This is a genomic window from Lactiplantibacillus daowaiensis, from assembly GCF_005405085.1.
In the GTDB taxonomy this organism is placed as follows: Bacteria; Bacillota; Bacilli; order Lactobacillales; family Lactobacillaceae; genus Lactiplantibacillus; species Lactiplantibacillus daowaiensis.
In genome coordinates, this window is sequence record NZ_BJDJ01000014.1 from 1 (window position 1) to 91,240 (window position 91,240).

A 91,240-nucleotide genomic window follows, 5' to 3' on the forward strand; every position below is an offset into this window, starting at 1 on the left:
CGTCGAAACTTTGTTCAGTTTTCAAAGGTCTAAATCGTTGGTTGATTTCCTCAACGCAACTTAATTATCATAACATCTTAAGTAAATCATGTCAACATCTTTTTTCAGAAGCAACAACTCAATTTGTTATGGTTGCCGTTGCGACAACAGAAACTATCTTATCAATTATCGAAGATGTTGTCAACAACTAAACCCATAAAATTATCATTTAGTTTTAAAAGCTTCAATCATCCCCTGTACTTATCGCTAATCTGTACCAGCCACTGCACCAAACTAGTGTCACCGCCATACCGCTTTCTTCTATATAATGTAGCATCAATTTTGCCATTGCCCAGTAATCCCCTCACGATGACTAACACATTACTTCCTATTAGTGTATACAAATCAAATGAAAAAAAGTCCCACTAAGCTGGGCGGCCAGTTTAGTGGGACTTTTTACCTAATTATTTTTGTGTCACTAAAGTTTCATCTGGTTGTTGATCATAAATAATATGGTCAACAATGTCACAATCATATGGATAAAGTGGCTTTAAGTGAACTGAGTCGGCAAAATAGAGATCTGCTTTACCATCACTACTGAACAATAGCATCTTTTCACGGACCACGTCTTTTTGTGCTTCATCCGCATCCGGGGTCATCATCCATGGTTCATAATCGTTTGGACGTTCGATAACCGTATCTTTAATCGTGTGATAAAACGGCATTTTAATATCAGTTGAGATATTCACTTTGGCGATCCCATGCGCAACGGCTTCACGAATTTTGTCGTCAGGATTATTCGAACCACCATGTAAGACTAATGGCATATGCAAAGCATCGTTTAACGCATCTAAGCGGTCAATCTTAATGTCGTTATCACCACTTGGGTAAGGACCATGCACTGTCCCAATTGCTACGGCTAAGTCATCGACGCCAGTTGCATCAACAAATTGTTTGGCACTTTCTGGATCGGTATAAACACGACCCATATTTTCTGCAGCACTGGCATTACGATTCCCGATGCTCCCTAATTCAGCTTCAACGGCAACCCCGATCCGATGGCAAAGGCTAACGGTCTGTTTTGTCACTGCTAAGTTATCTTCAAATGATAATCCAGACGTATCGATCATTACTGAATTCATTTGATCGCGCACAGCCCGCATCACATCATTTAAGTCGCGGCCATGATCTAAATGGATCGCCACTGGCACGTTAGCCGTCAAGGCCATTTCACGGGCATACTTCACAATGCCGCTGCCCATCAAATCATATTCATAAGGATGAATTTGCAAAATAACGGGTGCCCGTAACTCTTCAGCCACACTGATAATGTTTTTAACAAATTCACTGTTACCAACATTAAATGCCCCAATTGCGAAGTGATGTTGATATGCTTTATCGACTAAATACTTTGAAGATACTAGAACCATGATAGAAACTTCCTTTCTGTTTTAACCCGTCAAATTTAGAAAATCGAAACAACTTCTTTGGCATCATCTTTAGCTTTTTTAGCTGGCTCTTGTGAGACCGCCTTTTTAGTTAAGCCCACAATGAGGCATTCAACCGCCGCGCCGGCTAAAATGCAAACTAAGTAAAGTAACGGTTTATTGATGGCAATTGGGATAACAAAGATCCCACCGTGTGGCGCTTGTAACGTAATCCCCATCAACATGGAAAGGGCACCCCCAACGCCAGCACCAATAATATTGCCTGGAATCACCCGCAATGGATCAGAACCAGCAAATGGAATGACCCCTTCAGTAATGAAGCAAGCCCCTAGGATGTAGGCCACTTTACCCGTTTCACGTTCTTGCGCTGAGAATTTGTTTTTGAAGAAGGTGGTTGCTAAGCCTAACGCGATTGGTGGAATCATCCCACCACACATAATGGCAGCCATCGGTTCATAAACCCCAGCAGTTAACATCTGGATCCCAAATGCATAAGTAATCTTGTTTAATGGCCCACCCATGTCACTAACCAATAAGGCGGCAAGAATAAATCCAACCAGCACGGCATTCGCACCGGTCATATGTTGTAGCCAAGCCGTTAATGACTTATTGAAGGAGCTAACTGGCGTGTTAATTAAATAATTGATAATAAAGCTCGTAAAGAATGTCCCTAGAACCGGGTAGAATAAAACCGGATTGAGGCCTTGTAGTGAGCTTGGCATCTTACCGAAGATTTTCTTTAGCCCCACAACGACATAACCAGCCACGAAACCAGCGACAACCCCGCCTAAGAAGCCGGAACCACCAGTATAGGCAATCATCCCACCAATCGCACCGGGCGCTAACCCTGGTCGATCAGCGATACTATAAGCCACATAACCAGCAAAGATTGGGACCATTAGCCCAAAGGCCGCTTTTGAACCGACCATGTTAAGAAACGCTGCAAAGGCATTATATTGTGAACTAGCCGTATTGGCTGATTGAGTCCCAAACATAAAGGAAATCGCCATTAAGATCCCACCAGCAACCACGAATGGCAACATGAAGGAGACCCCATTCATCAAGTGCTTATAGATACCAAAGCCAATTGACTTAGCACTCGTTCCCTTTGCTGCACTCGCAGTAGCAGTCGGTTGACTGCCACCTTCACTGTGATAAATTGGCGCATCGACCGCTGATTTAACTAAGTTTTCAGCGTCATTGATCCCAGCTTTCGTTGAAGTTTGTAACACGTGCTTCCCATCAAAGCGAGATAAATCAATCGTTCGGTCAACAGCAATCACAACCGCGGTCGCATTTTTGATTTCTTCAGCGGTCAGTTCATTTTCAGTCCCCGATGACCCTTCCGTTTCAATCTTAACGGGAATATTTAATTTTTCACCCGCATCCGTCAAGGCCTGCGCTGACATATACGTATGCGCGATCCCAGCTGTACAGGCGGTAACCCCAACGATGGATTGACTCGCTGCACTTGGTGCCACGGCCGGCTTCGCTGCATCGGCTGCATCAGCTTGTTCTTTATCCGCAATCAGCTGTTCAACGTCATCCGGCGTCCGTGCTAAAATCAAGTTCGCGCGAAAGACATCATCCATTAGAAACCCTGATAATTTAGATAGCGCTTTCAAATGCTCGTTTGAGGCATTTTCACCAGCGGCAATCAAGAAGAACAGTTGACACTCATCGTCACCATATTCAATCCCTGGTAAGGCACGACCAAAGGCAATCGCCGCATTTTTAACATGCTTACTTTTAGCATGCGGAATCGCGATCCCGTTCCCCACCGCGGTGGAAATTTCATTTTCTCGGGCCCATACATCCGCAGTAAACGCTGCTAAGTCATCAACTTTACCAGCATCATACAGATGCTTAGCTAATGCGCTAATGACATCTTTCTTTTCGGTTCCGGTTAGGTTTAAGTCGATCGTATCCGTTGTTAATAATTCCGAAATCTTCATTTAAGTCACTCCTCTCGGTACTTCATCGTTCAATTAGTGTTCACCACTAAGTCGATAAAGTCATCGACACTGTTAATTTCTGATAATAAATCTGGAATCTGATCATTAGTAACCACCCGTTGTAGTTCATCAAAGACTAAGGCATAACGTGATAATTGCTCTTGCGTTGGAATAACGACGATTACTAACTTGACTAGATGTTCATCCCACTTCATCGGCTCATCTAAAACAACAATTCCTAGCTCAAACTCTGGTACATCCGGAATTTGCATCGGATGCGGAATCGCGGCAAAATTACCGGTTTCAGTCGATGATAATTGTTCGCGATGCATGATATTGTCATACAGCTCTGGTAGGCCCATATCCGTTAAGACGGTCTCAATCAGACTCGCTTTATCTTTGAACTTGCCGTGAATCAGCTGACTGCCTTGTAAGACTTGGCGTAAAATCACTTGACTGATCTGCTTTTGCAACTTGTGATTGTCTTGTGCATTCAACCAGTCACTCACATAAATCACCGGATAATCACTTTCGACGACGGCTTCATTTGCTGCTACGATAAAGGCAACCTGCTTGATTTCAGTGACCTGCTTGGCGGAAACAATCATGGTGACTTGGACATTATCGAAAACTTCTTCGATCCGGCTCGCTAACAATTGCCCTGAAACAGGACGCCGGGCATAAACCACGGCAATATTTAAAGCCCGTTGATGATTCCGTTCCAAGAAGGCGGCAAAGTGTAACGCGTAGTAGCCAATCTCGTTATCTGGAATTTTAAGATTCAGTGATTCAATCAAAGCACTGGCAAAGTCCACGGCATATTGATAAGCCAAGATATAGTCAGTCTTGATATGATGCAAATACGAGTTTTCAATATAGAACTGATATTCCAATGGAAACAAATCGCGTGACGTATGCAGGAGTAAGTCTGTAAATAACTTCCGGTCTTGCAAGAACGGTTGGTGATAAACCGTGGCTAGCTGTGTCAACGCTTGATTAATTGATTCAGCTAATTGCGGGTTAACGTTTTGGTCATCAGGATCAAAAATAATATCGTTGGTCAATAATTGCTGACTGACTAATAACCAAGCAAAACTCCAAACTTCATTTTCACAAGGCGCCACACTACCCAACATGCGCTTGCCTTGATCCAACACATGCCGCGCATAATGTAAGGTCTCAGCAGTTAACTGATGGCTTTGTTGTAAATCATGATTCAACCACTGGCCAACATTGTCACGATAAGCGGCGATAATAATGAAACTAGCAATTGGCTTAATCAATTCCGGTGTTGGCTTGATGTTCTTTTGCACAAATTGATTTTTTAAGAACTCGATCAACACATGAATCTCCGCATGATTCGTCCACTTTTCAAAGTAGTAATTGTACTCACGCTCTAATTGACTAAATGTGGCAATCTTCGGATTAAAGAAACTATCAAGTAAAAATCGCACCGCCAATTCATCACCAGAAAGACTGACGCCCTTAAAAATAACGGCCTGTAAATCGACGGTTCGCTTCTCTTCATGTATCAACTCCTGAATCCGATAAATATCGGCTCGAATCGTTGGTGAAGAGTAATGCAATTCACGTGCCAATTCCTCATATGAGACATAGTCTGTCCGGGTCATCAGATACTTCACGATAAAGAATGCCCGTTGTTCAAATTCTAATTGGCCAGTCTCCGTAATATCAGTAATCTTACCTTGAATAAAATAACCGTGGTCAGGACTAGCAACAATCTGTGCACCTTTTAAATAATTGCCATTCAAATCTTTAACATAATTGCGAACCGAACGGGTTGTCACCCCTAAATTATCGGCTAATTGTTTACCAGCAATTCCTTCACGGTGATTTTCCAAAAGAATTAATAACTTGGCATAGCGTTCTTTCATGGTTGAACCTCCTCTCTGTATCGAGTTGGCAAACTTGTTATCTTCTTTACAAGTACTAGATTACCTGATTTTGTAACCGCTAACAAATCCATCTTCTTTCCGCTTCACTGCGGAAATTAATTTGCCAAGGCAATTTCCCAAAACAAACAAAAAATAGCATAACCTGGCAAAATTTTACCAAGTTATACTATTCATAAGTCACTATTTAGAACTAGTTAAGGTTTCATCGGGTTGTTGGTCATAAATAATATGATCAACGATATCACAATCGTAAGGATAAAGCGGCTTTAGACAATCTGTATCCTCAAAATAAAGTGACGCTTTACCATCGCTACTAAATAATTGCATTTTTTCACGAACAACTGCCTTTTGAGCTTCATCAGCTTCAGGCGTCATCAACCACGGTTCGTAATCATTCGGTCGTGCTAGCACCGTATCTTTAATGACATGATAAAACGGCATTTTAATGTCTGTTGAGATATTAACTTTAGCGATCCCATGCGCTATCGCTTCACGAATCTTTGCGTCTGGATTATTAGAACCTCCGTGCAATACAAGTGGTAGTTGCAGCACATCATTTAGTGCATCTAAGCGATCAATTTTAATATCGTTTTCACCACTAGGATATGGCCCATGCACCGTTCCAATGGCTACTGCTAAGTCATCTACCCCAGTAGCTTCAACAAACTGTTTAGCACTAATTGGATCGGTATAAACGCGTCCCATATTTTCAGCTGCACTCGCGTTTCGATTGCCAATACTTCCCAACTCTGCTTCAACTGCTACCCCAATTCGGTGACATAAATCGACGGTTTGTTTTGTAGCAGCCATATTATCTCCAAAAGATAGACCAGAAGTATCAATCATGACCGAATTCATTTGATCACGAACCGCTCGCATGACGTCATTTAAGTCCCGGCCATGATCCAAGTGAATCGCGACTGGTACCGTCGCCGTTAAAGCAACTTCACGTACATATTTAACAATCTCGCTGCCCATCAGATCGTATTCATACGGATGAATTTGTAAAATAACCGGGGCTTGCAATGCTTCAGCCACACTAATAATATTTTTAACAAATTCACTGTTACCAACGTTAAATGCACCGATTGCAAAATGATGCTGATATGCTTTATCAACTAAATACTTCGATGATACTAGAACCATACTAAACACCTCAATATGAAAGAAATGGAAAAGCATGAATGGCCAATAGAATAATAAAGATGCCCATACCAACGCTCAATGCATCAGTCTTACCACGTTTCTTCTTACTCAGATAACCCGCAAAAATAAGTAAGATACCAATCATAATGGCAAATGTACTTTCACCCATGTTCATGCCCTCCTTAAAGATTATTATTTAAGCCAACCTAAGCCATAGCCAAGAATCCCAACGCCGAAAAGGGCAAAAATCAAAATAATTGGATTAACTTTTTTACGTAATAAATACATCATTAATAAGGTCAGGCCTAATGCTGGCAAGCCTGGACACAATTCATCAAGAATCGTTTGAACAGTTGTCACAACTTCCTTACCACCATTTTGTGTTTTTGAAACAACTAATGGGATATTGATTGTTGTCCACTTCGTAACCAATACACCCATAACAAAAAGGCCTAAGACTGTTGCCCCTTCTGTTAATTTAGGTAATAGGTTACCAGACACATCTTTCACTAAGGCCAAGCCGCGATTTAAGCCTAGTTTTAATCCATACCACTTCAATGCCAAGCGAATCGCATTGAATGCAAAGAAGAAAAGGAATGGTCCCATCCAAGATCCCTTGACAGCCAATGAGGCCCCTAAAGCTGCTAAAATCGGCCGTAATGTACCCCACATTACTGGATCGCCGACCCCCGCCAAGGGGCCCATTAACCCAACTTTAAAGCTTTGAATCGTCCCAGCATCAATATTTTCCCCTTGCGCTTTACCTTCTTCTAACGCCATCGTGACCCCGACAATTGGCCCGCAAACTCCAGGCGTTACGTTAAAGAATGTTAAATGTCGTTTTAGGGCTTCTGCTTGATCTTCTTTAGTTTTATAAACCCGTCGAATCGTTGGAATCATATCAACACAAAAAGCTAATCCATGGATTGTTTCATAGTTAAATGAGGCCTGTTGAAAGTTTTCAAATACAAAAGTTTGGAAAATATCTCGCTTAGTTAACGTACTGACAATTTCTTCAGCTGAACTCATACCATTCACCCCTCTAGTCTTCTAGTTCATCTTCGGCTAAATCTTCACTCACAGCTGCTGAATTGGCCGGCGCAGCGACTGGTTGCTTACTAAATTTAGGATTTAATTGCACATAAACTAACGCCATAATTAAGCCAACACCACCAAAAGCTAATAAACTCAGCTTCAAGTAACCGCCTAAAATAAACCCTAAGTAGAAGAATGGCATTAAGTATTTAACACTCATCATATTCATAACCATTGCATATCCAACAACCACGATGAAACCACCAGCGACTGTTAAGCCACCTGTAACAACATCTGGCAAAGCATTTAGCATTGATTGAACCATGGTTGGACTGACAAAGATAGCAACTAATGTTGTTGGAATCGATACCCGAAGTGCTTGCACAAATAGCGCCGAAAAGTGCAACCACTCAATTGCCCTGAAATTGGCTTTTTCCGCCTGTCGATTAGCTGCATGTTGAAAAGCAACTGTAATTGTCCGTGCAAAGACGGTTAAAACTTGGCCAGCAGCGGCAACTGGTAACGCAATTGCAATCCCTTTTTGAATACTTTGGCTACCCACAATCACCAGAATCGTCGAAATCGTACTTGCCAACGCTGAATCTGGAGACTGAGCAGCACCAATGTTCATCCAACCTAAAGCAATTAATTCCAGCGTACCACCCAAAATAATCCCTTTGACTGGATCGCCCAAAATCAAACCAGTAATGCTACAAGCAATTAAAGGACGGTGTGTTTGAAACTCATCCAACACACTACCAGCACCAGTAATTGAAGACCAAATAAAAATTAGGATTAGTTGAAAAATTGTAATTTTCATAATAGCTTACCTCTTTATTTATTGAAGGTTTCGTCAATTTTCTTCAAGATATCAGTATGTGGATCGGTTTTAACAACTTGTAAATCTAGTTTCACACCCAATTGTCCTAATTGACGAAAGGCGTCAACATCAGTTTGCGTTAATGATACTGATTTGGTAATTTGAGTCCGGCCCTCTGAGTATTGTATTCCACCAATATTCAAGGTTTCTAGTGGAACACCACCTTGAACGAGTGCTAAAACTTCACTCGGATTTGTAAATAAGTAAAAGACTTTATCATTTTGATACTTCGGGTTGTTAAAGACGGCAATCGCCTTAGGGACATCAACAATATTCACTTTCATACCGGGAGGACAAGCTTGTTTTAGCAAAGTCTTACGAATCGTATCCTTAAAAACATCGCTACTAACAATAATAATCCGATCAGCATGTGATTCCTTTGACCAAACAGTTGTTACTTGACCATGAATTAACCGATCATCAATTCTCGCTAACGTAATAATCATTAGAAATCCTCCTCTTCCGCTTGTTCCCGATTAATGATGCTTAGTGCCTTGGTATAGCCATCACTATTCTTCATAATATAAGTGACTAATTCTTCGACCTGCATATTAGCCATTTGACTAGCAACTTCCAAGCAGATTGGCAATGACATGCCAGCAATCACATCATGAACCTCATGCTGTAACGCTAAAGTTGCTGCAGCATTGTATGGCGTCCCGGCAAATAAATCCGCAATAACTAAAGTATCATCAGCGTCAAAAGCATCAGTAACCGCTTTCATTTTTGTGACAAGGTCCTGTAATCCTTCTTTAGGTAAAAAGGCAATTGGATAAAAGTCATCCACTTTGCCAAAAATCATTTCAACGGCACCTTTCATCGCTTCCGCGGTATGACCGTGACCAATTAATACAACTTTCATAATTTCACCTTCCTAATGGACTAACCTCTTGACTTGCCACCAGCAACGTTAATCGTGACACCAGTAATATAACTAGCACGATCAGATAGCAAATAATTAACTAAATCAGCCACTTCACTCAACTTACCAGAACGCCCCATCGGGGTTGTACCAGTACTCTTATAACCTGCCCGTAAAGTTTCCACACTAATATTTCGCGTATATGCCAAGGCTTCTTCGTAGCTAGGTGTCCGTAATCCGGTCGCTTCCATGATACCGGGCGCAACACCAACGACGCGCACATTACTAGTCCCTAATTCTTTAGCCCACGAACGCGTGAATCCGTTGATTGCACCTTTAGTTGCTGAGTAAGCGCTTTGCCCTTGAGAGCCCTCCAATCCAGCTTCTGAAGACATGTTCACAATCACGCCACCGCGATTCTTAACCAATTCATGGCCAACCGCTTGCGACATGAGGTACATACTCTTCACATTTACAGCAAACATCTTATTAAATTCAGTTTCGTCTAACTCATATTGACTTGCCGGTTGCTGACTATCAACCAATAAACGCGGCAAATTAATCCCGGCATTGTTTACTAAGCCGTCGATTTTACCAAATTTGGTTAGAATGGTTTGAATTAACGTTTGAATCTGTTCACGTGACGTGACATCGGTTTGAATAAATGTTAATTTTTCGGCTTTAAATTCGCCCGCCTTTAAATCAGCATTAATAACTTGTGCACCATTATTAATCAATTCCGTGACAATGGCTGCACCAATTCCCGAAGATCCACCTGTAACGATATATGTTTTACCAGTCAAATTTAGCCAATCCATTTTGAATTCCTCCAGTTCACATTTGTGTGATAACTAAATGTTATTTATTTCACTTGCTATATTATCACCATGTTGGAGTTTTTCAACATCAGGTAACGGTTTTGCACATTTGTGAAATAATCTGGAATTTTTTAATCAAAAGGATTACAATCAATTTATTAATACATTAGAGGTGACTAACCATGTCTAAATTTGACATTGAACGGGTAAATCAACTAATTGAAATATCCAAGCTTTATTACGAAGACGGCTTGAACCAGACTGACATTTCAAAGCAGGTTCACATTCATCGAACCGAAATCAGTCGGCTACTCAAAGAAGCTCGCGAGCTCGGTATCGTCAAAATTAATATCGATTCTTCTTTCGGTGCTAGCGAAAAGCTTTCAGCTGAATTTAAAGCCTTTTTCGGTTTAAAAAAAGCAATCGTTGTGCCGACTACTCCTGGCAGTAGCTATAGCGACGACCTGAAGTCAGTTGGTATGTATGCTGGCAACTATTTGCAGCAGCAGCTAACGTCTAATAGTGTTGTCGGGCTTTCTTGGGGTCGCACATTAGCAACCGTAATCAATTCCGTCGACACAATGAATGGCATCTCAAACGTTACTTCAGTGCCTTTGATTGGTGGGCCAATCGGTAAACTCGATGTTGACTATCAGGCAAATAACCTTGTACATATACTGGCAAATCGAATCAAAGAATCCACTTCTTATACCCTCGATTCACCGGTTATGATCAGTAGTCCTGCATTAAGAAAAGAATTGCTCGACAACCCAAATAACAAAGCGGTCACTGATTTTTGGAAAAAACTAAACGTCGCAATCTTCGGGATCGGTAGTTCTAAGATTACCAACAATCTAGCTTGGCGAGGGTTTTATAAAGACACTGGCTTCGAAGATATCCTTCAAGGTTCTGCAGTAGGTGATATTCTTTCGCAGCCCTTTACTATCGATGGTCAATTGATTAAAGAAGCTAATGGTGGTTTGGTTGGGATGGAGCTCGCTGCGCTTAAAAATGCACCCTTGAGAATCGGGGTCGCCACCGGAGAAAATAAAGCCGAAGCCATTTTAGGTGCCCTACGTTCTGAAACATTAAACGTGCTAGTTACCTCCGACAAAACAGCGGTAGCTATCAAGAAATTGCTCAATTAGAATTTAAGTAGTCAGTATGCGTCAGCCCGTTATCACAATTGTGAGTAATGGTTGTTACATATTGACTACTTTTTAAATGCTGGTTATTATTGACCTTGTAAACGAGATTGCACAAATTAAACACATTTGTGAGGAGGAAATAATAATGAACAGTATTGGTTTAAGAATCCATGGTAAAAAGGATATGCGTGTTGAACAATTTGAATTACCAGAAATTAACGATGACGAAATTTTAGCAACTGTTGTCAGTGATACAATGTGTATGTCTTCTTGGAAACTCGCACAAGAAGGTGAAGATCACAAAAAGACACCTGATAATTTGGATAAGAACCCCGCACTAGTTGGGCATGAATTCTCAGGTAAAATTTTAAAAGTCGGAAAAAAATGGGCTGATAAGTACCAAGTTGGCGATGATTACGCCATTCAGCCTAACTTAGCCCGCGATGATACACCATTTGTTCCTGGTTATTCGTATCCTTACATCGGTGGTGATGCTACGGCCGTTATTATTCCAAACGAAGTGATGGCTTTAGATTGCTTAGTGCCTTTCCATGGGCAAGCTTACTATGAAGGCTCACTTTGCGAACCACTTAGTTGTGTCATCGCTGCGTTTGAAGCTCAATTTCACCTCATCCCACATACCTACAATCACAAAATGGGTATCAAAGCTAATGGGAATGTCTTAATGCTGGGTGGTACTGGGCCAATGGGCTTACTAGCCATTGATTACGCTTTACACGCTGGCGTTAAACCTAAAAATTTAGTTGTGACCGATATCGATCAAAGTAAGCTAGATCGTGCTAAGCAACTCTATCCATCCGATGATGTTAATGTCTCATTCGTAAATGTAAACGGTTTATCGGTTGAAGAACAAAAAGCTAAACTTAAAGCAGTCGTTGGTGGCGACGGATTCGATGATATTTTCTGCATGATCAGTGTCCCCGCATTAGTCACCATGTCAGGTGAATTGCTCAATCCGGATGGATGCTTAAACCAATTCGCTGGTCCAATGCACAAAGATTTTACAGCTCAATTGAATTTCTATGATGTCCACTATAACTTTACTCATGTTGCCGGTACTTCTGGTGGTAACGCTCAAAATGAAGCAACTGCCGCTCAGTTGATTGCTGAACGTAAGGTCAATGTTGCCAAAGTGATCACACATGTATTAGGCTTAGATGCTGCGGCTGAAACAACTTTGACACAACCAGAAATTGGTGGCGGTAAAAAATTAGTTTATTCGCAAAAGAAATTCGATCGAATTGAATTAGCTAAGGTTGATCCTAAATCTGGTTTAGGCCAAGTATTAGCCAAGCATGACGGCTTATGGTCACCGGAAGCTGAACAATGGATCATGGCTAACATGCCCGACATCACAACGGCAGATACTGCCAACCACTAGTCCTCATTAGTACCTATAAATAATCAAAAGCGACCTTCAAATGATGAATCGATTTGAAGGCCGCTTTTATTATGAACTAACTTGCTTTGCCAGTAGCAGGGCTCCTTTGATGCCCGCATCATCCCCTAACTTAGCATGAACTAAATAATGATCTAGTGAGGGATATTGGACATAGTCACCCATTTGAAATTCAAATGACTTGCGCATTAACGGAAATAATCGGGCTTGATTAGCAACTCCGCCACCAAAAATAATGATTTCTGGCGAATAAAGTAACGTATAATTAACCGCTGCCTGCGCTAAATAATAAGCTTCAATACCCCAAGCACGATCAGTTGTTTCAAGTTTCTCAGCCGGTTTGCCGCTACGTTTTAAAATTGCCGGACCCGATGCCATCCCTTCTAAACAGCCTTTATGATATGGACAGACCCCCGAAACCGTGTTACCATGCGCTGATTTAACATAGATATGACCAATCTCTGGATGACCAACACCAGCATAAAAGTCATCGTTATTAATGATTGTGCCACCGATACCGGTGCCAACCGTTAAATAAACCATATGCTGCTTATCCTTTGCATGACCTAAGTGATATTCACCATATGCAGCTACATTAACATCAGTTGTCCAAAATACGGGACCATCAAAAAATTGTTTAATTCGAGCCAAGAAATTATAATTCTCCCACCCTGTTTTCGGAGTTTGCTTAATGAACCCATAATCTGCGTAATCAGGATTAATGCCAATTGGACCAAAAGAACCAATACCAATCGATGCTACCTTAAAGTCACTAAAAAATGTCTCAACTTGGCTCATCGTTTGTTCAGGATCAACCATCGTTGGAATCCTAATTTGACCGACGATTTCAAGATTATCGTCACTTACAGCACAAACGAATTTTGTGCCACCTGCTTCAATTGCACCATACATACTTATCCCTCCAAATAAAATTATGGTAACAACAAACGTTGTCACCATAACTTTTGCTTATCTAAGTTTAAAGAAATTCATTCCGCCATGGTGCCATACCATCATATAATGAGGCTTTACCAATCGCACCAAACAAGTCGTTTTTATGATGAACAACTTTTTTAGCTTCTTCAATACATACTGGGAATAAGTTATTAGGATCCCAGCCTTCGTCATTAGCTAAAACTTCACGTGCTTTGACAAAGAAGGCATATTTGTAATCTGAAGAAATATTTACCTTTGAAATCCCAGTCTTAACCGCTTCTGAAATCTGATCATCAGGGTTAGACGACCCACCATGCAAGACTAATGGCTTATCAACAACCGCCATGATGTCTTTTAAGATATCAATTCGAATCTTAGGCGTCACGTCTGATGGGTAAATGCCATGTGCCGTCCCAATCCCAATTGCTAATGTATCAACACCGGTTTCTTCAACAAACTTCTTCGCATCTTCAGGTTGCGTATAAATTCCATTTTGTAAATGTTCTTTGATATGATTACCAGTTTGACCAATCGTACCTAATTCACCTTCAACGGTCACACCCAGTAAGTGACACATATCAACAGTCTGCTTAGTGATGGCAACATTGTCTTCCCAAGAAGCCAAGGAGCCATCAATCATAACTGAACTGAACCCATTGTGAATTGCCCGAGCAACATTATCAATCGTGTCACCATGATCAAGATGTAAGACAAATGGTACTTTACTGTTTTTAATCCGTTGCAAGACATACGCAAAGAAATCATCCTTAGCGTAAGCCATTTCAGTTGGATGGACCGCAATAATACCAGGTGCATTATCAGCTTCACACTGTTCAACTGCTGATTTCAGCAATTCAGCGTTCGATACATTATAGGCTCCAACAGCAAAATGATTCTTCTTAGCAACTGCCAACATTTGATTCATATTTAATAACATAATTAATCGCTCCTTGTATTTTTAATGAGTTGTATTCGCTTGATTGACTGAACCAGAAATCTCAATATAGGACTGCACCATCTCCTTAGCTGCTTGCATTGTACCTGTCATTAAATCAACATATTCAAGATTCCTAGTAGCTTCTTGTTGTTCAAAGACCGAATCGGCTTGTGCTTTCATCACATCAGAACCCACATTGACTTTATTAATACCGCATTGAATCGCACGTTTGATATTGGCTTCACCGCAGCCTGAACCGCCGTGTAAGACTAACGGACTGTTAGTTGCTTTTTTAATATCTTCAATAATGCTAAAATCAAACTTCGGTACAAACCCCGGCGGCATAATGCCATGACTAGAACCAAACGAGATTGCTAAAGCGGTTACATTAGTGTCATTAATAAATTTGATTGCCTCTTCAGGATTAGTGTACATATCAGCTTGCGTCCACTGATCTCCAGCTACGGCACCCATATTACCCATTTCAGCTTCAACACTGACACCTTGTGCGCGCGCTAGTTTGACAACTTCTTCAGTGATCCGAATATTTTCATCATAGCCATGCGCTGACGCATCCATCATGACGCTAGAAAAGCCTGCTTTAATACTAGCTAACACATAATCTTTATCTTTCCCATGATCTAAGTTAATTGCCACATCCACTTGAGCCGCTTTGGCCATTTGAATAATCCCTGGCAACACATATTCTCTTGGCAGATGTTTCTGTAAGTGTTCCATAAGCAAATCTATAATAACCGGGGCCTGCAATGCTTCAGCAGCTGAGATTGTGGCATAGGCGCTTTCAAGATTGAAACAATTAATGGCCATTACCGCGTAATTATTGCGATTGGCTTTAGCCAACATTTTTTCCATTGAAACGTACATTTAGAACCTCTCCTCTCAGCTAGCTAATTTGAATATCATCTAAATTAATATCTTCTTCAGGTTCACCAGTCTCGAGTTTCTCATCGGTCTTACTTGGTACTTTCTTCCAGGCAAACAAGATCAGACCCGTCACAACTGAACCAATGACTAATGCGACTAAGAATAACAACGGCTTATTCATCGCTGGTACGATGAACAGCCCACCAGACGGTACTGGGCTTTCGACACCCCAAGTCATTGATAGACCACCACCAACCGCGGCACCAATTGAGCAAGCCACGACCATCCGAATCAAATCAACTGCAGCTAACGGAATAACGCCTTCGGTAATCATGACGATTCCCATTGGAAAGGCAACTTTGATATTGTCTTCTTCTTCTTGTGTGTAAATCTTATGTTTAAACAACTTGGATAATACCCAAGAGAGTGTGACACCAAATGGTGGTACCATTGATGCTAAAATCTTAACTGCTTCAGGTTGTTTAACCCCTTCTAGTAGCAACCCATCTGCAAATAACGAAGCAACTTTATTGACCGGTCCACCGAAGTCAAATGCTGCCATACCACCCAGAATTGCGCCAAAAGCAAAGCGCGCTGATCCCTGCATACTATTTAAGAAAGAAGTCAACGCATTAGTTGCCCAAACAATTGGCTGACCAACAACGAAGAACATGAGTATGCCCATAATTAATGATGACAATAATGGAATAATCATCATGGGAACGAGCCCTTCTGCCCATTTCGGTACTTTGATATATTTGACTAGAAACGCGACTAACCAACCGGTTAAGAAGCCACCCAGCATACCACCTAAGAAACCGGCACCGATGTTATAAGAAATAATCCCACTTAATAGCCCCGGTGCAATCCCTGGACGATCAGCAATCGAATAGGCAATCGCGGCTGAAATAACCGGTGCTAATAATCCCATGCCCCAAACACCAAGTGTCGTTAACGCTGACGGAATTGAATAGCCATTTTTGAAGTTTGTGATTTGAGAGCCACCTGTTAGGTTACCAATCGCGATTAGTAGCCCGGCAGCAACAACTAGCGGTAACATGTATGAAATTGCTGTCATTGCATGTTTTTTTAGCTGCATTTTCTTTAACATATCCATTCACCCCATATTAAGATGCTTGTAATTTATCGACCACCGCTTGTAATAACTTAGTAGGTGCTTTTATAGCTGTGTTAGTTGGGACTTCGACAACCTTTTTACCAGCAAATCGTTCCCGACCGCCAATCTTAATATCAACAACTAACAAAACGAAGTCAGCTGCTTCAATTTGGGCCGGTGTTAATTCATTTTCCGTACCAATAGTACCTTGTGTTTCCATATGAATTTCGTAACCTAATGATTGTGCAGCTTTCATAACCTTTTCTCGTGCAATGTAAGTATGGGCAATCCCAGAAGTACATGCTGCGACACCAACAATTTTCATCTTTACCCCTCCTCTGGTTCTTTAGCTAACAAATCCATTAACTCAGCTTTGGTTTCAATATGATGCAAACGTTCAATAAAACTATCATCGGCTAATAAAATCGCAACCTTTTGCAAAAGTTTGATATGCAACGTATTCGCATCTGTATCTTTTACTGCAAATAGAATAACCACGGTCACCGGTTCATCATCTAGCGCTTCCCAGCCAATCGCATGTTGACTAATGCCAATCGCTAAGGTCGTGTTTTTAACTGCTTTTGACTTGCCATGTGGAATGGCAACGCCTTGACCTAAACCAGTCATACCTTCAGTTTCACGATACATCACATCATCAATAAATCCTTGGCGATCTATGACATCACCATGCGCAACTAGTAAATCAGTCAATTCTTCAATTGCTGCCACCTTAGTCGTTGCTTGCAGGTCAATTGAAATTAGTTCGGGTGTAATAACCTTCGAAATTTCAAAGCTATTCATATCAATTGCCATTTATCCTCAACTCCTTCAACATCCTTTTAACACTAGTCTGATCATTTTTATTAAACATTGCGTTAACTAGCAACACTGGCTTAGTACTAATATTGTCAGCCGCAATGGTTGTTATAATAAAGTCAATATGACGATCATACTGCGCACGTCGATTTTGGTACTGGCGAAGCGATACAACATCTTCAATCCGTAATTCTGGAAAGAATTTATGCACCTTTACTTTCAGTAACTCTGATGTTCCAATCCCACTAGCGCACATAATTAAGACACTAGTTTCGGTAGGATTTTGTTCAATAAACTTTGCAAAGTACAATGTGATAAATCCAATTTCATCGTCTGATAAGTTGCGTTGGAACTGGGCCTCAAAAACTTGATTAACCGCTAACTTAACACTCGTAAAAGTATCCGGATATTCGGTTTGAATATCCGCTAGTAATTTATTGGTTATTTCAATATGATTTCTAATCCGGTTTAATAGTGGCTTAATGTGATTCATTAACTCAGGTTTCAATTGTTCAACGTTGAAGTTAATCCCCGTTACTTGACCAATTCGTTTAATAATTGCTAACGTAATAATCGCAACTTTTTCTGAATAAACCGGCTCACCATTGCCTTCTGAAAACAATCGCGACGAGCTTAAATATTGCAATAAATAATATTTTTCTTCTCTAGGTAGGGCTTGTCCTAAATACCCCGATAAATTGTTAATAACTCGATTAGCAATTTGGTAAAAATCTGGGTTCTCTTCAATTGCTTTTTGCTCTGCTAGTTTTATTTCCGCTGGTACCTTTTGATCTGGTACAATGCCTTTTCGATAACGATTTACTAAAATATATAAGTGCGAAAAAATATTGACATTATACGGATACGGAATGATTGAATCTAATTGATTTTCAATCGATCTAAATTGATCAATGATGAAGCGCATGTCAAAGGTATTAAGTGCTGGAAACTCTGAACTGATTTTTTCAGTTTCAATATCGTTCACTTTACTAATATTCTGCAGAATGGCCCGCCGAATGGCTAACTCATGACCTGCAACCCCCACACGATGATTCTTCCGAACCAACTCAACATCCAATCCCTTTAATTGATCTTTTATTACTAGCAAGTCTGCGTTAATTGCAGTATCACTAACAAAGTATTTTTCAAACAAATAGCTTACTAACAGCTTCTTTGGTGCGCTGAAAAGCAATCGCAATAAAACTTCGTTACGTCGTTCAACCGGTGAAAAGTCACTCGTATGCTTTTCATGTTTCTGACTCTTTAAATATTTCTTGTATTCAAGTTTGTAGCCTTTACCTTTTTCGGAACTAATTAGTTTACCAACATCACTGCCTTCGTTAATTCTTTCGATATACCGCATGACTGTTCGCGTTGAAATTCCTAATCTTTTAGCTATATCATTGGAGGTCAAATATCTATCTTGTTGACTAAGGATTTCAAGAAGAACTTGGGCTTTTTCCTCAAATGACATTCTTTCACCTCGCTTTTCCTTACACTTTGATTATATAAGGGATAAATGTAAGCGATTACAAACGTCTGTCAGGTGAAGCTGACAACTTTCTCAAAAGCTTAAAAAGGCGCAATTATTGGCATGTTCATCGCTAATAATTGCGTCTAAAAATCTGTTAGTACCACTCACTCTAAATCCCTATTCTCAAAGTGTTATTGTCTTTTATCATCTACAATTTACCATATAAAAAGCGTCTACATTTCTGCAGACGCCTCATCTAATACTTATATTTCGTTTTGAATGCTGACTTGGCTGCCAACCTTAATTTGCGGATATGCTTTATCTTCAACATACATTGTCCCCGCCAAACCAGCTTTAGTTTCACCGGTAAAGCTAACTGCAATATGCCCTAGGTTCTGCAAATTTCGTTGAACTTCATTACCAACCGCTGTAACTTGGTAAGACTCATCATCAATAATCAAAAACATCCCTGGTTTGATCTCACCATCAATTGGATTAACATCAACAATATAACAAGATGGTCGTAAGGCATCTGGCGCTTCATCACCAAAGAAGATTACCATTTTGATTTCAGCAAAATCTAGTGCTTCGTTACCAATCTCTTTAACAACTGTTTGATATGCGACATTCTTATTAGTTTCCATCATTCAATTCACCTACTCGATTATTTTCTATCTTATTTACCAGCATATAATCCAAAGCTGGCAATCCATGCAACGAATACCCGTGGGACCCCATTAAAGAACCGGGAATACAGGACGGATGGCACCCCAACTTCAACTGTCTTAGATTCAGCTTCTTCCAAGCCTAGTCCAACTGGAATAAAGTCACAGGCATTTTGCGTGTTAATCGCAAACAAAGCGGGTAAAGCATATTGTGGTGAAATATTGCCTTTACCAATTTCAACCCCAATTAATGTCCCAATAACTTGACCAATAACCGCTCCAGGTCCTAATAGTGGCGATAAGAATGGCAATGAACAAATAAATCCCATAATCATCAGGCCCCAAACGTTCCCGGCCAATGGTGTCATTAACTTCGCAAAGACCTTACCAATCCCAGATCCTTGAATAATCCCAATTAATAACGCCACAAACGCCATGAATGGAATAATGGTATTAATAACAGTCTGAACAGAATCTTTGGCGGCTTGATTAAAAGTCGCAACAACTTTACCTGCACCGACCCCAATTTTAGCGATAAAACTCTTGTGTTCCATCTGTTGCGTAATGGTTTTACTATTATCGTACTTAGCATCGCTATCCGTTGCCGTTGGTTCTGGTTCAGAAGCGGTGTCAGCTACAGCTTGCGGTGTTGTCGCCGTTTCATCCGTGGACTTAATCTGATTAACGCCCACATTCGAAACATATAATTCAGGCGTAATGTACTTAGCCAATGGACCACTCTTACCTGTTGGCAACACATTAATTGTTAGAATGCCTTTTTTAGGATAAATCCCACACCGTAATGTTCCCCCACAATCAATAATGGCAACTGCAATTTCATTATCTGGAATTGATGTTTTAAAACCATCAATGGCTTCCATACCTGTCATTTCAGCAATGCGATCTACAATTTCAGGCTTGTTACCACCCGTAACGTAGATAAACTTGTGTTTTTCTTCAGTCGGTGTAATTGTGAGTGGGCCACCCCAGCCACCAGTACCGTGTTCAACTCGAATACTTTTCCATGACATAATCTGACCCCTCCTTAGGCGTTCGCTGAAACATTAACTTCTTTAGATAATTTAACCCCACTCGTTCGACAAACATAAGCGGTCGTGTAGTCAGTCACCCAACCACCAATGAAGTTCATAACTAACCCAACTAGCAGATAACGCATCGCTAAATCCATCGTGTTGAGTCCTAACTTTTCAACCCCTTGGGCGATTCCTAACCAGATGAATAACTCCCCTGGATTAATATGTGGAAAGACCCCATTACTTGTGTGACAGAATTGTGCTTGAGCAGCATAGTAACTTGGTTTATAAAATTCTGGCAAGAACCGGCCCATGGTGAACGACATTGGATTGCCTAACATAAACGCTGATAAAAATGGCAAGATCATATAACGGGTAACAACATTTCGTGATGAAGCTTGGGCTAATTTGTTCATCCGTTCTTCACCCAAGTAGGCAATGATCGTATTCATTAGAACCAATAAGAGCAAAACAACTGGCACGATTGAACTCATCCAACCGATAAACGTTTTAGCACCAGTCTGGAACAAGCCCATGAAGCCTGATGCGAAAGCTGTAATGTATTTCATAATTCATTTCTCCTAACTTTATTGAGTTGCCGATTAATTAATTGAATAATTTGGTTATAAAATTGCTTAATCTTTTCAAATAACGGCATTGAGAAAATATTAACGCTGGTGTTGAGATCGTCATAAGCTAATTGACCGGTCTTAAAATTAACAAAGTTCCGGTAAGCATTTAAGATACAGCCGCGAGTTAACTTATCAATTTGTTGCATCGTTGTATTATCCGCTGCAACTTCAGCAATATTACGTTGTTGCAGCAATGGTAGTGGCTTGAAATGGGCAAATATCGTAACCCCTTTCATTATGCGAGCCTCTTGAATATTGCCATCAATATCAATCGATAATAACAACAAACTGCCAGACTGTAGGCGTTTTGGATTCTTGCCAATCAGAACTCGGCCCTGTTGTCGCATGTCACTATAATTTTGGGAAAAGTTTTTAATCTGAACAAAGCCTAACAATCCTTGTAAGAGGAACGCTGCGACAAGTCCGATACCAAGATATACCGTAAACGCCATTTAAATCCCCTCCGTAATCTGTGTTAATGTCTGCTGGTTATCGTAGTTCAATAACCCCTGATAAATGTTACTGTTACTAGCAATTAAAAAAATCAAATCATAAATCTGCGAAAGCACCTTATTTAAGTCATGATTTAATTCTTTTGGAATGCCAATTAAGAAAATCACTTGGACATCGCGATCTTGATATTTAGTCCGCCGATCAAAGACACCAATTTGAAGTAAAATTCGTTGGTGCTTGGAACTGTCAATCACATGCGGAATCGCGATGCCATTTTCGAAGACACTAGAACCTTGCTGCTCACGTTGCTGCCAAGATTTCATAAACTCCGCATTCAGACTATGATCCTTAATTCGCGCTTGAATCATTGTTTTAACAGCCTCTAAATACGGCAGCTTATGATCGAAGTGCCAAAAATCAAACTCACAGTTACCATTCAAAATTGCTTTTTCAACCAATGATACTTGCAACTTTCCTCGTAATTCATTCGTACGAAAAGCCGCGCTAATTCGAACAACCGGCGTCGTTGGATCACTATATTCAATTGGCCGGTCGGAAAAAATCAGTAAATAATGTCCGTAATTAGCATTTAATTGTTGGGCCGTTGCAAAGACCGTTACGACAACTTCGTCTTCAAAAATCTCATCTAGTTGATGTTGAATGAACTTGACAACACTAGACCCAACTTGACCGACAATGGCAACTTCAAAACTTGGTTGCCCCGCATTTTTCCGATCTTCCAATTCCATCTCAAAATATAAAACTAGATAGCCCATCTCAGCCGAATCAACCGAAATGCCAATATAATCATCCAACACCTTCAACGTTGTCTGAGCTAGGTCATAAGCAATTGGATACTTCTCAAACAAATTACTCGGTAATAGCTGGTTCGTTTGAACATGGAAGATAGTTCGATTAATTAAAAATAGAAAATGATATTTAATTTGGTCATACATGTGCTCAAAGTTTAGTGTGCTATTGAGCTCACTTTGTTGCTTAATCGTTTGAAATAACTGAGCGTTCACTGCCAATCGACTTTCAATTAACTCATCGGCTAACAAACTATTCGCTTTAAACGCCAGTGGTGACATTAAATAATCAAGTTCACTATCGTTAATATCACTAGTAAATCCTGCTGATAAAACATCAACTAGACAACTTACATTACCTGACAAATGCCATAAGCGATGAAAGTGTGGAATCTTAGATGTTATGCGGTGGCCGCTTTTAATTGAGAAACTTAGTCCAATCAAGTTACGACGCAACGCCTTGATAATTGATGCATCCAGACCTAATTGGTGACAACATCGGTTAAGTCGTTCCAGCCAGTCCGTTGCAACCGCCTTTTGCAAATCAAAGTAGTCATAGATAAAATGATCCACAATAATTGGCGCTTGGTATGCATCGTAAAGCATCAACTTAATACCGTTATTCGTCATCGAATAAATTTCAGCATCATAGCACGCTAACATTTGTCGTAACTGCTTTAAATCACGGTTAAGCGTGGTCTTACTAATCGTTAATTCATCCGCCAAATCATCTAGCGTAATGTAATCTTCACTTTGGAATAGCCGCTTCATAATATACGCATACCGTTTATTGGCATCGTTAAAATCCAAGCTCTTCTTCAAATGACCGGTTTGTAATTTAGCCAACTGCTGGTAATCGTCAACTTGTAAATAATATCGCCGCTGTTTTTCACGAACTTGAGCGGCCCCATTTAACTCTTCATTCAATTGCTGAATGTATTTGTTCATCGTTCGTTCGGAAACATGTTCAGCTGCAATCAGCTCATTCATCGTCACAGAATCGTTGACAATGAAAAAGCTTAAAAGACGCAGATATTGACTATTCAACTACATCATTCCTTTTTAGCCTCGCGATTTGCCCCCGGCTACATTGGTTGTTACCCCAGTAATATAGCTTGCTCGTTTTGATAAAAAGTAACTAACTAAATCTGCCACTTCATATAAGTGTCCGCTACGACCTAGTGGTGTCGTGGTAGTGCTCTTATACCCAGCTCTTAAATCATCCACCGTCTTATGCCGTGAATAGGCTAATGCTTCTTCATACGATGGTGTTCGTAAGCCAGTTGCTTCCATGATTCCTGGTGCGACGCCAACAACTCTAATATTAAATTCACCCAATTCCTTCGCCCATGAACGTGTCAGTCCATTAATTGCGCCCTTAGTTCCAGAATAAATGCTTTGCCCTTGCGACCCTTCTAGCCCAGCTTCTGATGACATATTGACAATGACACCTTCACTTTGCTTTGCCATATACCGTCCAACTGCTTGTGAAAGCAAGAAAGTACTCTTTACGTTAACCGCAAACATCTTGTCAAAAGCACCTTCATTTAATTCATATTTACCACGCGGATTTTGATTATCAACTAATAAACGTGGCATATTAATCCCAGCGTTATTAACTAAACCATCAATTCGACCAAACTTTGCAACCACTTCATCAACGGCTGCATCAACTGCTTTACCAGAGGTCACATCGCATTTAATAAAATGCAAACGTTCATTATTGATTTCACTCGGATTGAGATCTAAATCAAACACTTGGGCACCATGACCCAACAACTCTGATACAATCGCATCCCCAATACCCGATGAACCACCAGTGACAATAATGACGTTATCTTCTAATTCTAACCAATCTTTTGACATAATTAACGCGCTCCTTACAACTTATATTTATTTTCTATAGTTACATCGTAATGTAAGCGCTGACATTAATTAATATCGTTAATTTCAGTTCGTTATAACAAAGTGGTTTACTAATCCCGACCAATGCTTGCTATACTTGATGTCCAACGTTGCCAACTTTTGCAATAAAACGTCAAAATTAAATGCTGATAACAAAAAATAGTAATTGGCCAGTTTAATTCACCAATTACTATCCACAAAAAACTTTAAATTAACTTCAAGACATCATCTGGTCGTGTTAATGCATACTTGGCGCTACCAAAATCAATCCCTGGCAATGCCCCCCAACCAGCACTTGCAAAATCCATCTGTGCGGCCTTAGCAGCTTGCATATCAAAGACACTATCACCAATATACAACGTCCGCTCAAGGTCTAACTGATGGGTTTTAACGGTATATAACAGTGGCTCCGCACTTGGTTTAGGATTTGCTGTTAAATCTGATGTTGTCACGATTTCAGCAGCTGCAATTAACGGAAAATACTTTGTTTCCGCATCAAATTGCAACCGATCTTTTGAGGTAACCACACCCGTTTGGATTCCCAGTTTATTTAAGTTCAATAATAATGCCTCAATACCTGGAAAATAAGCTAATCGATGCATATTACGACCAAATTCAACCATGTAACCATCTAAGACCTTTTGCCAATCGGGCACGCCAAATTCTTTTAAGATTTCATCTCCAGGCCGGCCAATCCGCTTACGATACTCAGCTAATGGCACATCAACACCAACTGCTGCGGCACCTTTTTGCAAAGTCTCAGCAATAAGATTAGCCGAATTGATCAACGTATTATCAATATCAAATAAAATCGTTTGATAAGTCATTTGCAGTTTCCTCCTCCCCCCATAAAAAAAGGTGCTCGACCATTGTAGCCGCAGCACCTTTTCAAGGAGGTTTGTAATTCTAGTTATTACTCAAATATATGTCATTGCAAAGCCAAGTACTATTCAGCTAAATCTGGATCGTCAGGGTTTGATGCAATCATAACTTTCAATTCTTTGCCGGCCATCATCGCATCAAAAGCATCACGCCAGTGTTCCAAATCAAAGACCTTCGTAATCATGGCATCTTGGTTGATTGCACCTTTACTTTCAAGGTGTAATGCAATTGGCCAGTCATATGGGTTTTGTGAACGTGAACCACGATAAGTGATTTCATGTTGAATAATAGAACGTTCATCCAATTCATTCATTGGTTTAGCAAAGAGACCAACTTGTTGGAAAGTCCCACCCTTACGGATTAATGGTAAGGCCGCATTAACAGCTGGTGTCGCACCAGAACAGTCATAAACCTTAGTTACACCAACGCCATCAGTAGCATCCATGATGATCTTTTCAAGATCTTCCTTTTGCGTATCGATGACAAGATCAGCACCAAGTTCCTTGGCAATTTGGAGACGATCAGCATCTTTAGTAATCCCAGAAACGAAGACCCGAGCACCAATTTCTTTAGCGATTTGTAAAGAAAGTAAGCCCATTGGTCCTGGTCCGATGATAAGTAACGTATCATGTAACGTGAATGGTGTCTTTTGATACATCGCATGAACACAAGAAGCAAGTGGTTCAGACATTGCAGCCATCTTGTAAGAAACGTTATCTGGCAAAATGTGGGCACTTTCTTCGCGAGTTAAAACATAGTTGGCCATTGAGCCATTGGCCTTAGTCCCAATCCCTTCGCGGTTAGGGCACAGGTTGTATTCTTTGTCTTGGCAGTAAATACAAGTTTCATCGGTAGCAAAAGTCGTTTCACTAGTAACCCGATCACCAGGCTTCAATGTTTTAACGTCTGGACCTACTTTAACAACTTTACCTGAGAATTCATGACCTAAAACCAATGGGGTGACAGCGTTTGCATATTGACCCTTGAATGTGTGGATATCAGTCCCACAAATCCCAGTATAGGCAACTTTTAGTAATACCTTGTCCCCAGTAACTTCTGGTACAGGGATTTGTTTTAATTCCATGTTGTCATAACCGGCTTCGGTCTTAACAACAGCTTCCATTGTTTCTTCATTAAATTCTTCAGCAGACATAATTCATGTTCCTTTCTGAGTTCTAAAATGTTTTAGTTAAATAAAGGTTGAACTAATTGTGATACTTTCAAAACAAGCCAGTTCAAGATGTTACCACCGGTATCCAAGTTGGTAACTTCAGATGCGCCTTTAGGGAACGCAACGATTCCGTGCATCATTGAAGTCAAAGTTGGACCAAAGTCGGTCGCCATTAGTAAAGCGAAGATCATTACAATGGTAGCGGAAATAACAGAATGAACGATATTCCCTTTGCGGCTAGGTACGATCAAAGCAGCAAAGAATGGAATGGTGGCCAAGTCACCGAAAGGTAAAACCCGGTTACCAGGTAAGATAATTGCTAAGAATAAGGTAATTGGAACCATTAACAACCCAGTTGCCAAGGTCGCAGGTGAACCAGTTGAAAGGGCAGCATCCATCCCTAAGTAAATCTTGCGGTTGCCATATTTTTCTTGAAGTAACTTTTGGGCACCTTCTTGGATTGGCATTAAGCCTTCCATCAAGATCTTAACCATCCGTGGCATTAAGAACATAACACCACCCATGGACATCCCAAGTTTCAAGATGTTTGGTACGGAATAGCCACCTAAAGCGGCTAATAACATCCCAATAACAATCCCCATGACCATTGGTTCACCGAAAACACCAAACCGTTTTTGAATGGTTTGTGGATCGACATCCCATTTACTGATACCAGGAATCTTGCTAACAACCCAACCAATTGGAATCCCCAATAACCCATAAGCAGCGGCTGAACCTGTCGGGAAACTAATCCCCTCTAGACCATAGAACTCTTCCACTTTGGGTGCTGTTTTATCAGCAATGATTAAGACTGCAACTTCGTAAACAATACCGGCAAGAATAGCAAACCACCAGTTCTTCGTAACCACATAAGCAGTTGCTGAAGCAGCAATCATATGCCAGTAGTTCCAAATATCGATATCCAAAGTCTTCGTCCAATTCAAGAGAATTAAGATAACGTTAACGACTAAAATAATCGGAATCATAATAGCGGAAATTGGTTGTGCCCAAGTCCCAGCGGAAACTGCTGGCCACCCGGCATCAATAATCGTCAAGTGGAAGCCAAACCGTTTAACCATTGCTTGCGCGGCCGGTCCGACACTCGTAGTCAATAAGTTGATAACTAAGTTGATCCCAATCATCCCGATACCAACTGTAATCCCAGCGGTGAGGGCTTTACCCGGCTTTACCCGGAAGATTAACCCAACGATAAAGATGATAATTGGTAGCATGACACTTGGGCCAACATTGATGACGCTTTGAACCACGTCAGATAAGACTTTCATAATTTTTCCTCCTACTAAGTGAATCTAAAACTTTTCAAAGTATTGAATTATTGTGCTTGAATTTCGCGCGCTTTAGAAACAATTTCTTCCTTTAATTTGTCAACGCCAATACCAGTTAAGAAAGCCATTGCTTTAATTGCTGGAATCTTGAATTCAGTAGGTAAAACAGTCGTTGAAATTAACATATCAGCATCATCTTGTTTACCAGCTGCTTCCGCAATCTTGATTTGAATCAAGTTAGCATCAATGTTATTTTCTGCAAATAAATCTTCAACCTTCTTCATAACAACAGTTGAAGTTGCGATACCAGCACCACATGCGACTAAGACGTTTAATTTTTTCATAATAAGTTCCCCTTTTCTTTCTATATACTATAGATAAGTTCTAATTTTATTTACTTAACAATTGATGAACAGTTCCTTTGCTGTCAGCGCTTTCAATTTGAGCAATCAGCGCATCATCTTGGATAATTGCCATTAAGGCTTGTAGCATATCCAATTGGGCATGCGGTTGATTCAATCCCAAGACGAAGACTAACTTCGCGCCTACCTGTTGTTCAGGATCATCCATCCGACTAAAGTCAACCGGGTCATCGTTGACAATGACAGCAACGAATTCTTTTTTAATCGTATCAGCATCAGTATGTGGGATGGCAACGCCACGTTTTTCCAATTGTAAGCCAGTTGGGAAGGTCGCCTCCCGCTTGATAATCTTTGGCAAAAATTGGTCAGTAACAAAACCATCTGCTTCAGCTTTAGCATTAACTGCCGTAAATAATTCTTTCGATGATTTAAAAGAAGTATGTAAGAGAATTAATTGATCTCTTAGGTAATCACTAACTTCTACAGTGTTCTCACTCAAAATATGTCTCTCCTTTCGTGGATCGATTAAATGTAATCGCTTTCAATGACTAAATTGTATCATTTTGCATTTCATTTGCAAGACTTTTCTTTAAAAAACTTTTTCCGCTTTATTTGCAAAGTTGGATTGGCAAGCACATATACTTGGCAAGTTACAAGTTGTTTACTTCACAATCTTTGATTTATTAGTATAGTAATCGCTTACAATGTTAGCGTTTTATATATTTGTTTCTTCACGTATGCAAAATAGTTTGCAAACCGTTGCCAAAAGTGTGCTATGATAATAGCGAAAAAATAATTCTATGTTAATCAAACAAATTTCAAAGGGGATGAGTTTATGGACGTCATGCAACGGCAAAAATACATCTTAGATCAACTTAACCAACAGGGAACCATCAAGATTGCGGATATTAGTAAGCAAATTGATGTGTCTCGTGAAACGATCCGTAAAGATGTCTACAACTTAGATAAGCAAGGACTGGTACAAGCTATACGAGGCGGCGCAACATTGCCACAAAGTGTCAGCGAAACAAAGTATGGTAAGCGGCAACACGAAGCTGTTAGTGAAAAGAATCAAATCGCAGTTAATGCATTACGGCTAATCCACGATGGTGAATCAATCTTTCTAGACTATGGCACTACGGCGTTCCAAGTTGCTGAAGAAATTAAACATAGTCAGTTACATAATCTAACGGTGATTACTAATTCGACTTTCGTCTTAAATTCATTGCAATTTGTTAGCGATATCCAGATCGTACTACTAGGTGGCACAATGCGAACTAGCGAAGGATCACTTTCGGGTCCAATTACGTTAAGTAATATCCATAACATTTATGCTGACATTGGTTTCTTTGGTTGTGGCGGTGTTAATTTGCAAGCTGGAATTACTAACCACTATATAGAAGAAGTCGAAGTTTCGAAGAAAATGATGGCCCATTGCCGAATGAAAGTCGTCTTGGCAGACCACACTAAATTTGAAAAAAATGCCTTATATAAGACCGCTAGCGTTGATGACATTGACGTTATTATCACGGATGATCAGCTTGACCAACGAATTGCCAAGCAAATCCGACTCACTGACATCTCCTTGATCAGTGGAAAATAAGAATTTTTATCGGAGCATAACCCTTGATATAACAAGGATTGATCATTTCTAGCAAGCTGGTCATGCGTTTTAATGCCAAATTACGCTTGACTTTATTTTTGAAACCGCTATCATAATAACCGTAATGATAAATAAAACAAAGATTTGCAAAGGAGTTGCAAAACGATGAGCGAAACAATTAACAAAAACACTTCTGTTGATTATTCTTCAGATGAATACTTAAATCGCGTCGACGAATATTGGCGGGCTGCCAACTACATCTCAGTTGGTCAACTCTACCTATTAAATAATCCCCTATTAAAGGAACCTTTAAAGGCAACGGACGTTAAAGTCCATCCAATCGGCCACTGGGGCACGATTGCCGGCCAAAACTTTATTTATGCCCACTTAAACCGGGTTATTAATAAGTATGGTTTGAACATGTTCTATATTGAAGGACCAGGTCATGGTGGCCAAGTCATGGTTTCTAACTCATACTTAGACGGGACTTACACTGAAACCTATCCAAAAATTACCCAAGATACCACTGGGATGAAGCGTTTATTCAAACAATTCTCATTCCCAGGTGGCGTAGCATCACATGCTGATCCTAAGACACCAGGTTCAATTCACGAAGGTGGCGAACTTGGCTACTCAATCTTGCATGGTGCCGGTGCCGTTCTTGACAATCCTGGTTTGATTGCCGCAACGGTTGTTGGTGATGGCGAATCAGAAACTGGTCCATTGGCAACTTCTTGGCAAGTTAACAAGTTCCTCAACCCAATTACTGATGGGACGGTCTTACCTATCTTGAACTTAAATGGTTTCAAGATTTCTAACCCAACTGTGCTTTCACGTGAATCACATGAAGAACTTGAAGACTACTTCAAGGGTCTTGGCTGGGATCCTCACTTTGTTGAAGGTACTGACCCTGCTAAGATGCACAAAGAAATGGCTGTTGAATTGGATAAAGTTATCGAAGAAATCCACGACATTCGTAAGAATGCTAAGGACAACAACGATGAATCACGTCCTAAATGGCCAATGATCGTCTTCCGCGCACCTAAAGGCTGGACTGGTCCTAAGACTTGGGACGGCGAACCAATTGAAGGGTCATTCCGGGCCCATCAAATTCCAATTCCTGTCGACCGTAACCATATGGAACACGCTGACAAGTTAGTTGCATGGCTCAAATCATACAAACCAGAAGAATTATTCGATGATAACGGGACTTTGAAACCAGAAATCGCTTCATTAGTACCTGAAGGTGATGCTCGGATGGCTGCTAACCCTGTTACTAACGGTGGGAAGTTAACCAAAGACTTAATCACACCAAACATCGATGACTATGCCTTGGATAACAAGGATCACGGTAAAGAAGACGGTTCAGATATGACTGAACTTGGTAAATATATCCGTGACTTAATCGAATTAAACAAAGATAACAAGAACTTCCGTGGCTGGGGTCCTGATGAAACCTTATCTAACAAGTTAGGTGCGGCTTTTGAAGACACTAAACGTCAATGGATGGAACCAATCCACGAACCTAACGATGCTTTATTAGCACCTGAAGGCCGCATCATCGACTCCATGTTGTCAGAACACATGGACGAAGGGATGTTGGAAGCTTATAACTTAACTGGTCGTTACGGCTTCTTTGCAAGTTACGAATCATTCTTACGCGTTGTGGACTCAATGTTGACCCAACACTTCAAGTGGTTACGGAACTCGCACGAAGAAACCCCTTGGCGGGTTGATGTACCTTCACTTAACGTGATTGCATCATCAACAGCTTTCCAACAAGACCACAATGGTTACTCACATCAAGATCCAGGTATCATTTCACACTTGGCTGAAAAGAAGACTGAATACGTTCGGGCTTACCTTCCAGGCGATGCCAACACCTTGATTGCAACCTTTGACAAGGCAATCCAAAGCAAGCAATTGATCAACTTGATCATTGCCAGCAAGCACCCACGTCCACAATGGTTCACAATGACTGAAGCTAAACACTTAGTTCATGATGGCCTTGGTGTTATTGACTGGGCAAGTACTGACAATGGTGAAGAACCTGATGTTGTCTTTGCAACTGCCGGCTCAGAACCAACAACTGAAAGCTTAGCTGCGGTTTCAATCTTACACGCAGCCTTCCCAGAAATGAAAATTCGCTTCATTAACGTCGTTGATCTCTTGAAATTGAAGAAGGACGATCCACGGGGCTTATCAGATGCTGAATTTGATGCTTACTTCACTAAGGACAAACCAGTTATCTTCGCATACCATGCTTACGATGACCTTGTAAAGACGATCTTCTTCGACCGTCACAACCATAACTTACACGTTCATGGTTACCGTGAAGAAGGCGACATTACCACACCATTTGACATGCGTGTCCGTAATGAACTCGACCGCTTCCACTTAGTTAAGGCTGCCATCTTAGCTAGTCCAGAATATGCGGTTAAGGGTGCTCATCTTGTTCAAGAAATGAACGATACGCTCGACAAGCATCATGACTACATTCGTGCTGAAGGTACGGATCTTCCAGAAGTTGAAGACTGGAAATGGACACCAATTAAATAAGCTCACTTAAAGTTTTGCTAATTCCTTAATTTGGTTCATGATTACGAAAACCGCCACTCTAGTTGCTGTGACTAGGGTGGTGGCTTTTTGCATTTAAAGAGTATTTTTCACTAGTAATATGTTTAGCATGATGCATTTTAAATATACCAGAGCTCAAATCATTAATTGACTTAATAAGAAAGAGACTCAGGTTTCCCCAAGTCTCCTCCATATTCATTACAATCAAATTTTCACAGCTAGATAATACGTTCCGCGACTGCTTGATCGATAATCAATGTATTGATAACATCATTTTCCAACAATACCTTAACGCCCTGAGCCTTCTTCTTTCTAACCGCAGTCACCACCACATTACTAATATTTTTCAAATCATCAATAGTAATACCAATAAGTCGATTCGAAAAATCAGTATGTACAGTGTGACCCTGATCATCAAAGAAATCAGCTACTACATCTCCAATTGCACCAGCACTAGTTAACTCATTAGTCTCGTCTTTTGTAATATAATCAAGTTTACGCCAAGTTGATGTCTGCACATCATTCCCAACCACATCAACATTCTTACCGCGCCTAAAGATGATTTTTAGTTCACATTAGATGATTTCACAGCCCAAACACGGCTAATTATTACTACTAAATAATTAGCCATTGTCTCACCCAGAACTTTATCGTTATCAAAAGAATCACAATTAACAGTTGGTTAATCCTAACTGTTAATTGTGATTCTACAAATACGAGTCTAATTAATTTAATCTAGCGCTTTCCATCGCCAGCTTTCAACTTCTGATAAGTCGGTGCCTTCAGTCCGAATATAATTATAATGCTTATCAAGCATCTCATTCATCTCTTGGACAAGATGAGCACCCCTAACAGCATATTCTGAACTAGCTAAGATAGCCGTCTTAACCAAGTGGAAACGGTCAAGTTCATTGCGAACACGCATATCAAATGGTGTAGTAATATCCCCTTCTTCACGATAACCATGCACATAAACATTGTGATTATGCCGGTCAAAGAAAAGCGTCTTAATCAAGTCATCATAGCCATGATATGCGAAGATAACTGGCTTGTCTTGAGTAAAGTAAGCATCAAATTCAGCATCTGATAAGCCCCGTGGATCGTCCTTCTTCAACTTCAAAAGGTCAACGACGTTAATAAAGCGAATCTTCATCTCTGGGAAAGCTGCATGCAAGATTGAAACCGCAGCCAAGCTTTCAGTCGTTGGTTCTGAGCCGGCAGTTGCAAAGACAACATCTGGTTCTGAACCATTATCGGTACTTGCCCAGTCGATAATACCAAGGCCATCATGAACTAAATGTTTAGCTTCGTCCATCGTGAACCATTGTGGACGTGGGTGCTTGCTGGCAACAATCAGATTAATTAATTGTTTACTTTGAATTGCTTTGTCAAACACTGCTACTAAAGAATTAGCATCAGCTGGTAAATAGGCTCTGATATACTCAGTCTTTTTCTCCGCTAAATGTGAAATGATCCCCGGATCTTGGTGTGAATAACCGTTATGATCTTGTTGGAAAGCTGTTGATGAAGCAATCACGTTAAGTGAGGGAACATCAGCCCGCCAAGGCGTTTCTTCATGCGAGTTCCGTAACCACTTGAAATGTTGGGTCAACATTGAATCTACCACACGCAAGAATGATTCATAACTTGCGAAGAAGCCATAGCGCCCGGTTAAGTTGTAAGCTTCCAACATCCCTTCATCCATGTGTTCTGACAACATGGAGTCGATGATGCGGCCTTCAGGTGCTAATAAAGCATCGTTAGGTTCGTGGATTGGCGCCATCCATTGACGTTTAGTGTCTTCAAAAGCCGCACCTAACTTGTTAGATAAGGTTTCGTCAGGACCCCAACCACGGAAATTCTTATTATTTTTGTTTAATGTAATTAAATCACGAATATATTTACCGAGTTCGGTCATATCTGAACCGTCCGTTTTACCGTGATCCTTGTTATCTAAAGCATAGTTATCGATGTTTGGTGTAATCAAATCCTTGGTCAGTTTACCACCATTAGTAATAGGATTAGCCGCCATGCGTGCACTACCTTCAGGCACCAGCGAAGCAATTTCTGGTTTCAAGGTCCCGTTGTCATCGAACAAGTCCTCTGGCTGATACGATTTAAGCCATTTCACCAGCTCATCGGCATGTTCCATATGATTACGGTCGACAGGAATTGGAATCTGATGAGCCCGGAATGACCCTTCAATTGGTTCACCATCCCAAGTCTTAGGACCAGTCCAGCCTTTAGGTGCACGAAAAACGATCATTGGCCACTTAGGACGCGATTCATCGTTATTATCCTTAGCATGCTTGCGAATATCGTTGATCTCTTCGATTACCTTATCCAACTTGGTAGCCATTTCGCTATGCATCTTAGCAGGATCATCGCCTTCAACAAAGTACGGATTCCAGCCAAGACCGCTGAAGTACTTCTCTAATTCTTCATGTGATTCACGTGAAAGCACAGTTGGGTTAGAAATTTTGAAACCATTTAGATTTAAAATGGGCAGAACTGTCCCATCAGTGATTGGGTTGAGAAACTTATTGACTTGCCAAGAAGTCGCCAATGGACCAGTTTCAGCTTCCCCATCACCAACAACCGTTGCAGCAATCAAACCTGGATTATCAAGAACGGCACCAGCACCATGCAAGATTGAGTAACCAAGTTCGCCGCCTTCATGAATTGAGCCTGGCGTCTTAGGATCAGCATGTGATGCCACACCACCTGGAAACGAAAATTGTTTAAACAATTGTTTCATCCCAGCGGTATCTTGGGTAATCTTGGGATAGGTTTCAGTGTAAGTCCCGTCTAAGTATGAGTTAGAAACCATGACTTGACCACCATGTCCAGGGCCTTCAATATAAAACATATTTAGTTTATATTTATTAATTACACGGTTTAAGTGGGCGTAGATAAAATTCTGACCAGCAATTGTACCCCAATGACCAATTGGATGGACTTTAACATCTGTTGCTTTTAATGGTTCCCTTAATAGGGGATTATTCAATAGATAAAGTTGTCCAACCGAAATATAGTTAGCAGCCCGCCAATATTTGTCAACACGACTCAAATATTCAACTGAAGAATAATCAGTAGCTACCTCAATAGTTGCTTCACTCATTACTTATAACTCCTTTTATTTACTAGTCAGTGCAACTGCATCTTTTAACGATTGGATACGTTGTTCTGGAGTATCAGCATCATAGATATATGAGCCACCCACGAACACATTAGCACCAGCTTCATAGCATTTTCCGATAGTCTTGTCACTTATACCGCCATCTACCTCAATATCAAAGGCGTAATCATTCAAATCCTTGATTTCCTTTAGTTTTCTAACTTTTTCTACCATTTCTGGAATAAAGGCTTGTCCACCAAATCCAGGATTTACTGTCATAATCAATACTTGATCAACTAACGGAAGAACCGGTTCAATCGCAGTCAATGGCGTCCCCGGATTTAATACAATGCCTGCTTTGACATTATTATCACGAATCAATTGCACGGCCCGATATATGTGACGAGTACTTTCAACATGGATCGTTAAAATATCACCACCAGCCTGAGCAAAATCTTTGATATACGCTTCTGGATTATCAATCATTAAATGACAATCTAGGACTAAGCTAGTATTTTTACGAATATCTGCCACAACTTTAGGACCAAAAGTAATATTGGGAACAAAGTGTCCGTCCATAATATCCACGTGTAAATACTCGACTCCCGCCTTTTCAACTAAAACAATATCATGTTTTAAATTACAGAAATCAGCACTTAGAATTGAAGGTGCAATTTTCATCATTCGTCACTCCCGAAAAAGTTAAATAATATAGAACATGCCACCAACTAGACCAACTAACATCAAAATTAGTACAACCGTTGTTGGCTTAAATTTACGTTTCAACAAGTAGTATGCGAGTAACGTAATTCCTAGTGGCAACAGTCCCAAGATTAATTTATCTAGAATACCTGTTTGAACTTTCAGAACTTCTTTACCAAGATTTATCTTCATAGGCGTCGAAACTTTAACAAATGTTGCAGACAACGCCCCAATGACAATCGGTCCCAAACACTGCGCATAAGTCATGACCGTTGGTAGTAAAGAACCTTTTAGCACCTTGGCAATCCCTTCTTTACCAAGACTGTATCCTTGCATCCATGATAAATACCCGATTCCCCAAATAATGCCTAAATGTAATAGCACAAACAAGATCGGCCCCATAAACACATTACCTTTAGCACCGAAACTAACCGTGAATGAAAGTAAAATAGGAATCAACGTTCCTTGCCACAACGTATCACCAATACCTGCTAAAGGTCCCATCAGTCCAGTTTTCAAACTGTTAATAGTACTACTAGTAATTGGTGCGCCATTAGCCTTTTCTTCTTCCATGGCAATAGTCATTCCCAAAATAGCACCACCAAAATGTGGTTCAGTATTGAAAAATTCCATATGCCGTTGCAAGGCTTCCTTCATCTCATCTTCATCATCGCCATATAAATGTTTTAAGATAGGTGAAAGTGCATGGATAACCCCAGTTGCTTGTAGTCGTTCATAGTTATAGTTCGCGTGAGAGAAGAAAGTCCACCGCCAAAAGGCACGAACAACTTCTTTTTTACTGAGTTTTTTCTCAGGTTGTACAGTGTCGGTTGATTGTTCACTCATGCTCTTTCACTCCCTTTTTTCATGTATAACTTAGTGTAAATATAAGCAATAATTGCAGCAAACACAGCAATTGGTAAAATAGCCATACCTGAATACTCAACAACCATAAAGCCTAAAATGAAGAATACTAATGTACCTTTAGCAGTCATAGCGCGTAAGTTCATTGCAATACCAAGCGCTGGTAACAGGCCACCAATAACAGTTAAAACATGTAGTGGTGTCCCTTTTAATCCACTAATAACATCTTTAACTGGACCTGATCCATAATAAGCGGCTAACATTGCAGGTAATACGGAGAAAATAAACATTGTAATCTGAGGTGGCCAAACATGTAAGAAGTTAATTCGATTAATATTTCCTTCATCAGCAGCAGTATCTGCCATATGAACAAAAGTAATATCGACTGTCATGTGTAAAACCCAAATCATTGTACCAATCAGACTAATTGGCACTGCCAGTGTAATTGCAACAGACGGTGAAACTCCTGATGCCATCCCAAGTGCAGTCCCTAAGGTACCAGCTAAGGCAGTGTCCATCGGAACCGCACCACCAGCACCAATCCATGCCAAGAAAGGCAATTGAATGGCAGCACCATAAATAGTACCTTGAACTGGGTCACCCAGAATCAGGCCAACTAATGCACCATTGACTAACGGTCGCATAATACTATGCGTACCAGCTAAAGATACCCAAGGTGTCCCCATTTGGCCGAGATAATAAACTACCCCGATTAAAAACGCTTGCCAGAGATGAATTGTCATAGTAAGTTCTCCTTTATGTTAATTCAACAGTCCCGCTACATTAGTAGCTTTATCGCTTGGCACAATTTGAACATTTACCACAGTTCCAGCTTCAATAATATTCTTGAATGTTTCACGTTCATCATCTGAAGCTGAGATATTCTTATAGAATTTTGTCCGTCCCTTAGCAGCACCCATACCACCAACAACTAAGTTGGCTAATTTAACACCGCCTTCAATCAAAGCATAGTAAGCTCCCGGTGTTTTGGCCAATAACAATAGTTTGTCATCATTGGCATCATTTTTTAAAAATTCAATCGCATCATTAATGCTAAAAACATCCAATGCGACACCTTCAGGTACCGACATTTCCATAACTGTTTTCAAAAAGTCATCCTTCGCCGTTTCGTCATCAATAATGACAATATGATTGCCACCTGTATATTGAAGCCAAGCAGTCATAACTTGTCCATGAATTAAACGATCATCAATACGTGCTAATACTATTTCTGACATATAAATCACTCCGTTCTATTGTTTGTTCGCAAATTTAGCAAAGAAATCAACAACACCATCAGTACCAGCCTTAAATGAAGAGGCTTTCATTTCATCCAAGCCTAAACCAAGAATACGATCATTGAACGCCTGTATTAACATTGGTAAGTTAACACCCGTAATCAGCTGATATGGAATTCCATCTAGTTTACGTTTTGCCATGGCCGCTTGATTATAGGGACTAGCACCAAATAAATCCGTAAAGACAATAACACCTTCACCATGGTCGACTTTCTCAATCCCAGCAACCAAATGTTCACCAAATTCCGAAATGTCGTCACCATGTTTTAACCCTAAAGTAAACACGTCTTCTTGTTCACCAATAATTAGATTCACTGCATCCATTAACCCATCAGCAAGGGTGCCATGCGTCGCAATTACAATTCCAACCATGTCCTACTCCTATCACAATTTATTTCCACTCGAATTTCAATAATGCTTTATGCCAGCTTTTTTCTTTTAGAATAGTATTGAAAGCAGTTACCATATCTGAAACATTTTCAACTGTCATCTCTTGATCTGGTAACAATTTACGCAATGCTTGTCGATACGCTTCATTTTGGCTCATTTCGTCAATGACTACTTTAAAATCAGCGGGCGTAGAGCGGCTAGTACCATACAAAGTCAAACCCTTCTCAAGAACATCACGTGTGTCGATTGGCACTAAATCTTCAGTAACTCCCATCAATACAAAGCTACCGGTCCGCTTAATCACTTTAATCCCTTCATTGATAGCCGTTGAACTAAAGCGTCCACCTGTGGCTTCAAAAATAACATCAAATTGCTCGCCAGCATTATCGAAGTCATATTCCGTACTCATTTCTTTTTGTGCAAAATCAACTTCATCTAAGCGATCTTTCATAGCTCCAAATACTGTTAGATTTTCTTTACCGATACCATAAATAAAGTGCAATGCTGCAGCTGCCATATACCCCACTGGTCCATCACCAAATAGCGCAACTTTCACATTATCCTTAGATAGGATGTCTTTAACGTGACTAGCAGCGTGGTAACCAATCGTACTAACTTCAGTTAACACCGCGATTTCATCTGGAACATTATCTGGAATCGGAATAACACCACTTTCAGGATGAACTAAATCGCTTTGCGCAATCCCATCGTAACCACTACTCAGAAAAACCGCATCTTGACTATAATTGGCAGGGATTTGGCTTTTTCTTGTTTCTCCGCGTAGAACATATCCTGGAATATTAGGTGCAATGACTACTCTTTGACCAACTTTAAAAGCCGCGCTCTTGCTTTCCTTGACGACGCCAATCCCTTCATGAAGCAACGCCATTGGTAACTTTTTCTTTAAAGCTTCAGGCCGACGTTGACCAGCAAAATACCGATCATCAGCATGGCAAACACTGGCCATAACAGGTTCTATATCGACCCATCCTGGTTTTAAATCATGTTCAATATTTTGAACTTCCATGGTACCTGGTGCGACTAACCGATATGTCTTCGAAGTAACTTTTTTCATTGCATCTATTCCGTTCATGATATGTCCTCCCACAAATGTAATCGTTTATATTTTTGATTCTATCACTTGGTTTTTATTTTGCAATATCTTTTTTTATCTGTTTTTTAGCCTCATAAATAAAAAAGAAAGCAAAAACGTTGATAAAAGCCAAGATAAAACCATATTTTGAACTTTAAATTTTTTTCGAAACACAGCATACCGGCATTTTAATTTGTGTTTTACAAAAAACTTGGCTAGAATTTATTTTAGCTAATACACGCTCCTTTTATTAGCGAACTAACATATAGAAAGACGTGAGAATGCTATGGGTCCGTATGAACGAAGAGATGCCATTTTAGCAGAAATAAAGGCTAACCATTCGGTAAGGGTTGCTCAACTTAGTGATGAGTTTGGTGTAACTAGAGAAACCATTCGCCAAGACTTATATTACCTCGATGAACAAGGCGCTATTCGGAAGGTTCACGGTGGTGCAGTTGATCGCACTGTTTTAGAAGATGAATATGAAAAGCGGGCTACGCAACATCGAAAAGAAAAAATGAGTATTGCTAAAAAAGCCTTAAAGCATATTCAAAAAGGCATGACTATCTTTATTGACTATGGCACTACTAACTTCTTTATTGCCAAGGCTCTTAGTCAAAGTGACTTAGAACCGATTACAGTAGTGACAGATTCATTGCCAGTAGCTGCTACGTTAGCATCATCACCGGGAAAAGATGTTATTTTGTTGGGAGGCGACTTGAGAAAAACTGAGCGTTCTTTATCAGGTGGCCTTACTTTACAGGCTGTTGACGGCATTTATATGGATGTTGGTTTTTTTGGCTGTGGTGGAATTTCACTAAACTCTGGCATAACTAACCATGACTTTAGTGAAGTTACGGTCTCAAAGAAAAGTATGTCGCATTGTCAAGAAACAGTCTTAGTCGCTGATAATTCAAAGTTCAACCTCACAACAACTTATAAGACAGCCGATTTTGACGACATCGATATTCTAATAACCGACTACCAACTATCTGAAGATTTTGATAAAGTTTGCCAGATACACAACATTGAGGTAGACAATTAACAATCGATAAGCTGATTGTGATTGTTGTAACTATCTTTCCTTCAAAAGAAAGTCTGCCGCTTCTTTTTTAAGAAATAATCTGTCTCACAAAATAAAAGCGGCTCAATTCAAAAAAGAGAATTGAGCCGCTTTGCTTATTAAAAAAATTATACATAAACACCATCATAAATAATGGCACTAATAATCCCGACAATTATTTGCGTTTTTCTGTTTTACGTACACATTTTGAATAATTGGTAAACTTAAACATCAAGTTTCACTGCCATGACTCTCACAATTAGTATTTCCAAATTAGCCTAATCGTTAATAATTCATCTCGATACCAACGTAAGTCAACGCTATCATCAACGCGTACATGAAATTGATCAACTATCGGTTGTGGAATGACATATGGATATGGCATCCCACTCGGATCCGTAATCGTAGTTGAACTATTGTGGGTTACAACAAGTCTCCCTGCTAAACCCAGTATGTCGCCATTTTCGACAGTTGCTCGACTTAGCGTCACTAAGTCAGTTTCAATCGGAACCTGATTGACTTTTTTGACTGCACTAACGTGTTTGGCATCATCGATGACTGCTGTGACGACATCACCACCAACTAGACCACTTTGTCGGATATCCTTTTCCGTCAGTGTGCCCTTTTTCAGTTCTATACTTCCTCGTTCTTCAACTAAGTCTACACCACCATCAATTCGTGGCCATAATGTATAATGATTCCCCGAAACAACTGACTGCGGTTCAGCTTGGCCATCACACCCCACAACTTTGGCCGTTAAGCTCGAATCTGATAACTGTAATCCATAGGTTAATGCCGTTGTTAACTTGGTTACATCAAATGCAACCTGTTGATCAACTATCTTACTTTGAGCCTCAGTCAATAGGCGTGTAAAATGCTGCCATTGCTGAAATGTGGCTAAATCAACCTGAACGGTTCCTTTTGGTTTGGGCATAATTGGTTTAGACATGATTAACCCCACTTTCTATAAAAAATGATATAACATCATTTTAGCATTTTATTTAAAAACAAAAAAAGTGTACGGATATGACTCAACTAATATCCGTACACTTACTAGATTACAGGCTTAAATGATGGCTTGGAACATCTCAGCCAACTTAATAAATATCCAGCCAACCCAAGTGGTTGCTGATCCCACAATGTTTGTAATAGCGGTAAAGCCTTTAACTGAACTAATGTGACTCATCACGGCTGCTTGCGTATATTCAGGCGCAATCGCTGTCCCGGCATAAAAGACTACCGTTACAATTAAAATCCCAGCAATTAACATTCTAAACATATTACGCTTGCAGAATGGCGCAACTAAAGCAAATAGGAACATTAGCGATGCTAAATCGGCAAACGGCAAAACTTTATTTCCTGGTAAGACAAAGGCTAGGATAATTGCAAATGGTAATAATAAGAGCCCAGTTGCCAAAACCGATGGATCATCAATCAATAAAGCAGTATCCATACCAATAAAGAATTTGCGCTTTGGGAACCATTCCTTTAATTGTGCATCGACTCGATCACGAACCATCACCAATCCGGAAACCAACACGTCGACCATAATTGGCAGTAAATACATCGCCGCCGCAATATTAATGGCTAAGGTCACAACTTTACTTGGATCATACCCAGCTAAAATTCCAAGGACAACCCCAATAATCGCACCAAACGAAATAGGTTCTCCCAAGGTACCCAAACGTTTATTAACGGCTTCTGGTTGTAAATTTATTTTATTTAATCCTGGAATCTTTTCAATAATCCAATCCGTAAAAATTCCAAATGGAATCCAAGCAACACAAGTTAAATGCGGAAATGAAATCCCTTTCAAATCCTTGTTTGGAAATTGTTTCTGGATAATTGGTTGTGTTAAGTCTGCCACAATCAATGTCAACGCATAAATTATCCAAGTTGCGATAATTGCAATCCAGAAATTCTTTGTTCCTGCATAAATACTAGCGCCAAGTAATAAGAAAATCCAAAAATTAAAAATATCAATATCAACAGTTTTAGTTATATTTAATACTAAAAGAATCGCATTAATTATTAGAAACCCGACAACTGTAATCGGCATAATTGGTGATCCCCAGCCGATTGTAGAAGCTGTTGCCCAACCAACATCAGTTACGGTTAAATGTAAGCCCAGTCGCGCTACCATTGCTTTTGATGCCGGTCCTAAAGCATTCAATAATAAGTTAATTACCATTGAAACACCGGTAAACCCTACCCCGACCAGCATCCCAGCTTTAAATGCTTTGGCCGGCTTCATCTTAAAGATCAAGCCAACTACGAAGAAGATGATCGGCATCATTACACTGGCACCTAAAGAAATAATACTATTAATTACTGCCATCTATACTCACATCTTTCTATCCTTCAAGGCTTTGTAAGAAACGACTTGCAAATAATTTAGGTGTGTTTTTGAACGCATCTGCTGTAGAACCGGCTAAATGCGATGTCAATGTCACATTGTCCAATGCCAAAAATGGACTATCTTTTGGTAATGGTTCATCATCAAAAGTATCAACTGCAGCGCCAGCAATTTGATGTTGTTGCAACGCTGCAATTAAGGCGGCTTCATCAACTAATGCTGAACGTGCAGAGTTAATGAAATAAGTGTCTGAACCCATCAATTCAAACATATGCGTATCAATGATATGGTGTGTCTCTTCGGTTGCTCGCATATGGATTGTGATTACATCAGCTCGTTGTACTAATTTTTCCAACTGATCAATTTTTTCAAATCCTTCTACTGAATCGACATATGGGTCATAGAAAATAACGTTCGCATCCATCCCTTTCATAAATTGACCTACTAACTGGCCAATATGACCAAAACCAATTATCCCAATGGTTTTGCCACCAACTTCAGGAATATTATCTTTGTTAGGAAAATCTTTCAACCAAATATCTTTGTGCATTGCTGCCGAAGTTCGCGCAATGTTCCGTGTTTCAGAAAGAATCAGCCCAACCGTAAATTCTGCAACCGCACGTGCATTTCGCCCGGCAGTATTCATCACTTTAATGCCTTTGCTTTCAGCATATTCACGATCAACATTTTCAATACCACCACGTAAGACACCGATATATTTAAGATTCTTAGCTTGATCGATTAGCTTTCTTCCAATTGGTGTAAATTGGGTAATAATAACATCAAATTTATCAATATCTTCAAGTAGCGCTGAATCAGTGACCTCAACGGCATTAGCCCCTTGTTGTTCGACTAAAATATTATCATTTTGAAGTGACTCAACTGATTCATGGCTCCAATCACGTACTGTAACGTCAAAACCATGCTTTTTCAGGCCGGTTAATCCATTTTCCAACATCGCTGGTGTAATCAAATTATCCCCAAATGCTAAAACTTTCATGATGAACGCTTCCTTTTCTAAAATTTAAAGTTAGTGCATTAACATCCCACCGGTAACATCAACTGTTGCACCGGTCATGTACGAATACACATCAGACGCGAATAATGTTCCCATCTTAGCGACTTCTTCAGGTTCAACAACACGCCCCATTGGAATCCGATTGACATAATAGTTAGGATCCTTATCCAAATTAGCCTGGATCATCCGAGTATGCATGATTCCAATGCACAAATTAATCACATTAATACCATTTTGAGCTTGTTCACGGGCTAGCGAAGCTGCAAATGCAATCAATCCTGCTTTTGAAGCAGCATAGTGTGAATGCCCAGTAGTTGACCCATAATAAGCTGCTTGACTCGTAACATTAATAATATGGCCACCATGTTTCATCGTATTAGCATCGCGGACAAATTCTTGACATAAAATAAACGGTGCCCGCAAGTTAGTTTCTAATTGTCGATCCCAATCTTTAACTTTAATTTCATCTACATGACCAGTCAGCCAAACCCCTGCATTATTCACTAAAATATCAATTTGTGCTAATTTTTCTTTGGCTTGCTTAAAGAAATCCCTGCAACCAGTTTCCTGTGATAAGTCGGCTTGAATACCGTAGGCCTTTACATTAGTTTCAGCTGCGACTAGTTTTTCGGTTTCTTCTGGATGTTCACTTTCGCTATAGTAAGTAAATGCAACATGCACACCTTCCTTAGCTAACGCCAATACGAATTGTTTACCTAAACCAGTCGCACCGCCTGTAACAATGGCATTTTTACCTTTTAACCCTAATTCCATAACAATTCCTCCATCTATGTTCTGATTTAAACTAATTCAGTATCTTCTAAAGTTTCCCAAGCACCTTGCATGTGTTGTAATTCTTTTTTATATAAAGCATATTTTTGTTGATAAATCTTGGCATTATCAGGATTAGGTTGTACCGTTCGTGAAATCTTGACCATCTTATCAGCAGCCGTTGCAAAATCCGGGTAAACACCTGACATTACCGCAGCAGCCATCGAAGTCCCTAAGGCACCATTTTCAGATACATCAACTAACTCCAGTGGTCGTTGGAAAACATCTGCAAAGATCTGCAACCAAATCTCACTATTAGTAATTCCGCCAGCGATTCGGATAGGACCATCAATATTTGGATTAATGTTATCCAGCTTTTCACAATGTGCCATATGTGCGAAGACAACACCTTCATAAACAGCTCGAACAAATTCAGCCAAACTTGTCCCTTTGGTTGCACCAACAAATCCAGCAGTCGCATTTGCGACACCAGCATTTGAGCCAAAAATGAATGGGAAAAAGATTAATTTACTATCAGCCGGTTCAACCTCATTTACTAAGCCGGAACAATAATCATAAATGGAGACTTGGTTACCCTCTTTTTTTAGTCGTGCTTTAACTGGTTTCATAAACGTGTTAATAAACCACGTTAAATTACTCCCAGAGGTTGGACTAGCTTCTGTAATAAGGTGATAACCATCAATTGGATAATCCGAAGTCATAAACAAGTCTTTAATGACTTTGATTTCTTTACTGATATACTGATTAATACTCCAAGTCCCAGTAACAATTGATAAATTATTTCCTGCTACCAGACCAGTCGACAAGGCACTAGCTGTAATATCAAATAATCCGCCCGCAACTGGCGTTCCTGCTGCTAATCCCGTTTCTTTGGCCACTTCATCCGTAATTTGACCACATTCCTTATCGGACTTAACCAACTTAGGCATCTTCTTCAACCAGTGGTCAATACCAAAGAAATCAAATACTTGTTCATCATAATCTTCAGTATGTTGATTAATCATTGACGTTCCAGACGCGTTTGATAGTTCAAATCCAGCCTGACCAGTCAACCAGTAGCGAACTAAATCAGTAATCATAAAAACATACTCAGTTTGATCATAAACATCTGGCTCATTTTCATCTAGCCACTTCAACAATGATACCGGTTGTGATGACCAAACCGTTTGAAAGGTTCGTGGACGCACAATCGTTTCATACGCAGGATCTGCTAACCATTTATCAACGATTTTATGGGCACGATTATCGGTTGAAATAATTCCATTACGTACTACACTGCCATTGTGACCCATTAGATACAGGCCATTACCATGGCCGGTACACGAAATACCAACAATGTCACGGGGATCGATAGCCGCTTTTTTTAGCGCCCCACGAATCGCCTCATAGTTAACTTGCTTTAGTTCGTTCATATCCCGCTCAGTCCAATACTGATGCGGTGTTAACATTTGTGTATAAGTTGTATGTTTTGCAACTTCATTCCCATTAATATCGTAAATGGCCGCTTTACTCGAAGTCCCACCATTATCAATTCCCATTAGATACTTTGCCATGAGCAAGCCTTCCTTTCCAAACTTACTGCCATAAGTCCACCTCGCTCGTTGTAACACCTGAGATTCCTACATCAAAGATATCTTGAATCATCGCGCTATCTCTGATAAACCCACCTGCAATATAATTATGCCTATCAGTCATCTTGCTTAACCGATCAATCTCATGTATGCCACACTCAGCGGGCAAAAATTCAATAGCATCGAAGTGATTATTCCTCAAAATATTGGCTGTACGTTTTAACGAACGAGAATCAATCATAAATAGTCGGTAAACAACTGTCAGATTTAATTCATTGGCAATTCGAGCTGCAGTAACATTAGTCGTAAAAATACCATCCAAGTGATACATCCGTTTCAACAACTGCATGCCAGTAACATCTGGTTTAAAACCACCAATTAACTCTAAGTCGGCAAAAACAAGTTTTCCTCTTTTATGCACGAATTCGACTTGTGACATTAAATTACCAATATTGGTTTCACTTAGAAAAACTAACGGCGACTTGGTCCGACAAGCTCTACTCAAATACTTAATGTTTCTAACCGACGGAATTACAACTGAATCTAATTGCATATCAATTACCTCAACAATATTTTTGTCTGAAAGTCTAAGGACTTCTCAGCTATTCCAGTGTACGCAACTTAGACGTTACTAGTGTTCAGACTTAACATTGTTGTAAATCTTAAGGGCTTCATCAACGCTTTTATCATCATGGATAATGGCTGATAATGCGGCGACTTTACCAACTGGGTTAGGATCTTGTGTAATATTTCGACCACAGGCAATCCCTTTAACACCAGCGTCCATTAAGTTACGGACAAACTTGAAATATTCCTCATTACTAGTCTTAGGACCACCTAAAGCAACAACTGGACGATGAGTGTTTTCAACAATCTTCTTATCCGTTTCAACATCGCCTGTCATCCGTGTTTTAATTACATCGGCACCATATTCCGCACCTAAACGAGCCGCGGTTCGAACATTCATTGGATTCCCAGATTCTTCGCTTAAAACTGGATAACTGTATGGCAACGTTTCAGCTAAAACTGGAACATTCCAAGTTTCACCCTGTTGTGCTAAGTGCGTTAACATTTTGTGTGAGAATTCTTCCCGGCCTTTAGCACCAGGGAAAGTCATGCAAACAACACCATCAGCACCTAATTTCAATGCATCTGTCACATCAAAGAACTGAGCGGTTTCAGGCACATTGCCATCAAACACATTGACCGAACCATCCACCCGCAGAACTGTGGGGACATCGATTAAATCTTCTTCAAACATTTGAGCTTGTCCATACGTGACTAAAGCTGCATTCAAACCATATTTGAGTAAGTTCTTGACATTCTTCACACTGAAGTCAACACCATCAGTATTCTTCGAAAAACCAAACCCATCTAACGCCACAATAATTGTCTTACCGTCTTTACCAAATAACTTCGCCATCCGTTTTTGCTTATCCATATCAAAATCCTCCTAAAATTTTGTACAAAAAAATAAAGAATGCCTTAGAAATTAATGCAGCGTTCTGCTAAACATCAATTTCCAAAGCATTCTTTATTTCTTGCTTTGTTGCTTTATTTACTTTTTAACAATGCCAATGTACAACATAATGTAAGCGTTGTCAACATTTGGTTTTAAGCTTAATTTCAGTTGGATTCACAGCCAATCCGCTGTCATATCAGCATCTACGAACAACAAAATCAAGAAGTTTAGAAAACTAAACTTTTTGATTTTGTTCATTTTTGTCACAACTTACATACTAGTTTTGCCTTGCTTCAAACCTATCGAGCTTAAAATTCATTGATAACCAAGTTAAATATTAATCAATACTCTTATCAATAATCGACCGCAAGACCCGCTCCCGCAAAGCCACCGCATCGACTTGATTACGTTGTTCATAACCTTGCGTTAAAACATCACCGATATACAATTGTGAAATCCGTCCTGCCACTGAACCACCATTCAAAAACTCTTCAATTGCAGTTTGCAAGACCACATCGCCAAGCTTAGCCACTGGACTATTTAAGTTATTCGTAATCGCTAAGATTTTGGCCCCATTGTCCTTCGCAATCTTCAACGAATCATAAGTATCCTTTGTCCGTCCAGTTAATGATAACCCAACAACCAAGTCATTTGGCCCTAGCAACGACGCAATCTGCGCTTGAATATGCGGATCGCCAACTGGCGTTGATTGCACCCCAACGCGTAACAAAATCGACGCAAACGACTCACCGGATTGCGCACTCCCACCAACACCGAACAGATACACTTTTCCCGCCTGACTCAATAAGTCAATCGCTTGATCTAACTTAGCTGGATCAATCAACTTCGCGGTCGCCGTTAAGGCTTCTTGCAAATGCAAGCTAATATCATCATAGTAATCAGCCGGCCGAGTTTGTTCTTGTTTGGTAAAGTCTTCTTTTGCAATTTCAATTTTAAAATCAGAAAAGCCATTATAACCGAGTTTTTGGCAGAAACGAATAATCGTCGCATCGCCAACTTTGGTGGCGGCTTTAATATCACTCATCGTTGCATACATGAGTTGGCTGCCAACTTTGAGCACGTAATCTGCGACCTTCTTTTCCGAACGCGTTAAGGTCGGATAATGTTCTTGTATCAAGTAATCATAGCGCATTCCCGTCACCATCCTTCTGCTCATTATTATACGCTAATCTAGCTGATTATAGTTTTGGATTATTTCTCCGTTATTTCTGGAGAAAGCCTTTACATTATCCAAAATAGCTGGTATATTACTCGTGGAGTTAAAATCCGAAACTTATATTTTTGGAGGATTATGGATAATGAATCAAACAACTTTTTTAAATCAAATCAAAAACGGCCTCATTATTTCTTGCCAAGCTTTACCAGGTGAACCTTTATACACCGAAGCTGGCGGCATTATGCCGTTAATGGCTAAAGCAGCAGCGCAAGCTGGCGCCGTTGGCATTCGTGCTAACTCAGTCCGCGATATTAAAGAAATTCAAGCCGCGGTCGATTTACCCATTATTGGGATCATCAAAAAAGAATACTTGCCTGAAAAACCATTCATTACGGCTACGATGACCGAAATTGATCAATTAGTCGCTACCGGTGTTGATGTCATTGCCTTTGACTGTACCATGCGTAAGCGCCATGACGGCTTAACAATCAACGAATTCATCGCTCAAGTCAAAGCCAAGTATCCTGATCAATTATTTATGGCAGATACGTCTAACTTTGATGAAGGCTTAAACGCTTGGCATCATGGGATCGACTTTGTCGGCACAACTTTAAGCGGTTACACGGCAGAAAGTCAACCACATAATGGCCCTGATATCGAGTTGATCAAGCGATTAGTCGACAACGGCGTTACGGTCATTGCCGAAGGGCGCATCCATAGTCCCGAACAAGCCCGCCAAGTCCAAGACTTAGGTGTCGCTGGCATGGTCGTCGGCGGGGCAATTACCCGTCCATTAGAAATAGCAACACGTTTTATTGATGCACTTAAATAATTAACTTCTTTAGGAGGAAAGTAAGTTATGTTTAAACAATTTTCAAAGCTTGGCCGGGCCTTTATGCTGCCGATTGCGATTTTGCCGGCCGCAGGGCTATTACTCGGTTTAGGGGGCGCTTTAACCAATAAAAGTGCCTTATCCGCTTATCCATTTTTAGATATCGGTTGGTTGCAGACCATTTTGAAGATTATGAACTTCGCTGGGAATGCGGTCTTTGCCAACATCGCCTTGATTTTCACCATTGGGATCGCCGTTGGCCTAGCTAAAGGCGATAAAGGGACCGCTGGGTTATCTGGTGCGGTTGCTTACTTAGTTTATACCGCAACGATCAGTGGGCTATTGCAATTATTTTCAGCTAAAGATGCCACGATCGGCACCGGGGTTTTAGGCTCAATCGTTGTTGGGGGCGTGGTCGCATTCTTACACAATCGCTATCGCAAGATTGAACTGCCACAATTTTTAGGGTTCTTTGGGGGCTCTCGCTTTATCCCGATCGTCTCTTCATTTGCAGCCATTATTTTAGGCGCGATCTTCTATATGATCTGGCCACCAATTCAAGGTTGGTTAGTAATTGCCGGTAAAGAAATTGCAACGCTTGGTAGCTTTGGGACTTTCTTGTATGGCTTCTTGCTCCGCTTATTAGGGGCCGTTGGGTTACATCACACGATTTATCCGATGTTTTGGTACACGTCACTTGGTGGGACTGAAGTGGTTGCTGGGCATACCATTCAAGGGGCTCAAAATATTTTCTTTGCTCAATTAGCTGACCCCAATCATACTGGGTTATTCACTTACGGAACCCGCTTCTTTGCTGGCCGTTTTGCCACGATGATGTTTGGCTTACCAGCCGCTGCTTTTGCGATGTATCGGGCCATTCCTAAAAAGAATCGCCAAAAGAACGGTGGGTTGTACTTTAGTGGCGCCTTAACCTCATTTTTAACCGGGATTACCGAACCACTTGAATATACCTTCTTATTCGTTGCGCCTTGGTTATATGTGATCCATGCCTTTCTCGATGGCTGTTCCTTCTTTGTAGCCGATATTTTAAATATTCGGATTGGGAATTCATTCTCCGGTGGTCTAATTGACTTTCTCTTGTTTGGGGTCTTGCAAGGTCAAGATAAGACCCACTGGATGTACGTGATTCCTTATGGTTTGGCCTGGGCCGTGATCTACTACGTAGTCTTTACCTTCTGCTTGAAGAAATTTAAAGTTGCGATTCCAGGGATGTTAGATGATGACGTTGACTTACCAGTGGCTGATAACAGTGATGCTGGTAGTGATTTAAATAGTCAATCCCATGCCATTATCGACGCTTTAGGTGGTGCGACTAACATCGAATCTATTGAAGCCTGCGCCACCCGACTACGGATTTCGGTTAAAGACAGTCAAATCGTTGATAAAGACCGTATCAAAGGCCTCGGTGCAACGGCCGTTCTCGAAATGAGCGGTGGCATTCAAGCCGTCTTCGGTGGTAAAGCCGATTTATACAGTCAAGAAATCAATCAAATTTTAGGCACTGACTAGGAGGTCATTCGATGTTTGGATTTTTAAAGAAGCAAGCCGCACCGACTTTACAAGCACCAGTCGACGGTCAAGTTGTTGACTTAACGACAGTTAATGATCAAGTGTTTGCCCAAAAGTTAATGGGTGAAGGCTTCGGGGTACAACCAGCTAATGGCCAAATCTACGCTCCGGCTAGTGGGACGATCACCAATGTGTTTAAGACCAAGCATGCGATTGGCCTAACCACTGCCGATGGGCTAGAATTACTCATTCATATTGGTTTAGACACGGTGGAATTAGACGGTCAGCCCTTTACCATGCATGTAAAAGAAGCCGACCAAGTTACCCCAGAAACGTTGTTAGCTGACGCTGATTTAGCTCAAATCAAAGCTGCGGATAAAGAGCCTGTCGTGTTAACTTTAATCACCAATTCCGCCACTAATCTTGCTGGACTCACCCCGATTAAGACACAATCTGTCCAACACGGTGACGTTGTGACCACCCTAACCTTAAAGTAAACGATCCACGAAACTGGCCGCCAATTGGCGGCCAGTTTTTTTAATTGTCCACAATTAAATAAGATTGACGTCGTGTGGCAACTTACGAAACTGTTTTAAAGCTTTCGCGACGTTTAGTTTGAGTGTAAACAAACCTTAGTACCCGTCTCCTAAATAAATCACGCAGCAACTTAAAAGTCCACTGGCAACACCCCCTGTATTTAGGGCGCGCTACCAGCAATCAAGCACAGAAATTGGTACCAATTAAATTGACTTATGTCGATTTAACGTAACCTAAAAAAAGACCGTTATCACTATTTTAATCACCAAACAAAAAGCCGCCAATCAACTTAGGTGCCCACACACCCTAAGTCGATTGGCGGCTTTATTTAGCCGTTCATTTCAATTCACAAGGAGAATTGTTAGCGATTATTTTTCAACCCCTTGACCGTCCCATTCACGTTCTAAGATGGCCTTTAATTCACTGATTAATGGTTCGCGCGGATTAGCCGTTGTACATTGATCTTCATAAGCCAATTCCGCTAATTCATCAACGGTCGCATCGAAGTGCTTCTTTTCAACCCGGTTGGCTTTCAAGGATAACGTCACGTCCATTGAATGTGCCAAGTCAATATAGGCCTTGACCAAGCTTTCTTTTAAGTCTTCATCCGTCTTACCTGGTAAGCCTAAAGCCCGGGCAATATTGGCGTAGTCTTCTAACGCTGTATTGTGGTTGTACTTTGGCCACATGGCTAACTTCGTTGGGATTTCAGCGTTATAGCGGACGACTTGTGGATACGTGATCGCAATCGCTAACCCGTGTGGTAAGTTGAATTCCCCACCCAATTTATGCGCGATCGAATGATTAATCCCTAAGAAGGCATTGGCAAATGCCATCCCAGCTAATGTTGACGCATTGTGCATCTTCTCGCGGGCATACTTATCACCGTCAAATGAGGCTTTCAAATACTTGAAGGCTAGTTGCAGCGCTTGAATTGACCAACCACGCGTGTAGTCCGAAGCCATCGTTGAGACATAGGCTTCCGTAGCATGGGTGATAACATCCAAACCGGTCCAAGCCGTCGTCCGTGCTGGTACGGTTTCGACGAATTGGGGATCAATGATGGCAATATCTGGTTGCATTGCGTAGTCCGTGATTGGGTATTTGACGTGGGTCTTAGAATCGGTGATAACCGCATAGGGCGTCACTTCAGAACCTGTCCCAGATGTTGTTGGAATCCCAATATAAGTCACTTTGTTCGCAACTGGGACCTTATAAGTCCGTTTCCGAATATCCAAGAACTTTTGTTTAGCGCCCAAGAATGACGCTTCTGGATGTTCATAGAACAACCACATCCCCTTGGCCGCATCCATTGCCGAGCCCCCACCTAAAGCAATGATCGTATCTGGTTTAAAGGCGTTCATTCGCGCAACCCCTTTATAAACCGTGTCCGTTGATGGGTTCGGTTCAACTTCTGAGAAGATATCAATATCAACCGGTTCTGTCCGCTTGTTCAAGACTGCCGTAACACGATCCGCATAGCCAAATTGCACCATACCGGGGTCACAAACGATAAAGACCTTTTTTATCCCTGCCATATGTTCTAGATACCGAACCGCATTACGTTCGAAGTAGACTTTGGGTGGCATCTTCACCCATTGCATGTTATTCCGCCGTTTCGCCACTGTTTTAATATTAATCAGATCCATATCTGTAACGTTATGAGAAATCGAGTTGCCCCCATATGAACCCGTGCCCAGAGTCAAGGATGGCGTCATGTTATTGTAGATATTCCCTAAACCACCCACGGAAGATGGGGTATTGATCAAAATCCGGCAGGCTGGCATTGCTAAGCCAAAGGCCTTGATCAAGTCATCATCGGTCGTGTGTAGGCCTGCCGTATGCCCCAAACCGCCATAATGGAGGAGTTCGTTGGCCCGTTTGAAGGCCGCTTCATGCGACGTTGCTTTGTAGACCGTCAAAACTGGTGATAACTTTTCACCAGATAATGGGTATTTAACGCCCACACCATTAATTTCAGCAATCAAGACCCGACAATCAACCGGTACATCTTTCAACCCAGCCATTTGGGCGATTTGATAAGCGGTCTTCCCGGCAACTGGCCCGCGAACCGTGTGCCGGTTAGGATCAATCACGGCATCACTTAAGGCTTGCACATCTTTAGGTTTAACAAAGTAGCACCCTAAGCGAATGAATTCGGCTTTAACTGCGGCATAGATTTCAGTATCGACGATCGCGCTGTTTTCAGACGCACAAATCATCCCATTATCAAAGGTCTTTGACAACACAATGTCATTAACGGCTTGTTTAATATCCGCCGTTTTTTCAACGTAAGTTGGGCCATTACCAGGGCCGACCCCTAAAGCTGGTTTCCCAGAAGAATACGCAGCTGTGACCATGCTAGGACCACCCGTGGCCAAGATCGTAGCGACATCTGGATGGTGCATCAAGTCATTCGTGGCTTCAATACTTGGATGTTCAATATAGAGCACCGCATCGGCTGGACCACCCGCCGCGGCAATCGCTGTTTGGATAATCCGCGCAGCTTCAGCACTAGACTTTTGGGCTTGTGGATGGAAGCCAAAGACGATTGTGTTCCGGCCCTTTAAGGAGATCAAGGCTTTAAAGACTACCGTTGAGGTTGGATTAGTGACCGGTGTTACCCCAGCAACGATCCCGACTGGTTCTGCAATTTCCATCAATTGTTCTTCGTCGTCATCTTTTAAGATGCCGACCGTCTTGTCATGGCGAATACTGTTCCAAATATATTCACTGGCATAAATGTTTTTAATCGCTTTATCTTCAACGACGCCGCGACCAGTTTCTTCGACGGCCATTTTGGCTAATTTCATATGGTTATCTAAAGCTGCGACCGCAACTTTTTCACATAATTCATCAATTTGTTCTTGGGTATAATCTTTTAAGACGGCCAAAGCCTTCTTTGAACGTTGCACTAATTGGTCAACTTCAGTTTCAACAGTAGTCGTTTTTTCCTTGATCATGATGCGTTCCTCCGTTTCAATTCCCTTGTGAACTAATTTACAAACTTTATTATACCCACTCCTTTTAATAATGCAAGCGTTTTCTTAAATAAAATGTAAACCGTTACATATCAAGGGTTACGGAAGCCATACCCGGTGGGCTTTTGGCCGTCCCACAAATTTTTATTTAAAGTTCATTGATTAACAAGAATGGCCACTTACAGGCACGGGTGGGGCGTAAAGTGTCCCGAAGCGTAAAAAAAGACAGGTGTAGCAATTTGCTACACCCATCACTTAGTTTTGACCTTAAGCTAAAGTCGTCCAAATTAATTGCAAATTCAAAATAATCAAAATAACCGCGACGATCCACGACGTATATTTGACCCAAGGCCGATTGGCAAATGGGCCCATGAGCTTTTTATCACTCGTAAAGATAATCAACGGCACCATCGCAAACGGCAACGCAATCGACAAGAACACTTGTGAGAACGTTAGTAGACTTTCTATTTTGGCTTCATTGCCATGATAGTAGACCGCAAAAATCAAGACTGGCGTAATCGACATCAATCGCGTCAATAAGCGTTGGGCCCACAGCGGCATCCGTAAATGAATAAAGCCTTCCATGATGATCTGCCCAGCTAGCGTCCCGGTGATCGTTGAACTTTGACCAGAGGCCAGTAATGCGATGGCAAACAGCATACTCAGCATCGGACTCGCAATCGCGCCCACGATTTTTGAATCATTCAACGCATTAAACAAATCCGCAAACCGCCCGAGATCACTATGTGTGCCATAAAATAACGCGGCCCCTAAGATCAACAATAAGCTATTCACGATAAACGCCAACGTTAATTGGATATTTGAATCCGCGATCGTGAAGCGAATCGTCTTTTTAACGGAAGCTTCATCATGAATATCGTACTTACGGGTCTGAGAGATCGACGAGCCCAAATACAAGTCATGCGGCATGACGGTTGCACCGACAATCCCTAAGGCCAAGTACAACATCGGTTGATTGGTCAAGATTTCCGCGCGTGGCACATAGCCACTTAGCACACCTAAAGTATCGGGTTTTGATAAGAAGACCTCATAAGCAAAGACCAATAAAATCACGGCCACTAGCGTCGCCACGATGGCTTCGATCTTATGAAAGCCGAGTTTCATTAGGAACAACAAGATCAACACATCAAAGGCCGTAATCGTGATCCCAACGATCAATGGAAAGCCGAATAGTAACTCTAAGGCGATCCCGGAACCAATGATTTCAGCAATATCCGTTGCCATGATCGCCAGTTCTGTGATGATCCATAGCCCAATTCCGGCCCACCGCGAGGTTCGTTCTCGTGTCAACTGTGCCAAATCACGGCCGGTGACAATGCCTAGTCGTGCCGACATCGCCTGCAGTAACATCGCAATCAAACTGGATAGTAAAACCACGCTAAGTAAGGTGTATTTGAACTGCGCCCCACCACCAATCGAGGTGATCCAATTCCCAGGATCCATATACCCAACCGCAATTAACGCACCGGGACCCGTATACGCCAGCAAGGTCCGAAAATAGCCTTTATCTTCAGGCACTTCAATCGTCCCATTGATTTCATCGAGACTCTTGCGTTGCGTCCCAGTTTCTTTAATAAACTTACTACTTTTTTTCGTTTCGTCCGTTTTATTTTTCAAAACGGTACGCCCTCTTTCTAAACAAACTCCTCCTGAGGGGGGTAAGGTTCAACTATGCGCTTAACGGACCACGATAACTGAAATCGGCGCTTTCTTCGCTAACCGCGGCCCAATAGCACCCGCAATTTTGGAATGCGGAAAGGCCGTATCGGCTCCGGTCACTAATAGGTCCGGTTCAAAATCTGGAATCACGTTTTCTAAAATAACGTCATCGACGTCGCCGCCCTCATAAACTAGCGGTTCAACCTTTTTTACGCCGAGTTGTTCGGCAGCTTTGACGTAATCATCGACAACTTGGTGCAAGTGTTCACGTTTAGCCTGAATCTTTGACGGCGTCAGCGAATCAAAAATATTGATATCTTCACTTTCCATCACTGACACGATGCCTAGCGTGACATCATAATCATGTGCCAACGTCGTGGCATATCGAAACGCCCGTTCTGATGACGTATTATCGTCTTCATCCACAGTTAATAAGACCCGTCGATAAATCAAAGGATCTTGGTTCTGACTCTTATCCATAGTATGGATACCTCCTCATTGGGTTGACTTGGTGTTTGCCATCATCATTATAACAGTTTGGTTAGTTAAAGGTCGGCACTGCCGACTTACTTTTAGGCGTTCCTAACGTTTTTTTGAAATTTGTTGAAGCGTCTGCTTTAGCCAATCCACATAGTAAGTTTCGCGTCCTAATGCATGTTGCAAAATCAAGAAATGCCCATAATTTTCGGTTTGACTGGCCTTGGTTGGAAAGACCGTTGTCAGTCGTTGTTTTAAGTGGGCCAACTTCCCCGTATGCAATGCCAATTGTTCTTGCAGCATCCCAGGTAACCGTGGATCACGATTATTTTGAATAAAGTAGAGTTTTAAAATAAATTCATCTTTGGTCGCCGTTAAATCGGGCGTCCCATCACTGATCCAGCTGCTTAATAGGGCGGTCCCAGTAGCGGTGATATGGTAAAGCTTTTTTTCAAGTTTCGCGCCACTGATCGTGATTTCATGCGTGATATAGCCTTGATCCTCTAACCGCTTTAATTGGGGATAGATTTGACTATGTTGTGCTTGCCAGAATTCACCTATTTCCGTATCAAAAGCTTTCGTTAAATCATACCCCGTTAATGGCTGTTGATTGAGCAGCCCGAGAATGATAAATTGCAGTTTGTTTTTTTGCGCCATTGGAAGTTCCCCCTTGACGAATGTTTGACTTCAGTATACACTAACCTTGTTGTTTAAAACATGTAATTTATTACACGTTTTAATTTACCTATTCTAATTACAAAGGAAGTTCTTTAAAATGACAAAAACATTCAAAACATTAGACGATTTCTTAGGCACTCATTTTATTTATACTTACGATAACGGCTGGGAGTACGAATGGTATGCTAAAAACGACCATACCGTTGACTACCGAATTCATGGTGGAATGGTCGCCGGTCGTTGGGTCAAAGACCAAGAAGCTAATATCGTAATGCTCACCGAAGGCATCTACAAAGTAGCTTGGACGGAACCAACTGGGACCGACGTCGCTTTAGACTTCTTACCAAATGAAAATAAAGTTAACGGCACGATTTTCTTCCCGAAATGGGTGCAAGAACATCCTGAAATCACCGTCACATTCCAAAACGAACATATCGCGACCATGGAAGCAGCCCGTGAAAAGTACGCAACTTATCCAAAATTAGTGGTCCCAGAATTCGCCACAATCACTTATATCGGTGACGCGGGTCAAGACAATGATGACGTCATTAGCGAAGCACCTTACGCCGGTTTGCCTGACGATATCCGCGCTGGTAAGTATTTCGATGATAACTATCACCGCCGCAACCACTAATTGTTTCACGTGAAACATCAAAAAAGGCAGCGACCATTTTGACTTGGTCGCCGCCTTTTTTTGACGTTGAAAGTTATCTTTTACGCTATTTAATCGTTGGTCACATCTAATTCGACTTGACCGAGTTGTTGATCAAAATTGGCTTGCCAATGGCCGGCCGTCAAATACGGTGGTAAGACAAATGTCCCGGAAGAAACCCGTTGGCCGGCGGTTAAAACCCGACCTTGTGCTGCTAGTTTGCCCACTAACCAGTGCAACGAGTTTAACGGATTACCTAAGACCTCACTGGCATTGCCCGTCTTTAACGTTTCGCCATCATGTGTCAATTCACAATTGACCGTTGCCACGGCATCCACGGACGCGAAGCGTTGATCGGTATCTTGTTCCTCACCATAAACCACTAAGCCCCCGACGGCCGCATCCGCGACAACTAAGTTCTTCGCTAAACTGGGAAACCAGTCTGCAAAGCGTGAATCCGGTAATTCTAAGCCCGGCGCAACGGTCGTTTTATGCCATAAGTCCGTTAACGAGTCAGTCGCTGATAATGGCGCCTTGGCTTTAAAAACCAACTCGACTTCAACGAGCGGCGCCATCAATTGATTGAGACGCACTTTTGCCGGGGCGGCTAAAAAGTGATCTTGGACTTGAGCGCCATATAAGGGATGATCCGTTGCAAACATCTGTTGGGTTTCGGCACTCGTCAACGACACTTTATAACCACCAACTGGGGCATTTTTTAAGGTCGTTAAATGATCTTGGACGCGATAAGCAGCATCTTCATCACTGACCGTCGTCGCAAAGTCAGTCGCATTTAATGCATGTTGGGTTTGTAAAGCCTCAAATAGTTGTTGGGCAAAGGTCGTTTCAGTTTCGGTAGTTGTCATTGTCGTCATAAGCAAGCACTCCATTTCTATGTGTAAAATTCTAGTTATTTGGTTCTATATGTGTTTGATTCAATATGTGTGCGCCTAAGCGCAAGTAAAGCTAATATGTGTCCCCTGGCCGATTGACGACAACCGTGAAGACGATTGGTCTTAACGGGGTCGTGCTGCGACTAGTTATCGTTGGCCGGACCATTTGATAACTAGCCACCTGAATGTCCGATTTCATCGTCCTCACCACCTTTCATGACTAAAAAACGTCCTTTCATTAGCTCCACAGAGTTAATAAAAGGACGTCGATAACGGGTTACCACCTTTGATTCGTGTTCGCCTCACAACGAACACCTTAGCGCGTACAGCAATTGCGATACGCCGGTACACTAATGGGCACCATCCAGAACCGCCTCCACTAAGTTTCGGGGTTCAACTCAAAGGTGATCTATCCTAATGCGTCGTGACTGCCTTGCACCAATCTACAGCTCGCTAACTGGACGGCAATTAGGACCGTTCCTTCTCAAAGTTTTTAATCTAAATTTAATTAATGGTTAGAGTTTAGCGCCGGTTTAATCCTCTGTCAACCCAATTATTAAAAAAAAGTGAGATTTCTTTTTCAAGTTTCGTTTAAGCTATCATCAAACTAATACCAGTCCGGCAAGTGACTATGATACAATAAGCTGGAAAAGCTGAGGTGGAAAATAAATGAAAAACAAGCGTCAATGGACAATCGTTGGCACGATTGTCGTAATTGCCGCCGTCATTATCGGGGGCTGGTTCGCAACGAACCACAATAGTAAAACAGCTACAAAATCAAGCCAACCAACAACGCAAGCCGCACTCAAGCCGGCGTATGTTAAAAAAACGGTTCAAGTGACGAATCGGTTATGGTACGTGGCTGGCAGTATCAAAAATCCAAATAGCGGCAATGGGATGGAGGCTTACGACTTCAAGAAAAACGGTAAAGTCGTAATTTACAACATTCCTAAATTTTATGCAACGAAAGCCGCGGCTAAAAAAGCCCATAATTTGAATGTGTCGGGGACCGTTAATTATACGGTCAGTCAAAATAAAAAACATCAAACCGTGATTAAACTCAAAGGTAAACTATCCGGCATTGATTTTGCCCAAACCTTAACGTTGAAAAAGACCGTTAGTGGTCAACACGGCAGCTTGAAGATGACCGGTTATCATGTTGCTCGCGACGTTGATAACGACGTTACCCAAGCCGTCTTTGTCCGCATTAATCACTAAAAAATAAAGCGTTGGCTATAAGTGCCAATGCTTTATTTTTTAATCGCTAATTCAGTTTTCTGAATAACCATTTGCTAACTTAATATATTGACTCGTATGGGTATCGCGTAACGTATAATTGGGCGGAAAAGCGTCGCGGTCAGCTGCCACAATTTGAAAGCCCACCTTCGCATAAAAGCGCAGTGCATCTTCATTTGCCATGACGCACTTCAACGTCAATGGTTCGGTCGCATACTGGCGTAATTCAGTTAATAAGGCTTCGCCGACCCCTTGTTGGCGCGCCGCTGGGGCCACGAATAATAAGTGAATAAAGTTCGCCAGGCGATACAGTGAGCTAAATCCTACCCGCTGATTGCCTTGCCACGCCACTAAAATAAACTCGCCGCGACTGTCGGCTTCAAAGTCATTTAAGGCTGGATTGACGACCCATGGAAAATATTGTTGCCGATCAGTCAAATAAATTTGGGCTAACGCCGCTTGATCAGCCGCAGTTGCTGGTCGAATTTGGATCTCTGTCATCAGTCCCACCCCACATTGTTGTTTTACCCATTATGCGAGTTTATGGTACCGATTACAATCAGTTTACAACTGATAAAGCCATAATTAGCTCAAAACAAACAGTACACGCTGCCAAAGTCAATTGACTCCCCCATAGCTTATCACAATTCATCAATCAATTCCGAGTGAGCTCATCATAATATACAAATACCCCATCACTACGTTTAATCGCTGGTCATTATCGGCTGTCGTAAACTAGCTTCACGCCCAGGGTAGCGGTATAATACAACATAAATCTTTCATCATGAAAGTAGGGGAAAAATGAGAACAGCAATTGTGACCGATAGTGCGAGTTATTTGTCCGCCGAAGACATCCAAAAGTACGACATTCACGTCGTCCCGATTACCGTGATCTTTGGTCAACAAACTTATCTAGAAAACGTCGAGATAACGTCCAAAGAGTTCTACGAACGGATGCGGACAGCACCTGAATTACCGACGACTACTCAGATCACACTCGGTCAAATGCAACAAATGTATGACCAATTGGCCGCTGAAGGTTATGATGCCGTTATCAGTATCCATTTATCTTCAGGCATTACTAGCTTTATTACGAATCTCGAAAGCTACTTGCCAAACGTCACTAATATTAAAGTTTATCCGTTTGATTCACTAATTACCGCCGCCGGGGAAGCTTACATGGCCCTGCTAGCCGCTAAATTAGTCGCTGCCGGTCAAACACCTGAACAAATCATTGAACAGCTCCAACATTTACGCGATACGACGCAAGTCTACTTTGTGGTCGACAACTTAAGTCATTTGGTTCGTACCGGCCGTTTATCCAATGCCTCCGGTTTAGTCGGAAACTTGTTGCGGATCAAGCCGGTCTTGACCTTTGAAGATGGCAAGATCGTTGCCATTGAAAAAGAACGCACGATGCGCCGGGCCTATCAAGCCATCAAGGCCAAACTAGCCGCCGCGATTGACGCTGCTGATTACCCACTGCGCGTCACAATTGAGAATGGCAACAATCCGAAACTCCAAGCCGAGTGGACGGCTGACTTGAAGGCCAGTTTTCCAGACTTGACCATCGATGAAGGCGAAATTGGCCCCGTCGTTGGGGTCCATGTTGGCGAAGGCGTCATGGGCTTAATTTGGGCTAAAGATTGGGAAAAATGGCCAACTGAAACCAACTAAATAAAAAAATAGCCACCATTAACGGTGACTACGGTGAAAAGTCGAGTGAGCTTACGCTTTCTTCGACTTTTTCTTTTTGTTCTTCTTCTTCTTCTTTTTAGGTGTCGCCGGGGCCTTTTCTAACAACTTATAGCCCTTTTTGATTAGCTTAGCTTGACCCGCCGCATCTAATTGGTCCCAAATCGACATCAATTCAGGGGCAACGGTCGGCTCAGCCGTGACTAAGTTAGCCGGTGTCACTTGTTCGGCACCTAGCAACCATTCCGGCGTGACATCTAATACTTGCGCTAAAATGGTGACTTTATCATGCTTGGCCACATATTTACTACTTAACCACTGGCTGATTGATGATCGACCAATCCCAGTCTGCTTCGATAATTGCGCCGAAGTCAATTGTGCTTGCTGCATCGCTGTTTTTAACCGATCTGCAAAAACGCTCATGAAAGGGCCTCCTCTAATTCATTTTCATTCAGATCACGACCTGAATCCCGGATCTGTTGCACTGGTTGCCATTAAGCTTTATTCGTTCAGTAACCATCCTGATGATTACCTTAAAGCCAAGATTTCGTTTAAGGTAGTTGTCCTCATTTTAGCCTTGTTACCGCTTAAATTCAACGGAATGTTTGGCTTTCCGAACATCTTGATAAAAAAAGCGTCGCCAGCGTTAGCTAGCGACCCGCTTTAAGTTTATTGGCCTAACGCATTCACATTATGCCGTTTAGTGGCGCTAGTATCCCAAAATGGGACTTTCACAACCCCGATCACTTTGTTTTTCGGAACAAAACCCCAATATCGACTATCGTTCGAGACCGACCGATGATCACCTAAAACAAAGTACTTATTCTTCGGCACTTTTGTTGTTTTAATCGTCCAACCGTTTTTGTTGGATAACGACCATAAGTTCCAATCACCAGTGCCTTGTGTGCGCTCAAAGGTACTAATGAAGTCCTGTTTGAGCTTTTTACCATTCACATAAAGCTGACCATTCCGCGAACTCACCGTATCACCAGGCATCCCGATGACCCGTTTCACATATTTCACATTCTTAGCAGTCGCATCCGGATCAACATGATAGGCGTTAAACACAATCACACTCAATCGCTTGATTTTAGCCGTTTTAACGACGGCGACCCGTTCATTATTTTCTAAATTTGGTTCCATCGATGGTCCATCGACTCGCACCATCGAAAAAACAAAGTGGCGAATTAACATGGCAATTAACAATCCAGCCACAATTGGTAGCACCCAGCTCATTATGTTCTTAAACGTTTTCATCCCACGACTCCCTCTACCCAAACAATTCTCAATAATTATAGTCCAATTAATCGCCGGTGTCCGTTAATCATTCATGGTTACCATAAATTTAAAATTTGGCCAAAAAAAAAGCGTGATCAGTCAATGACCAATCACGCAAAACCGAACGAGTTAAGCTTGGACTTTAGCAATCCGTCCTTGCTGAATATACACACTCAAGATGGCAATATCAGCTGGGTTGACCCCACTGATCCGCGATGCTTGGGCAATCGTCGTTGGTTGAATTTTCTTCAATTTTTGATGGGCTTCCGTCGCTAAACCATCGATAGCATCGTAATCAATGCGGTCTGGAATCTTTTTAGCTTCCAGCTTCTTCAAATGATCGACACGTTCTTCAGCTTTCTTAATGTAGCCAGCATATTTGATTTGAATTTCAACTTGTTCAATAATATGCCGTTCAAGTGGTTCTGGCGCTGCGGGAATGAATTGCATCAAATCCGCATACCGCACTTCGGGCCGCTTTAAGAAGTCCGCTGCCAAGACGCCATCCTTAAGTTCACCAGAATGATGGGCCCGTAAGAAGGCATTGACCGCGTCATTTGGCTTGATTCTGATTTTGTCCAATCGGTCAAGTTCATCTTTGATAGCTTGGCGCTTTGCTTCAAACGCCGCATACCGGTCGTCATCAATTAGCCCTAATTCCCGGCCTTTATCCGTCAAACGCAAATCGGCATTATCATGCCGCAAGATCAAGCGATATTCGGCGCGACTCGTTAACAATCGGTAAGGTTCTTTGGTCCCTTTAGTGACCAAGTCATCAATCATGACACCAATATAGGCATCGCTGCGCTTCAATGTCATTTGCTCGCGACCAAGTGCCCGTAAGCCCGCATTGATCCCCGCAATTAAGCCTTGACCAGCCGCTTCTTCATACCCAGAAGTCCCGTTGGTTTGACCGGCCGTATAAAGATTTTGGACCCGCTTCGTTTCAAGCGTGGCTTTTAATTGATATGGTGCAACAACATCATATTCAATTGCATAACCCGGCCGCATCATTTCAGCATCTTCTAATCCCTTGATGGAATGCAAGATTTCTTGTTGTACTTCTTCCGGCATCGACGTTGATAATCCTTGGACATACCATTCATCCGTGTTCCGACCTTCAGGTTCCAAGAATAACTGGTGCCGCTTCTTATCGGCAAACCGAACGATCTTGTCTTCAATCGATGGGCAATACCGTGGCCCAACCCCTTCGATCACCCCAGTAAACATGGGTGCCCGGTCGAGATTGTCGCGAATAATTTGATGGGTGGTCTCATTGGTGTAAGTTAACCAGCAAGATAATTGATGTTTGAGATCAATATAGTCTTCATCTTTGGTTTCAAAACTAAAATGATGTGGTTCTGGATCGCCGGGTTGCTCTTCCGTCACACTATAGTCAATCGTCGTCCCATCGACACGTGGTGGGGTCCCAGTCTTGAAGCGTTCCAGATCAAAACCTAGCTTTTCCAAATCACCAGATAATTTCATGGCCGGTTGGGAGTTATTGGGACCAGATGAATACATCAATTCACCAATAATGATCTTCCCACGCGCTGCGGTCCCAGTCGTGAGGACCACACTTTTGGCACTGTAACGTGCGCCAGTGTTGGTGATGACCCCTTTACAGACGCCATCTTCAACGATCAAGCCATCTACGATGCCTTGACGCAACGTTAAATTAGGTTCACGTTCAATCGTATGCTTCATTTCAGCATGGTACGCATGCTTATCTGCTTGGGCCCGTAATGCCCGTACGGCCGGGCCTTTACCGGTATTTAACATCCGCATTTGCACATAAGTCTTATCGATATTACGACCCATTTCGCCACCTAAGGCATCGATTTCACGAACCACAATCCCCTTAGCCGGACCACCGACTGACGGGTTGCAAGGCATAAAGGCCACCATATCAAGGTTGATGGTCATTAGTAACGTGCGGTTACCCATTCGAGCGGCAGCTAGTGCCGCTTCCGAACCGGCATGGCCAGCACCCACGACGATCACGTCGTAGTCGCGGCCAGCGTATTGCTTTACTTCTGTCATGATTAACTGTTTTCCTCCGTCTACCGCTATTTACCCAAACAGAATTGACTAAATAGTTGATCTAATAATTCATTTTCATAGCTATCCCCGGTAATTTGACCGAGAAATTCCCAACACCGCGTCATATCGATTTGGACCAAGTCAACAGGCATCCCAGCGGCTAAACCAGTCTGCACATCTTGTAAGGCTTGTTTAGCTTGATTCAATAACCCAATATGCCGGGCATTCGTTACCATCACACTATTTTGACTGCTTTCGATGCCTTCATTAAAGAACATCTTCGCGATTCGGTGTTCTAATTGGTCAACACCAGCTTGTTGCAAGACCGACATGCTCAAGACATCCGCCATATCCACATGGTCAGCCAAAGCTGCTGGATCTAATTTCGCTGGTAGATCGGTCTTATTTAAAATCACGATACGTTTAGATGATTTGGTCTCATCTAACAGCTCGATATCTTCAGGCGTCAGTGGTTGGCTATTATCCAGCACTAACAAGACCAAATCTGCGGCACCAATGGCTTTGCGACTACGTTCGACCCCGATTTTTTCGACCTTATCATCGGTATCGCGAATCCCAGCCGTATCGACTAATTTCAACGGTACGCCACGGACATTCACGTATTCTTCGATCACATCCCGCGTCGTCCCCGCAACATCAGTTACGATTGCTTTATCTTCATGTAATAAGTGATTAAGTAAGCTCGACTTACCAACGTTTGGCCGGCCAATAATAGCGGTTGCCAAGCCTTCACGTAAGACCTTACCTTGTTTGGCCGTCGCCAACAATTGATCGATACTTTGACCCACTTCGGTCGCTTTTTCTTTCAGTATCTTGGTCGTCATTGCTTCAACCGCATCGTATTCAGGATAATCAATATTAACTTCGACTTGGGCTAACACATCTAAGATATCTTGCCGCAAATGCCGAATTAACGTCGATAAGTTCCCATCTAATTGGTTTAAAGCCACCTTCATTGACTTATCTGTTTTAGCCCGAATTAAATCCATCACGGCTTCAGCTTGTGATAAATCTAACCGGCCATTTAAGAAAGCCCGTTTGGTAAATTCTCCTGGTTCAGCCATTCGTGCACCGTGGATTAAAATCAATTGTAAAATCTCATTTGTGGCAACTAAGCCCCCATGACAATTGATTTCAATCACATCTTCGCGCGTATAGGTCTTTGGCGCCCGCATCACGGAAGCCATTACTTCATCGATCTCCTGGTGGGTATCGGGGTCTACAATATGGCCATAATTGATCGTATGGCTCTTAACTTGACGCAAATCTTTACCTTTAAAGATTTGGTCGACGACGTGAAACGTTTGCTCCCCGCTAATCCGAATAATCGAAATCCCACCTTCACCAGGTGGCGTTGAAATGGCCGCAATCGTATCAAATTCCGTGGTCGTTGGCATGTCATCAGTTCCTTTCTAACCGTGTAACAGCGTTTTAACGCCTAATACTATACCAAGCTTCAGTGCTAAATCGTTAACAATATGTTCTAAACTGCAGAAAAAAAGCGCCCAGTCCACGCCACCTTAAAGCGTGGATAAAGCACTTTGACTACTTTATCTAAAAGATAAGAATGATTAATACTTACTATAATAGCTCATCTAAAGTTTGTCAAACGCCTGTTTGCGTTTGCTTAAATGAACTATTTACGAATCGCCACCACCACGGCTCGATGCGGATCACGACCTTCTGAAAAAGTCGTCACATGGTGATTATCAGCGAGCTCCGCGTGAATCAACTTACGTTCAAACGACGGCATCGGATCTAAAAAGACTTGCTTCCCGGTCGCAATAGCTTCGCGTGCCGTGCTTTCAGCCAATCGTTTTAAAGTGGCTTCGCGCCGTGCCCGATAGTCATCAACATCTAACACCACATTAACATGTGAGGCCCCATGATGGTTCATGTAGACTTGCGCTAAATCTTGGAGCGCATTGATCGTTCGACCATGCTTCCCAATTAATAGCCCTTGCTTAGCGGTATCAAAATTTAGGGTTGCATACCGATTGCCAAAATCGACATCTAAATCCGACGTAATGCCAAGCTGTTTCACGATTTCTAACAAATATGCACTCAAATCCCGCACGGCTTGTTCATTTGCAGCCTGCCGCGCCGCAATTTCAGCCGGCGTCTTTTTCGGGGTATCGTCAGCCGAAACGGCTTTAGTTGAGACCGCGGCCTTCACTGCTGGTTTAGAGGCAGCATCTGACTTAGGTGCCACCTTGGTTGGTGTGACCGGTTTAACTGCCGCTGCCACGGGAGCGGCTTGCGCTGAGACAGCTGTTGCTGCCGATTGGGTATGACATGGGGCCGCCGATGCTGGCATGACTTTTTGACTAACTTTAACTTGTGCTGGTCGCTTGCCAAGCCCTAAAAAACCTTTTTTCGGCGCTTCAACCACTTCGATTTCAACTTGATCGCGGGTCGTATGTAATTGTTTCAGACCAGCCGCAATCGCTGCTTCGACGGTATTACCTTCAAATACTGCCATAATAATCCTCCTCGTAAAATACCTGTGCTTATTATAGCATTTCACACTAGCATTTGGGGTACGAACTGGTCACGAGCAGCTAATGTCTATTTTTGACTAACCAGTAAATATCAGCGCAACTAATTGCGATCTTCATTGGCCTTCTGTTGACCCAACTTGAGACTTGCTGCTCACTAGCAGCCATCAAACGCCACAAAAAAAGACCCACCACACATGGCAGGTCCATCGTATTAACGTTTATGATTTCTAATCGCACGCTTCTTGGCTCGTTCAATGTTCCGTTTGCGATCTTTTTCCTTTTGCTGCTTTTCTGCACGTTCACGGTTAATCTTAAATGGGTTTTGCAACAACATTGTTTGACCAACTTGGAACGCGTTAGAAATAACCCAGTAAAGTGATAAAGCGGATGGGACGTTAATGGCCGTAATCAAAATGACTAGTGGCATCAAATACGTCATCCATTGCGTCATCCCGTTTTGTTCTGGTTGCGACTTCATCGCTAACCAAGAACTAGCAAACGTGAACAGCGCCGCTAAAATCGGCAAAATATAGTACGGATCTTTGTCACCAAGGCGTAACCATAAGAAAGTCCCCGTCTTCAAGACATTAGTACGCCAAATTGCTTGATATAAGGCAATCAAGATTGGCATTTGAACTAACAATGGCAACATGCTGGCCATTGGATGTACGCCATACTTACTGTAAAGTTTCTTCATCTCGGCTTGTAGCTTTTGTTGCGTTTCCATATCGCGTGATGAATATTGCTTTTGTAAAGCTTTCATCTGCGGTTGGATTTCTTGCATCGCAAGCATATTCCGAGTTTGGAAAATCATTAACGGTAAGATGATGATCCGAATGATCAACGTAAAGGCGATAATCCCTAAGCCGTAGCTATGACCGAACAAGTGCGATAACCAAATGATCGCCCGTGAGAAGTTCAGGATGATCCCGCCATCCCAGAACCCGGTACTTTGCTCCGTAATCGGGGTATTACTACACCCAGTTAGCACTAGCGCAATGGCTAGCACGGATAGCATTGCCAGTATTTTTCTATACTTTTTCAAACGAATATCCTCACTTAATCATTGTCCAGCAGGTGCGCTAGCTTTAGCGCATGGCTTAGATAAGCTTTGGTTTCGGCTTGCGACTTACCAGCAATGGTTGGTCGCGCAATAACGAGAAAGTCGACATCTTGTTTAAGTTGCGGCTTTAATTCCGTGATTGATTGCCGAATCCGGCGCTTGACCCAATTACGAGCGACGGCATTCCCAATTTTTTTACCAACTGAGATACCGACACGAAAATGGGGTTGCGCCGGTTTATCCAAAACATAAATGACAAATTGACGATTGGCATACGAGTTGCGGGTCTCAAAAACCTGCTGAAAATCAGCTTCTTTTTTTACCCGATATGATTTTCGCATAATCCATCTCCATGTGTGCGCCCAAGCTCACCTGAGCGAATTGCTACACAACTTTACAGCCCTCAGCAACCGAAGTCACTCAGGACTGTAAAGAAAAAGCCACTGATTATCAGTGGCCTATGCAGACAATACTTTTCTGCCTTTTTGGCGTCGACGAGCTAACACTTTACGGCCATTGCTGGTGCTCATCCGTTTGCGGAAGCCATGGACACGTTGACGATGCCGCTTCTTTGGTTGGTAAGTTCTCTTCATCATGACACCTCCTTCTCCATAATGACATGAATCAATTCGATTAAGTCGTTATTTTCAAAACGCAGTCTACATCTTAAACGCATTTCCTAGATACTATAGCATATATTTTCTAATTTGAAAACCATCAAATTAATAATCTGTCGCGGTTTTTGTCCACATTTAACCCGCTTACCATCAATTTTTCTTGTGGATTATTCGGACACTATCAAAAACAATCCCCAACTTGCGCACAAGCTTATCGACAAACTGACACCCTGTGATTTAGTTATCCACAAGCCACATTTTTGATGTGCATAACTCAAACAGTCCTTGTCCTATCAAGGTCATTTTTGAACTGGCTTTTGTGGACAACTTACATTTTGGAGAATTTCTCCCATTTTTAAACAGCCTGTGCATAACTCAAATGACACCTTGTGATTAATTTTAACACCTGTCTATACTGCCTGTGGAAAACTTTTATTGTTCATGCTAAAATAGACTTACGTTTTTTAAGAAAAGGGGTATCCATGTGCTGGAACGTAATGACTTATGGAACATCATTAAGTTCTCTTTGAAGAATGATCTTTCAGCGATGACTTTTCAAACGTTTGTTGAACCTGCGAATCCGTTGCAACTCAATCAGTCACAAATGACGATTGAAGTCCCAACCAAACTTCATCGCGATTATTGGGAAAATAATCTCGCCGATAAGTTTCGCGATTACGCCTTTCAAGCAACTAACGAAGAGATCAGTCCCGTGATGATCACCGAAGAAGAACGTCAGCAGCTCGCGAAAAAATCGCAAGCATCTACCGGTAACGTTGCAGGTGACAATACCGCCACGGCAACTACCCCCACATTTATGCGGGAAACGAAACTCAACCCGAAATATACATTTGAAAGCTTCGTCATCGGCAAGGGGAACCAAATGGCCCATGCCGCAGCGTTAGTTGTCTCAGAAGAACCTGGGACAATGTATAATCCGTTGTTTTTCTATGGGGGCGTCGGGCTAGGTAAGACCCACTTGATGCACGCCATCGGTAACAAATTATTCGAAACGAATCCAAATTACAAAGTCAAATATGTCACGAGTGAAGCTTTCACCAACGATTTGATCAATGCAATTCAAACTGGGACGCAAGAAGCTTTTCGAGAAGAATACCGTAACGTTGACTTGTTACTTGTCGACGATATTCAATTTTTTGCTAGTAAAGAAGCCACGCAAGAAGAATTCTTCCATACATTTAATGCGCTCTATGAAGATGACAAACAAATCGTGTTAACTTCAGATCGCTTACCAAATGAAATTCCCAAATTACAAGATCGGCTAGTTTCACGGTTCAAATGGGGCTTATCAGTTGATATCACGCCACCAGACCTTGAAACGCGGATCGCTATTTTGCGTAATAAAGCTGACCTAGAAAATATCGATATTCCTGACGACACTTTAAGTTACATCGCCGGTCAAATCGACTCTAACGTCCGTGAATTAGAAGGGGCTTTAGCCCGTGTTCAGGCTTATTCACGACTAAATAATTCACCAATTACGACCAGTTTAGTGGCTGATGCACTCAAGAGTTTGAATCTTAATAGTAAGCTTTCTGAAGTGTCGATTCCGATTATTCAAGAAAAAGTGGCCAAGTACTACCATATAACTATGGCTGACTTGAAGGGGAAGAAACGTAACAAGCAAATCGTGACCCCACGGCAAATCGCGATGTATTTATCACGTGAATTGACCGACAGTTCCTTGCCACGAATTGGGAATGAATTCGGCGGTAAAGATCACACGACGGTGATCCATGCATATGATAAAATATCAGCGGCGCTAAAAACCGATACGGAACTCCAACAAGCCATCGGTGATTTAAAGAGTCAGCTCAAAGCGTAATGTGGATAACCAGATAAAACTAGCAAAGTTTTCCACAACTTATGCACATGTGGAAAACTCGATGGTTCGTAGGGTTCCAAAACTTTTCCACAATACCCACTGCCCTACTATTACTACTGAATTTTATTTATTAATATATATAAACCGTGTCACCAAGAAGAGAGGATTAACTTATGAAGTTCACGATCAATCGATCAGCCTTTATTAAAGAATTAACCAATGTCCAACGGGCAATTTCGTCTAAAACCACGATTCCAATCCTAACTGGGTTAAAAATCGACGTTTCAACTGATGGCATTACCTTAACTGGGAGCGACGCCGATATTTCAATCGAAACGACCATTCCAGCTGACGATGATAACAATACGTTAGTTGTTGAAGAACCTGGTTCAGTTGTGTTAACTGCCCGTTTCTTTAGTGAAATCGTTAAAAAATTGCCAGAAGATACGATGACTGTGGCCTTGGTTGATGGGTTCCAAACTCAGATCACCTCAGGTGCAGCTTCATTTACGATCAATGGGTTAGATCCAGATAACTATCCACACTTACCCGAAATTGATACGACTAATACGATTACGTTAGCCGGTGATGTCTTTAAAGAATTGATTGGTCAGACCGTCATCGCCGTTTCCAATCAAGAAAGTCGGCCGATCTTAACAGGGGTTCACTTTATCTTAAAAGACGGTGAATTCCTGGCCGTAGCGACTGATTCGCATCGTTTGAGTCAACGTAAAATCAAGTTACCAGAAGCTAACAATGCCGATTATGATGTGATTATTCCGGGGAAGAGTTTAACGGAATTATCCCGGATGATCGGGGACAATAATCCCGATGTGCAAATGCGGTTATCTGAAAACCAAGTGCTCTTTGTGTTAGGTAATACGGCATTCTATTCGCGCTTGTTGGAAGGCAATTACCCGGATACCTCACGTTTGATTCCAAAAGAATCTAATACGACGGTTGAAATCGAAGCGCCGGCTTTATCAGCAGCTATCGAACGGGCGTCATTGTTATCACATGAAAGTCGCAATAACGTGGTGCGGTTCTCAGTTAATCCAACGGACAAAACCATTACGATTTTTGGGAACTCTCCAGATGTTGGGGAAGTGACTGAAAAGTTGCAACCAGCTGAATTAAGTGGTGATGAATTAGAAATTTCATTCAACCCGGATTACATGAAAGAAGCGCTGCGGTCATTCGGACAAGCGATGATCAAAATTTCCTTCACGATGGCGTTACGCCCATTCACGTTAGTCCCAACTGAAGACGGTGAGAACTTTATTCAGTTAATTACGCCAGTGCGCACATTTTAATCACTGAATAATTATTCAAAGAACGCCTTTAGCCGGTCAATCGATAGTCGATTGGCCGGCTTTTTTTACGGCCATTAACGTGGAAAAGGGGGAGTGAGTCAGGGCTTTATTAGCATGTGACTTTTAAAGTTACATTGGAACTGACAGGCACGCTTATTTATGCAGTTGTTATTAATGCGGACTAGTTTTACCGGTGAACTAAGACCGGTTAGGGGGGTGCAATCGTTGGCAGCGACTGGGTTACTAAACTAACAAGCTGTTACTTTGTCGTAAAGCAATGTGTTTTCAAAGCATTTTAGTGCGAAAAAAACGCCGATTTTAACAAAATCCCCGTTTTTTTCGAATTTTAGCGAATTTACCCCCAGGTTAGTACCCCGACATTAGTTTTGCTTAAATCGGCTTAAAATGGCTCTTAACGCGGTTAAAAATTGAATTTTCATAAAAAAAACGGTATAATATAACCTGTTGAAAAGTGCGCAAGAGACCTAAGAGCACGCGTTTTTTAGTCAATCGGAAGGTTAGGTAGGTGATATTGTGAAGCAGCCAGTACAAATCAAGACGCCCTTTATTACTTTAGGACAGTTATTGAAAGAAGAAGCCATCATCGGTTCTGGTGGTCAAGCGAAGTGGTTTTTAAGTGAAACCCCCGCAGTGGTCAACGGTGAACTAGATGATCGGCGTGGTCGGAAATTGTATCCCGGAGATACCATTGATATTACCGGTGAAGGGTCTTATATCATTCAGTCCACGACAGAAACGACTGATTAGATGTATTTAGAGAATTTAGCACTACATGACTTTCGCAATTATGCCGACTTAGCCGTGACCTTTAGTCAAGGCGTCAATGTTTTGCTTGGTGAAAATGCCCAAGGTAAAACGAACTTGTTAGAAGCGATTTATGTCTTGGCGTTAACGCGTAGCCATCGGACCGCTAACGATAAAGAATTGATTCGTTGGCAAACGACGACCGCAACCTTAAAAGGCCGGTTACATAAAGCGACTGGCAGCGTACCGTTGGAATTAGAACTTGGTCGCCGTGGTAAACGGGCCAAAGTCAATCATCTTGAACAAGCCAAATTGTCACAATATATTGGCAATTTAAATGTGATCGTCTTTGCACCCGAAGATTTATCAATCGTTAAAGGGGCACCAGCGATTCGGCGTCGGTTTATGGATATGGAATTTGGGCAAATGAGTCCTAAATACCTCTATAACCTCAGCCAGTACCGGACGATTTTGAAACAACGCAATCAATACTTGCGGCAATTGAACCGTCAGCAAGCGAAAGATAAGGTCTACTTAGGGGTCCTATCTGATCAGCTGGCGGCCTTTGGCGCTGAAATTATTGCCAAACGGCTGCAGCTCCTGCAGCAGCTGCAAACGTGGGCCCAACAAGTGCATGCGGAGATCACACAAGGTCAAGAATCTTTGACCTTTCATTATGTGACCCAAGTCGATACGACGACTTTAACGACTGCGGCTGACTTATATCCAGCTTTACAAGCGTTATATACCCAGCAACAAGCTAAAGAAATTTTTCAAGGGACGACTTTATTAGGGCCGCACCGCGATGATTTGCAATTTAGTGTTAATGGGAAAAATGTCCAAACGTTTGGCTCACAAGGTCAACAACGGACAACGGCGTTATCGGTTAAATTAGCCGAGATTGACTTAATGAAAGCTGAAACCGGGGAATACCCCGTGTTGCTCTTAGATGATGTGCTCTCAGAATTAGATGCAGCCCGGCAGACACATTTATTAACGGCGATTCAAGACAAGGTACAGACCTTCTTGACGACGCCTAGTCTGGATGGGGTTGCCCGTAAATTAATTAATGCACCCAAGGTATTTGAAGTTAGCCATGGTATTTTACATGAGGAGGAACCGCATTGACCGAAAATGAAAAAGAAACCAAACTTGAACAAGCACGGGAATATGACGCGAGCCAAATTCAAGTTTTGGAAGGCCTTGAAGCTGTCCGGAAACGTCCCGGAATGTATATTGGGACGACGAGTAGCCAAGGGCTCCACCATTTAGTTTGGGAAATCGTCGATAATGGGATCGATGAAGCGTTAGCTGGCTTTGCCAATAAGATTCACGTCACCGTTGAAAAAGATAACAGTATCACGGTAACGGATAACGGTCGTGGGATTCCAATCGATATTCAAAAGAAAACGGGGAAACCCGCGCTAGAAACGGTCTTTACGATTCTGCATGCCGGTGGGAAATTCGGCGGTGGCGGCTATAAAGTTTCCGGTGGGCTTCATGGGGTTGGGGCTTCGGTCGTCAATGCCTTGTCCACGGAACTTGATGTCAAAGTGACCCGTGATGGCAAAGTGTATTACATGGACTTTGCGCGCGGTAAAGTTAAAACGCCGATGAAGGTCATTGCGACTGATGCGCCGATCGATGCCCATGGTACGGCGGTCCACTTTGTACCGGATTCAGATATTTTCCGTGAAACCACGACGTATGACATTAATGTCTTAACGACGCGGATTCGGGAATTGGCCTTTTTGAACAAGGGCCTCCAAATCTCGATTCGTGATGAGCGACCAGAAGAGCCAACGGAACAAGACTTCTTATATGAAGGCGGGATTCGCCATTACGTCGAGTTCTTGGATAAGAATAAGACGGTTTTATTCCCAGAACCCATCTATGTTGAAGGCGAACAAAACGGGATTACCGTTGAAGTGGCCTTGCAATATACCGACGATTACCATAGCAACTTGATGACCTTTACGAATAATATTCACACCTATGAAGGTGGGACCCATGAAGAAGGGTTCAAACGGGCCTTAACTCGGGTCATCAATGATTATGCCCGTAAAAATAATCTCTTAAAAGATAACGATGCGAACTTATCTGGTGAAGATGTGCGTGAAGGGATGACCGCGGTCGTCAGTGTTAAGCATCCGAACCCTCAATTTGAAGGCCAAACGAAAACCAAGCTTGGTAACTCAGATGCTCGTGCCGCGGTCGATCGGTTGTTCTCAGAACATTTCAATAAGTATTTACTCGAAAATCCAAGTATTGGCCGCAAAGTGGTCGATAAAGGGTTATTGGCGTCTAAAGCGCGGGTCGCAGCCAAACGGGCTCGGGAAGTCACGCGGAAGAAGAGTGGGCTAGAAATCAGCAATTTGCCTGGTAAGCTAGCTGATAATACCAGTAAAGATCCTGAAATCAGTGAATTGTTCATTGTCGAAGGGGATTCTGCCGGTGGGTCAGCTAAGCAAGGGCGGTCACGCTTGACGCAAGCCATCTTACCGATTCGTGGGAAGATTTTAAATGTTGAAAAAGCTAGCATCGATAAGATTTTAGCGAACGAAGAAATTCGGTCATTGTTTACTGCGATGGGGACCGGCTTTGGTGGTGACTTTGATTTAAGCAAAGCCAACTATCACAAGTTGATCATCATGACCGATGCCGATGTCGATGGGGCCCATATTCGGACCTTACTGTTGACCTTGTTCTACCGGTACATGCGGCCATTAGTCGATGCTGGATTTGTCTACATCGCCCAACCGCCGTTGTATCAAGTTCGCCAAGGTAAATTCGTCCGCTATATTGATTCGGATGAAGAATTGAGTGAAGTGATGGGGCAATTGGCACCATCACCAAAACCAGTGGTCCAACGGTACAAAGGGCTAGGGGAAATGGACGCGGAACAATTATGGGAAACGACCATGGATCCAGATAAGCGCCGGTTACTGCGAGTCCGCGATGAAGACGCGGCGGATGCCGACGATGTCTTCTCGATGCTCATGGGTGACCAAGTTAAGCCACGGCGTCAATTTATTGAAGATAATGCCAAGTTCGTCCAAGACTTGGATGTTTAATGACGGGTCGCTTAAACGACCACAGAGATTAGTCAGCGGTGCGTCAAGCACCATTGAAGGAGGATGAAAGACTTGGCTGATGCGGATTTACCAAATCGAATCACGGACGTGAATTTGTCCAAGACCATGCGGACCTCATTTTTAAGCTATGCGATGAGTGTTATTGTGGCCCGGGCCTTACCAGACGTTCGTGATGGGTTGAAACCAGTTCACCGTCGGATTCTTTACGGCATGAGTGAACTGGGCGTGACCCCTGAAAAGCCTTATAAAAAGTCGGCCAGAATTGTTGGGGACGTCATGGGGAAATATCATCCCCATGGGGACTCCGCAATTTATGAATCAATGGTCCGGATGGCGCAAGATTTTAGTTATCGGTACATGTTAGTCGATGGCCATGGGAACTTTGGGTCAGTCGATGGCGATAGTGCCGCGGCCATGCGGTATACCGAAGCCCGGATGAGTAAGATTGCCGTTGAAATGTTACGGGATATCAACAAAGATACCGTTAACTGGCAACCAAACTATGATGATACCGAACGTGAACCAGAAGTCTTACCAGCGCGTTTCCCAAACTTGCTCGTCAATGGGGCGACCGGGATTGCGGTTGGGATGACAACGAATATTCCACCACATAATTTGTCGGAAGTTATCTCGGCAATCCATTTATTAATGGACAATCCTGATGCAACGACGGCCGACTTGATGGAAGCTGTCCCTGGGCCTGATTTTCCAACTGGTGGGATCGTGATGGGTAAATCCGGGATTCGGAAAGCCTATGAAACTGGCCGTGGGAATATCATTATTCGGGCTAAAGTCGACATTCAAGAACAAAAGAACGGCAAACAACGGATCATCATTACCGAGTTACCTTATATGGTCAACAAGGCGAAATTGATCGAACGGATTGCCGGTTTGGCACGAGATAAAGAAATTGAAGGCATTACCGACATCAACGATGAAAGTGACCGTGAAGGGATGCGGGTCGTGATTGATGTGCGGCGCGATGCCAGTGCTTCAGTTATCTTGAATAACTTGTACAAGATGACGTTGATGCAAACCAATTACGGGTTCAACATGTTGGCCATTGTTAAGGGTGCGCCAAAAGTGTTGAGCTTGAAACAAATCTTGATCTATTACCTTGAACATCAAGAAGATGTGATTCGGCGCCGGACCCAATTTGATTTGAAGAAAGCCCAAGCACGGGCGCATATCTTAGAAGGGTTACGGATTGCGTTAGATCACATTGATGAGATCATTTCAATTATTCGTAATTCACAAACGAGTGAAATCGCGAAGAACCAATTGATGGATAACTATGGGTTATCTGATAAACAAGCCCAAGCTATCTTAGACATGCGGTTAGTGCGGTTGACTGGTTTGGAACGAGAAAAGATTGAAAGTGAATATCAAGATCTTTTAAAAGCCATTGCGGACTACAAGGCCATTTTGGCTAGCAAGGAACGCATCAACCAAATTATTTACGAAGAATTACTTGAAATTCAACGTAAATTTGGTGATGAACGACGGACTGAATTAATGGTCGGGGAAGTCTTGAGTATCGAAGACGAAGACTTGATCGAAGAAGAAGAAGTCGCCGTGACGTTGACCCACAATGGGTACATCAAACGCTTGCCAACGACTGAATTCAAGTCGCAACATCGTGGTGGTCGTGGAATTCAAGGGATGGATGTCCATGATGATGACTTCATCGAACATCTTTTGACGACGTCGACGCATGATGTCTTGTTGTTCTTTACGAATGCTGGGAAAGTTTATCGTATGAAGGCTTACGAAATTCCAGAATACGGTCGGACTGCGAAGGGGATTCCGGTGATTAACCTATTAGGGGTTAACTCTGGTGAAACGATCCAAGCGGTCGTCAATGTCTCTGGCGATGCCAATGCGAGTGATAACTTCTTGTTCTTTACGACTTTAAATGGGGTCGTTAAACGGACACCGGTACAAGAATTTGCCAATATTCGCAGCAATGGGCTCAAGGCGATTACGTTGAAGGATGACGATGAATTAATTGGTGTGACGATTACCGATGGCCATCAAAATATGATTATCGGGACGCATGCTGGTTATGCCGTCAGCTTTGATGAAACCACAGTTCGGTCGATGGGCCGGACAGCCGCCGGGGTCCGTGGGATTCGATTACGTGAGGCTGATTATGTGGTCGGCTTTGATATTTTGAAGTCTGATAGCAAGGTCTTTATCATTACGGAAAAAGGCTACGGGAAACAAACCCCTGCTGCCGAGTACCCAATTAAGGGTCGTGGTGGTAAAGGGATCAAGACCGCTAATGTGACCGCTAAGAATGGGTCATTAGCAGGATTGACCACGGTTGAAGGCACCGAAGATATTATGGTGATGACCAACCAAGGGGTCATGATTCGCTTTAATATCGCGACTGTTTCGCAAACGGGCCGGGCGACCTTAGGGGTCCGCTTGATGCGCTTAGGTGATGATGGCAAGGTGGCAACGATGGCGAAGGTTGAACCTGAAACCGATGATGGTGATGATAACCCTGAAGCAACGCCAGAAAATCCAGCGAATGCTTCAGCGTCTTCAGTCGCCCCAACGGCAGAACCTACCGAACCTACTGATGGCCACGATGAGTCACAGGCTTAGCCGTTAACCTAATTAAAATGACGTTTGAAAAAGATGTGCGGGCAATTTTGCGGCACATCTTTTTTTGTGCCTGAAAACCTGGCGCTAAATAATTTCCCGGGAAATAAAGTAACGGCAGCCAAGTTGCGGAGTTGACGGACGTATCGAAGCTTAGGATTTTTTTGTTTTGTCGGCTGTGTCAAACCTTGCAACAAATAAACTTAGATGCTATACTTGTAATTCGTGAGTATCTAAATAAAACTTAGATTACTTTCCTTGCTCTTTCAAAAGGAAGGGCCTGAAGTCCATAAGGAGGTGCAAATTTCATGAGTGAATCAAAGAAATATGAAATTACTTACATCGTACGTCCAGACATCGATGATGCTGCTAAGACAGCTTTAGTTGATCGTTTTGACAAAATCTTAACTGATAACGGTGCGGAAGTAATTGATTCAAAAGACTGGTCAAAGCGTCGTTTCGCATACGAAATCGGCGGTTTCAATGAAGGTACTTATCATATCGTCAACTTAACGACGACTGATGACGCTTCTTTGAACGAATTCGACCGGCTTTCAAAGATCAATGATGACATTTTACGTCACATGATCGTTCGTCGCGAAGACTAATTCAATTAAACCGAAATAAATTACGAGAGGAGCACTTCTGTTTATGATTAACCGTACAGTTCTTGTTGGCCGACTAACAAGAGATCCTGAGTTACGATACACTTCTGGTGGTGCAGCGGTCGCGACATTTTCGCTCGCTGTTAACCGGAGTTTTACGAATCAAAATGGGGAACGTGAAGCAGATTTCATCAATTGCGTCATTTGGCGTAAAGCTGCTGAAAATTTTGCGAACTTCACCCATAAAGGGTCACTTGTTGGCATTGATGGCCGGATTCAAACCCGGAATTATGAAAACCAACAAGGTCAACGGGTCTATGTAACTGAAGTGGTCGTTGAAAACTTCTCATTATTGGAATCGCGAGCTGAATCCGAACGTTATCGGTCAGCAAACGGCGGTAGCAGTGCCAACAACAATGCTGGTGGCTACGGCAATAATAACAATAATGGTGGTTATCAAGCTGGCCAAAATACCGCTCCTCAACAGTCATCAGCGGCAAATAGCAATCCCTTTGGGAACGGCAATGGTGGGAACACTAATACCGGTGCGGCAACAACTGGGAACGCCACAAGTGGTGCGAACAATAACCAAGCCGATCCGTTTGCCAACAATGGGGACCAAATTGATATTTCCGATGATGATTTACCATTCTAAGCAGGTTAACTGCGCTAATTAGAGGAGGGAAATAGCTATGGCTCAACAAAGAAGAGGTGGCCGTCGTCGTCGTAAAGTCGACTTCATCGCCGCTAATCATATCGAATACATCGATTATAAAGATACTGACTTATTACGTCGTTTCATTTCAGAACGTGGGAAGATTTTGCCACGTCGTGTAACGGGTACTAGTGCCAAGAACCAACGCTCTTTGACGATTGCAATCAAGCGCGCACGGATCATGGGCTTATTACCATTCGTTTCTGAAGACTAATAACTTCAGTTTTTAAACCACGGGACTCGGTTTCCGTGGTTTTTATTTACCCATTTTTCAACCGATATGATTTAATTAATCTTGTCGGTTGAACGTGACTAATATGCCAGCGCGGTTTGTGATAAAATATAATTATTACTGAGAACTCTTGAGGGAATTTCAAATGAAAAAATTTTTTTCGCGCGAAAACATTCCATTTTTCTTACAAAATCAACAATTGCGGTTACTCGCATTAGTCATCTTTGGACTTTCACTAATTACATTAGTGACGGGCTTTTTGATGAACTGGGTGTTTGGGACGATCGTCTTAGTCTTGATCATCTTAGCGGGTGTGATGTCGTACAACACGTTGATTGAGCTAAGTTCAAGCGCTAACGAATATATATCAGATTTATCTTACCGGATTAAACGAGGGGAACAAGAAGCATTGATCCAAATGCCAATTGGGGTCCTACTCTTTAATGCGGACCAAACGATTGAGTGGGTCAATCCCTATTTACAACGGTATTTTGGTGATCAGGATGTGATCGGTTATCGGTTAGAAGATATTGACGCTGAATTAGCCGCGGCGGTCGCGGATCATGTCGATCAACCAGCGACGATTCGGTGGCATGATTACCAATTCGACTTACGGGTCCAACCAAGTACCAAAACGTTGTATTTAATGGATGTCACCAAATATGCGGAGTTAGCCGATCAATTTGAAGATGAAAAATTGGTGATTGGTCAGATCTTCTTAGATAACTATGATGAAATCACCCAATCAATGGCGGATACAGATATTTCTAACTTAAATAACTATGTCACCAACGAATTGTCAAAGTGGACGCAAACCTTTGGCATGTACTTAAAGCGACTCGATGACGATCATTTCTTCTTATTAGGCTATGCCAGCAGTTTACGGCGAGTCGAAGAAAATAAGTTTCGGATTTTAGACCGTATTCGCGAATCTACTTCCAAGCAAAACTTCCCGTTAACGTTAAGTATCGGGATTGCCTATGGCGAACGGAACATGAATAACTTGGCTGATATGGCCCAAAGCAATATGGATCTGGCCTTAGGACGTGGGGGCGACCAAGTTGTCGTCAAAGCCGAAGACGAGCCCGCACGTTTTTATGGGGGGAAGACGAACCCGATGGAAAAGCGGACGCGGGTCCGGGCGCGGATGATCAGCCAGACGTTGATCGAATTGATGAATCAATCCGATCAAGTCTTTGTGCAAGGGCATCATCAACCAGATATGGATGCGGTTGGCGCTTGTCTTGGGATTCGACGGATTGCGGAAATGAATGGCAAGCAATGTTGGATCGTCTTAGACGAACAGAACCTCCATTCTGATATTCAACGGTTATTGGATCAGTTGAAGCTCGATGATGATATTGAATCATCGATTATCTCACCAGCTGAGGCCTTAGAAAAGGCCACTGACCAAAGTTTATTGGTCTTGGCAGATCATTCTAAGCCAAGTATTTCAATGTCACAGGCGTTGTATGAGCGGCTAGAAAACCGGGTCATGATTATTGATCATCACCGGCGGGGCGAAGAATTTCCCGAAAATCCGGTTTTGGTTTATATTGAACCATATGCTTCTTCAACTTGTGAGTTGATTACCGAAATGTTCGAATATCAATCCCATGATGCCGAACCAATCAATAAGATTGAAGCCACGGCGATGTTAACCGGGATTGTGATCGACACGAAGTCCTTCTCGTTACGAACGGGATCGCGGACGTTTGATGCTGCCAGCTACTTGCGTTCAGCAGGGGCGGATAGTTTGTTAGTCCAACAGTTCATGAAGGAAAATGTCGATAGTTACTTACAACGGAATCATTTAATTGAATCAGTCGAATTCGTGAATCAAGATATGGCGTTGTGTGTCGGTGAAAATGATCAAGTCTATGATCCAGTGACTGCAGCGCAAGCAGCTGACTCATTGTTAGCCATGTCAGGGGTTGATGCCTCATTTGTCATTACCCGGCGAGAAGATGGTCGGGTCGGCATTTCGGCGCGTTCATTGGGCGAAATCAACGTCCAAGTTTATATGGAACGTCTTGGCGGTGGGGGTCACTTATCAAATGCGGCGACCCAAATCGAAGGTCAATCGGTTGATGAGGTCAAGCAAGCCTTGATCGACTTATTAACCGCTAATGATGATACGAATTCAGAATCTAATTAGGAGTGAGACACATGCAAGTTATTTTTCTAAGTGATGTACGCGGTAAAGGTAAACGGGGCCAAGTTAAAAATGTCCCAGATGGTTACGCCCAAAACTTTTTAATTAAAAAAGGGTTAGCTAAAGAAGCGACTAAAGCGGCGATCAATACATTAAAGGCTGAACAAAAGTCTGAAGCAGCTAAGGCCGCTGAAGAGTTGGCAATGGCTAAGACGACTAAAGAAGCGTTAGAAGCTGACAGTACCGTCGTTGAATTGAAAGCTAAAGCCGGGACTGACGGCCGTTTATTCGGGTCGATTCCTAGCAAGCAAATTGCCACGGCGTTAGCCGATCAATATCAAGTTAAATTAGATAAACGTAAAATCGAATTACCAGATCCAATTCGGGTCTTAGGTTACACGAACGTGCCCGTTAAGCTGCATCCTGAAGTAACAGCTAAGATTCGCGTGCACGTGGTCGAAAAGTAAAAGGACGGACCGCACATGAACAACGATGGGTTAGTCGAGCAAACCCCCCCACAAAATATTGAAGCCGAAAAAGCCGTTTTAGGGGCTATTTTCTTAAATAGTGATGCCTTAGTTGAAGCGATGGAATTCGTGGAAGCCACAGACTTTTATCGACGGGCCCACCAGATCATTTTTGCCAGCATGGTCACGTTAAATGACCGTGATGAAGCGATTGATGCGGTGACGGTCAGTGACTTACTCACCGCCCAAAATCAGTTGGACGACGTTGGTGGGATGAGCTATATTGCTGAATTAGCGGGTTCCGTGCCAACGGCTGCTAATGCTGGTTACTATGCTAAAATCGTGGCCCAAAAAGCAACGGTGCGGCGCCTGATCAAAGCGGCGACCGAAATCACGACCAAAGCCTATACTGAAAATGACGATGTGACGACCTTACTAGATGATGCCGAACGTGACATCATGAATGTGTCAGAACAACGGAACCAAAGTGGCTTTAAGTCGATTGCGGACGTGTTGAATTCTTCGATTGAAGAAATCGACCGCCTCTATCAAAATGATGATGACATTACCGGGTTACCAACGGGCTTTTCAGAGTTGGATAAGATGACGGCGGGGCTACAACCGGATAACTTGATTATCTTAGCGGCGCGGCCGGCCGTTGGTAAAACGGCCTTTGCGTTGAATATAGCGCAAAATGTGGCTACCAAGACGGATACGACCGTCGCCATTTTCAGTTTGGAAATGGGGGCCGAATCATTGGTTAACCGGATGTTGTGCGCTGAAGGTAGTATCGATGCTGGCCATTTACGGACCGGGCAACTGGACGAAGAAGAGTGGGAACACCTAGTCGTGGCCATGGGGAGCTTGTCAAAAGCCAGTATTTATATTGACGATACCCCAGGGATCAAGATGTCTGAAATCCGGGCAAAAAGTCGGCGGTTAGCTAAGGAACAAGGTAATCTTGGGTTGATCGTGGTCGATTATTTGCAGCTGATTGAAGGTGGGAACACCGAAAGTCGGCAACAAGAAGTTTCTGAAATTTCACGGCAAATGAAGAAGTTGGCTAAAGAATTAGGGATTCCCGTTATTGCCTTGTCACAGTTATCTCGTGGCGTGGAACAACGGCAGGATAAACGGCCGGTGCTATCGGATATTCGGGAATCTGGTTCAATCGAACAAGATGCTGATATCGTAGCCTTCTTATATCGTGAAGATTATTATGATCGCGCCGATGGGGACGATGACGATAGTGGTGGTAACTTTGGTGGCGGTGGTGGCGACTTTAATGGTGGTGACCCCCGCGATCAAGATGCCTCGGAAGACGTCGGTGAAGTTGAAGTGATTATCGAAAAAAACCGGGCTGGGGCGCGGGGAACGGTCAAGTTATTGTTTGTTAAACCATTCAATAAGTTCTCGTCCGTTTCTTATGCCCAAGACCCACAGAATCAATAAACTAATTATCAGACGCTTGGGAAGCTTTCTCAGGCGTCTTTTTTAGTCTGTAGCTTTAGGTTGATTGCGGTCGTCGATTGCCGGCCGTGCCATAATGACCAATTATTTTTGAACATGAATTTATAAAATGCTGTGATATGATAGAACTAATACGCAATTATTAAAATTAACTTTGAAACGGTGGTGGGGCGATGGCACGTAAATCATCAATCGGAATCCCGTGGTTGATTGCGGGACAATTTATGAATAATATTGGGATGAGCTTTATTTGGCCCTTGACCACGATCTATATGCATAATGTGTTAGGCAAGTCATTGACTGAAACTGGGGTCGTATTGATGTTGAACTCGATTGCCAATGTTTGTGCCAGTACCATGGGTGGTCGGATCTTTGATCGCCATAATCCATATACCTTGTTGTTAATGGGGATTATCCTAAATGGTACGGCGAACTTAATGTTGATCTTTTGGCATGGGTGGCCCTGGTATCCGTTATTATTAGTGGTCACAGGATTTGCGAGTGGCTGGTTGAATACGATGTTTAATGCTTTAGCAGCCAGTGTACCGCGTCAAAAGGTACGGCGAACCTTTACCTTGATGTATTTAGCGGCCAATTTAGGCGTTGTTTTTGGAACGATGTTTGTTGGAATCGTTTATCAGATGGGCATGGCATTACTTTTCTCAATGACCACGAGTTTATATGTGATTTTTTTAGTGATTGCTATTTTTGAATACAATGTTGATTCTAGTCAAGTGACGGGTGTTGATCCGCGGCAAGCACGGGATATTCGGTTACCCCGCGCCAATGGTCGGATGGTTTGGACCTTTTTCGTCAGTTTGTTTATAATTTGGTTATTGTACGAACAATGGGTCAGCAATTTATCCGTTTATATGACGAATCTAGGAATGCCGTTACGAAACTATAGCTTTTTATGGACCGTCAATGCTGGCTTATTAGTCGTGATTCAAAGTATTTTAAGCCTGCTAGGCGATCGGATCAAAAGCTTGTATCATCAGTTTTTCTTTGGTATGTTGTTTGTCGGCTTATCGTTTCTATCCTTAGTGATTGCCCATGATTATCCCCACTTTATTTTCGCGATGGTCTTACTGACGATTGGGGAAGCGACGTGGTCACCAGCGATGCCAACGTTAGTCAGTCAACTATCCCCAGTCAGTGCCAAGGGGCGTTACCAAGGTTTAGTGCAAGCCTTCTGTGCATTTGGCCGGTCATTAGGCCCGTTATTCGGGGGCTTAGTTATTGATAATTGGTCATATAAAGCGTTATTTTTACTCGCCTTTGTTATCTTGATGCTCGTGTTAGGTATCAATATCGGCGTTGTCCATTGGAATCAAAAACAAGCCGTTAATTACATGACGGACGACTTAAAATCATCATAATGTTTCACGTGAAACAAAAAAATAAAAAGTTGGTGGCAGTAGTGGAAGCAATGCGACAATTACAAGCAAAACGGGTCGTCATTAAAGTGGGGACTAGTACGTTGGTTTATCCTGATGGGGCGATCAATCTGCGGGCAATCGATCAATTGGCCTTCGTGATCAGTGCAATGCGACATCATGGTCGTGAAGTTGTTTTAGTTTCATCTGGGGCGATTGGGGTCGGGTTAAACTATATTGGGTTGAAACAGCGGCCCAAGGCCATCCCAGAACAACAAGCGATTGCGGCGATTGGGCAATCGGAATTGATCTCGATTTATAAGGAACGGTTTGCCGTTTATGAACAAAAAATCGGCCAATTATTGTTGACTCGCGATATCTTCGTTTACCCCAAGAGTCATCAAAATGTCATGAACACGTTTGAAGCCTTATTGGCCCAAAATATCGTCCCCATCGTCAATGAAAATGATACGGTGGCGGTTGATGAATTGGACCATGAAACGAAGTTTGGCGATAACGACCAGTTGTCAGCGGTCGTGGCGACGAATATCGATGCGGATTTATTAATTATGCTGTCAGATATTGACGGCTTTTATGATGGTAATCCAAATGGTGACACTGGGGCGACCTTATTGTCCCATGTGGCCAAAGTTAACCAAGCCACGTATACGTTGGCCGGTGGGACTGGTAGCCGGTTTGGGACTGGTGGCATGGTGACAAAACTTAAAGCTGCAGAACGGATGATTAAAGCCGACAGCCAAATGGTATTGGCTAATGGCGCTGACCCAACGATTATTTTTCAAATTTTAGCGGGCGAACCAGTGGGAACGCTCTTCGGTTAAGATAGGAGCTAAGAAAACATGGAAACAGCAGCAACGACTTTAGCGACTTTGGGTCAGCAAGCCCAACAGGCCAGCTATGCCCTAGGGCTATTAGCCACAAAACAAAAAAACACGATCTTACTAGCAATGGCCGATGCATTAGTGGCCCAACAAGCGACGATTTTAGCCGCCAATGCCCGCGACCTTGAAAATCCCAAGATTCCAGCTAAGTTCGTAGACCGCTTGACGTTAACTGCGGATCGGATTCAGGCGATGGCAACGGGATTGCGGCAAGTCGCTGCGTTACCCGATCCAATCGGGAACGTTGATCGGGCTTGGCGGAATGAAGCGGGGTTGATGATTGCCAAAGAACGGGTGCCATTAGGCGTTATTGGAATGATTTTTGAAGCGCGACCTAACGTGACGGTCGATGCCTCCGCTTTGTGCTTTAAGACCGGGAATGCAGTGATTTTACGTGGTGGTAAAGAAGCTTTGTATTCCAACCAAGCCTTAGTCCAAGTGTTACAAGGTACGCTAAGTGCGGCTGGTATCGACCAGTATGCGATTCAACTGATCCAAGATACGTCGCATGCGACCGCCGAAAAGTTCATGCAACTGACCGATTATGTTGATGTTTTGATTCCACGTGGGAGTGCCCGGTTGATTCAAACGGTCTTGGCTAAAGCAACAGTGCCGGTCATTGAGACTGGTGCTGGGAACTGCCATGTATATGTTGATCAAGCGGCCCAATTACCAATGGCGACGGCTATTATTGTCAATGGGAAGGTCCAACGACCGTCAGTATGTAATGCCACCGAAAAAGTCTTGATTCATCGGGCGGTTGCGGCGGATTACTTGCCAACCATCATCACGGCGTTGCGCGATCAAGGCGTCGAAGTCAGAGGCGATGCGGCGACCCAAGCCATCGTACCTGACGTGATCTTGGCGACGGCAACTGATTGGCGGACTGAATACAATGACTTGATTATTGCGATTAAAGTGGTGGACTCTGAAGCTGAGGCCATCACGCACATTAATCGGTATAATACGCAACATTCCGAAGCGATTGTGACAGATAATTACCAAGCCGGCAAACTCTTCCAACAACGCGTGAATGCCGCTTGTGTTTATATCAATGCCTCGACCCGTTTTACGGATGGGTTTGAATTTGGTTTTGGTGCTGAAATTGGGATCTCGACCCAAAAGTTACACGCCCGTGGCCCGATGGGGCTCAATGAACTGACGTCATATAAATATATTATCGATGGTAATGGTCAAGTTCGACCATAACCGTATGCTTAAGACTAATCCAGTGATGACGACCTAAAGTCATCATTGGATTAGTCTTTTTTAATTGATTCGGTAAGTGACCAAATTAACATTGTGAATTTTAGCACACTTCTTAAGAAAATCTTAATAATTACGTCAATCAGTTTGAAACCGCGTCAGAACGCAATTTCTGTCGATAGTTGTCGGGCTACAGTTCCCAGTGATTCATGACTTTAGTGGACTATTTATTGTTAGACCAGCTTTTAAGACCAATAAGGTGGACATAATAAGGCCAACTTATTAAGGATAGGCAAGGGCAAGGTGGCTTCGTATAATGAAATTAAGTTTAATGATTGTTCATTTAATCACATACTGGGGGTGGCGAAATTTGGCAACACCACAAGCACAAGCCGCAGCACCGAGCTATTTGTTCAATACTGGGGCATTGTTTCGGAGTCAAGACTACTTTGGTTGTCATTGGGAAACAGCCAAGCAAGTCAGTTTTCGCGTTTGGGCACCGCAGGCAACGGCCGTACAAGTTGTTGGGAGTTTCAATGACTGGCAGGCGACGACTCCGATGACCATGATTGGGACGACTGGGATTTGGACGACAACGATTAGCGGTGTCAAAGTTGGGGATTTGTACAAGTTTCAAGTAACCGGTGCGGATGGCCAAGTGCACTTGAAGATCGATCCGTTTGCGCGGCAATTTGAAAAAAAGCCTGGCGATGCCGCTGTCGTGATTGCACCAACTGAGATGGCTTGGCACGACAGTCTTTGGATGGCGCGGCGCAAGAAATCGCGGCCGGCTAATCGGCCCATCAATATTTATGAAGTGCACTTAGGCTCATGGCGGCGGCATGCCGATGATCAGTACGAGACGTATCAAGAATTAGCAGCGGCGTTGATTCCGTATGTCAAAAAAATGGGCTATACCCATATTGAGTTGATGCCAGTGATGGAACACTTACTCGATGCGTCGTGGGGCTATCAGCAATTGGGGTACTTTGCGCCAACGAGTCGGTTTGGCTCGCAACAAGACTTTTTAGCGTTTATCGATCAATGTCACCGCGCCAACTTAGGGGTGATCGTCGATTGGGTCCCAGGTCACTTTATTCGCAACTATGATGCGTTATATCAATACGATGGCACGCCGACTTTTGAATATCAAGATCCTGACCGCGCGAACAATCGCCGCTGGGGGGCTTGGAATTTTGATTTAGGTAAAACGCAAGTGCAAAGTTTTCTGATTTCTAGCGCCTTATTTTGGCTAACGGATTGTCATTTAGACGGGTTACGCGTAGATGCAGTGTCAAATATGTTGTATCTCGACTATGACGAGGGCCGTGAGGGGCAGGTCAATCAATATGGCGATAATCGTAACTTAAAGGGAATCGCCTTTTTACAACGGTTGAACACGGTCGTCTTTCAACAACATCCCGATGTCTTGATGATTGCTGAAGAATCATCGGCATATCCGCAAGTTACCGGTCGTGTTGATCAAGGTGGGTTAGGCTTCAATTACAAATGGAATATGGGTTGGATGCACGATACGCTAGATTTCTTTAGCATGGATCCGTTGTATCGCCATGACCATTTCAACTTGTTGACGTTTGCTTTTGTCTATATGTTTGACGAACAATTCATTTTGCCATTCTCACATGATGAAGTCGTGCATGGCAAAAAGTCACTGATGCATAAGATGCCGGGCGACCGCTATAATCAGTTTGCCAATTTACGGACGATGCTAACGTACATGGCGGCTTTTCCAGGCAAGCAGTTGAACTTCATGGGGTCTGAGTGGGGCCAATTCTTAGAGTGGCGTGATTGGAGCCAATTAGAATGGGTTGATTTAGAAGATGAGTTGAATCACAAAATGCAGCACTTTACCCAAACGTTGAATCAAGTCTACGACCAAAATCGGCCATTGTGGGAACTCGATCACGAGGCCGCTGGATTGCGCTATACCTACACTGATGATCCTGAAAGTTCAACGATGGCCTTTATTCGCCAGGCCAAACGCAAGTACAGTTTCGTAGTCGCTGCCTTTAATTTCGTCCCAGTTGAACGGCGACATTACCGCATTGGCGTGCCATATGTTGGGCGCTATGACTTATTACTAAATACCGAAGCCCAAGCGTTTGGTGGGACTTGGACCAAGTTAGAAACAACCTTTACGGCGGTGGCTGAGCCATACCATGGACAACCAGCCAGTTTTGACGTCACGTTGCCCGCCATGGGGGCATTATTGATACGACCACGGCAAGTAAAAAAGGGGAGTCGGAAACATGAATGATGAAATGCTTGGCATTATCTTAGCTGGGGGCCAGGGGACCCGTTTAGGTAAGTTAACTAAAGACACGGCAAAGCCCGCGGTGCCATTTGGTGGTCGGTACCGGATTATTGATTTCACCTTGAGCAACTGTGCCAACTCGGGTGTCAATACCGTTGGGGTCATTACCCAATACCAACCGTTAGAATTAAATGCTCATATTGGCAATGGTGCGAGTTGGGGGTTAGATGATTTAAATGGTGGTGTGACCGTCTTACAACCTTATTCGTCAACGGAAGGCGAAAAGTTTTTTGAGGGGACCGCGCATGCGATTTATCAAAATATTGAATATATCGATCAACATAACCCGAAGTACTTATTAGGGCTCTATGATATTTGGTGTTGATGGATAAAATCCATCGACGCCTTTTTTGTAAAACAAACTAAAAAGGGCATACTG

The 91,240-nt window shown here is 42.4% G+C and carries 87 protein-coding genes and 1 pseudogene; 29 read left to right on the forward strand and 59 right to left on the reverse strand.

Annotated elements, in window-relative coordinates:
- Positions 1 to 191: hypothetical protein (locus FFM75_RS14070; RefSeq protein ID WP_223876651.1), on the forward strand; the 191-nt coding region annotated here is incomplete at its 5' end.
- A gap of 252 nt (positions 192 to 443) precedes the next feature.
- Here the strand turns inward: FFM75_RS14070 and FFM75_RS09340 are convergent.
- The 10 genes from FFM75_RS09340 to FFM75_RS09380 form a co-directional block, all read right to left on the reverse strand.
- Complete coding sequence (locus tag FFM75_RS09340) at positions 444 to 1,409, reverse strand: ketose-bisphosphate aldolase (RefSeq protein ID WP_137628910.1); 966 nt, start codon at positions 1,407 to 1,409, stop codon at positions 444 to 446.
- Between the two features lie 35 nt (positions 1,410 to 1,444).
- Positions 1,445 to 3,382, reverse strand: coding sequence for a PTS fructose transporter subunit IIABC (locus tag FFM75_RS09345; RefSeq protein WP_137628911.1), 1,938 nt, complete (start codon positions 3,380 to 3,382; stop codon positions 1,445 to 1,447).
- Positions 3,383 to 3,411: 29 nt separating this feature from the next.
- Positions 3,412 to 5,277 carry a BglG family transcription antiterminator gene (locus FFM75_RS09350; protein WP_137628912.1) on the reverse strand — a complete coding sequence of 622 codons (1,866 nt, stop codon included), beginning with the start codon at positions 5,275 to 5,277 and terminating at the stop codon, positions 3,412 to 3,414.
- A 201-nt stretch (positions 5,278 to 5,478) separates the two neighbouring features.
- The gene (locus FFM75_RS09355) at positions 5,479 to 6,444 is read right to left on the reverse strand and encodes a ketose-bisphosphate aldolase (RefSeq protein WP_137628913.1); all 966 of its coding nucleotides are present in this window, start codon (positions 6,442 to 6,444) and stop codon (positions 5,479 to 5,481) included.
- A 10-nt stretch (positions 6,445 to 6,454) separates the two neighbouring features.
- A complete protein-coding gene (locus FFM75_RS13965; RefSeq protein ID WP_171001475.1) occupies positions 6,455 to 6,613 on the reverse strand; it encodes a hypothetical protein in 159 nt (52 codons plus the stop codon).
- Positions 6,614 to 6,636: 23 nt separating this feature from the next.
- Positions 6,637 to 7,473 carry a PTS system mannose/fructose/sorbose family transporter subunit IID gene (locus FFM75_RS09360; protein WP_137628914.1) on the reverse strand — a complete coding sequence of 279 codons (837 nt, stop codon included), beginning with the start codon at positions 7,471 to 7,473 and terminating at the stop codon, positions 6,637 to 6,639.
- A 13-nt stretch (positions 7,474 to 7,486) separates the two neighbouring features.
- Positions 7,487 to 8,299, reverse strand: a complete 813-nt coding sequence (locus FFM75_RS09365) for a PTS mannose/fructose/sorbose transporter subunit IIC (protein WP_137628915.1) — start codon at positions 8,297 to 8,299, stop codon at positions 7,487 to 7,489.
- A 14-nt stretch (positions 8,300 to 8,313) separates the two neighbouring features.
- Positions 8,314 to 8,805 (reverse strand): PTS sugar transporter subunit IIB, encoded by a 492-nt coding sequence (locus FFM75_RS09370; RefSeq protein ID WP_137628916.1) that lies wholly within the window; start codon positions 8,803 to 8,805, stop codon positions 8,314 to 8,316.
- Complete coding sequence (locus tag FFM75_RS09375; protein WP_137628917.1) at positions 8,805 to 9,221, reverse strand: PTS sugar transporter subunit IIA; 417 nt, start codon at positions 9,219 to 9,221, stop codon at positions 8,805 to 8,807. The genes FFM75_RS09370 and FFM75_RS09375 overlap by 1 nt, the downstream gene beginning before the upstream one ends.
- A 20-nt stretch (positions 9,222 to 9,241) precedes the next feature.
- Positions 9,242 to 10,039: an SDR family oxidoreductase gene (locus tag FFM75_RS09380; protein WP_137628918.1), complete on the reverse strand. Its 798-nt coding sequence runs from the start codon at positions 10,037 to 10,039 to the stop codon at positions 9,242 to 9,244.
- Positions 10,040 to 10,221: 182 nt separating this feature from the next.
- On the opposite strand from FFM75_RS09380, the gene FFM75_RS09385 reads away from it, so the two are divergent.
- Entirely contained in the window at positions 10,222 to 11,187 is a 966-nt protein-coding gene (locus tag FFM75_RS09385) for a sugar-binding transcriptional regulator (RefSeq protein ID WP_137628919.1), read from the forward strand.
- 145 nt (positions 11,188 to 11,332) lie between these two features.
- Complete coding sequence (locus FFM75_RS09390; protein ID WP_137628920.1) at positions 11,333 to 12,589, forward strand: zinc-binding dehydrogenase; 1,257 nt, start codon at positions 11,333 to 11,335, stop codon at positions 12,587 to 12,589.
- A gap of 69 nt (positions 12,590 to 12,658) precedes the next feature.
- On the opposite strand, the gene FFM75_RS09395 is transcribed toward FFM75_RS09390, so the two are convergent.
- From FFM75_RS09395 to FFM75_RS09480, 18 genes are all read right to left on the reverse strand, one after another.
- Positions 12,659 to 13,519: an ROK family protein gene (locus tag FFM75_RS09395; RefSeq protein ID WP_137628921.1), complete on the reverse strand. Its 861-nt coding sequence runs from the start codon at positions 13,517 to 13,519 to the stop codon at positions 12,659 to 12,661.
- A gap of 67 nt (positions 13,520 to 13,586) precedes the next feature.
- Complete coding sequence (locus tag FFM75_RS09400) at positions 13,587 to 14,480, reverse strand: ketose-bisphosphate aldolase (protein ID WP_137628922.1); 894 nt, start codon at positions 14,478 to 14,480, stop codon at positions 13,587 to 13,589.
- Between the two features lie 21 nt (positions 14,481 to 14,501).
- Positions 14,502 to 15,365 (reverse strand): class II fructose-bisphosphate aldolase, encoded by an 864-nt coding sequence (locus tag FFM75_RS09405; protein ID WP_137628923.1) that lies wholly within the window; start codon positions 15,363 to 15,365, stop codon positions 14,502 to 14,504.
- A 19-nt stretch (positions 15,366 to 15,384) separates the two neighbouring features.
- On the reverse strand, positions 15,385 to 16,476 hold the full coding sequence (locus tag FFM75_RS09410) for a PTS fructose transporter subunit IIC (RefSeq protein WP_137628924.1): 1,092 nt from the start codon (positions 16,474 to 16,476) through the stop codon (positions 15,385 to 15,387).
- Positions 16,477 to 16,492: 16 nt separating this feature from the next.
- A complete protein-coding gene (locus FFM75_RS09415; RefSeq protein WP_137628925.1) occupies positions 16,493 to 16,807 on the reverse strand; it encodes a PTS fructose transporter subunit IIB in 315 nt (104 codons plus the stop codon).
- 2 nt (positions 16,808 to 16,809) lie between these two features.
- Positions 16,810 to 17,283, reverse strand: coding sequence for a PTS sugar transporter subunit IIA (locus FFM75_RS09420; RefSeq protein ID WP_137628986.1), 474 nt, complete (start codon positions 17,281 to 17,283; stop codon positions 16,810 to 16,812).
- A gap of 1 nt (position 17,284) precedes the next feature.
- A complete protein-coding gene (locus tag FFM75_RS09425) occupies positions 17,285 to 18,772 on the reverse strand; it encodes a BglG family transcription antiterminator (protein ID WP_137628926.1) in 1,488 nt (495 codons plus the stop codon).
- A gap of 263 nt (positions 18,773 to 19,035) precedes the next feature.
- Complete coding sequence (locus tag FFM75_RS09430; protein ID WP_137628987.1) at positions 19,036 to 19,416, reverse strand: PTS glucitol/sorbitol transporter subunit IIA; 381 nt, start codon at positions 19,414 to 19,416, stop codon at positions 19,036 to 19,038.
- A gap of 32 nt (positions 19,417 to 19,448) precedes the next feature.
- Positions 19,449 to 20,468 (reverse strand): PTS glucitol/sorbitol transporter subunit IIB, encoded by a 1,020-nt coding sequence (gene srlE / locus FFM75_RS09435; RefSeq protein ID WP_137628927.1) that lies wholly within the window; start codon positions 20,466 to 20,468, stop codon positions 19,449 to 19,451.
- A gap of 14 nt (positions 20,469 to 20,482) precedes the next feature.
- Positions 20,483 to 21,040 (reverse strand): PTS glucitol/sorbitol transporter subunit IIC, encoded by a 558-nt coding sequence (srlA, locus tag FFM75_RS09440; RefSeq protein WP_137628928.1) that lies wholly within the window; start codon positions 21,038 to 21,040, stop codon positions 20,483 to 20,485.
- A complete protein-coding gene (locus tag FFM75_RS09445) occupies positions 21,037 to 21,555 on the reverse strand; it encodes a transcriptional regulator GutM (RefSeq protein ID WP_137628929.1) in 519 nt (172 codons plus the stop codon). The genes srlA and FFM75_RS09445 overlap by 4 nt, the downstream gene beginning before the upstream one ends.
- Entirely contained in the window at positions 21,556 to 23,412 is a 1,857-nt protein-coding gene (locus tag FFM75_RS09450; RefSeq protein ID WP_137628930.1) for a BglG family transcription antiterminator, read from the reverse strand.
- Between the two features lie 15 nt (positions 23,413 to 23,427).
- Positions 23,428 to 24,231, reverse strand: coding sequence for an SDR family oxidoreductase (locus tag FFM75_RS09455; protein ID WP_137628931.1), 804 nt, complete (start codon positions 24,229 to 24,231; stop codon positions 23,428 to 23,430).
- Between the two features lie 245 nt (positions 24,232 to 24,476).
- Positions 24,477 to 25,097, reverse strand: coding sequence for an HAD family hydrolase (locus FFM75_RS09460; RefSeq protein WP_137628932.1), 621 nt, complete (start codon positions 25,095 to 25,097; stop codon positions 24,477 to 24,479).
- Positions 25,098 to 25,216: 119 nt separating this feature from the next.
- Positions 25,217 to 26,275, reverse strand: a complete 1,059-nt coding sequence (locus FFM75_RS09465) for a zinc-binding dehydrogenase (RefSeq protein ID WP_137628988.1) — start codon at positions 26,273 to 26,275, stop codon at positions 25,217 to 25,219.
- 62 nt (positions 26,276 to 26,337) lie between these two features.
- On the reverse strand, positions 26,338 to 27,609 hold the full coding sequence (locus tag FFM75_RS09470; protein WP_137628933.1) for a PTS galactitol transporter subunit IIC: 1,272 nt from the start codon (positions 27,607 to 27,609) through the stop codon (positions 26,338 to 26,340).
- A gap of 47 nt (positions 27,610 to 27,656) precedes the next feature.
- Positions 27,657 to 27,953, reverse strand: coding sequence for a PTS sugar transporter subunit IIB (locus FFM75_RS09475; protein WP_137628934.1), 297 nt, complete (start codon positions 27,951 to 27,953; stop codon positions 27,657 to 27,659).
- Positions 27,954 to 27,999: 46 nt separating this feature from the next.
- Positions 28,000 to 28,470, reverse strand: a complete 471-nt coding sequence (locus FFM75_RS09480; RefSeq protein WP_137628935.1) for a PTS sugar transporter subunit IIA — start codon at positions 28,468 to 28,470, stop codon at positions 28,000 to 28,002.
- Between the two features lie 336 nt (positions 28,471 to 28,806).
- On the opposite strand from FFM75_RS09480, the gene FFM75_RS09485 reads away from it, so the two are divergent.
- Together FFM75_RS09485 and FFM75_RS09490 are read left to right on the forward strand one after the other, a co-directional pair.
- On the forward strand, positions 28,807 to 29,574 hold the full coding sequence (locus FFM75_RS09485; protein WP_137628936.1) for a DeoR/GlpR family DNA-binding transcription regulator: 768 nt from the start codon (positions 28,807 to 28,809) through the stop codon (positions 29,572 to 29,574).
- A gap of 165 nt (positions 29,575 to 29,739) precedes the next feature.
- A complete protein-coding gene (locus tag FFM75_RS09490) occupies positions 29,740 to 32,133 on the forward strand; it encodes a phosphoketolase family protein (RefSeq protein WP_137628937.1) in 2,394 nt (797 codons plus the stop codon).
- A gap of 236 nt (positions 32,134 to 32,369) precedes the next feature.
- On the opposite strand, the gene FFM75_RS09495 is transcribed toward FFM75_RS09490, so the two are convergent.
- The 8 genes from FFM75_RS09495 to FFM75_RS09530 form a co-directional block, all read right to left on the reverse strand.
- On the reverse strand, positions 32,370 to 32,669 hold the full coding sequence (locus tag FFM75_RS09495) for a sugar-binding domain-containing protein (RefSeq protein WP_171001476.1): 300 nt from the start codon (positions 32,667 to 32,669) through the stop codon (positions 32,370 to 32,372).
- A 212-nt stretch (positions 32,670 to 32,881) separates the two neighbouring features.
- Positions 32,882 to 35,272, reverse strand: coding sequence for a phosphoketolase family protein (locus tag FFM75_RS09500; RefSeq protein WP_137628939.1), 2,391 nt, complete (start codon positions 35,270 to 35,272; stop codon positions 32,882 to 32,884).
- A 15-nt stretch (positions 35,273 to 35,287) separates the two neighbouring features.
- Positions 35,288 to 35,953 carry a ribulose-phosphate 3-epimerase gene (gene rpe, locus FFM75_RS09505; protein ID WP_307722394.1) on the reverse strand — a complete coding sequence of 222 codons (666 nt, stop codon included), beginning with the start codon at positions 35,951 to 35,953 and terminating at the stop codon, positions 35,288 to 35,290.
- A gap of 18 nt (positions 35,954 to 35,971) precedes the next feature.
- Positions 35,972 to 36,817 carry a PTS system mannose/fructose/sorbose family transporter subunit IID gene (locus tag FFM75_RS09510; protein WP_137628940.1) on the reverse strand — a complete coding sequence of 282 codons (846 nt, stop codon included), beginning with the start codon at positions 36,815 to 36,817 and terminating at the stop codon, positions 35,972 to 35,974.
- A complete protein-coding gene (locus FFM75_RS09515; protein ID WP_137628941.1) occupies positions 36,814 to 37,578 on the reverse strand; it encodes a PTS mannose/fructose/sorbose/N-acetylgalactosamine transporter subunit IIC in 765 nt (254 codons plus the stop codon). The genes FFM75_RS09510 and FFM75_RS09515 overlap by 4 nt, the downstream gene beginning before the upstream one ends.
- Before the next feature lie 18 nt (positions 37,579 to 37,596).
- Positions 37,597 to 38,073, reverse strand: coding sequence for a PTS sugar transporter subunit IIB (locus tag FFM75_RS09520; RefSeq protein ID WP_137628942.1), 477 nt, complete (start codon positions 38,071 to 38,073; stop codon positions 37,597 to 37,599).
- 15 nt (positions 38,074 to 38,088) lie between these two features.
- Positions 38,089 to 38,505 carry a PTS sugar transporter subunit IIA gene (locus FFM75_RS09525; protein WP_137628943.1) on the reverse strand — a complete coding sequence of 139 codons (417 nt, stop codon included), beginning with the start codon at positions 38,503 to 38,505 and terminating at the stop codon, positions 38,089 to 38,091.
- Positions 38,506 to 38,524: 19 nt separating this feature from the next.
- Positions 38,525 to 39,619: an alcohol dehydrogenase catalytic domain-containing protein gene (locus FFM75_RS09530; RefSeq protein ID WP_379832154.1), complete on the reverse strand. Its 1,095-nt coding sequence runs from the start codon at positions 39,617 to 39,619 to the stop codon at positions 38,525 to 38,527.
- Between the two features lie 283 nt (positions 39,620 to 39,902).
- Between FFM75_RS09530 and FFM75_RS09535 the strand changes: the two genes are divergently transcribed.
- On the forward strand, positions 39,903 to 40,661 hold the full coding sequence (locus FFM75_RS09535) for a DeoR/GlpR family DNA-binding transcription regulator (RefSeq protein ID WP_137628945.1): 759 nt from the start codon (positions 39,903 to 39,905) through the stop codon (positions 40,659 to 40,661).
- A 277-nt stretch (positions 40,662 to 40,938) separates the two neighbouring features.
- Here the strand turns inward: FFM75_RS09535 and FFM75_RS09540 are convergent, their stop codons facing one another.
- The 8 genes from FFM75_RS09540 to FFM75_RS09575 form a co-directional block, all read right to left on the reverse strand.
- Positions 40,939 to 41,628, reverse strand: coding sequence for a hypothetical protein (locus FFM75_RS09540; protein WP_137628946.1), 690 nt, complete (start codon positions 41,626 to 41,628; stop codon positions 40,939 to 40,941).
- Positions 41,629 to 41,745: 117 nt separating this feature from the next.
- Positions 41,746 to 43,017 carry a PTS galactitol transporter subunit IIC gene (locus FFM75_RS09545; RefSeq protein ID WP_137628947.1) on the reverse strand — a complete coding sequence of 424 codons (1,272 nt, stop codon included), beginning with the start codon at positions 43,015 to 43,017 and terminating at the stop codon, positions 41,746 to 41,748.
- Positions 43,018 to 43,033: 16 nt separating this feature from the next.
- A complete protein-coding gene (locus FFM75_RS09550) occupies positions 43,034 to 44,035 on the reverse strand; it encodes a 2-hydroxyacid dehydrogenase (RefSeq protein ID WP_137628948.1) in 1,002 nt (333 codons plus the stop codon).
- Positions 44,036 to 44,065: 30 nt separating this feature from the next.
- Positions 44,066 to 44,827, reverse strand: a complete 762-nt coding sequence (locus FFM75_RS09555; protein ID WP_137628949.1) for an SDR family NAD(P)-dependent oxidoreductase — start codon at positions 44,825 to 44,827, stop codon at positions 44,066 to 44,068.
- Between the two features lie 26 nt (positions 44,828 to 44,853).
- A complete protein-coding gene (locus FFM75_RS09560) occupies positions 44,854 to 46,398 on the reverse strand; it encodes an FGGY-family carbohydrate kinase (protein WP_137628950.1) in 1,545 nt (514 codons plus the stop codon).
- Between the two features lie 22 nt (positions 46,399 to 46,420).
- Complete coding sequence (locus tag FFM75_RS09565; RefSeq protein WP_137628951.1) at positions 46,421 to 46,969, reverse strand: glycerol-3-phosphate responsive antiterminator; 549 nt, start codon at positions 46,967 to 46,969, stop codon at positions 46,421 to 46,423.
- A gap of 78 nt (positions 46,970 to 47,047) precedes the next feature.
- On the reverse strand, positions 47,048 to 47,857 hold the full coding sequence (locus FFM75_RS09570) for a class I fructose-bisphosphate aldolase (protein WP_137628952.1): 810 nt from the start codon (positions 47,855 to 47,857) through the stop codon (positions 47,048 to 47,050).
- A gap of 358 nt (positions 47,858 to 48,215) precedes the next feature.
- A complete protein-coding gene (locus FFM75_RS09575) occupies positions 48,216 to 49,031 on the reverse strand; it encodes a MurR/RpiR family transcriptional regulator (protein WP_137628953.1) in 816 nt (271 codons plus the stop codon).
- A gap of 166 nt (positions 49,032 to 49,197) precedes the next feature.
- Here FFM75_RS09575 and FFM75_RS09580 point away from each other — a divergent pair, with 166 nt between their 5' ends.
- The 3 genes from FFM75_RS09580 to FFM75_RS09590 are packed head-to-tail and all read left to right on the forward strand — an operon-like array spanning position 49,198 to position 51,914.
- Entirely contained in the window at positions 49,198 to 49,887 is a 690-nt protein-coding gene (locus FFM75_RS09580) for an N-acetylmannosamine-6-phosphate 2-epimerase (RefSeq protein WP_137628954.1), read from the forward strand.
- 27 nt (positions 49,888 to 49,914) lie between these two features.
- Entirely contained in the window at positions 49,915 to 51,417 is a 1,503-nt protein-coding gene (locus tag FFM75_RS09585) for a PTS transporter subunit EIIC (RefSeq protein WP_137628955.1), read from the forward strand.
- A gap of 11 nt (positions 51,418 to 51,428) precedes the next feature.
- A complete protein-coding gene (locus tag FFM75_RS09590; RefSeq protein ID WP_137628956.1) occupies positions 51,429 to 51,914 on the forward strand; it encodes a PTS sugar transporter subunit IIA in 486 nt (161 codons plus the stop codon).
- 408 nt (positions 51,915 to 52,322) lie between these two features.
- Here FFM75_RS09590 and adhE read toward each other — a convergent pair whose 3' ends face one another.
- From adhE to FFM75_RS09610, 4 genes are all read right to left on the reverse strand, one after another.
- Positions 52,323 to 54,917: a bifunctional acetaldehyde-CoA/alcohol dehydrogenase gene (adhE, locus tag FFM75_RS09595; protein WP_137628957.1), complete on the reverse strand. Its 2,595-nt coding sequence runs from the start codon at positions 54,915 to 54,917 to the stop codon at positions 52,323 to 52,325.
- Positions 54,918 to 55,202: 285 nt separating this feature from the next.
- Complete coding sequence (locus FFM75_RS09600) at positions 55,203 to 56,573, reverse strand: Nramp family divalent metal transporter (RefSeq protein ID WP_137628958.1); 1,371 nt, start codon at positions 56,571 to 56,573, stop codon at positions 55,203 to 55,205.
- 60 nt (positions 56,574 to 56,633) lie between these two features.
- On the reverse strand, positions 56,634 to 57,095 hold the full coding sequence (locus tag FFM75_RS09605; RefSeq protein ID WP_137628959.1) for a universal stress protein: 462 nt from the start codon (positions 57,093 to 57,095) through the stop codon (positions 56,634 to 56,636).
- 102 nt (positions 57,096 to 57,197) lie between these two features.
- Positions 57,198 to 57,749 (reverse strand): PadR family transcriptional regulator, encoded by a 552-nt coding sequence (locus FFM75_RS09610; RefSeq protein ID WP_137628960.1) that lies wholly within the window; start codon positions 57,747 to 57,749, stop codon positions 57,198 to 57,200.
- Between the two features lie 118 nt (positions 57,750 to 57,867).
- Here FFM75_RS09610 and FFM75_RS09615 point away from each other — a divergent pair, with 118 nt between their 5' ends.
- A complete protein-coding gene (locus tag FFM75_RS09615; RefSeq protein WP_137628961.1) occupies positions 57,868 to 58,404 on the forward strand; it encodes a phenolic acid decarboxylase in 537 nt (178 codons plus the stop codon).
- An 89-nt stretch (positions 58,405 to 58,493) separates the two neighbouring features.
- Here FFM75_RS09615 and FFM75_RS09620 read toward each other — a convergent pair whose 3' ends face one another.
- Together FFM75_RS09620 and FFM75_RS14145 are read right to left on the reverse strand one after the other, a co-directional pair.
- Positions 58,494 to 59,297, reverse strand: a complete 804-nt coding sequence (locus FFM75_RS09620) for a 2-keto-4-pentenoate hydratase (RefSeq protein WP_137628962.1) — start codon at positions 59,295 to 59,297, stop codon at positions 58,494 to 58,496.
- 91 nt (positions 59,298 to 59,388) lie between these two features.
- Positions 59,389 to 59,514 (reverse strand): hypothetical protein, encoded by a 126-nt coding sequence (locus FFM75_RS14145; RefSeq protein ID WP_263390553.1) that lies wholly within the window; start codon positions 59,512 to 59,514, stop codon positions 59,389 to 59,391.
- Between the two features lie 470 nt (positions 59,515 to 59,984).
- Between FFM75_RS14145 and FFM75_RS09625 the strand changes: the two genes are divergently transcribed.
- On the forward strand, positions 59,985 to 60,533 hold the full coding sequence (locus tag FFM75_RS09625; RefSeq protein ID WP_137628963.1) for a hypothetical protein: 549 nt from the start codon (positions 59,985 to 59,987) through the stop codon (positions 60,531 to 60,533).
- 51 nt (positions 60,534 to 60,584) lie between these two features.
- On the opposite strand, the gene FFM75_RS09630 is transcribed toward FFM75_RS09625, so the two are convergent.
- Complete coding sequence (locus FFM75_RS09630) at positions 60,585 to 61,052, reverse strand: GNAT family N-acetyltransferase (protein ID WP_223876654.1); 468 nt, start codon at positions 61,050 to 61,052, stop codon at positions 60,585 to 60,587.
- A gap of 300 nt (positions 61,053 to 61,352) precedes the next feature.
- Between FFM75_RS09630 and FFM75_RS09635 the strand changes: the two genes are divergently transcribed.
- Positions 61,353 to 62,228, forward strand: a complete 876-nt coding sequence (locus FFM75_RS09635) for a DegV family protein (protein WP_137628964.1) — start codon at positions 61,353 to 61,355, stop codon at positions 62,226 to 62,228.
- A 51-nt stretch (positions 62,229 to 62,279) separates the two neighbouring features.
- Here the strand turns inward: FFM75_RS09635 and FFM75_RS09640 are convergent, their stop codons facing one another.
- The 8 genes from FFM75_RS09640 to rpmH all read right to left on the reverse strand — a co-directional run bounded on the left by FFM75_RS09640 (position 62,280) and on the right by rpmH (position 69,745).
- Entirely contained in the window at positions 62,280 to 62,669 is a 390-nt protein-coding gene (locus FFM75_RS09640; protein WP_137628965.1) for a helix-turn-helix domain-containing protein, read from the reverse strand.
- A 246-nt stretch (positions 62,670 to 62,915) separates the two neighbouring features.
- Positions 62,916 to 63,503, reverse strand: coding sequence for a signal peptidase I (gene lepB, locus FFM75_RS09645; protein ID WP_137628966.1), 588 nt, complete (start codon positions 63,501 to 63,503; stop codon positions 62,916 to 62,918).
- A gap of 150 nt (positions 63,504 to 63,653) precedes the next feature.
- On the reverse strand, positions 63,654 to 65,567 hold the full coding sequence (mnmG, locus tag FFM75_RS09650) for a tRNA uridine-5-carboxymethylaminomethyl(34) synthesis enzyme MnmG (protein WP_137628967.1): 1,914 nt from the start codon (positions 65,565 to 65,567) through the stop codon (positions 63,654 to 63,656).
- Between the two features lie 26 nt (positions 65,568 to 65,593).
- Positions 65,594 to 66,985 (reverse strand): tRNA uridine-5-carboxymethylaminomethyl(34) synthesis GTPase MnmE, encoded by a 1,392-nt coding sequence (gene mnmE / locus FFM75_RS09655; RefSeq protein ID WP_137628968.1) that lies wholly within the window; start codon positions 66,983 to 66,985, stop codon positions 65,594 to 65,596.
- A 239-nt stretch (positions 66,986 to 67,224) separates the two neighbouring features.
- Positions 67,225 to 68,070 carry an RNA-binding cell elongation regulator Jag/EloR gene (jag, locus tag FFM75_RS09660; RefSeq protein ID WP_137628969.1) on the reverse strand — a complete coding sequence of 282 codons (846 nt, stop codon included), beginning with the start codon at positions 68,068 to 68,070 and terminating at the stop codon, positions 67,225 to 67,227.
- Positions 68,071 to 68,300: 230 nt separating this feature from the next.
- Positions 68,301 to 69,134, reverse strand: a complete 834-nt coding sequence (gene yidC / locus FFM75_RS09665) for a membrane protein insertase YidC (RefSeq protein WP_137628970.1) — start codon at positions 69,132 to 69,134, stop codon at positions 68,301 to 68,303.
- A gap of 14 nt (positions 69,135 to 69,148) precedes the next feature.
- Positions 69,149 to 69,493 carry a ribonuclease P protein component gene (rnpA, locus tag FFM75_RS09670; protein WP_137628971.1) on the reverse strand — a complete coding sequence of 115 codons (345 nt, stop codon included), beginning with the start codon at positions 69,491 to 69,493 and terminating at the stop codon, positions 69,149 to 69,151.
- 117 nt (positions 69,494 to 69,610) lie between these two features.
- The gene (rpmH, locus tag FFM75_RS09675; RefSeq protein ID WP_002829327.1) at positions 69,611 to 69,745 is read right to left on the reverse strand and encodes a 50S ribosomal protein L34; all 135 of its coding nucleotides are present in this window, start codon (positions 69,743 to 69,745) and stop codon (positions 69,611 to 69,613) included.
- A 508-nt stretch (positions 69,746 to 70,253) separates the two neighbouring features.
- Between rpmH and dnaA the strand changes: the two genes are divergently transcribed.
- The 17 genes and pseudogenes from dnaA to FFM75_RS09760 form a co-directional block, all read left to right on the forward strand.
- Positions 70,254 to 71,615: a chromosomal replication initiator protein DnaA gene (dnaA, locus tag FFM75_RS09680; RefSeq protein ID WP_137628972.1), complete on the forward strand. Its 1,362-nt coding sequence runs from the start codon at positions 70,254 to 70,256 to the stop codon at positions 71,613 to 71,615.
- A 173-nt stretch (positions 71,616 to 71,788) separates the two neighbouring features.
- Entirely contained in the window at positions 71,789 to 72,928 is a 1,140-nt protein-coding gene (dnaN, locus tag FFM75_RS09685) for a DNA polymerase III subunit beta (RefSeq protein WP_137628973.1), read from the forward strand.
- A 534-nt stretch (positions 72,929 to 73,462) separates the two neighbouring features.
- Positions 73,463 to 73,696, forward strand: coding sequence for a S4 domain-containing protein YaaA (yaaA, locus tag FFM75_RS09690; RefSeq protein ID WP_137628974.1), 234 nt, complete (start codon positions 73,463 to 73,465; stop codon positions 73,694 to 73,696).
- Positions 73,697 to 74,821 carry a DNA replication/repair protein RecF gene (gene recF, locus FFM75_RS09695; protein WP_137628975.1) on the forward strand — a complete coding sequence of 375 codons (1,125 nt, stop codon included), beginning with the start codon at positions 73,697 to 73,699 and terminating at the stop codon, positions 74,819 to 74,821.
- Complete coding sequence (gyrB, locus tag FFM75_RS09700) at positions 74,818 to 76,767, forward strand: DNA topoisomerase (ATP-hydrolyzing) subunit B (RefSeq protein ID WP_137628976.1); 1,950 nt, start codon at positions 74,818 to 74,820, stop codon at positions 76,765 to 76,767. Before recF ends, gyrB begins: the two co-directional genes overlap by 4 nt.
- Before the next feature lie 126 nt (positions 76,768 to 76,893).
- Positions 76,894 to 79,401 (forward strand): DNA gyrase subunit A, encoded by a 2,508-nt coding sequence (gene gyrA / locus FFM75_RS09705; RefSeq protein WP_379832156.1) that lies wholly within the window; start codon positions 76,894 to 76,896, stop codon positions 79,399 to 79,401.
- Between the two features lie 305 nt (positions 79,402 to 79,706).
- Positions 79,707 to 80,006 (forward strand): 30S ribosomal protein S6, encoded by a 300-nt coding sequence (gene rpsF, locus FFM75_RS09710; RefSeq protein ID WP_137628978.1) that lies wholly within the window; start codon positions 79,707 to 79,709, stop codon positions 80,004 to 80,006.
- Between the two features lie 43 nt (positions 80,007 to 80,049).
- Complete coding sequence (gene ssb / locus FFM75_RS09715) at positions 80,050 to 80,658, forward strand: single-stranded DNA-binding protein (protein WP_137628979.1); 609 nt, start codon at positions 80,050 to 80,052, stop codon at positions 80,656 to 80,658.
- A 37-nt stretch (positions 80,659 to 80,695) separates the two neighbouring features.
- Complete coding sequence (gene rpsR, locus FFM75_RS09720; protein ID WP_137628980.1) at positions 80,696 to 80,932, forward strand: 30S ribosomal protein S18; 237 nt, start codon at positions 80,696 to 80,698, stop codon at positions 80,930 to 80,932.
- Between the two features lie 163 nt (positions 80,933 to 81,095).
- Entirely contained in the window at positions 81,096 to 83,108 is a 2,013-nt protein-coding gene (locus tag FFM75_RS09725; protein WP_137628981.1) for a DHH family phosphoesterase, read from the forward strand.
- A gap of 11 nt (positions 83,109 to 83,119) precedes the next feature.
- Positions 83,120 to 83,572 carry a 50S ribosomal protein L9 gene (gene rplI, locus FFM75_RS09730; protein ID WP_137628982.1) on the forward strand — a complete coding sequence of 151 codons (453 nt, stop codon included), beginning with the start codon at positions 83,120 to 83,122 and terminating at the stop codon, positions 83,570 to 83,572.
- Between the two features lie 15 nt (positions 83,573 to 83,587).
- A complete protein-coding gene (dnaB, locus tag FFM75_RS09735; RefSeq protein ID WP_137628983.1) occupies positions 83,588 to 85,024 on the forward strand; it encodes a replicative DNA helicase in 1,437 nt (478 codons plus the stop codon).
- A gap of 191 nt (positions 85,025 to 85,215) precedes the next feature.
- Positions 85,216 to 86,421 (forward strand): MDR family MFS transporter, encoded by a 1,206-nt coding sequence (locus FFM75_RS09740; protein ID WP_379832150.1) that lies wholly within the window; start codon positions 85,216 to 85,218, stop codon positions 86,419 to 86,421.
- A gap of 41 nt (positions 86,422 to 86,462) precedes the next feature.
- Positions 86,463 to 87,260 (forward strand): glutamate 5-kinase, encoded by a 798-nt coding sequence (proB, locus tag FFM75_RS09745; protein WP_137628984.1) that lies wholly within the window; start codon positions 86,463 to 86,465, stop codon positions 87,258 to 87,260.
- 18 nt (positions 87,261 to 87,278) lie between these two features.
- Entirely contained in the window at positions 87,279 to 88,529 is a 1,251-nt protein-coding gene (locus FFM75_RS09750; protein WP_137628985.1) for a glutamate-5-semialdehyde dehydrogenase, read from the forward strand.
- A gap of 313 nt (positions 88,530 to 88,842) precedes the next feature.
- Positions 88,843 to 90,804 (forward strand): 1,4-alpha-glucan branching protein GlgB, encoded by a 1,962-nt coding sequence (glgB, locus tag FFM75_RS09755; protein ID WP_223876655.1) that lies wholly within the window; start codon positions 88,843 to 88,845, stop codon positions 90,802 to 90,804.
- Positions 90,797 to 91,162 (forward strand): annotated as a pseudogene (locus FFM75_RS09760) (sugar phosphate nucleotidyltransferase); the annotation flags it as partial. The gene glgB and the pseudogene FFM75_RS09760, both read left to right, overlap by 8 nt.
- Positions 91,163 to 91,240: the final 78 nt, after the last annotated feature.

Bases quoted from the DNA above. Each gene is read 5' to 3' on its own strand.
- FFM75_RS09490 (WP_137628937.1), top strand. From the start codon at position 29,740: ATGAGCGAAACAATTAACAAAAACACTTCTGTTGATTATTCTTCAGAT.
- lepB (WP_137628966.1), bottom strand. From the start codon at position 63,503: ATGAAAACGTTTAAGAACATAATGAGCTGGGTGCTACCAATTGTGGCT.
- FFM75_RS09365 (WP_137628915.1), bottom strand. From the start codon at position 8,299: ATGAAAATTACAATTTTTCAACTAATCCTAATTTTTATTTGGTCTTCA.
- FFM75_RS09560 (WP_137628950.1), bottom strand. From the start codon at position 46,398: ATGGCAAAGTATCTAATGGGAATTGATAATGGTGGGACTTCGAGTAAA.
- FFM75_RS09405 (WP_137628923.1), bottom strand. From the start codon at position 15,365: ATGTACGTTTCAATGGAAAAAATGTTGGCTAAAGCCAATCGCAATAAT.
- recF (WP_137628975.1), top strand. From the start codon at position 73,697: ATGTATTTAGAGAATTTAGCACTACATGACTTTCGCAATTATGCCGAC.
- adhE (WP_137628957.1), bottom strand. From the start codon at position 54,917: ATGATCAAGGAAAAAACGACTACTGTTGAAACTGAAGTTGACCAATTA.
- dnaN (WP_137628973.1), top strand. From the start codon at position 71,789: ATGAAGTTCACGATCAATCGATCAGCCTTTATTAAAGAATTAACCAAT.
- rpmH (WP_002829327.1), bottom strand. From the start codon at position 69,745: ATGAAGAGAACTTACCAACCAAAGAAGCGGCATCGTCAACGTGTCCAT.
- FFM75_RS09430 (WP_137628987.1), bottom strand. From the start codon at position 19,416: ATGGAAACTAATAAGAATGTCGCATATCAAACAGTTGTTAAAGAGATT.
- FFM75_RS09725 (WP_137628981.1), top strand. From the start codon at position 81,096: ATGAAAAAATTTTTTTCGCGCGAAAACATTCCATTTTTCTTACAAAAT.
- mnmG (WP_137628967.1), bottom strand. From the start codon at position 65,567: ATGACAGAAGTAAAGCAATACGCTGGCCGCGACTACGACGTGATCGTC.
- mnmE (WP_137628968.1), bottom strand. From the start codon at position 66,985: ATGCCAACGACCACGGAATTTGATACGATTGCGGCCATTTCAACGCCA.
- FFM75_RS09500 (WP_137628939.1), bottom strand. From the start codon at position 35,272: ATGAGTGAAGCAACTATTGAGGTAGCTACTGATTATTCTTCAGTTGAA.
- FFM75_RS09625 (WP_137628963.1), top strand. From the start codon at position 59,985: ATGAAAAACAAGCGTCAATGGACAATCGTTGGCACGATTGTCGTAATT.
- FFM75_RS09465 (WP_137628988.1), bottom strand. From the start codon at position 26,275: ATGGAAGCTGTTGTTAAGACCGAAGCCGGTTATGACAACATGGAATTA.
- FFM75_RS09425 (WP_137628926.1), bottom strand. From the start codon at position 18,772: ATGTCATTTGAGGAAAAAGCCCAAGTTCTTCTTGAAATCCTTAGTCAA.
- FFM75_RS09420 (WP_137628986.1), bottom strand. From the start codon at position 17,283: ATGAATAGCTTTGAAATTTCGAAGGTTATTACACCCGAACTAATTTCA.
- FFM75_RS13965 (WP_171001475.1), bottom strand. From the start codon at position 6,613: ATGGGTGAAAGTACATTTGCCATTATGATTGGTATCTTACTTATTTTT.
- FFM75_RS09535 (WP_137628945.1), top strand. From the start codon at position 39,903: ATGGGTCCGTATGAACGAAGAGATGCCATTTTAGCAGAAATAAAGGCT.
- FFM75_RS09455 (WP_137628931.1), bottom strand. From the start codon at position 24,231: ATGTCAAAAGATTGGTTAGAATTAGAAGATAACGTCATTATTGTCACT.
- srlE (WP_137628927.1), bottom strand. From the start codon at position 20,468: ATGTCATGGAAAAGTATTCGAGTTGAACACGGTACTGGTGGCTGGGGT.
- FFM75_RS09475 (WP_137628934.1), bottom strand. From the start codon at position 27,953: ATGAAAAAATTAAACGTCTTAGTCGCATGTGGTGCTGGTATCGCAACT.
- FFM75_RS09525 (WP_137628943.1), bottom strand. From the start codon at position 38,505: ATGGTTGGAATTGTAATTGCGACGCATGGCACCCTTGCTGATGGGTTA.
- FFM75_RS09460 (WP_137628932.1), bottom strand. From the start codon at position 25,097: ATGACTTATCAAACGATTTTATTTGATATTGATAATACGTTGATCAAT.
- FFM75_RS09575 (WP_137628953.1), bottom strand. From the start codon at position 49,031: ATGCGCTATGATTACTTGATACAAGAACATTATCCGACCTTAACGCGT.
- FFM75_RS09540 (WP_137628946.1), bottom strand. From the start codon at position 41,628: ATGTCTAAACCAATTATGCCCAAACCAAAAGGAACCGTTCAGGTTGAT.
- FFM75_RS09570 (WP_137628952.1), bottom strand. From the start codon at position 47,857: ATGGATAAGCAAAAACGGATGGCGAAGTTATTTGGTAAAGACGGTAAG.
- FFM75_RS09345 (WP_137628911.1), bottom strand. From the start codon at position 3,382: ATGAAGATTTCGGAATTATTAACAACGGATACGATCGACTTAAACCTA.
- FFM75_RS09445 (WP_137628929.1), bottom strand. From the start codon at position 21,555: ATGGCGTTTACGGTATATCTTGGTATCGGACTTGTCGCAGCGTTCCTC.
- rnpA (WP_137628971.1), bottom strand. From the start codon at position 69,493: ATGCGAAAATCATATCGGGTAAAAAAAGAAGCTGATTTTCAGCAGGTT.
- rpe (WP_307722394.1), bottom strand. From the start codon at position 35,953: ATGATGAAAATTGCACCTTCAATTCTAAGTGCTGATTTCTGTAATTTA.
- FFM75_RS09520 (WP_137628942.1), bottom strand. From the start codon at position 38,073: ATGTCAGAAATAGTATTAGCACGTATTGATGATCGTTTAATTCATGGA.
- FFM75_RS09415 (WP_137628925.1), bottom strand. From the start codon at position 16,807: ATGAAAATTGTTGGTGTCGCAGCATGTACTTCTGGGATTGCCCATACT.
- FFM75_RS09470 (WP_137628933.1), bottom strand. From the start codon at position 27,609: ATGAAAGTCTTATCTGACGTGGTTCAAAGCGTCATCAATGTTGGCCCA.
- FFM75_RS09395 (WP_137628921.1), bottom strand. From the start codon at position 13,519: ATGTATGGTGCAATTGAAGCAGGTGGCACAAAATTCGTTTGTGCTGTA.
- FFM75_RS09585 (WP_137628955.1), top strand. From the start codon at position 49,915: ATGTTTAAACAATTTTCAAAGCTTGGCCGGGCCTTTATGCTGCCGATT.
- FFM75_RS09410 (WP_137628924.1), bottom strand. From the start codon at position 16,476: ATGTTAAAGAAAATGCAGCTAAAAAAACATGCAATGACAGCAATTTCA.
- FFM75_RS09565 (WP_137628951.1), bottom strand. From the start codon at position 46,969: ATGCAATTAGATTCAGTTGTAATTCCGTCGGTTAGAAACATTAAGTAT.
- jag (WP_137628969.1), bottom strand. From the start codon at position 68,070: ATGGCAGTATTTGAAGGTAATACCGTCGAAGCAGCGATTGCGGCTGGT.
- FFM75_RS09620 (WP_137628962.1), bottom strand. From the start codon at position 59,297: ATGACGACAATGACAACTACCGAAACTGAAACGACCTTTGCCCAACAA.
- FFM75_RS09380 (WP_137628918.1), bottom strand. From the start codon at position 10,039: ATGGATTGGCTAAATTTGACTGGTAAAACATATATCGTTACAGGTGGA.
- FFM75_RS09615 (WP_137628961.1), top strand. From the start codon at position 57,868: ATGACAAAAACATTCAAAACATTAGACGATTTCTTAGGCACTCATTTT.
- FFM75_RS09510 (WP_137628940.1), bottom strand. From the start codon at position 36,817: ATGAGTGAACAATCAACCGACACTGTACAACCTGAGAAAAAACTCAGT.
- FFM75_RS09550 (WP_137628948.1), bottom strand. From the start codon at position 44,035: ATGAAAGTTTTAGCATTTGGGGATAATTTGATTACACCAGCGATGTTG.
- FFM75_RS09610 (WP_137628960.1), bottom strand. From the start codon at position 57,749: ATGGCGCAAAAAAACAAACTGCAATTTATCATTCTCGGGCTGCTCAAT.
- FFM75_RS09630 (WP_223876654.1), bottom strand. From the start codon at position 61,052: ATGACAGAGATCCAAATTCGACCAGCAACTGCGGCTGATCAAGCGGCG.
- FFM75_RS09640 (WP_137628965.1), bottom strand. From the start codon at position 62,669: ATGAGCGTTTTTGCAGATCGGTTAAAAACAGCGATGCAGCAAGCACAA.
- FFM75_RS09580 (WP_137628954.1), top strand. From the start codon at position 49,198: ATGAATCAAACAACTTTTTTAAATCAAATCAAAAACGGCCTCATTATT.
- FFM75_RS09400 (WP_137628922.1), bottom strand. From the start codon at position 14,480: ATGTTATTAAATATGAATCAAATGTTGGCAGTTGCTAAGAAGAATCAT.
- gyrA (WP_379832156.1), top strand. From the start codon at position 76,894: ATGCGGACCTCATTTTTAAGCTATGCGATGAGTGTTATTGTGGCCCGG.
- FFM75_RS09750 (WP_137628985.1), top strand. From the start codon at position 87,279: ATGGAAACAGCAGCAACGACTTTAGCGACTTTGGGTCAGCAAGCCCAA.
- glgB (WP_223876655.1), top strand. From the start codon at position 88,843: ATGAAATTAAGTTTAATGATTGTTCATTTAATCACATACTGGGGGTGG.
- rpsF (WP_137628978.1), top strand. From the start codon at position 79,707: ATGAGTGAATCAAAGAAATATGAAATTACTTACATCGTACGTCCAGAC.
- rplI (WP_137628982.1), top strand. From the start codon at position 83,120: ATGCAAGTTATTTTTCTAAGTGATGTACGCGGTAAAGGTAAACGGGGC.
- FFM75_RS09740 (WP_379832150.1), top strand. From the start codon at position 85,216: ATGGCACGTAAATCATCAATCGGAATCCCGTGGTTGATTGCGGGACAA.
- FFM75_RS09375 (WP_137628917.1), bottom strand. From the start codon at position 9,221: ATGAAAGTTGTATTAATTGGTCACGGTCATACCGCGGAAGCGATGAAA.
- FFM75_RS14145 (WP_263390553.1), bottom strand. From the start codon at position 59,514: ATGAAATCGGACATTCAGGTGGCTAGTTATCAAATGGTCCGGCCAACG.
- rpsR (WP_137628980.1), top strand. From the start codon at position 80,696: ATGGCTCAACAAAGAAGAGGTGGCCGTCGTCGTCGTAAAGTCGACTTC.
- FFM75_RS09605 (WP_137628959.1), bottom strand. From the start codon at position 57,095: ATGGATAAGAGTCAGAACCAAGATCCTTTGATTTATCGACGGGTCTTA.
- dnaB (WP_137628983.1), top strand. From the start codon at position 83,588: ATGAACAACGATGGGTTAGTCGAGCAAACCCCCCCACAAAATATTGAA.
- ssb (WP_137628979.1), top strand. From the start codon at position 80,050: ATGATTAACCGTACAGTTCTTGTTGGCCGACTAACAAGAGATCCTGAG.
- FFM75_RS09515 (WP_137628941.1), bottom strand. From the start codon at position 37,578: ATGACAATTCATCTCTGGCAAGCGTTTTTAATCGGGGTAGTTTATTAT.
- FFM75_RS09355 (WP_137628913.1), bottom strand. From the start codon at position 6,444: ATGGTTCTAGTATCATCGAAGTATTTAGTTGATAAAGCATATCAGCAT.
- FFM75_RS09555 (WP_137628949.1), bottom strand. From the start codon at position 44,827: ATGGAATTAGGGTTAAAAGGTAAAAATGCCATTGTTACAGGCGGTGCG.
- FFM75_RS09370 (WP_137628916.1), bottom strand. From the start codon at position 8,805: ATGATTATTACGTTAGCGAGAATTGATGATCGGTTAATTCATGGTCAA.
- FFM75_RS09590 (WP_137628956.1), top strand. From the start codon at position 51,429: ATGTTTGGATTTTTAAAGAAGCAAGCCGCACCGACTTTACAAGCACCA.
- FFM75_RS09360 (WP_137628914.1), bottom strand. From the start codon at position 7,473: ATGAGTTCAGCTGAAGAAATTGTCAGTACGTTAACTAAGCGAGATATT.
- FFM75_RS09545 (WP_137628947.1), bottom strand. From the start codon at position 43,017: ATGGCAGTAATTAATAGTATTATTTCTTTAGGTGCCAGTGTAATGATG.
- FFM75_RS09340 (WP_137628910.1), bottom strand. From the start codon at position 1,409: ATGGTTCTAGTATCTTCAAAGTATTTAGTCGATAAAGCATATCAACAT.
- FFM75_RS09385 (WP_137628919.1), top strand. From the start codon at position 10,222: ATGTCTAAATTTGACATTGAACGGGTAAATCAACTAATTGAAATATCC.
- FFM75_RS09635 (WP_137628964.1), top strand. From the start codon at position 61,353: ATGAGAACAGCAATTGTGACCGATAGTGCGAGTTATTTGTCCGCCGAA.
- FFM75_RS09485 (WP_137628936.1), top strand. From the start codon at position 28,807: ATGGACGTCATGCAACGGCAAAAATACATCTTAGATCAACTTAACCAA.
- FFM75_RS09350 (WP_137628912.1), bottom strand. From the start codon at position 5,277: ATGAAAGAACGCTATGCCAAGTTATTAATTCTTTTGGAAAATCACCGT.
- FFM75_RS09390 (WP_137628920.1), top strand. From the start codon at position 11,333: ATGAACAGTATTGGTTTAAGAATCCATGGTAAAAAGGATATGCGTGTT.
- srlA (WP_137628928.1), bottom strand. From the start codon at position 21,040: ATGAAATACATTACAGCTTTCGCATCAGGCTTCATGGGCTTGTTCCAG.